This window comes from Kitasatospora sp. NPDC089913 (assembly GCF_044748625.1).
Lineage (GTDB): Bacteria > Actinomycetota > Actinomycetes > Streptomycetales > Streptomycetaceae > Kitasatospora.
In genome coordinates this window covers 1-113751 of sequence record NZ_JBIVGI010000005.1, presented here as the reverse complement: position 1 = coordinate 113751, position 113751 = coordinate 1, and the positions used below count along the sequence as shown (strand labels likewise).

The window sequence follows — 113751 nt, the reverse complement described above, 5'->3', positions numbered from 1 at the left end:
GCGTGCGGCCAGTTCCTCCGCGGCCGCCTCGGCCTGCTCGCGCGCCGTCCTGGCGGCGGCCAGCTGCTCGGTGGTCTCCTCGCGCTCCCGGAGCAGCCCGGCGGACGCCTCCTCGCGCTCGCGGCGGCTCTCCTCGCGCAGCGCCTCGGCGGCGGACTGGGCCTCGGCCCGGCTGCGGGCGGTCTCGCCGTCGGTCTCGGTGCGCAGCCGCTCGGCGGCGGCGACGGCGGCGTCCCGGACGGCGTTCGCCTCGGCCTGGGCGTCGGCCCGCAGGGCCTGCGCGGCGGCGTTCGCCGAGGCCCGCAGCTGCTGGTCGAACTCGGTTGCCTCGCGGCGGAGTTCGGCGGTCTCGCGCTCGGCGGCGGAGCGGTTCTCGGCGGCCGCGGCCTTGGCGGCGGTGAGCGCGTCCTGGCCCTGCTGCTCGGCCGTGGCGGTGATCTTCGCGGCCTCGGCGCGGGCCCGCTCCAGGGTCTGCTCGGCCCGCCCCTGGGTCTCGGCGGCCTGCTCCTTGGCCTGCTCGCGCAGCCGCTCGATCTCGGCGGCGGCACCCGAGCGCAGCTCGTCCGCGTCGGACTTGGCCGTGGTGAGCAGTTCCTCGGCGGTCTTCGCCGACTCCTCGATCTGCACCACGGCCTGCCGGCGGGCCTCGCCGCGCACCCGCTCCGCCTCGGCGGCGGCCTGGGCGCGCAGCTCCTCCGCCTCGGCACGCAGCCGGGCGGCCTCGTCCTGCATCTCCTGGATCCGCTCGCGGATCGCGGCGGCGTCGTCCAGGGCGGCGTTCTGGGCGGCCTCGACCGCGGCCCGGGCCTGCTCGCGCAGCCGCTCGGCCTCGGCGGCGGCCTCGGCCCTGATCCGCTCGGCCTCGGCGGTCGCCCCGGTACGGGTGGCCTCGGAGTCCCGGCCGGCCCGGTCGAGCATCTCCTCGGCGCTCTTGGCCGCCTTGGCGAGGTGGGCGGCGGCCTCCGCGGCACCGGCCGCCCGGCCGGCCTCCTCGGCCTCGCCGCGCAGCCGTTCGGCGGCGCTCTCGGCCTGGGTCCGCAGTTCGGCGACGTCCCGCTCGGCCTGCGCCCGCATCTCGGCGATCGCTGCCTCGGCCTCGGCGCGCAGCTGTCCGGCCACCGACTCGGCGGTGGCGCGCAGCCGCTCGCCCTCCTCGGCGGCGGCGGCCTTGGCGGCGTCCGCCTCGGCCTTCCGGGTGGCGGCCCGGGCACTGATCGCCTCGGCCTCCTTGGTGGCCTGGGCGACCATCCGGGCGACCTCGGCGCGGGCGGTCTGCGAGCGCTGCTCGCTGGCGGCCTCGCCGTCGGCGACCCGCCGCTCGGCGGCGGCCTCGGCCTCGGCCTGGAGCTGCTCGGCGGCGGCCTCGGTCCTGGCGCGCAGCTCGGCGGCCTCCTGCCGGGCCCGCTCGGCCTCGGCGGCGACCTCGGCGCGCAGTCGTGCTATCTCCGCCTGGGCGTGGGACAGCTGCTGCTCGGCGTGGGCCTGCTCGGCGGCCGCGACCTCGGTGAGCCGGCCGATCTCGGCGCGGGCGGCGGCCAGCTCCTGCTCGGCGGCGGCGTGCGCGGCGGCGAGCTGCAGCTGGGCCTCGCCGCGGGCGGCGTCCACGTCGGCGGCGGCCTGGGCACCGGCCTGCTGGGCCTGCTCGGAGGCGGCCCGCAGCAGTCGCTCGGCGTCGTTCTGGGCACGGTGGAGGGCGGCCTCGGCGGCGGCCTGGGCCTCGCCGCGGGCGGCGTCCACGTCGGCGGCGGTCTGCGCGCGGGCCTGGTCGGCGAGGGCGGCGGCCTCGGCGCGGGCCGCGGCCATCATCCGGTCGGCCTCGCCGCGGGCCTCCTGGAGCAGGCGCTGGGCCTCCTGCTCGGTGCCGGCCCGGGCCTGCTCGGCCCAGCTGACGTTCTCGTTGACGTGCTGCTCGGCGCTGCGCCGCAGCTCGGCGAGCTCGTCCTCGAGCTGGCGGCGGCGGGCGGCGAGCTCGGCCTCCAGCCGGGCGGTGCGCTCGGCGGCCTCGGCCATGATCCGCTGGGTCGCGGCCTGGGACTCGCGCAGCTGGCGCTCGGCGTCGGCGCGCAGCTGCTGGGCCTGCATCTCGGCCGTGCGGAGCATCTGCTCGGCCTGGCCGGAGACGGCGTCGAAGGCGCGCGGCTGGGCGAGCATCCGGCGGGATTCGTGCAGCTTGGCCCGGAGCACCTCCACCTGGTAGGCGAGGTCCTCGGCATGCTCGACTGACTTGTCCCGCTCCTTCCGAGTCCGATCCATCTCGGCCTCGAACTGGGAGAGGTGATCGTCAACCTCGTAGCGGTCGTAGCCCCGCACTCCGCGGTCCCATCCATCTCCTGGTCGCGTCCTCGACCCGGCCGGTCCGCTCCCGTGGTCCGGGCGCTGTCCGACTGGTCCTTGCATCGCGGCCGTCCGGACGCCCCCGTCGTACCGGGAACGTCCGCCGCGTCGTCGGAGTCCGGGGCGTGGGAGCGCGGTCGATCCGCATTCCCCCGTCCGGGTGGACTCCTGGGCGAACTCTTGCCTTGTGGAGAATGGTGACAGATCCGTCTTGCGACTGTTCAGCCGTGCCCGCGTAGTGGACTCCCCTGCGACGGGCCTCCCACCGGGGCGGACGGGCCTGTCTTCGGCCGTGCCCGTCGCCTCCGTCCCCCGGAGTCTCCGCGCACCTGGGCATTGTAGTGGGAGCGTGTGGCGGGGGAATGGTCGCGTGGGGGTTTTCCGGCCCGACCGCCGAGGTTACCGGCCGGTCGGGGCCGCGGCGGGGCCCCGGAGGCCCGGGTGCCGCACCGCGACGGCACCCGGGGAGGCGTCAGTGGCCCTCGTGCGAGCCCGGCTCGGCGGCGGTGACCAGCTCGGTCAGCACCCCGCCGCAGTCCTTGGGGTGCAGGAAGGTGATCCGCGAGCCCATCGAGCCGGTCCGCGGCTCGTCGTAGAGCACCCGGACGCCCTTGGCGCGGATCTCCTCGGAGTCGGCGTCGACGTCGCCGGTGCCGAAGGCGATGTGGTGGACGCCCTCGCCGTTCTTGGCCAGCCACTTGCCGACCGGGGAGTCCTCCCGGACCGGCTCCAGCAGCTGGAGGTAGGAGGCGCCGCCGTCGCCGGTGTCGTTGATCTTGAGCATGGCCTCGCGGACCCCCTGCTCCTCGTTGACCTCGGTGTGGAACACCTCGAAGCCGTAGGTGGCACGGTAGAACTCGACCGTCTTGTCGAGGTCTCGGCAGGCGATGCCGATGTGGTCGATGCGGGTGAGCACGGATGGCCTCCGGTGAGGGGCGGGCGCGACAGGACGGCAACAGTGCAGCGCATGACGGTCTGCGGCGCCACCGATCGGCGTGCGAGCCTGCTCACACGGACCCCGGCACGGTTCACCCGGACCGGGTCGGCACGGTGTTGACCGGAGCGTGCCAGTGCGCTCGATCACACCATGGGTCCGGTGACGGGGGGGTAACAGGTCAGTACATTGAGCGGAATCCTCCACCTGGCCACGACGTGCGAAGGGGCTCGTCCCATGACCAACACCACCTCTGTGATCGTTGCCGGGGCACGGACCCCGATGGGCCGGCTGCTCGGCTCCCTGAAGGGCTTCTCCGGCGCGGAGCTCGGCGCCTTCGCGATCAAGGCCGCGCTGGAGCGGGCCGGCGTCACCGGCGACCAGGTCCAGTACGTGATCATGGGGCAGGTGCTCCAGGCCGGCGCGGGCCAGATCCCGGCCCGCCAGGCCGCCGTCAAGGCCGGCATCCCGCTGAACGTCCCGGCGCTCACCATCAACAAGGTGTGCCTCTCCGGCCTGGACGCCATCGCGCTGGCCGACCAGCTGATCCGGGCCGGCGAGTTCGACATCGTGGTGGCCGGCGGCCAGGAGTCCATGACCAACGCCCCGCACCTGCTGCCGAAGTCCCGCGAGGGCTACAAGTACGGCGCGATCGAGCTGCTCGACGCGATGGCCCACGACGGCCTGACCGACGCCTACGAGAACATCCCGATGGGCGAGTCCACCGAGAAGCACAACACCCGGCTCGGCATCCCGCGCGAGGTCCAGGACGAGATCGCCGCCGCCTCGCACCAGCGCGCGGCCAAGGCCCAGGCCGACGGGATCTTCGACGCCGAGATCGTCCCGGTGGAGATCCCGCAGCGCAAGGGCGAGCCGGTCGTGTTCGGCCAGGACGAGGGCATCCGCGCCGACACCACGGTCGAGGGCCTGGCCCGGCTGCGCCCGGCGTTCACCAAGGACGGCACCATCACCGCCGGCACCTCCTCGCAGATCTCGGACGGCGCCGCCGCCGTGGTCGTGATGAGCCGGGCCAAGGCCGAGGAGCTGGGCCTGAGCTGGATCGCCGAGATCGGCGCGCACGGCAACGTCGCGGGCCCGGACAACTCGCTGCAGTCGCAGCCGTCCAACGCGATCAAGCACGCGGTGGCCAAGGAGGGCATCACGGTCGAGGACCTCGACCTGATCGAGATCAACGAGGCCTTCGCCGCCGTCGCGCACCAGTCGACCAAGGACCTCGGCGTCTCCCCGGAGATCGTCAACGTCAACGGCGGCGCGATCGCGCTGGGTCACCCGATCGGGATGTCCGGCGCCCGGGTCGTGCTGCACCTCGCGCTGGAACTGAAGCGCCGCGGCGGCGGCATCGGCGCGGCCGCGCTCTGCGGCGGTGGCGGCCAGGGCGACGCGCTGATCGTGCGGGTCCCCAAGGCCTGACCGACGCCGGCCCACCGACCGAATCACACCGGGGCTGCGCACCGCCACAAGCGGGGCGCAGCCCTTCGGCGCAAGGAGACCCACCCATGATCGATGTGCCGACCCTGGTCGAGCAGGCCCGGCAGGGCCGTCCGCGGGCCGTCGCCCGCCTGATCTCACTGGTCGAGAACGCCGCGCCGGAGCTGCGCGAGGTGATGGCCGCGCTGGCGCCGTACACCGGGCACGCCTACACGGTCGGGCTGACCGGCTCGCCGGGCGTGGGCAAGTCCACCTCCACCTCGGCGCTGGTCTCCGCCTACCGGCGGCTGGGCAAGCGGGTCGGCGTGCTGGCGGTCGACCCGTCCTCGCCGTTCTCCGGCGGCGCGCTGCTCGGCGACCGGGTCCGGATGCAGGACCACGCCACCGACCCCGAGGTGTTCATCCGCTCGATGGCCACCCGGGGCCACCTGGGCGGTCTGTCCTGGGCCGCGCCGCAGGCACTGCGGGTGCTGGACGCGGCCGGCTGCGACGTGATCCTGGTCGAGACCGTCGGCGTCGGCCAGTCCGAGGTGGAGATCGCCGCGCAGGCCGACACCGCGGTGGTGCTGCTCGCCCCCGGCATGGGCGACGGCATCCAGGCCGCCAAGGCCGGGATCCTGGAGATCGGCGACCTGTTCGTGGTCAACAAGGCCGACCGGGACGGCGCCGACGCCACCGCCAGGGAGCTGAACCACATGCTGGGCCTCGGCGAGGCCCGCGAGGCGGGGGCCTGGCGCCCGCCGATCGTGAAGACCGTGGCGGCCCGGGGCGAGGGCGTGGACGAGGTGGTGGAGGCGCTGGAGAAGCACCGCGCCTGGCTGGAGGAGCACGGCGAGCTGGAGGTGCGGCGCCGCCGCCGGGCCGCCCAGGAGATCGAGGCGATCGCGCTGTCCGCGCTGCGGGCCCGGATCGGGGACCTGCACGGCGACCGGCAGCTGGCCGCGCTGGCCGAGCAGGTGGTGGCGGGCGAGCTGGACCCGTACGGCGCGTCCGACCGTTTGGTGGCCGGCCTGACCACCGGCTGAGCCCGTGCTACGGCCGGCGCCCCCCGCCGAGGGGTGCCGGCCGCGGGCCCGGTCGGGACGCTCAGCCGCGTCCGCGCAGGCCGCGCAGGTGCTCGGCGACCGGGGCGAGCGCCTCGTACATCGCGTCGAGCTGCTCGGGCGAGAAGCGGTCGATGAAGTGCGCCCGGACGCTGCGCACGTGGCAGGGCGCGACCCGCTGCATGGTCTCCCAGCCCTGCTCGGTGAGGTTGGCGTAGAGGCCCCGGCGGTCGCCGGGACACTCCTGGCGCAGCACCAGCCCGGCGTTCTCCATCCGGGTGATCTGGTGCGAGAGCCGGCTCTTCGACTGGAGGGTCGCGGTGGCCAGGTCGGTCATCCGCAGCCGCCGCTCGGGCGCCTCGGAGAGCACGACCAGGATCTCGTAGTCGTTGATCGCCAGGTTGTGCGGCTGGAGCTCGCGGCTCAGCTGGTACTCCAGCAGCTTGGCGACCTCCAGGTGGGCGCGCCACAACCGCTGCTCCCGGACGGTCAGCCAGGGGGTCTCCTCCTCGGGCCCTTCGGGCTGCGGGGCCGAGGCGTCTGCCGGGTCGACGATGTGCGTGTCCATGGTTCTACGATACCGCACTTAGTTCAATGTTGTACGACTTTACCGGCGTTCACACGGCGGCGGTCGGACCGGCGGGCGGGGGCGGGTCAGAGCCCGAAGCGCCGCCCGAGGTCGCCCAGGTTGCCGAGACCGGGCACGTTCACGTTCGGCAGCTGGCTGCCGTGGCCGGCGCCGTGCTGGCCGGGCACCCCGCCCATCGGCACCCCGGCCTCGGCGTGCACCTGGCCGACGGCGCGCTCGGCCATCAGCACCTCGCTGGACTGGAGCAGCACCTGGCCGGCGCCGATGAACTCGAACTGGTGCTCCTCGCCGGAGGCCCCGCCCAGCCCGGTGAGCCGGCGCAGGCCGCCGATCACGCCGTGCATGTAGTCGTGGTCGTAGTGGTGGCACGGTGCCGGGCAGTCGGCCCAGCCGACCAGCGCCTGCGGGTCCACCCGGATCGGCGGCTCGACGAAGTGCACCGGCCCGTTCGAGGCGGCGACGAACTTGCCGCTGCCGATCAGGGTCAGGAAGCCCGGGATGATCGACTGCTTGAGCCGCAGGGTGGGCTCGTAGGCCAGCAGGTTCCCCGAGCGGACCGTCAGGTTCCCCTCCTCCAGGTCGTAGGAGTTGAGGTCGAAGGCCCGGTCCGCCAGCAGCAGCTTGCCGCGGCCCTCGGCGACCACCCAGTCCGCGGCGTGCATCGGCGAGTTGAAGTGCTGGCCGAGCATCCGGTCGATCGCCCCGGCGCCGACGCCCTTGAAGGAGATGTCGCCGTAGTAGGCGATCATCTTGCCCTTCTGCAGGAAGTACGAGCCGTTGAGGTCCACCGAGAAGGCGTACGGGTTGACGTTGTCGTTGGACGGCAGGCTGTGCACGTCGTGGACGACCGGCCCGGTGCCGTCCTGCGCCTTGGGCAGCGGGGCCTGGGCGCCGCCGTACTGCTCCTGGGCGTACTGCTGCGGCGGCTGGGCCGGGTAGCCCTGCGGCGGGGGCGGCGGGTAGCCGCCCTGCTGCGGGTAGCCCTGCGGCGGGTAGGGCTGCTGGCCCTGCTGGGGGTAGCCCTGCGGCGGGTAGCCGGGCGGCGGTGCGGCGGGGTAGCCGGGCTGGGTCGGCTGGCCGTACGGGGACTGGCCGTAGGGGTCCTGGGGCTGCCCGTACGGGGGCTGCGGCGGGTAGGACATCAGAGCTTCTCCTCGCTCGCCTGCACGTACACCGTGCCGTGCCCGGACAGCTCCAGCTGGAACGCCTCGCCGGAGCCGCGGCCGATCATGTCGCGCCACCCCAGCGCGGTCGACAGCTTGTTCTGGACCTGGCCGCGGTGCGCGACATAGGCCTGCGGGTCCACGTGCACCGGCTGGTGCGGGGTGATCGGCAGCTCGAAGACGCCGCCGTGCGCCATCACCGCGACCGCGCCGTGGCCGTCCAGCTTGGTGGTGAACAGGCCCTGGCCCGTCACCTGGCCCCGGACCATGCCCATCACACCGCCCTGCGAGCCCATGAACATGGTGGACTGCTGCAGCGAGCCCTCGAAGGCGAGCAGCCGGTCGGCCTCGACGTACAGGGTGTCGCCGGTCAGGTCGATCACCTGCACGTGGTGCCCGCCGTGGCCGAACATCACGCTGCCCTGGCCCTCGACGGTCATCAGCGGGGTGTCCTCGTTGGCCACCCGGCGGCCGATCATCGACATGACGCCGCCCTGGCCGCCGGTGATGTTCGGCGTGAACCGCACCTCGCCGGTGTACGCGAGCATCGCGCCGCGCTGGCTGAACAGCCGCTGGCCCGGTACGACCCGGGCCTCGATCATCTTGCTGTTGATCTTCGTGAACGCCATCAGACGTCGCCCCCGATGGTGAGCTTCTCGGAGGGCTGCACGTAGACCAGCCCCTCGCCGGTGAACTCCACCTGGACGGCCTCGCCGCCGCCCTCGCCGATGAAGGTGCTCCAGCCGGCGCCGGACTTGATGGAGCGGTTGAGGTTGCCGGTGTGCGCCACGTAGGCGCCGGGGTCGACCCGCAGCGGCATGCCCTGGGACACCCGGAGGATGATCGCCGGCCCCTTGGAGGTGACGGCGGCCCAGCCGTGCCCCTCGACCTTGGTGGTGAACAGGCCGTTGCCGGAGGAGACGCCGTTCAGGCCGGTGAAGCTGGTACCGGTCTTGAGGGTGCCCTCGGTGCAGAGCAGATTGTCGGACTCGACGTAGAGCGTCTCGCCGTTCAGCCGCACCAGGTTGATCTCGGTGGCCTGGTCGGCGAAGTAGCAGGTGCCCTGTCCTTTCACCTCCATGACGGTCATCTGCTCGCCGGTGAGCCGACGGGTCACCATGCCGCGGATGCCGTCACCGCCACCGCTGAGCTTCTTGAAGTTCATCTGGCCGGTGTACGCGACCATCGAACCGTTCTTGGCCTTCACGAGGTCGCCGGTCATGTCGACGGCGAGCGTCTTGGACCCCTGGAGTCGAAACTGTGCCACGGCCGCAATGTAGCGGTCGGCGGGCCGGGCGGGGGAGGGGGAGGCCCGGTTCTGGTACGCGTCCGGTACAAAGCGGCCGTCCGGACTCCGCTCCCCGCACCCCGGCGGCGGGGTCGGACATGTGCTCGGTGATAATGGGGCGGATGCTTGTGAGTCGGTTCACAAGCGATCTCCGAGCCCCCGTATCGAGGTACCCATCGTGAACAGCAGCGCCGTCCACCGTCTGCGCCTGGTCTCCGGCCCCGAAGGGGTCTCGTTCCTGCTCCTGCTGCTGTGCTCGGTGCTCAAGCGCACCACCAGCTTCAACGGTGTGCCGGTGATGGGCATGGTCCACGGGATCCTGTTCATCCTCTACGTGGTCTTCTGGATCATGGCCTGGCAGTCGCAGAAGTGGGACGTCAAGCGCGGTGCCGTGCTGTTCGTCCTGTCGGTGCTGCCCGGCGGCGGCTTCGTGGCCGAGCGGATGCTCGCCAAGGAGGAGCGCGCCGGGGCCGCGGCCCCGGTGCCGGCCGCGGCCTGACGGGCCCGCGCGAGCCCTCCCGACGCCCGACGCCGACAGGCTGCCGGGGCCCCCTCTCCCAGTGGGCCCCGGCAGCCTGTCGCATTTCCGGGAGTGGTCCGGTCCCGACTAGTTGACGTTCACCGCGCTCCAGGCCGCGGCCACCGTGTTGTACTCCACGCTGCCGGCGCCGTAGAGGTCCTTGGCGGCGTTCAGCGTGCCGGTGCGGGCGGCCTTGTAGTTGGTGCTCGAGGTGAAGTAGGTCGTCAGCGCGCGGTACCAGATCGCGGCGGCCTTGTCGCGGCCGATGCCGGTGATCGTGGAGCCGTTCGAGGTCGGGCTGTTGTAGCTGACGCCGTTGATCACCTTCGCGCCGCTGCCCTCCGACAGCAGGTAGAAGAAGTGGTTCGCGACACCCGAGGAGTAGTGGACGTCGATGCTGCCGATCCCGGAGTACCAGGAGTCCTTGGACGAGCCGTCCTTGGAGGGCTTGTCCATGTAGCGCAGCGGCTGACCGTTGCCGAAGATGTTGATCTTCTCGCCGATCAGGTAGTCCGGCACGTCCGAGGGCAGGTTGGCGTACCACTCGACCATGGTGCCGAAGATGTCCGAGGTGGCCTCGTTGAGGCCGCCGGACTCGCCGGAGTAGGTGAGGTTGGCGGTCGCCGCCGTGACGCCGTGGCTCATCTCGTGGCCGGCCACGTCGATGGCGGTCAGCGGGTTGACGTTGCCGGTGCCGTCGCCGTAGGTCATGCAGAAGCAGGAGTCCTGCCAGAAGGCGTTGACGTAGGCGTTGCCGTAGTGCACCCGGTTGCTGGCGCCGACACCGTTGTTCTTGATGCCGTTCCGGTTGAACTTGGCCTTGTAGTAGTCCCAGGTCGCCCCGGTGCCGAACTGCGCGTCGACCGCGGCGGACTGGGTGTCCGAGGCGCTGCCGTTGCCCCAGTTGTTGTCCGCGTCGGTGTACAGCGCGTTGCCGCTCTTGGCGTTGCCGGTCCACTGGTTGCCGCGGGAGGCGTCCTTGAGCTGGTAGGTGGACCCGCTCTGGGTGGTGGTCAGGGTCACCGTCCCGACGTGCACGCCCTTGCCGGTGCCGGTGGCGGTCTGCACCTCCTCGTGGGTGGAGAGCAGCTGGCCGGTGGCGGCGTCGGTGACCAGCCGCTGGCTGCTCGGGGTGCCGTCGGCGCGCTCGCCGTGGACCACGGTCTGGTACGCCAGCCGCGGGCTGCCGTCGCCCGCCCAGACCACCAGGGTCGGGCTGCTCGCGCCGTCGACCCGGGTGACCGGCGACGCGTCCTCGTCGGCCGGGGCGATCCCGACGGTGGCCCGGACCGAGTCGACGGCCTGGGTGGAGGCGGTGCCGGCGGAGAGCTTGGGGGTGAGGCTCGGCAGCGAGAGCCGGCCGTCGAAGGCGCGGTCCACGGAGGCGACGGTGCCGTTCGCCTTCTGGTGGACGATGAGGTCGCCGCCCAGGACCGGCAGGCCGGCGTAGGTCCGGTCGTAGCGCAGGTGGCGGGTGCCGTTGGCGTCGACGATCGCGTCCTTGACGATCAGCTGCTCCTGGCCGCCGAGGCCGATGGCCTTCGCCACCGGCGCGGCCTGCTGGCCGGCCAGGGCGATGATCGCCTCGCGCTGCTGGACGGGGGCGGCCTGGGCGGGGGCGGCCGCGACCTGGATGGCGCCGGCCAGAAGTGCGGAGGCGGAGAGTACGGCGCCGGCTGTCAGCTTTCGCTTCACGTGCGGGGTTCCTTCCACGAAACCGCGGGTGCGCGGTCACGCCGCGTACCGGGGCGCCGGGGTTGGCGCCTTGGGGCGGTAGGGCGTTGACGTGCTGCTCCGTGCGGCCTGACGGTCCGTCGGTGGGTGGGGCGACGGACGTCCGGACGGGGCTTGGGCAGAAGCATGACAAGTCAGTTCGGCGAACAACAGGGAGCGACCGGGTATTGGCCAGGTCTCGCCAAGGCCCCAACGGGTGGTGGCGGTGCGACGGTTGTGCCGGTTGTCCGCTTTCGTCCGCTGGCGGGATCCCGCCAGCGGCGGCCCTTGTCGGCCTCCGCCGGTCTTGCTACGCGGGCGGAGGAGGAACGGGCGGGCGCGCGGGAGGGACGGGCGCGCGGGAAAGGACGGCCGGACGCGGGGGAGGGGCGGGCGGACGCGCGGGAGGGGCCGCCGGACGCCGGAAAAGGACGGACGTCCGGGGCCTCCCCTCCCAGTGAGGGCCCCGGACGTCCGTCGGACCGCGCGTCAGTTGACGTTGACGCCGCTCCACGCGGCCGCGACCGCGTTGTACTCGGCGCTGCCGGCGCCGTAGAGGTCCTTCGCGGCGCTCAGGGTGCCGGTCCGGGCCGCCTTGTAGTTGGTGGTCGAGGTGAAGTAGACCGTCAGCGCGCGGTACCAGATCGCCGCGGCCTTGTCGCGGCCGATGCCGGTGAGCGTCGAGCCGTTGGAGGTCGGGCTGTTGTACGCGACGCCGTTGACGGTCTTCGCGCCGCTGCCCTCGGCCAGCAGGTAGAAGAAGTGGTTGGCCACGCCCGAGGAGTAGTGCACGTCCAGGTTGCCGACCGAGGAGGACCAGTAGTCGGCCGAGCCGCCGTCCTTGGAGGGCTTGTCCATGTAGCGCAGCGGCGTGCCGTCGCCGTTGATGTCGATCTCCTCGCCGATGAGGTAGTCCGGCTTGTCGGCGGGGAGGTTCGCGGACCACTCGACCATGGTGCCGAAGATGTCCGAGGTGGCCTCGTTGAGGCCGCCGGACTCGCCCGAGTAGTTCAGGCCGGCGGTGGCCGAGGTGACGCCGTGGGTCATCTCGTGGCCCGCGACGTCCAGCGCGGTCAGCGGGTTGGTGTTGCCGCTGCCGTCGCCGTAGGTCATGCAGAAGCAGGTGTCGTCCCAGAACGCGTTGACGTAGTTGCGCCCGTAGTGGACCCGGCTGGTGGCGCCCACGCCGTTGTTCTTGATGCCGCTGCGGCCGAAGGTGTTCTTGTAGTAGTCCCAGGTGGCCGCCGCGCCGAACTGCGCGTCCACCGCGGCCGACTGGCGGTTGGCGGCGGTGCCGTCGCCCCAGGCGTTGTCGGCGTCGGTGAAGAGGGTGCCGGAGCCCGAGGTCTTGCCCTTGAGGTCGCTGGTGGACTGCCCGCCGCGGGTGGTGTCCTTCAGCTGGTAGGTGGAGCCGCTCTTGGTGGTGGTCAGCGGGACGCTGCCGACGAAGACGCCCTTGCCGGTGCCGGTGGCGGTCTGCACCTGCTCGTGGGTGGACAGCACCTCGCCGGTGGCGGCGTCGGTGACCAGCAGCTGGCTGCTCGGGGTGCCGTCGGCGCGCACGCCCTGGACGGTGGTCCGGTACGCCAGCCGCGGGTTGCCGTCGGCGGCCCAGACGACCAGCTGGGCGGCCCCGGCCTGGTGCACCTCGGCGAGCGGGGACTCGTCCTTGTCGGCGGCGATGCCGACACTGGAGGCGACCGCGCCGGAGGCCTGGGCGGCGGCCTTGTCGGCCGGGATCGCCGGGGTCAGGCTGGGCACCGCGATCGGCGCGGTGACGGCCTTGTCCACGGCCTCGACCGCGCCGCCGGCGGCCTGGTGCACGACCAGGTCGCCGCCCAGCACCGGGAGTCCGGCGTAGGTGCGCTCGAAGCGGAGGTGGCGGGTGCCGTCGGCGTCCACCACGGCGTCCTTGGCGACCAGGGTCTCCTTGCCGCCGAGGCCGAGCGCCTTGGTCAGCGGGCCGGACTCGCCGTTCGCCAGCGCGATCAGGCCGGCGCGGTGCTCGGCGGCCTGGGCCTGGACCGAGGGGGTGGGGGTGGCCTGGGCAGCGGTGCTCACCTGGATGACGCCGGTGAGGAGGGCGGTGGCGGAGAGTACGGCGCCGGCTGCGAGCGATCGCTTCACGTACAGGTCCTTCCGGGAAACCGCGTGTGCGCGGTCGCGCCTCGCTCCGGGGTGCCGGGGTTGGCACCTTAGGGGCGGAACGGGCGCTGGCGTGCTGCTCCGTGCGGTCCACGGCGGTCACCGGTGAGTGGGGCGGTGACCACCGGACGGGGCTGGGCGAAAGCATGACAATCCAACAAGTGAAATGACAGGTCTTGTTCATGGATTGGCCAGGTCTCGCCAATGTGGCGGAACGTGAACAGAGTGAGGAATGGGGCGAATCCGCCGGCCCGGCCACGGGTTCCGGCCCGAACCGCCGCCCGGTAGCGGCGCCGATGCCGTCCGCGGGCGGTCCGGGGGCCTCCCGGCCCGGCCGGCGGAACGGTTGGTACCCGTTCACACCCCCGCAACGTGCTGGTACGGACCTGACGGGCCCGCTGGCGTGATCCCGCCACGTGTCGCGCTTGTCCATCCCTCAGGACGCCTGGTAGCACCGACCCCTCCCGCCGGTACGGTTGGGAGGTGGCCAAGCCCCTCGCACTCGACTTCGACCCGATCGCCCGTGCCGACGAGCTGTGGACCCGCCGCTGGGGAGCCGTCCCCGCGATGGCGGCGATCACCTCGATCATGCGGGCCCACCAGATCCTGCTGTCCCGCGTGGACGCGGTGCTCAAGCCGTACGGGCTGACCTTCGCCCGCTACGAGGCGCTGGTGCTGCTCACCTTCAGCCGGACCGGGGAGCTGTCGCTCTCCAAGATCGGCGAGCGCCTGATGGTCCACCCGACCAGCGTCACCAACACCGTCGACCGCCTGGAGCGGGCCGGGCTGGTCGCCCGCCGCCCCAATCCGCTGGACGGCCGGGGCGTGCTCGCCACGATCACCGACCGGGGGCGCGAGGTCGTCGAGGGGGCCACCGGGGAGCTCATGGAGATGGACTTCGGCCTGGAGGAGTTCGACGGCGGGCAGTGCCGCGAGGTGTTCGACCTGCTGCGCCCGCTGCGGGTGGCGGCCGGCGACTTCGCCGAGCTGCCGGGCGAGGGGCCTGCGCCGGGCGGGGCGTGAGGGCGGCTACCCTCGTGGGAGCGGTGCGCGGATCAGGACGTACCCCCCCCCGATGCTGACTGACGAGGCGATGCAGAGATGAAGGCGACCCCCCTGCTGGGCTGGTACCGCGCCCTGGCCCTTGCGACCGGTGTGGCGCTGCTGGTCTTCTGCGGTTTCATGGTCGCGAAGTACGGCTTCCACGCGGCCGAGGACGTGACCACCTACGTCGCGATGCTGCACGGATACCTCTACATCGGGTACTTCGTGGTGACCTTCCTGCTCGGCCAGAAGCTCAAGTGGCCGCTGGGGCGGATGGTCTTCTTCCTGGCCGCCGGCTGCATCCCGTTCGCCTCCTTCGTCGCCGAGCGCAAGGTGGTCGCCGAGGCGGCCGCCGGGCAGTCCGCCGGTGACGCCGCCCGCCAGCCGGCCGGCGTCTGAGCCCAGCCGCCGTCGGCCCCCGCGCCGAGGCCGCAGAAGCCGCAGAGGGCGCCCTTCCCCGTCCGGGGGAGGGCGCCCTTTCGCATGCTCCCGGTGTGCTTGGCCGGGTGTCCGTCGACAAATAGTAGGACGTCCGAGTAAATTGGTAGGACGTCCTAATAGCTGTGCCGCCCGTTGGTGTGGCGGCCGTACGGAGCGGAGTTCGGGGTCATGGACGCCGAGGAGATCGAGCGCGGACGGCAGCGCTGGCAGCAGCGGTACGACAGCTCCCGCAAGCGGGACGCGGACTTCACCACCCTCTCCGGGGACGAGGTCGAGCCGGTCTACGGCCCGGCCCCCGGGCAGCCCGTCGAGGGCTTCGAGCGGATCGGCTGGCCCGGGGAGTACCCGTACACCCGCGGTCTGCACGCGACCGGCTACCGGGGCCGGACGTGGACCATCCGCCAGTTCGCCGGCTTCGGCAACGCCGAGCAGACCAACGAGCGCTACCGGATGATCCTGGAGGCGGGCGGCGGCGGCCTCTCGGTGGCCTTCGACATGCCGACCCTGATGGGCTACGACTCGGACGACGCGCGCTCGCTCGGCGAGGTCGGCCACTGCGGTGTGGCGATCGACTCGGCCGCCGACATGGAGGTGCTGTTCCGCGGCATCCCGCTGGGCGAGGTCACCACCTCGATGACGATCAGCGGCCCGGCCGTGCCGATCTTCTGCATGTACCTGGTGGCCGCCGAGCGGCAGGGCGTCGACCCGGCCGTGCTCAACGGCACCCTGCAGACCGACATCTTCAAGGAGTACATCGCCCAGAAGGAGTGGCTCTTCGCCCCAGAGCCGCACCTGCGGCTGATCGGCGACCTGATGGCCCACTGCGCCGAGGGCATCCCGGCCTACAAGCCGCTGTCGGTCTCCGGCTACCACATCCGCGAGGCCGGCGCGACGGCCGCGCAGGAGCTCGCGTACACCCTGGCCGACGGCTTCGCCTACGTCGAGCTGGGCCTCTCCCGGGGTCTGGACGTGGACGTCTTCGCGCCCGGTCTGTCGTTCTTCTTCGACGCGCACCTGGACTTCTTCGAGGAGATCGCCAAGTTCCGCGCCGCCCGGCGGATCTGGGCCCGCTGGATGCGCGAGCGGTTCGGCGCCAGGACCGACAAGGCCCAGTGGCTGCGGTTCCACACCCAGACCGCCGGTGTCTCGCTCACCGCGCAGCAGCCGTACAACAACGTGGTCCGCACCGCCGTCGAGGCGCTCTCGGCGGTGCTCGGCGGCACCAACTCGCTGCACACCAACGCCCTGGACGAGACCCTGGCGCTGCCCTCCGAGCAGGCCGCCGAGATCGCCCTGCGCACCCAGCAGGTGCTGATGGAGGAGACCGGCATCACCAATGTGGCCGACCCGCTGGGCGGTTCCTGGTACGTCGAGGCGATGACGGACCGGATCGAGCAGCAGGCCGAGGAGATCTTCCGGAAGATCCTGGACAAGGGCCGGGAGGACCACCCGATCGGCCCGATCACCTCCGGGATCCTGCGCGGGATCGAGGACGGCTGGTTCACCGGCGAGATCGCCGAGGCGGCCTTCCAGTACCAGCAGGCGGTGGAGAAGGGCGAGAAGCGGGTCGTCGGCGTCAACTGCCACCCCCGCAGCGTCACCCCCGAGCTGGAGATCCTCCGGGTCAGCCACGAGGTGGAGCGGGAGCAGGTCCGGGTGCTGGGCGCCCGCCGGGCGGCCCGCGACGAGGCCGCGGTCCGGGCCGGGCTGGACGCGATGCTGGCCGCCGCGCGGTCCGGCGAGTCGATGATCCCGCCGATGCTGGACGCGGTGCGCGCCGAGGCGACCCTCGGCGAGATCTGCAACGCCCTGCGCGAGGAGTGGGGCATCTACCGGGAGACCGCCCGGTTCTAGGGCGTCGAGCGGTCGGGCCGTCCGGTGCCCCGTGGCGCCGGACGGCCCTTCGGCGTGCCTGCGGCCGCCCTCAGCCGTCGAGCAGGCTCGGGAACGGGCCGAGCAGCAGGCCGGTGAAGCGGCGGGTCCACTCCGGGGTGATCGGCTCGCCACTGACCAGCACCCGGTGCTCGACCGTCCCGGCGATGGTGTCGAAGATGATGTCGATCTCCTCGCGGGCGGCGGCCTCGTCGCAGTCCGGGGCCAGCTCGCCCCGGGCCTGGGCGGCGGACCGGCCCTGCCGGACCAGCCGTTTCTGCGGATCGACGATCGCCTCCCGGATCCGCCTCCGCAGCTGACGGTCGCGGGTGCCCTCGGCGAACAGGGCGAGCAGCGCGGCCTGGGTCTCCGGGCGGGCCAGCAGATCGGCGAACTGGGTCACCACCGCCTCGATGTCGGCCCGCAGGCTGCCGAGGTCGGGCATCACCAGCTCGTCGAAGAGGCTCGCGACGGCGTCGACCACCAGCTCGTTCTTGGACGGCCAGCGCCGGTACAGGGTGGTCTTGGCGACCCCGGCCCTGGTCGCCACATGGCCCATGGTCAGTCCGCCCCAGCCGAGTTCGGCGAGGGCCTCGCGGGTGGCGTCCAGGATGGCGCGGTCGGCGGCGGCGCTGCGCGGCCGCCCCTTGGCCCGGGCGGAGCCCCCCTCGGGGGGCTCCGGGGAGCGGGTGGGGGTGGGGAGCCCGGGGCCCCGGGGCGCGTCCTGGGGGGCCTCGGCCGGGCGGACCTCGTGCGGCGGGGTCGCGGGTGGCTGGGGGGCCGGCACCGGGCCTCCTTGCGATTTACCGGTAAGTAACTTGGGTGGGACCGGTAACGGTAGCGACTCCTCCGCACCCAGGTCAGCCGGGGCGCCCGGGAAAGTGGCCCAGCTCACGTCGGGCGACTGCCGATAGGGGTTGCGGCGGGTGGCCCCGATCCAGTTACGCTACGACTCGTAGCGAAAGCGACGACCAGGCGCCGTGTCCCCGTGGGACGGGAGCGGCGCGGGCGCGGATGGGGATCCGCGCCGAACGGTTCAGGCTACTCGGAGGTGGGCGCACCACCTCGGGGATCGGGACCGCGCAGCCCGCGCGGGGCGATTTCCGGGAGGTTGGTGCCCACCGGCGGCGCGAGCGGGGGAGGATGGTGCCATGCAGCCACGGAATTCTCGTCTCAACAGTGCCGCCCTGCGTGGCGCGGTCGACCTCGCCGCAGTGAAGGCAGCCGGCGAGGCTGCCCAGAAGGCCGAGCAGGCCAGGGCCGAGCGGGCCCGCCAGTCGGCCGCCGCCGAGGAGGCCGGGGTCGCCCCGGCCGGGGTCGGCTACGAGCTCGTCATCGACGTCACCGAGGACACCTTCGAGACCGAGGTCGTACAGCGGTCCACCGAGGTGCCGGTGGTCGTCGACTTCTGGGCCGAGTGGTGCGGGCCCTGCAAGCAGCTCAGCCCGATCCTGGAGCGTCTGGCCGAGGAGTACGCCGGCCGGATCGTGCTCGCCAAGATCGATGTGGACGCCAACCAGCTGATCGCCCAGCAGTTCGGCATCCAGGGCATCCCGGCCGTGATGGCCGTGGTCGCCGGCCAGTTGGTGCCGCTGTTCCAGGGGGCCGAGAACGAGGCCAACGTCCGCAAGGTGCTGGACCAGCTGATCCTGGTCGCCGAGCAGCGTTTCGGCATCGTCGGCGGCACCGGCGCTCCGGCCGAGGGCGGCGAGGCCGCCGTCCCGCAGCGACCGGAGGACCCGGCGCTCTCCGCCGCCCACGACGCGCTGGACCGGGGCGACCTGGCCGGTGCCGTCCAGGCCTACCGGAACGTGCTGGTCGAGCAGCCGGGCAACACCGAGGCCAGGCTCGGCCTGGCGCAGGCGCAACTGCTGCACCGGGTCGAGGGGCTGGATCCGCAGACGGTCAGGGCGGCCGCGGCCGCCGACCCCAAGGACGTCGCGGCCCAGCTGGGCGCGGCCGACCTGGACCTGGTCGGCGGGCACGTCGAGGACGCCTTCGGCCGGCTGGTGACGACGGTCGGCAGGACCTTCGGCGAGGACCGGGACGCGGTCCGGGTGCGGCTGCTGGAGCTGTTCGAGGTGATCGGCACCGAGGACCCGCGGGTCACCGCGGCGCGTCAGGCGCTGGCCCGGGTGCTGTTCTGAGTCGGTCGCCGCGAACGGCGTGCCGCGCCCGGCCCGGTGACACGGCGGGTGACCTGCGGTGCCGCCTGGTGATTTGGCGACAATCCGGTCATCGCCGCTGAGGTTTACCAAATCTTGACAACACCCGTGGACGGTCACGACATGTGACCGTCCACGGGTGTTTCGCTGATGTTTCCGAGGGATTTCGCCCTCACTAATCCTCCATTTCGTCACTCTGCGTGTCTTCCTGGCCGATTCCATGATCGTTTCGGCTCGTATGGGATTACCCGTCAGTAATGCGACCTCTTGTGCTCAGCCCGGGATTCGAGCAGCATCGGCACGCCCGGTCCCCACGATTCGACCTCCGCCGGCAGCCGGTCGGCGGGCCCGACGTAGGGGATCCCCACCGGGCTGCCGACGGCCCCGCCGCCGGCGAGAAGGCAGGGGGGTATCCGCTCCCACGGCGGTTCCTGTCCTTCGCAAGGCCGCGCTGCCCGCGCGGTCACTGGTTGTCGCTCGGGGGGATCGCCCGTGTTGCCACGGCGCTCTCCGCTACCGAGGACGTAGCTCTCTCCCATCCCAGGCCCCCATTGACGCGGGATGCGCCACCGGGGAGCCGGAGATGTACGTCCAGAAGGAGGACACGCATGTCCCAGACCCACGGCAAGACCCGCTGGAAGCGCTTCGCCCTGGTGATGGTCCCGAGCATCGCGGCCACCGCGATGGTCGGTGTCTCCATCGCCAACAGCGCGCTCGCCGCGTCGTTCAGCGTCTCCGGCCAGCAGTTCAAGGTGAAGACCTCGTACCTGAAGGGCGACAACTTCGCCCAGTTCGGCGCGGTCGACGTCGAGGCCAACGGAACGCTGCACCCGGTCGCCGTCTCGGCCTTCGACGACGCCGAGATCCACAACCTCTGCCAGTCGGTCGTCACCGACCTGTCGCGTCTCGGCCTCGGCAAGATCACCCTCCAGCTGAACGCCGGCAACGACGACAAGAAGCCGGTCACCGCGCACAACCTGCTCATCGACCTGGAGCAGCTGGACGCCGACGCGACCTTCACCGACATCAACATCGGCCAGGACGCCTCCACCCTCACCGGTTCGGCCACCCAGGGCTGGCACGGCCACCCGGCGCTGAAGGAGGCCGGTGCGAAGCTCCCGACCGGCGCGGTGGGCTTCTCCCAGGCCGCCAAGCAGGCCGTGCTGACCGACGTCAAGCAGACCGCGCGCGCCACCTCGGCCGGCACCTTCGTGCTCAACGGCCTGAGCCTCAAGCTCAAGAGCGGCGACGGCGCGGGCAACGAGTGCTTCTGAGCCCCGGCTGAGGGCGTGCCCACCGGCACGTCCGGGTGAGGGTTCCACGCGGGCCGGGGGCGGCGAACACCGCCCCCGGCCCGACATCACAGTTCTTCCCTCGTAGAGACATCGAGGAGCTGCACCATGTCCAGCGCAACGGCCGAGGCTCGGCCCGAACATCGGAACCTGGTCGGGGCGTTCTGGCGGGGCTTCCGTGACTTCCGCCGCTCCAGGCCCTTCTGGGGCGGCCTGCTGGCCATGATCGCCGGCGTCCCGATCCTGTACTTCCCCTACGCGCACCTGTCCTTGGGCGGCGTGACCATCGCCATGTCGACCACGGCGGGCGCCGGTTCGCTGATCATCGGCGTGCTCCTGATCATCCTCGGGCTCACCGCCTGGTTCCAGCCCGCCGTCCGGATCTTCGCGGGCGTCGCCACCACGCTGCTGACGCTGGTGTCGATCCCGGTCTCCAACCTCGCCGGCTTCGGCATGGCGCTGCTGCCGGGGCTGATCGGCGGCGGACTGATGATGGCGTGGGCCAAGCTGCCCGAGCCGGCGGTCGCCACCGTGGCCGAGGCGGCCGAGGGGACGACGGCCGAGTCAGTCGCCACCGAGCAGCCTTCCGCCGCGCCCGTCGCGGAGCAGCCGGTTGCCGAGCAGCCGGTTGCCGAGCAGCCGGTCCCCGAGGAGCCCGCCGCCGAGGTCGCCGCCGAGCCGCCCGCCGCCGGGGGGACCGTTCCGGCGCAGCAGGCCGTAGAGCCCAAGGAGGTCCGGTGAGCGACCCGCGCGAGGAGCTTCCCGAGCCGGCGGAGCGCCGTTCGCCCCGGCACGCGGCGCCCCGCACACCCGTACGGCTCCGGCTGCGCGGCCGGGCGCTGGCGATGGCGGCGGTGCCGACCGCGCTGCTGATGGCCGCCACGTACACGCCGAACCCGGCGATCGCGGAGACCGCGGCCAGCAAGCCGTGCGCCACCGCCCCGGACGCGCCGCCGAAGGTCGTCGAGACACCGGTGCCCAAGAGCGAGCTGCCGCCGCCGATCCCGGGCCCGTCCGTCCCGATCCCCGAGGCGCCGGCCACCACCGCGCCCGAGCCGACGGCCGCGCCCGCGGCCGGGCCGACGACGGTGCCCGCGGCACCGCCCGTGACGGCGCCCGCCGAGACCGTACCCGCCGCGCCCACGACCGCCCCGGCGGCCGGCACGACCGCGCCGGAGCCGGCCGCCACCAAGGCCCGTACGGCGGGCGGCGGCGGGGTCGTCCAGGCCGGACTCATCGGCGACATCGTCGGCGGGGTCACCGATCTGCTCCTCCCGGGCGGCACGCCGAGCCCGACGGCCACCGCGAGCCCGGCGGCCGGGACCCGTGCCGTCGCCCCGGCCGCCCCCGCGCCCGCCGCGTCGGGCTCCGCGTCGCCGGCCCGGACCGGCGGGCCGTCCACCGCCCCGTCCACCGGGCCGACGGGCACCCCGGCCGGCACCGCCGCGCCGACCGCCCCGGGCACCACGGCGCCGGGCACCACCGCGCCGACGAGCCCGAAGCCCACCGCGGCGCCCACGACCGGCGCCCCGGCCACCGGCGGCACGGCGCCCTCCGCGTCGGCCTCCGCGAAGGCGTCCGGCAAGGCGTCCGCGAAGCCCGCCGCCGGGTCCGCCACGGCGACGCCGTCCGCCTCGGGCACCCCGTCGAAGGACCCGAACTGCCTGGTCGACACCAAGGCGCTGAGCCCGGCCGGCAAGCCGCCGGACAACCCGATCCTGGTGCCGGACCAGAACTGGACCCTCCAGACCAGCCGGCTCACCCTGAACCACGCGGTGCTGCTGGGCGTGGTCAACGTCCAGACGCCGACCGGTACCAAGCGGGTGCTGAAGTTCGAGGTGGAGACGGTCGACATCGAGAACCTGCACATGACGACGCTGCAGGGGAACGGCAAGACCTTCCACGTGAAGGGCGCGCCGGGCTCGGTCTCGACGATGCGCCAGGGCCCGGTCACCATGTACGTCGAGCGGCTCTCCGGCCACCTGGCCAAGGTGCTCGGCCTGCCGATCCCGATCGACCTGGGCGAGCTGACCCTCACTCCGGACGGGCCGCTGCCGCAGTGGCTCTACGACCTGATCGGCCAGCTCCAGCTGCCGCTGTGGATCGAGCTGACCGGGGTGACCGCGATCCAGTCCGGCCAGTTCGGCGGGACCCTGAAGATCCCCGGCATGAAGCTCTACAACGACGACCAGCCGTACCCCGGGGCGGCCTGATCCGCCCCGGCTCCGGAAACGCCCGTGGGGCGGCCCCTCCGACGAGGAGGGGCCGCCCCACGGGCGTGTTCCGCGCCGCTTACGCGCTGCGCGTGCCCAGGTGGTGGACCTGGACCATGTTGGTGTTGCCGGGGATCCCGGGCGGGGAGCCGGCCGTGACGATGACGGTGTCGCCCTCGTTCAGCTCGCCGATGCGCAGCAGCTCGCCGTCGACCTGGGCCACCATCGCGTCGGTCGAGCCGACCTGCTCGGTGACGTGGGCCTCGACGCCCCAGCTCAGCGAGAGCTGGTTGCGGGTGGCGTTGTCCGGGGTGAACGCGATCACCGGGATCGGCGAACGGTAGCGGGAGAGCCGGCGCGCGGTGTCACCGGACTTGGTGAACGCGACCAGCGCCTTGCCGTTGAGGAAGTCGCCCAGCTCGCACGCGGCGCGGGCGATCGAGCCGCCCTGGGTGCGCGGCTTGCGGCCCGGGTTGAGCGGCTGGAGGCCCTGGGAGAGCAGCTCCTCCTCGGCCTTCTCGCAGATCCGGCTCATGGTGCGGACGGTCTCGACCGGGTACTTGCCGACGCTGGACTCGGCGGACAGCATGACCGCGTCGGTGCCGTCCAGGATGGCGTTGGCGACGTCGGAGACCTCGGCGCGGGTGGGGCGCGAGGCGTGGATCATCGACTCCATCATCTGGGTGGCGACGATGACCGGCTTGGCGTTCCGGCGGGCCAGGGTGATCAGCTGCTTCTGGACCAGCGGCACCCGCTCCAGCGGGTACTCGACGGCCAGGTCGCCGCGCGCCACCATGATCGCGTCGAAGGCGAGGACGATCTCCTCCATGGCCTCGACGGCCTGCGGCTTCTCGATCTTGGCGATGACCGGCACCCGGATGCCGACCTCGTCCATGACCGCGTGCACGTCCTTGACGTCCGCGGCGTTGCGGACGAAGGACAGCGCGACCATGTCGACGCCCAGACGGAGGGCGAACCGCAGGTCCTCCTTGTCCTTCTCGGACAGGGCGGGCACGTTGACGGCCGCGCCGGGGAGGTTGATGCCCTTGTTGTTCGAGAGCACGCCGCCCTCGACGACCACGGTCCTCACCCGCGGGCCGTCGACGCTGACGACCTCCAGGGCGATGACGCCGTCGTTGATCAGGACCGGGTCGCCGGGCTTGACGTCGCCGGGCAGGCCCTTGTAGGTGGTCCCGCAGATGTACTGGTCACCGGGGACGTCCTCGGTGGTGATGGTGAACTCGTCGCCGTTGTCGACGGTCACCGGGCCGTTGGCGAAGGTCGCCAGACGGATCTTGGGACCCTGGAGGTCGGCCAGGACGCCGATGGCCTTGCCGGTGTCCTCCGAGACCTGGCGGACCTTGCGGTACCGCTCCTCGTGGTCCGCGTGGGTGCCGTGGCTCATGTTCAGTCGGGCGACGTTCATGCCCGCCTCGACGATGGCCTTCAGCTGTTCGTAGGAGTCCGTCGCGGGACCCAGGGTGCAGACAATTTTCGCTCGGCGCATATCGATCAGTCTATCCGTTCGTGTTATGGGTGCATTCGGCCCGAATGGAAAGGAATCGCCGACGAAGGATTCCGCGGAGCGAGACGACGATGGGTCAGTTTTCGGCCGATCGGTGCACCAGGGCGAAGGTCTGCCGGGCGATCTCCAGCTCCTCGTCGGTCGGGACGACGGCGACCGCCACCCGGGCGCGGCTCCCGGACGGCAGCAGCGCGGGAGAGATGATCCTCGGCTCGCGCGAGCGTACCGAGTTGAGCTCCGGGTCGACGGCGATGCCGAGTTCCTCCAGGCCGGCGGCGACCGCCGCGCGCACCGGCGCGGCGTTCTCCCCGACCCCGGCGGTGAAGGCGATCGCGTCCACCCGGCCGAGGACCGCGTAGTAGCCGCCGACGTACTTGCGCACCCGGTGCACGTACGTGTCGAAGGCCAGTCGCGCGTCCTGGTCGCCCGCGTCGGCGCGGCGCATGATCTCGCGCATGTCGTTGTCGCCGCACAGGCCCAGCAGCCCGCTGCGGCGGTTGAGCAGGTCGTCGATCGCGTCGACCGACAGGCCGCCGACCCGGTGCAGGTGGAAGACCACGCCGGCGTCGATATCACCCGAACGAGTGCCCATCACCAGGCCCTCCAGCGGGGTCAGGCCCATCGAGGTGTCGACGCAGCGCCCCCCGCTCACGGCCGAGGCGGAGGCGCCGTTGCCCAGGTGCAGCACGATCACGTTGACCTCGGCCGGGTCCTTGCCGAGCAGCCGCGCGGTGGCCCGCGAGACGTACTGGTGCGAGGTGCCGTGGAAGCCGTAGCGGCGCACCCGGTGCTCGTCGGCCACCGCCCGGTCGATCGCGTACCGGGCGGCGTACTCCGGCATCGAGGCGTGGAAGGCGGTGTCGAAGACGGCCACCTGCGGCAGGTCGGGCCGCAGCGCGCGGGCCACCTCGATGCCGGTGATGTTGGCCGGATTGTGCAGCGGCGCCACCGGGATCAGCCGGCGGATCTCCCGCAGCACCTCGTCGGTGATCACGGTCGGCTCGGTGAACCGCAGTCCGCCGTGCACCACCCGGTGCCCGATCGCGGCCAGCTCGGGGGAGTCCAGGCCGAGGCCGTCGGCGGCCAGCTCCTCGGCGACCGCCTTGAGGGCCGCGCCGTGGTCGGGGAAGGCCTGGGCGGCCTCCCGCTCGGTGCCGCCGCGCGGGGTGTGCACCAGCCGCCCGCCGGTCTCGCCGATCCGCTCGACCAGGCCGGAGGCGAGCCGGGCGCCGTCCAGCATGTCGATCAGCTGGTACTTCACCGACGAGGACCCGGCGTTCAGCACCAGGACGCGGGTACCTTCACTCATGCCTTCACCTCGGTGCGCTCCTGGGACTGGATGGCGGTGATCGCCACCGTGTTGACGATGTCCTGCACCAGCGCGCCGCGCGACAGGTCGTTGACCGGCTTGCGGAGCCCCTGGAGCACCGGCCCGACGGCGACCGCGCCCGCCGAGCGCTGCACCGCCTTGTAGGTGTTGTTGCCGGTGTTGAGGTCCGGGAAGATCAGCACGGTCGCCCGGCCCGCCACCGCCGAGCCCGGCAGCTTGGTCGCCGCGACGTACTCGTCCACCGCCGCGTCGTACTGGATCGGCCCCTCGACCAGGATGTCCGGGCGCAGCTCGCGGACCAGCTCGGTGGCCTTGCGGACCTTGTCGACGTCCGCCCCGGAGCCGGAGGTGCCGGTCGAGTAGGACAGCATCGCGACCCTCGGCTCGACCCCGAACTGGGCGGCGGTGGCGGCGGACTGGATGGCGATGTCGGCCAGCTGCTGGGCGTCCGGGTCCGGGTTGACCGCGCAGTCGCCGTAGACCAGCACCTTGTCCGCCAGGCACATGAAGAAGACGCTGGACACGATGGACGCGCCCGGCGAGGTCTTGATCACCTCGAACGCGGGCCGGATGGTGGCGGCGGTGGAGTGCACCGCGCCGGAGACCATCCCGTCGGCGATGCCCTCCTGGACCATCAGGGTGCCGAAGTAGGAGACGTCGGTGACCACGTCCAGGGCCAGTTCCACGGTCATGCCCTTGTGCGCCCGCAGCTTGGCGTACAGCTCGGCGAACTGGCGGCGCAGCGGGCTGGTGGCCGGGTCGACGATCCGCACCTGGGCCCGGTCGGCCCCGGCGTCCGGCTCGGGCAGCGCGATGCCCAGGGCGGCGGCCCTGCGGCGGACGGCGTCGACCTCGCCGAGCAGGGTGAGGTCGCAGATGTTGCGGCGCAGCAGGATCTCGGCGGCGCGCAGCACCCGCTCCTCGGTGCCCTCCGGCAGCACCACGTGCCGGCGGGCCGCCCTGGCCCGTTCCAGCAGCGCGTGCTCGAACATCATCGGGGTCACCCGCTCGGACCGGCCGACCTCGATCAGATTGGTCAACTCGGCGGTGTCCACGTGCAGTTCGAACAGCCCGAGGGCGATCTCGGCCTTCCGCGGGCTGGCCGAGGAGAGCTTGCCCTCCAGATGGGTCAGGGCGGCGGCGGTGAGCCAGCTGCCCTCCGGGACGACCGCCACCGGGGTGCCGGGGGCCAGCCGGGCGGCGAGCGCCATCACGTTCGGGCCGGGGTGCTGGCCGAGGGTGAGCAGCACCCCGGCGATCGGCGGGGCGCCGGCGGCGTGCGCGGCCAGCGAGCCGATCACCAGATCGGCGCGGTCGCCGGGGGTGACGACCAGCGCCCCCTCGGTCAGCGCGTCCAGGAAGGTCGGCAGCATGGCGCCGCCGAAGACGAAGCCGCGCACGTCCCGGGCGAGGCCGGAGGCGTCGCCGATCAGCACCTCGGCGCCGGTGGCCTCGACCAGCTGGGCGACGGTCGGCGCGGCCAGCGCCGGCTCCTCGGGGATGACGTAGGCGGGGATCGGCAGCTTCTCGGTCAGCTTGCGCTGGACCGGCTGCTTGGCCGCCGGGGCGACCCGGTTGGCGACCATCGCCAGGGTCTCGCAACCGAGGTCGGTGTACGCGCGGTGGGCGTTGCGGACCTCGGCGATCACCGCGTCCGCGTCCTCGCCGTGGCCGCCGACCACCGGCAGCACGGCGGCGCCGAACTCGTTCGCCAGCCGGGCGTTGAAGGCCAGCTCGTCGGGGATGTTGGTGTCCGCGAAGTCGGTGCCCAGCACCAGCACCGCCTCGCAGCGGCGCTCCAGCGCCCGGAACCGGTCCACCAGGACCGAGACCAGCTCGTCCTGGCCCTGGGCGGCCTGCAGCGCGGCGGCCGCCTCGTAGTCGAGGCCGTAGAGGTCGGCCGGCGGCAGGTCCAGCCGGTAGCGGGCCCGCAGCAGCTCGACCACGTGGTCGGAGCCGGCGGCGCCCTGCGCGGAGGCGTGCACCAGCGGACGGAACACCCCGACCCGGTCCACCTGGCGGGTGAGCAGCTCCATGACCCCGAGCTCCACCGCCTGCCGGCCGTCGCCCCGGTCGATCCCGGTCACGTACACGCTGCGCGCCACGCGGTTCTCTCCGTCCCGTCGTCCCAGGAAGTGGTCATATCGACCATACATTCGCACCGTGAACGCGTGTCGGCGAGCGGAACGGTCGGGCGGGGGCAAGGGGCCGAAGGTCACCAGGGCGAGCGGTCCGGACCGGCGAGTTCGACGGCGACCCCGGCCGGCCGCTCGGTGACGGTCAGCAGGGTGATCCGCTTGTCCAGCAGCCACCCGTGCCGACGGGCCAGGACGAGGTCCGGCCGGGTGCGCCAGCCGTCCGCCGTCAGCCGCTCCCGCAGCCGGCGGGCGACCTCGGCGGCGGGCAGGCCCTCGGTGCTCACCACCGTCAGTTCGCGCAGGCAGGTGTGCAGGCCGCAGTCGCGGTCCGGGCCGCTGTCGTGCTCGACGGCGAGGCCGGGCGGCAGCGCCAGCTCGTACCGCTCGGGCGAGAAGGGCTCGTGCACGGCGAGCTGGTAGAGCAGGCCGACCACGAGGCCGAGCAGCGCGTGCGCCGCGGTCAGGGCGATCGCGGCGGTGGTCCGGCCGGACCCGCCGGCCGGCCGGTGGCCGCGCCGCAGGTGCTCGGCCAGGGCGCCGAGCAGCACGACCAGTCCGGCGGCGAGCGGATAGCCGGCCTGCGACTCCGCGACGGCCCGGCTGTGGAACCAGCCGTACTCCAGGCCCACCGGGACGACCGCCAACGCGGCCAGCCCCCCGGCGACCGCCGCCCCGACCGCCCTGGTCCGCGCCAGCACCGCCCAGCAGACCAGCGGCAGCAGCACGTACCCCCACCCCAGCACCGTCCCCACGAAGCTCCCCCGGTCCCCACCGACGTCCCCGGCGGGGAGCCTAGCCGCGGGGCGGAGGGAATTCGGCGGGTGCCTGTAACGTGCCCGGCCGTCCGCAGGTCATTCAGGTGTAGGGGAAAACGAGGCAGGGGAGCCCGGCGGATGGCACGAGAGAGTCAGCTACGGACGAAGGCGGGCCGGGACGAGGACTTCCGGGCCTTCGCGACGGCGAGGACCCCGCACCTGTACCGCACCGCCTGCCTGCTCGCGGGCGGTGACACCCACCTGGCGGAGGACCTGGTCCAGGAGACGCTCGGGCGGATCTACGCCCAGTGGCACCGGACCTCCTGGTTCGCCCCGCGCGAGCGGATCGACAACCCGGCCGGCTACGCGCACACCGTGCTGGTCCGGGCCTTCCTGTCGCACCGCAGCCGGCGCAGCAGCGGCGAGCAGCCGGTCGACGCGGTTCCGGACACCGCCGCCAGGGAGGGCGACCCAGCGCTGCGGCTGGCGCTGGTCGACGCGCTCGCCCGGCTCTCGCCGCGCGACCGGGCGGTGCTGGTCCTGCGCTACTGGGAGGACCGCAGCGTCGAGCAGACCGCCGAGATCCTCCGCCGCAGCCCGGGCGCCGTGCGGACGCAGTCCGTCCGGGCGCTGGCCCGGATCCGGGCCGTGCTCGGCGACGACCTGCGCGCCCTCGCCGACCACTGAGCTCCCGCTCCACCTCCATCGACCGACCTTCATCGACCGACCGACCCGAAACGGTGGTTCAGCATGCCCGCAGACCGGGACCTTCCCGAGACCGACACCCAGTACGAGCAGGACCTCTCCGCGGCGATGGCCCGGGCGGGGGAGACGTTCCACACCGAGCCCCTGCCGCTGGTCGACACCGGCTGGTCGTACGGGCGCCGACTGCGCCGCCGCCGGCGGGCGTCGGTGCTGGCCGGCGCCGCCGCGCTGGCCCTGGTCGGCGTCGGCGGGGTGGCGCTGGCCGGCCTGCCGGGCGGTGGCACCGGCCGGGTCGCGGCGGCGGGCGCGCCGTCCGCCGGGGCGACCGCGGCGCCGGTGTCCGGCCAGGAGTTCCTCGACCTGCTGACGCCGCTGCTGCCGGCCGGGAGCGTGGTCCAGGTCGGCGAGGCGCGGGGGACGGAGAGCGGCACCCCGCAGGTCCGGCTGACCCACGACGACGGCAACGGCCGGGTGCAGTACCTGTTCTCGATCACGCGCGGCCGGAGCGTGCCCGCCGGCGGCGACGGCTGCGCCTACGCAACCGCGCCCGACAGCTGCACCCAGACCGTCACGGCGGACGGCTCCCTGCTGGTCCTGTACCGGGCCGGTACCCGGGACGGTGAACCGGCCGGGTCGAAGATGTGGTCCGCCAAGCTCGACACGACGAGCGGTTACGAGCTGCTGCTGCAGGAGTGGAACCGCGAACCGCTGGAGCAGGGGTCGGGCATCACCCGGGTCGACCCGCCGATGACGCCGGACCGGATGGCCGAGGTGGTGACGGACCAGCGGTGGACGGGGGTCCTGGCCGCGATTCCGGAGCACCCCGTCGTCACGCTGTCCACCGCCGGGGCGGGTACCGGCGGGAGCATCAGCGGGACGCTGTTCCCCTTCGACCCCGCTACCTTCCCGAGGCCCTGGACGGGTCAGGACAACGGCGGCGCCTCGCCCTCGCCCTCGCCCGTCCCGCCCTCGCCCACCGGGCCTTCGGCCCCCGAGCTCCCGTCCACGGAGGGGGCCCTCTCCGGCCCCCTGACCCTGCCCGCGTTCCCCCCGCCCGGCCCCTGACGCCGTCGGGCCGCCGCTCCGCACCACGGGGGCGGAGCGGCGGCCCTGCGGTCCGGAGCGGCCCGTCAGGCCGGGCGGAGCCAGACGGTCGACAGCGGCGGCAGCACCAGCTCGGCACTGCGCGGCTGGCCGTCCCACTCGACGGCCTCCGACTTCACCGGGTGGGAGTTGCCGATCCCGCTGCCGCCGTAGGCCGCGGCGTCGGTGTTGAGGGCCTCCTCCCACAGCTGGTCGCGGCCGTTCAGCTCGGGCAGGCCGACCCGGCGGCCGTGCCGCACCACGGGGGAGAAGTTGCAGACCGCGACCAGCGGCGTGCCGTCGGCGGCGTAGCGGACGAAGGAGAGCAGGTTGTCCTCGGCGGCGCCGCCGTCGAGCCAGCTGAAGCCGGCCGGGACGCTGTCCTGCTCCCACAGCGCCGGGGTCTCCAGGTAGCGCCCGTTGAGATCGGCCACGAGGCGGCGCACGCCGAGGTGGTCCCGGTGGGCCGGCCACTGCTCGTCGAGCACCCACCACTGCGGGCCCTGCTCGTGGTCCCACTCGGAACCCTGGGCGAACTCCTGCCCCATGAAGAGGAGTTGCTTGCCGGGGTGGGCCCACATGAAGCCGAGGTAGGCGCGGTGGTTGGCGCGCTGCTGCCACCAGTCGCCGGGCATCTTGGAGACCAGTGCCTGCTTGCCGTGCACCACCTCGTCGTGGGAGATCGGCAGGACGTAGTTCTCCGACCAGGCGTACACCATCGAGAAGGTGATCTCGTTGTGGTGGAACCGCCGGTGCACCGGGTCCTTGCCCATGTAGACCAGCGAGTCGTGCATCCAGCCCATGTTCCACTTCAGGCCGAAGCCGAGACCGCCCCGGTCGGTGGGCCGGGTGACGCCGTCCCAGGCGGTGGACTCCTCGGCGACGGTGATCACGCCCGGGCAGCGCCGGTAGACGGTGGCGTTCATCTCCTGGAGGAAGGCGGCCGCGTCGAGGTTCTCCCGCCCGCCGTACTGGTTGGGGGTCCAGGCGCCGCCCTCGCGCGAGTAGTCGAGGTAGAGCATCGAGGCGACGGCGTCCACCCGCAGGCCGTCGACGTGGAACTCCTCGCACCAGTAGACCGCGTTGGCCACCAGGAAGTTGCGCACCTCGACCCGGCCGTAGTCGAACTCCAGGGTGCCCCAGTCCGGGTGCTCGGCGCGCAGCGGGTCGGCCGGCTCGTAGAGCGGCTCGCCGTCGAAGCGGGCCAGCGCGAAGTCGTCCTTGGGGAAGTGCGCGGGCACCCAGTCGACGATGACGCCGATGCCGTGCCGGTGCAGGGTGTCGACCAGGAAGCGGAAGTCGTCGGGGCCGCCGAGCCGGGAGGTGGGCGCGTAGTAGCCCGACACCTGGTAGCCCCAGGAGCCGCCGAAGGGGTGCTCCATCACCGGCATGAACTCCACGTGGGTGAAGTTCAACTCCTTCAGGTAGGCCGGGAGTTCGGCGGCGATCGCGCGGTAGTCGGTGAGGTCGGGCCGCCAGGACGCCAGGTGCAGCTCGTACACCGACATCGGGGCGCGGTGGTGCGCGGTGCGGGCCCGGCGGGCCATCCACTCGCCGTCCTGCCAGCGGTAGGAGGAGCTGGTGACGACCGAGGCGGTGCCGGGCGGCAGCTGCGCGGCCCGGGCCAGCGGGTCGGCCTTGTCGAGCACCCGGCCGTGCCGGGTGTGGATCTCGTACTTGTACTGGGCGCCCTCGCCGATGTCGGGGACGAAGAGCTCCCAGACGCCGGAGGAGCCGAGCGAGCGCATCGGGTGCCCGGTGCCGTTCCAGTGGTTGAAGTCGCCGATCAGCCGCACCCCGGCGGCGTTCGGCGCCCAGACCGCGAACGCGGTGCCGGTGACCCCGCCGACGGTGCGCACGTGCGAGCCGAGCGCCTGCCAGAGCTGCTCGTGCCGGCCCTCGGAGATGAGGTGCAGGTCGAGCTCGCCGAGGGTGGGCGGGGTGCGGTAGCCGTCGTGCTGGCGCAGCGGTTCGGAGCCCGGGTAGTCGACCAGCAGCCGGTAGTCGGGGGCCTCCGCAGCGGCCAGCAGACCGGTGAACAGGCCGCCCTGCTGGTGGGTGAGCTCGACGGAGCCCTGGTCGGTCTCCACCAGGACCCGGTCGGCGAACGGGCGGAGCACCCGGATCGCGGTGCCGCCGTTGACGGGGTGGGCACCGAGCAGGGCGTGCGGGTCGTGGTGCTGGCCGCCGACCAGCCGGTCCACCTCACCGGGCGGCAGCGGGGCCTCGGGCAGCCGCAGCGCCCCGGAGGTCACCGGGGCGGCGTCGCCGCCGGCCGGGGGCACGGGCGCGGCCGCGGGCGGCGGCACGGTCGCCGGAGCCGGAGCCGGAGCCGGAGCCGGAGCCGGGCCCGGAGCCGGGGCAGCAGGGACGGTCGCAGTCGGGGCGGTCGTGGCGGGGGCGGTCCCGGTGGGTTCCGACTCGGCCCGCCGGGCGGCCGCGGGTTCGCGCTTCGGGGCGTCCGGGCCGGCCAGGAAGGTGGCCGGCACGGTGCGGATGGTGCGGCCTGGCGGATCGAGCGGCGTCACGGCGAGGACCTCCTGGAGCGGGGCGCGGATTCGGGGGCGGGGCGGCGGAAGCGGGGCGGCGGCGGGCCCGTCGGCGCCGGGGCGGGGAGGGAGGGGCTCCGGCGGCGGAACGGGGGAGGAGGAGGGGGTGGCCCCCGGTGGGGCGGGGACCGGACCGGCCGAGCGAGGGGGGAGCGGAGGGTCAGACCGTGAGGGCGAGCCGGTTGATGGCGGCCAGCGGGATCGGCAGCCAGCTGGGCCGGTGCCTGGCCTCGTAGACCACCTCGTACACCGCCTTGTCGATCTCCAGCGCGCGCATCAGCTCCGGCGACGCCGCCGGGTCGGTGCCGCCGCCCGCGGTGTAGCCGGCGCAGAAGGCGGTGCGGTTGCGCTGCGCCCAGGCGGCGGCGAGGTGCGCGAGTTCCGGGTCGGACGGCCCGCCGGCCAGCAGGTGGGCGGCGGCGTAGTCGAAGGAGCGGAGCATCGCGGCGACGTCCCGCAGCGCGGTCTGCGGTTCGCGCCGCTCGGCCACCGACTTGGCCGGCTCGCCCTCGAAGTCGAGCAGGACCCAGCCGTGCGGGGTGCGCATGGCCTGGCCGAGGTGCAGGTCGCCGTGGATCCGCTGGACCGCCAGACCGTCCGGGTGGGCGTCGGCCATCTGGCCGAAGGCCGAGCGCAGCGCACCCCGGTAGCGCATCAGCCCCGGGACGGCGGCGACCGCGCTGTCCAGCCGGTCGGCCATCGCGGTGGCCAGCTGCCTGGTCTGCGCCCGGTCCAGCCGGGCGACCGGCATCGACCGGGAGAGCACCCGGTGCACCTCGGCGGTGGCGCGGCCGAGCCGGTGCGCCTCGATCGCGAAGTTGCCGGGGGAGGGGTCGCCCTTCAGCCGGCCGACCTGGTCGAGGGCGAGTTCCCAGCCGTCCTCGGCCTCCGGGAGGTAACGCTGGAGCAGGCCGAGGGTGGCCGGCTCGGTGCGCTCCAGCCGGCTCTCGAACCAGGCGGCGACCCGGGGGATGCGGGTCGAACCGGCCCGGGAGAGCGCGAGCGAGAGTTCCAGGTCGGGGTTGGTGCCGGGGTGGACGCGGCGGAACAGCTTCAGGATGTACGAGGTGCCGTAGATGACGGAGCTGTTGGACTGCTCGGCGGTGGAGGCCCGCCCGGGCAGGTTGGTGGGCAGTCCGGAGCCGGGGGTGCGCCGGAACGACAGCGCGCCGAACCGGTCGCCGGTGGCCAGGTGCTCCAGCAGCCGCCCGGTGAGCTCCGGGTCGTGCACCGCGTCGAAGAGCGTGGCCCCGTCGTACGGGCCCTGGGTGAGGCGGCCGAGGACGGCGGCCGGCTCGATGCCGGCCGGGCCCTTCGAGCGGATGCCGAGCAGCAGTTGGTACAGGTCGCCGTGCGGCACGCCGGCGGTGGCGGCGTGTTCGACCCGGAGCAGCAGGTGCAGCAGGGCGGGGTCGCCGACCTGGAGGGGGGTGCCGACCACGGGGACGAGGCCGGTGATCGGCCGCCCCTTCCCGGCGTACCAGCGCTGGGTGGGTAGCCACTCGGCGATCAGCGGCAGCGCCGCCTGGACGAGTTCGCTCACCCCCAGGGCGGTCCTCCGGACCCCGGTACCCCGCGGGACGGCCGGCGCGGCGGAGCCGGCGGGGGCGTCCTGGTGCAGGGGGACTTGCGAACGGGAGGTTTCGGACATGACTCCCTTTCCCCGGAGGAGCTGGGCGGATCGCCCGACGGGTCTGGCCGGGTCCGTCAGTCTTCCGGATTGCGGCGGCGCGGCGGCGCGGCACGCGAGCGAGGGGCCCGGGTGTCACGCCTTCGTGTGGGTGGCCGTTGGGCTGTTCTCCGTACGCGGTGGTGCAGAGACGACCGGGGGCGCGGGGTACGAACTCGCGCCCCCGGAGGGTTCGGTGGGACCCGCGGCGGCTGCCGGATCGTTACTTCGGCCGCACGGTTCCGGTCGGCCGGGCGGGCCGGCGGAGCTGGAACCAGTAGAAGCCGTGCCCGGCCAGGGTGAGCAGGTACGGCCACTCGCCGATCGAGGGGAAGCGCACCCCGCCGATCAGCTCGACCGGATTCCGTCCGCCGTACCGCCGCAGGTCCAGTTCGGTCGGTTGCGCGAACCGCGAGAAGTTGTTCACGCACATGACCAGGTCCCCCTCGTACTCACGGACGAAGGCCAGCACCGCGGGGTTGCTGGAGGGCAGTTCGGTGTAGCTGCCGAGGCCGAACGCCGGGTTGAGCTTGCGGATCTCGATCATGCGACGCGTCCAGTGCAGCAGTGAGCTCGAACTGCTCTGCTGCGCTTCGACGTTGGTCACCTGATAGCCGTACACCGGATCCATGATGGGCGGCAGACTGAGCCTGCCCGGGTCGGCGGAGGAGAAACCCGCGTTGCGGTCCGGGGTCCACTGCATCGGGGTCCGGACGCCGTCCCGGTCGCCCAGCCAGATGTTGTCCCCCATGCCGATCTCGTCGCCGTAGTAGAGCACCGGCGAACCGGGCAGGGAGAGCAGCAGGGCGGTGAAGAGCTCGATCTGGTTGCGGTCGTTCTCCAGCAGCGGGGCGAGCCGCCGGCGGATGCCCACGTTGGCGCGCATCCGCGGGTCCTTGGCGTACTCCGCGTACATGTAGTCGCGCTCCTCGTCGGTGACCATCTCCAGGGTCAGCTCGTCGTGGTTGCGCAGGAAGATCCCCCACTGGCAGCCGTGCGGGATGTTGGGCGTCTTGGCGAGGATCTCCGAGACGGGGTAGCGGGACTCCCGGCGGACCGCCATGAAGATCCGCGGCATCACCGGGAAGTGGAACGCCATGTGGCACTCGTCGCCGCCGGAGGCGAAGTCGCCGAAGTAGTCGACGACGTCCTCCGGCCACTGGTTGGCCTCGGCGAGCAGCACGGTGTCCGGGTAGTCGGCGTCGATCTCCTTGCGGACCCGCTGCAGGAACTCGTGGGTCTCCGGGAGGTTCTCGCAGTTGGTGCCCTCCCGGGCGAACAGGTACGGCACCGCGTCCAGCCGGAACCCGTCGATGCCGAGGTCCAGCCAGAACCGCAGCCCGGCGATCATCTCGTCCTGGACCCGGGGGTTGTCGTAGTTGAGGTCGGGCTGGTGGGAGAAGAACCGGTGCCAGAAGTACTGCTTGCGCACCGGGTCGTAGGTCCAGTTGGAGGTCTCGGTGTCGACGAAGATGATCCGGGCGTCCGGGTACTGCTTGTCGTCGTCGGCCCACATGTAGAAGTCGCCGTACGGGCCGTCCGGGTCCTCCCGGGAGGCCTGGAACCAGGGGTGCTGGTCGCTGGTGTGGTTCATGACGAAGTCGATGACCACGCGCATGCCGCGGGCGTGCGCCGCGTCGACGAACTCCATGAAGTCGGCGAGGTCGCCGAACTCGGGCAGCACCGACTTGTAGTCGGACACGTCGTACCCGCCGTCGCGCAGCGGCGAGGCGAAGAACGGCGGCAGCCAGAGGCAGTCGACCCCGAGCCACTGCAGGTAGTCGAGTTTGGCGGTGAGCCCCTTGAGGTCTCCGACCCCGTCGCCGTTGCTGTCCTGGAAGGACCGCACCAGCACCTCGTAGAAGACCGCACGCTTGAACCACTCCGGGTCCAGGTTCTTCTTCGAGGTCTCGGGGAACGTGTCGGGGACGGGCTCGTTGACTGTCACGCTGGGTTCCTCCGAACCGTGAGGAGGTGGGCCGGCTCGGCTGAGGGGTCGAGCCGGACGTAGTTGTGCCGGCCCCAGGTGTAGGCGGCGCCGGTGAGCTCGTCGTGGACCGCGTACGGCCCGTCCCCGTCCAGGGTGACGGTGGCCTCCTGGGCGTGGTGCGGATCCAGGTTGACCACGGTGATGAGGTGGTCGGTGAGGCCGTCGGGCGTCGGGGCGGTCTTGGAGTAGGCGAGCACCTGGTCGTTGTCGGTGGGGTGGAAGCGCAGTGAACGCAGCTGCTGGAGTGCCGGGTGACGGCGGCGCAGCCGGTTCAGGACGGTGAGCAGCGGGGCGAGGGTGTCGGTGCGGCTCCAGTCCCGGGGGCGCAGTTCGTACTTCTCCGAGTGCAGGTACTCCTCGGAACCGGGGTGGGCCGGCTCGTTCTCGTAGAGCTCGTAGCCGGCGTACACGCCGTAGCTGGGGGAGAGGGTGGCCGCCAGGACCGCGCGGATCGCGAAGGCGGCCCGGCCGCCGTCCTGGAGGTAGGCGTGCAGGATGTCCGGGGTGCTGGCGAAGAAGTTGGGGCGCATGTAGGCGGCCGCGTCGCCGGTGAGCTCGGTGAGGTACTCGGTGAGTTCGGCCTTGGTGTTGCGCCAGGTGAAGTACGTGTACGACTGGTGGAAACCGATCTTCCCCAGGGTGTGCATCATCGCCGGACGGGTGAAGGCCTCGGCGAGGAAGACCACGTCCGGGTCGGTGCGGGCGATGTCCGCGAGCACCCGCTCCCAGAAGACCACGGGTTTGGTGTGCGGGTTGTCGACCCGGAAGATCCGTACCCCGTGCGCCATCCAGAACCGGAGGACCCGGATCGTCTCCTTGACGATTCCGTCCATGTCCTGGTCGAAGTTGATCGGATAAATATCCTGATATTTCTTCGGAGGATTCTCGGCGTAGGCGATGGTGCCGTCCGCCCGGTGACTGAACCATTCCGGATGCTTGTTCACCCACGGGTGGTCCGGCGAACACTGGAGCGCGAAGTCCAGTGCGACCTCCAGGTGCAGCGCGGTGGCCTCGGCGACGAAGTGGTCGAAGTCCTCGATCGTGCCGAGGTCCGGGTGGACGGCGTCGTGGCCGCCCTCCGGCGAGCCGATCGCCCACGGCGAGCCGACGTCGTGCGGGCCGGCCGTCAGGCTGTTGTCCGGGCCCTTGCGGAAGGCACGGCCGATCGGGTGGACCGGCGGCAGGTAGACCACGTCGAAGCCCATCGCGGCCACCGCGGGCAGCCGCTCGGCGGCGGTCCGCAGGGTGCCCGAGCGCGGCGGCTCCACCCCGGACGGGTCGACCACCGCGCCCTCGGAGCGGGGGAAGAACTCGTACCAGGAGCCGAACAGCGCCCGCTCCCGGTCCACCTGGAGCGGCACCGGCCGGGAGGCGCTCACCAGTTCGCGCAGCGGGAAGCGGCCCAGCAGCTCCTGCACCTCGGGGGCGAGCGCGGCGGCCAGCCGGGACAGCGGCGGCAGGGCCGGGTCGCGCAGCGCCTCGGCGGCCGCCAGCACCACCGCCCGGCCCTCCTTCTTCGGGACCCCGGCGGCCGCGCGTTCCAGCAGTTGCGCGCCCTCCTCCAGGACCAGCGCGGTGTCGATCCCGGCCGGCAGCTTGATCGCCGCGGCCTTGCGCCAGGTGGCCACCGGGTCCGACCACGCCTCGACCACGTACGACCAGCGGCCGGGGGCGGTCGGGGTGACGTGCGCGCCCCAGCGGTCGGAGCCCTCGGCCAGCTCGCGCATCGGCGTCCAGGGGCCGCCGCGGCCGCGCGGGTCGCGCAGCACCACATTGGCGGCGACCGCGTCGTGGCCCTCGCGGAACACGGTCGCGGAGACCGGGAAGGACTCGCCCACCACCGCCTTGGCCGGGCGGCGGCCGGCGTCCACGAGGGGGCTGACGTCCAGGACGGGGATGCGGCCGATCACGGTGTCGCTCTCTGTCGTCTTGCGGGCGGTCTTGCGGGTGGTGGCGGGCTTCGCGCGGGCCCGGCCGGCGGCGGGGCGCGCGGTGGACGCACCGGCGGGTGCGGCGCCCCCGGCCCGGCCGGTGGCGGGTTCGGAGGCGCTCGCGCCGCGGGCGGTGGTGCGCCCGCGCGGGGTCGCGGCCCCGGTCGGGCCGGAAGCGGTCCGGCTGTCCTCGGCCCCGGGTTGTCGGGCCGGCTCGTCCGGTCGCTCCGTACGGTCTGCCCCGGCACCCCGGGGTCCCGGCATCGCCGCGTCCGTCCGAGCGTCAGAATCCATCCGTCCGGCGGATTCCGCGACCGCTGCGTCGAGGGTGTCGGCCACCGGTGTGGACTGGTCCCGCGTGTCGCCGTGCATGCCAAACTCCTGCCCGAGATCGGCGGCAGCTCCCGCGGGCCGGCAGGGCCAGGGGAGTACCGGGAGGACTACTGGGTGGGGAGGACCTGCGACCGGAAGCCTGCCCGCGCCGCCGTTCCGGGCAACCTGCCCCGCTCCCGCCGAGCCCGTGGCGGAGGGCCCGAGAGCCCGCGCGCGTCCCGGCGCACGCCTCTCGGAGCGCGCCCCCGGAGGACCCGACCCACCCGTGAACGAGCGGGGTGATCGCGAGGACACGCGGCGGTCCGCGATGGGCGCCGAATGGACCAATCAGGATGACGAACGATCAACACGAAAAGGATTCGGACGTGCTGCTTCGCGGGGGAACGCCACCCGTCTCCGCACTCCCCGCAGCATCGACGACCGCGGTTCATCCTCGCACCGGTCGAGCGGATTCCGCACCGGTCCGGCCGGAGTTTCGGAGGTGATCGGGCGCGGGCCCGCCGGCGGAAATGGATCTGTTCCGCCGCGTTCACGTATTGGTGGCGCGGTGCCCCGGAAAGTGCGCCTCGTGCGCCCCCCGTGCAGTCCAATGCGCCGAATGCGATCTCATCAATAGGCCGAACGGATGTCGAATAGCCCAACTGACGCACCATCATGCCATCGGGCGAGGCTACGCTTCACGCCGTGAAGGCAATCCGCAGATTCACCGTCCGCACCGTCCTGCCCGAACAACTCCAGCCGTTGCACGAGCTGGCCCTCAACCTGCGCTGGTCCTGGCACCCCGAGACCCGGGACCTCTTCCGGTCCGTGGATCCGGACGTGTGGGCCGCGACGGGCGAGGACCCGGTGCGGCTGCTCGGGGAGGTCCCGGCCGCCCGGCTCGCCGCGCTCGCCGCCGACCGCAGGTTCCTGCGCCGGCTCGGCGACCTCGCCGACGACCTGCGGGAGTACCTGGCGGGCCCGCGCTGGTACCAGACGGCGGGGCAGCAGGCCGCCGCGCCGCCCCCCGCCGCCATCGCCTACTTCTCGCCCGAGTACGGCATCGCCGCCGCGCTGCCCCAGTACTCCGGCGGCCTCGGCATCCTCGCCGGCGACCACCTCAAGGCCGCCAGCGACCTCGGGGTCCCGATCATCGGTGTCGGGCTCTTCTACCGGCACGGCTACTTCCGGCAGTCCCTCGACCGGGACGGCTGGCAGCAGGAGCGCTACCCGCTGCTCGACCCGGACGAGCTGGCCGTCACCCTGCTGCGCGAGCCCGACGGCACGCCCAGCCGGGTCGACCTCGCCCTTCCCGGCGGCCGCACCCTGGCCGCGCACATCTGGAAGGCCCAGGTCGGCCGGGTCCCGCTGCTGCTGCTGGACTCCGGCATCGAGGCCAACTCGCCCGCCGAGCGCGACGTCACCGACCGCCTCTACGGCGGCGGCAGCGAGCACCGGCTGCTGCAGGAGATGCTGCTCGGCGTCGGCGGCGTCCGGGCCGTGCGCGCCTACCAGCGGCTCACCGGCCACCCCGCGCCCGAGGTCTTCCACACCAACGAGGGCCACGCCGGCTTCCTCGGCGTCGAGCGGATCCGCGAACTGGTCGCGGACGCCGGGCTCGACTTCGCGGCCGCCTTGGAGTCGGTCCGGGCCGGCACCCTCTTCACCACTCACACGCCCGTCCCGGCCGGCATCGACCGGTTCGACCGCGAGCTGGTGGCCCGGCACTTCGGCGGCGAGACCGCGCTCCCCGGCGTCCCGGTCGAGCAGGTGCTCGCGCTCGGCGCCGAGACCTGGCGCGGCGGCGACCCGAAGCTGTTCAACATGGCCGCCATGGGCCTGCGGCTGGCCCAGCGCGCCAACGGCGTCTCCACCCTGCACGGCGAGGTCAGCCGCTCGATGTTCAACGGCCTCTGGCCGGGCTTCGACGCCGCGGACGTGCCGATCACCTCGGTCACCAACGGCGTCCACGCGGCCACCTGGATCGACCCGGCGGTGGTCCGGCTCGGCGCCGCCGAGATCGGCGCCGACCGCGCCGAGGAGGCGATGACCACCGGCGAGACCAAGCGCTGGACCGGCCTCGAGCGGATCGGCAACACCGAGGTCTGGGACCTCCGCCGCACCCTGCGGGCCCAGCTGGTCGACGAGGTCCGCCGGCGGCTGCGCGCCTCCTGGCACCAGCGCGGGGCCGGCGAGGCCGAGCTCGGCTGGGTCGCCTCGGTGCTCGACCCGGACGTGCTCACCATCGGCTTCGCCCGCCGGGTGCCCTCCTACAAGCGGCTCACCCTGATGCTCCGCGACCCGGAGCGGCTGCGCGCGCTGCTGCTGCACCCGACCAGGCCGGTGCAGATCGTGGTGGCCGGCAAGGCCCACCCGGCCGACGACGGCGGCAAGCGGCTGATCCAGCAGTTGGTGGCCTTCGCCGACGACCCCGCCGTCCGGCACCGGATCGTCTTCCTGCCGGACTACGACATGGCGATGGCCCGGCACCTCTACCCGGGCTGCGACGTCTGGCTGAACAACCCGCTCCGCCCGCTGGAGGCCTGCGGCACCTCCGGGATGAAGGCCGCGCTCAACGGCTGCCTCAACCTGTCGGTGCTGGACGGCTGGTGGGACGAGTGGTTCGACGGCCAGAACGGCTGGGCGATCCCCACCGCCGACACCGGCGACGGCGTGCTCGACCCGGACAGCCGGGAGGCCGAGCGGCGCGACGACATCGAGGCCGCCGCGCTCTACGACCTGATCGAGGACCAGGTCGCCACGCGCTTCTACGACCGGGGCTCGGACGGCCTGCCCCACCGGTGGATCGCGATGGTCCGGCACACCCTGGTCACCCTCGGGCCCAAGGTGCTGGCGGGCCGGATGGTCCGCGAGTACGTCGAACGGCTCTACGCCCCGGCCGCGCAGGCCCAGCGGGAGCTGGCCGGCGGCGGGGAGCACCGCGCCGCCCGCGAGCTGGCCGGGTGGAAGGCCCGGGTGCGGGAGGCCTGGCCGGCCGTCCGGGTGGAGCACGTCGAGGCGGACTGCCCGGACGAGGCGCAGGAGCTGGGCAGCGCCCTGGCGCTGCGGGTGCAGGTGACCCTGGGCCCGCTGGAGCCGGCCGACGTCGAGGTCCAGGTGGTCTCCGGCCGGGTGGACGAGTCGGACCGGATCTCGGACGCCTGCCTGCTCGCCCTCAAGCCGGTCGGCGGGCCCGACCTCGACGGGCGGACCAGGTACGAGGGCTCGCTGGAGCTCGGCCGCACCGGGCCGTTCGGCTACACGGTGCGGGTGCTGCCCTCGCACCCCCGGCTGGCCTCGCCCGCCGAGCTCGGACTGGTGGCGCTGCCGCCGGAGGTGCCGGGCATGGACGCGGTCCTGCTGCGCTGAGCCCGCCGGGCGGGGTGCCGGCCCGGCCGGTGCCCCGCCCGACGGACGATCCGCCCGGCGGATCGTCCGTCGGGGCGCTTCAGCGGACGGCCGCCACCATGGCGTCGGTGACCGAGCGCCAGGCCACCCCGGCCTCGGCGAAGCCGGACGCCACCAGCCGCTCGGTGTGCCAGCCGGCCGGGTGGGACTCGCCGTCGGCGTGCGAGCCGTACAGCGCGTTGCGGGCGGCGACCTGGTCGGCGAGCAGCGGGTCGGCAGCGGCGGCGAGCCACCAGGACTCCCAGTCCAGGACGCCCTCGGCCTTCTCGCGCTCCTGCCGCCCGTGCCGCTGGGCCCGTTCGGCGGCGTTGAGCAGCGGGACCTCCGGGTCCGGCATGTGGTCGGCGTTGAGGAACACCCCGCCGGGGCGGACCAGGCCGGCCAGGTCGGTGTAGAGCCTGGCGAGGTCGGTGGCGGGAAGCCAGTGCAGGGCGGTGGCGGTCACCACCGCGTCGAACGGCCCCGGCGGGAGCGCGTCGGCCCACCGGGGGTCCTTGAGGTCGGCGGTCACCAGGCTGAACCGCTCGTCCTCGCCGAGCACGCCCCGGGCGATGGTCATCAGCGCCGGGTCCTGGTCGACGCCGACACTGGTGGCGCCGGGCAGCCGGGCGAACAGCCGCTCGGTGATGCTGCCGGTGCCGCAGGCGAGGTCGAGCACGCGCGGGGCCGGGCCGGTCACGGCCCCGACGAGGTCGATCATCACCCGGAACCGCTCCTCGCGGTCGGGCAGGTACCACTCCTGCTGCCGGTCCCAGCTGCGCTGCCACTGCTCCCAGTGCTGACGGTCGACCATGTTCGTTCCCCTTCGCGGACCCGGGGGCGGTAAGCCCTGGGGACGACCATAGACCCTTTCGGTAATGGACGAAAGGGTCTATGGACTATTACCCGCCGGGGGTGCGGCCGGGCCGCGGGCGGGGGTCAGACCAGGCTGTCCCGCCAGGCCCGGTGCAACCGCGCGAAGCGCCCGGCGCCGTCGATCAGCTCCCGCGGGCTGCCGTCCTCCACGATCCGGCCCTGCTCCATCACCAGCACCCGGTCCGCGATCTCCACGGTGGAGAGGCGGTGGGCGATGATCACGGCCGTCCGTCCGGCCAGCACGGTGCGCATCGCCCGCTGCACCGCCTGCTCGCCGGGCACGTCCAGCGAACTGGTGGCCTCGTCCAGGATCAGCACCGCCGGGTCGGCGAGCAGCGCGCGGGCGAAGGCCACCAGCTGCCGCTGGCCCGCCGAGATCCGCCCGCCGCGCTTGCGCACATCGGTGTCGTAGCCGTCCGGCAGCTCGGCGACGAAGGCGTGCGCCCCGATCGCCCGGGCCGCCTCCTCGACCTCGGCCCGGGTGGCGCCGGGCCGGCCGATCGCGATGTTCTCGGCGACGGTGCCGGAGAACAGGAAGGACTCCTGGGTCACCATCACCACCCCGCGCCGCAGCTCGGGACCGGCGAGGTCGCGCAGGTCCACCCCGTCCAGGGTGATCCGGCCCTCGGTCGGGTCGTAGAACCGGGCCAGCAGCTTGGCCACCGTCGACTTGCCGGCCCCGGTGGCGCCGACCACGGCGACGGTCTGCCCGGCGGGCAGCACCAGGTCGAACGGCGGCAGCACCTCCTTGCCGGTGCGGTACGCGAACCGCGTCTTCTCGAAGCGCACCTCCCGGCCCGTCACCGGGGTGGCCGGCAGCTGCTTCGGCTCCGTCGGCTCGGCGACGGTCGGCTCGTGGGCCAGCAGGCCGGCGATCTTCTCCAGCGCGGCGGCGGCCGACTGGTAGCTGTTCAGGAACATCGCCAGCTGGTCGATCGGGTCGAACAGCCGGCGCAGGTAGAGCACGAAGGCGGTCAGTACGCCCAGCTCGACGGCGCCGTCGGTGACCAGCCAGGCGCCCAGCAGCAGCACCCCGGTGGTCCACGCGTTGGCCGTCCCCCGGGAGAGGCCGACGTACCGGGCGATCTCCAGCAGGCCGTCCGCGGTGGCGGTGGCCGACTGCCGGTTCACCACGCCGAACGCCGCGTTGTTGGCCCGCTCGCGGCGGAAGGCCTTGACCGGGCGGATGCCGTTCATGGTCTCGGTGAAGCGGACGATCAGCGAGGCCGCGGCGGTGCGCGAGCGCCGGTAGACCCGGCGCGAGCGGCGGCGGAACGAGCGTGCGATCAGCCACAGCGGCAGGAAGGAGGCCAGTGAGGCCAGGCCGAGCCGCCAGTCCAGCACCAGCAGGACGACCGAGATGGAACAGACCGAGAGGAAGACCGTCAGCAGCTCCTGGAGGCCCTCCGACAGCAGCTCGCGCAGCGCGTCCACGTCGCTGGTGGCGCGGGAGATGATCCGGCCGGAGGTGTAGCGCTCGTGGAAGTCCAGGCTGAGCCGCTGGGCGTGCCGGAAGATCCGCCCGCGCAGGTCCAGCAGGATGTCCTGGTTGACCCGGGCACTGATCTTGATGAAGGCCCACTGGAGCAGGGTGCCGAGCAGCGCGCAGCCCAGGTAGGCGACCACCACCGCGACCAGCGGCCCGGAGTCGTGCTCCCGCAGTGCGGGGATGCCCCGGTCCATCGCGAAGGCCACCAGCAGCGGTCCGGCCTGCAGCGCGGCCTGCTGGAGCAGGATCACCGCCATGGCGGTGGCGATCCGGCCCCGGTGCGGGCCGAGCAGCGAGCGCAGCAGCGCGCGCGGCGCGCCCGGTGGGACGGGGATGTCCTCCTCGTCGGCGGGCGGGGCGGGCAGCTCCTCCTGGTCCGGTGCGGCCGGGTCGGTGCGCGTGGCGGCGGGTTCGACGGTGGTGGTCATCGGGCGGTGCTCCCCTCGGGGACGAGGGCGGCCTCGCCCGACATCAGTTCGCGGTAGCGCGCCGAGTCGCGGAGCAGCTCCTGGTGGGTGCCGACGGCCTCGATCCGGCCCTCGGCGAGGACGGCGACCCGGTCGGCGAGCAGGACGGTGCTCGGCCGGTGCGCGACCACCAGGGCGGTGGTGGCGGCGAGGACCTGGCGCAGGGCGCGCTCGACCAGGGCCTCGGTGTGCACGTCCAGCGCCGACAGCGGGTCGTCGAGCACCAGGAAGGCCGGGTCGCCGACCACGGCCCGGGCCAGCGCGAGCCGCTGGCGCTGGCCGCCGGACAGGCTGAGGCCCTGCTCGCCGACCTCGGTGGCGACGCCCTCCGGCAGCTTCTCGACGAAGCCGGCCTGGGCGGTGGCGAGCGCGGTGCGCAGCCGCTCGTCGTCCGCGCCGGGGGCGCCCATCAGCACGTTCTCCCGGACGGTGGCGGAGAACAGGGTGGGCTCCTCGAAGGCGACCGCGACCAGCTCGCGCAGCCGGGTGCGGTCGAACTCGCGGATGTCCCGGCCGTCGAGGGTGATGCTGCCGCCGGTGGCCTCGTAGAGGCGCGGGAGCAGCGCGGTGAGCGTGGTCTTGCCGCTGCCGGTGGCACCGACCAGGGCCATCGTCTCGCCGCTGCGGATGTGCAGGTCGACGCCGCGGAGCAGGTCGGGGGTGCCGGCCGGGGCGTCGGGGTAGCGGAAGCGGACGCCGGTCAGCCGGATGCCGTCCTGGGTGTCGGCGGAACCTGCGGGGAGGCCGGCGGGGGACCCGTCGGCCTCCGCCTCGGGCTCGTCCAGCACCTCGAAGAAGCGGTCGGTGGCGGTGGCGGCCTCGTTGGCGTAGGCGAGCAGCCAGCCCAGCGACTCGACCGGCCAGCGCAGCGAGAGCGCGGTGGACAGGAAGGCGACCAGGGTGCCGGCGGACAACTGGTCCTGGGCGACCAGGTGGACGCCGACCGCGAGGGCGCAGCCGAGGGCCAGCTCGGGCAGGCCGACGATGACCGACCACAGGTTGGCGAGCAGCCCGGCCTTCCGCAGCTCGGTGCGGCGCAGCTGCCGGGAGTGCTCGCGGAAACGTTCCGCCATCGAGCGGTGGCGGCCGAAGGCCTTGAGGATCCGGATGCCGAGCACGGACTCCTCGACCACGGTGGCGAGGTCGCCGTTCTGGTCCTGGGCGCGGCGGGCGGCGCCGGAGTAGCCGGCCTCGAAGCGGCGGGTGAGGATCAGCAGCGGGACGGCCGGGCCCAGCACGATCAGTGCCAGTCGCCAGTCCTGGGTGAACATCAGCGCGGTGCCGACCAGGAAGGTCACCGTGTTGACGATCAGGAAGACCAGCGGGAAGGCCAGGAACAGCCGCATGGTGTACATGTCGGAGGTGGCGCGGGAGAGCAGCTGGCCGGAGCCCCAGCGGTCGTGGAAGGACACCGGCAGCCGCTGGAGTTTGGCGAAGAGGTCGCCGCGCATCGCCGTCTCGACGCCGGACAGCGGCCGGGCCAGCACCACCCGGCGGGTGTAGAACAGGGCGGCCTCGGCGAGGCCGAGCACGAGCAGCAGTGCCGCCGGGGCCCAGAGGCCGTCGAGGTCGCGCTCGGCGATCGGGCCGTCCACGATCCGGCCGAGCACGGTCGGGACCATCAGGGCGCTGAGCGAGGCCAGCATCGCGGCGCTGACCGAGACGGTCAGCCGGGCGCGGATCGGGCGGACGTAGGGCCACAGGCGCAGCAGCGAGCGCACCGTCGACCGGCGGGGGGCGGGCGGCCCGCTGCCGGGCTCGGGGTCGGAGCCGGTCGCGGAGTCGGGGGCGGCGTCGGGGGCTTGGTTCTCGGCCATCGCGGTGAGGGTAGGCCGGGTACGCGTCATTTCTCATCCGGTTTTTCGGACCTGTCGTCGAGAACCGGCCAGCTTGGGCCGCCCGTCGGTGCCGGAGCGGATGCCGGCCCGGTCGGGGAACGGCCCGGTCAGGGAACGGCCCGGAGCAGGTGCAGGGCGCGGGCGCCGAGCGGGACCGGGTCGCCGGGGAGGTGCCGCCCGGCGGGCCCGCCGTCCGCCGCCGTGTCGACCACGGTCTCGTAGCCGCTGCCGTCACCCGCCCGGGGAGTGCCGGGCAGGACGAAGGGGACCGGGTCGGGGCCGGCGTTGAGCAGCAGCAGGAAGCTGTCGTCGAGCAGCGGGCGGCCGCGGGTGTCCCGTTCCGACATCGCGGTGCCGGCCAGCAGCATGCCCACGGCGGCGGTCGGCGCGAACCAGTCGGCCTCTGTCATCTCCTTGCCGAGCGGGGTGAACCAGGCCAGGTCGGGCCGCCCGCCGGGGGCGGTGGCGCGGCCGGAGAAGAACGCCCGCTGCCGCAGCACCGGGTGGTCGCGCCGGAGCCGGACCAGCCGGGCGGTGAAGTCGTGCAGGCTCCGCCAGGCCGGGTCGTCCAGCAGCGACCAGTCCAGCCAGCTCACCTCGTTGTCCTGGCAGTAGGCGTTGTTGTTGCCGCCCTGGGTGCGGCCGAACTCGTCCCCCGCGGTGATCATCGGGACCCCGGCGGAGAGCAGCAGGGTGGCGGTGAGGTTGCGCAGCTGGCGCCGGCGCAGGGCGGTGACGGCGGGGTCGGCGCTCTCCCCCTCGGCGCCGTGGTTCCAGGACCGGTTGTCGTCGGTGCCGTCCCGGTTGGCCTCGCCGTTGGCCTCGTTGTGCTTGCGGTCGTAGGAGACGAGGTCGCGCAGGGTGAACCCGTCGTGCGCGGTCACGTAGTTGACGGAGGCGTACGGGCGGCGGCCGTCCCGCTGGTAGAGGTCGGAGGAGCCGGAGAGCCGGTAACCGAGCTCCCGGACGTCCGGGCGGGCGCCGCGCCAGAAGTCCCGCACGGTGTCGCGGTAGCGGTCGTTCCACTCGGCCCAGGGCGGCGGGAACCCGCCCACCTGGTAGCCGCCCGGGCCGACGTCCCAGGGTTCGGCGATCAGCTTCACCCGGCTGAGCAGCGGGTCCTGGGCCACCGCGGAGAGCAGCGGGTGCTCCATCGTGACGCCGCCGTCGGCGCCGCGGGCGAGGGTGGCGGCGAGGTCGAACCGGAAGCCGTCCACGCCCATCTCGTGCACCCAGTAGCGCAGCGAGTCGGTGATCAGCCGGACGACCTGGGGGCGACGGGTGTCCAGGCTGTTGCCGCAGCCGGTGTAGTCGGCGTAGCCGCGGGGGCGGTTGGGCGGCAGCCGGTAGTAGCCGGCGTTGTCGATGCCCCGCAGCAGCAGCGCGGGGCCGAGTTCGGCCCCGTCGGCGGTGTGGTTGTAGACGACGTCGAGGATCACCTCGATGCCGGCGGCGTGCAGGGCCCGGACCATCCGCTTGAACTCGCCGACCTGGCCGCCGCGCGAGCCGGCGGCGGAGTAGCCGGCGTGCGGGGCGAAGTAGCCGACCGTGTTGTAGCCCCAGTAGTTGACCAGGCCGCGGGCCTGGAGGTGGTCCTCGCTGACGTGGTGGTGGACCGGGAGCAGCTCGACCGCGGTGACGCCCAGACCGGTGAGGTGGGCGATCGCCGCCGGGTGGGCGAGTCCGGCGTAGGTACCGCGCAGCTCGGGCGGGACGTCGGGGTGGCGGCGGGTGAAGCCCCGCACGTGCAGCTCGTAGAGGACGGTCTCGGCCCAGGGGGTCTTCGGCCGGTGGTCGTCGGACCAGTCGTCGTCGTCCCGGACCACCACGGCTCTGGGCACGTACGGGGCGGAGTCGCGGTTGTCCCGGACGGTGTCGGCGACCTCGGCCTCGGGCCAGTTGCGGACGGCGGAGCAGACCGCGTCGTGCGCGGTGTAGCCGCCGTCGATCGCCCGGGCGTAGGGGTCGAGCAGCAGTTTGGCCGGGTTCCACCGGGCGCCGGTCCACGGGTCCCAGCGGCCGTGCACCCGGTAGCCGTACCGGGTGCCGGGCAGGACCCCGGGCACGAAGCCGTGCCAGGTGTGGGCGTCCTGCTCGGTGAGGCGCAGCCGGCTCTCCCGGCCGTCCTCGTCGAAGAGGCAGAGGTCGACGGCCTCGGCGCCGCCGGCCCAGAGCGCGAAGTTGGTGCCGGGGCGGCCGTCCGGGCCCGGGTGGAAGCGGGCGCCGAGCGGCAGCCGGCTGCCGGGCCAGGGCGGTGCGCCGTCCGGCCGCTCGCCGGGGTGTCCGTGCGCGCGGTGCCCGTTGACGGTCGCGGGGGCGTGCGCGCGCACGGCGGCCGCCGACTCCTGCCCTGACGCCATGGCGGTGCCCTCCCTGGCGGGGTGTCCCGGACCCCGTGCGGTGTCTCATTCCCTGATCGCACCGGACGGAAGCGGCTTAACGCCGTGTTACCGGCGGATGGCGTCCGGGCGCGGTCGTGCCGCTGGGCCGTCGGAGTGGGTGCTTCCGGCGTGTCGGCGTGTCCTGCCGGGGCCGCCGTCGTTGTGCGGGGTATCGGACGGCTACGGCGGGAGGCCCCGGGATGCGGCCCCGAGGACGGATGTGGGCACGGCGGCTGGCGGCGGCGGTCTGCTGCCTGGCCGTGCTGGCCGGGTGCTCCGGCGGTGGCGGTGCGCCGGGGAGCACGAGCGCGGACGCCGTCCGGGCGGAGCCGTCCGGCCCGCCGCCGGTCTCCCGGGCGTCGATCACCGCGCTGCCGGCCGACGACACCCAGAACCTGCCGCCCGAGGGCCCGGTCCGGGTGAGCGTCGCCCAGGGCCGGCTGGTGTCCGTGCGGCTGGCGGACAGCCGGGGCGGCGAGGTGCCGGGATCGCTCTCCGCGGACGGCACCGGCTGGGCGCCGGACGGTCCGCTGCCGCTGGGCACGAAGTTCACCCTGGACGCGGTGGCCGAGGACGACCAGGGGCAGCGGGCGGTCCAGCACGCAGACTTCTCGACCATGGCCCGGGCGCACACCTTCGTCGCCTTCTTCACCCCCGAGGACGGCTCCACGGTCGGGGTGGGGATGCCGGTCTCGCTGCGGTTCAGCCGCCCGGTCACCGACCGGGCGGCGGTCGAGCGGGCGATCGCGGTGACCGCGGACCCGCCGGTGGAGGTGGCCGCGCACTGGTTCGGCGGCCAGCGGCTGGACTTCCGCCCCCGGGCGTACTGGGCACCCGGCACCAAGGTGGCGGTCGCGCTGCGGCTCAAGGACGTCCAGGGCGCCCCGGGCGAGTTCGGCACCCAGAACAAGGACGTCCGGTTCACCGTCGGCCGGCCGCAGGTCTCCACCGTCGACCTGGACGCCCACACCCTCACCGTCCGGGCCGGCCAGGGCGGCCGGGTGGTGCGCACCCTCAAGGTGTCCGGCGGGGACGCCAAGCACACGACCTACCGGGGCGTGCTGGTGGTGTCCGAGAAGTACCGGGTGACCAGGATGAACTCGCAGACCGTCGGGATGGGCGACGAGTACGACATCAAGGACGTGCCGCACGCGATGCGGCTGACCAACTCGGGCACCTTCGTGCACGGCAACTACTGGGCCGACCCGTCGGTGTTCGGCACCGCCAACACCAGCCACGGCTGCATCGGGCTGGCCGACGCCAAGGGCGGGACGAGCGGCGAGACGCCGGCGGGCTGGCTGTTCGAGCACACGATCCCGGGCGACGTGCTGGAGGTCAGGGCCTCGACGGGGGACACGGTGCCGCCGAGCAACGGACTGAACGGCTGGAACCTGCCCTGGGCGCAGTGGGTGGCCGGGAGCGCCCTGCAGCCGGGCGCGAGCCCCTCCGGTGCTCCGGCCGCCGGGCCGGGCGCCGCTGCGTCCCCGGTGGCGTCCCCGCCGGCATCGCCGAGCGCGTCGCAGGGGCCGTCGCCGACCGGGGCGCCGGGTCCGGTGCCGAGCCCTTCCCCGGGCCTCCCCCCGGGCGCTTCCCCGGCCGTCCCTCCGACTCCGTCCCCCGGTTCCAGGCGCTGACGACCGGGTGACGGCGGTGCGGACGATCTTCACGTCCGTTCACCGGCAGCCCTCCCAGGATTCACCCGATCGGCCCAGCTATCCTGCTTGCCGCGCCGAAGCCCGGCGCGGAAGACCGCCGGTCCGGTGCAACCCGTCCGGGCAGCAGCGCGTCCACAGTGATGGACACCGGGAGGGGAAAGACCGTGAAGCAGGTTAGGGCGGCCGACGCCGCGATACGTACCACTGTCACCAGCCGCCGTCTGCGCCGGAGCGCGGTGGCGTTGGCGATGGGCGGGGTGCTGCTGCTCACCGCGGCCTGCAACAGCGGGGGCGACGACAAGGCCGCCGGCGGGGGTGACGCGACCGCCACCGCGGGCGCCGCCGACGCCGGCGCCGCGGGCGGGGGGACGCCGGCGCCCGGCCAGACCTCCGCCGCGCCGAAGACCTCGGCCGCCGTGCTGAACGTCGAGCCCAAGGACGGCTCCCAGGACGTCGCCCCGGACGGCGCGCTCAAGGTCGGGGTGACCGGCGGCAAGCTCACCGCGGTCGAGGTGACCGACAAGGAGGGCAAGCCGGTCGCGGGTGCCATCGCCGCGGACGGCAGCGGCTGGAAGCCCAGCGCCCCGCTGGCCGTCGGCATGGCGTACAAGGTGAACGCCCAGGCCACCGACGCCGAGGGCCTGGTGGCCGCGTCGACCACCTCGTTCACCACGCTGACCCCGGCGAAGAAGATCTCCACCAACGACAACATCGCCGACAACGGGACCTACGGCGTCGGCATGATCGTCTCGGTGGTCTTCAACAAGGACGTCAAGAACAAGGACGCGGTCCTCCAGGGCATCACCTTCGAGGCCAGCGACGGCACCACCGTGAAGGGCCACTGGTTCGGCACCAAGCGGCTGGACTTCCGCCCCGAGAAGTACTGGAACCCGGGCACCAAGGTCGTCATCAAGTACCGCCTGAAGAACGTCGAGGTCTCGCCGGGCGTCTACGGCGACATCGACAAGGACGAGCCGTTCACCGTCGGCCGCTCCCAGGTCTCGGTGGCCGACTCGGCCACCCACCAGATGACGGTGACCCGGGGCGCCGAGAGCCACACCGTGCCGGTGACCCTGGGCGACGAGAAGAACCCCTCCTGGAACGGCACCATGGTGGTGATGTCCAAGGAGAAGGTCACCCGGATGAACTCGCAGACCGTCGGCCTCGGCGGCGAGTACGACATCCCGGACGTGCCGCACGCGATGCGGCTGACCAACTCGGGCACCTTCGTGCACGGCAACTACTGGGCCAACCCCTTCGGCAAGACCAACGCCAGCCACGGCTGCATCTCGATGCAGGACGAGAAGGGCGGCAGCGACGCCTCGGTGGCCGGCAAGTTCTTCAACGACTCGATGATCGGTGACGTGATCACCATCAAGAACTCCAAGGAGAAGGTCGTCTCCCCCGACAACGGCCTGGGCGGCTGGAACATCGCCTGGGCGAACTGGTAGTCGTACCCGCCGGTAGCCCCTGCCAGTCACGGAACGTCCACGACCGGCCCGACCCTCACTCGTTGGGGTCGGGCCGGTCGTGTTCTCGGTGCCGATGCCCCCCGAACGGCGCAACCTTTCCGGTGCACGGTGCGTGTAAATGTCGAACACCGTGACACGAACGAGGGGGACGACGGTGAAGTCGATACGCAAGGTGGTGGCCGCGGGGCTGGTCGGCGGGGCGCTGGTGCTGACCAGTGCCTGCGGGGGGAGCGGGGGCGGGACGGCCGCCAGGGCCGAGCTGGGGGCCGCCGGGACCGCGGGGGTCCCGGCGTCCGCCGCCCCGACCGGCGGGCAGGCGGCCGGGGCTCCGGCCACCGGTGCCGCCGCCGGTACCGCCACCGCCGCTCCCAAGGTCTCGCAGGCCGTGGTGGAGATCCAGCCGAAGAGCGGCGCCGTGGACGTCGCCCCGGACGGTTCGCTCAAGGTCGCGGTGTCCGGCGGGAAGCTCACCACGGTCAAGGTGAGCGACCGGACCGGCAAGGAGGTGGCCGGCACCCTCGCCGCCGACGGGGCCAGCTGGAGCCCGTCCGGCCCGCTGGCGGTCGGTACCGCGTACCAGGTGAGCGCGCTGGCGGCGGACGCCGGCGGTGCGGTCGCCTCGGCCGACAGCAGCTTCACCACGCTGACGCCCGAGCGGGAGGCGAAGGCCGGCGACAACATCCAGGACAACGCCACCTACGGCGTCGGCATGATCGTCTCGGTCACCTTCGACAAGGACGTCAAGAACAAGGACGCGGTGGCCCGCGGCATCTCCTTCGAGACCAGCGACGGCACCGTGCTGAAGGGCCACTGGTTCGGCAGCCGCCGGCTGGACTTCCGTCCGGAGAAGTACTGGAACCCGGGCACCAAGGTGGTCGTGAAGTACCGGCTGAAGAGCGTGGAGATCGCGCCGGGCGTCTACGGGGGCGTCGACCGGGACGAGCCCTTCACTATCGGGCGATCCCAGGTTTCGACCGTTGACGCCAAGACGCACCGGATGACGGTGGTCCGGGACGGGCAGAGCTCGGTCGTGGAGATCACCTCCGGCTCGACCGAGCACCCGACCTGGAACGGCACCATGGTGGTGATGTCCAAGGAGGGCGTGGTGCGGATGCAGTCCAGCACCCTGCCCGGGATGACCGGCGCCCCCTACGACCTGCAGGTCCCGCACTCCATGCGGCTCACCGACACCGGCACCTACGTGCACGGCAACTACTGGAGCAACGCCTTCGGCGAGGACAACGTCAGCCACGGCTGCGTGGGTCTGAAGGACGTCAAGGGCGGCGGAGCGGCCACCTCGGCGGGGCAGTTCTACGACGGCTCGATCATCGGGGACGTGGTCACGGTGCAGAACTCCGCCCGCGGACAGGTCGCGCCGGACAACGGCCTCAGCGGCTGGAACATGGACTGGAGCGCCTGGTAGGCCTTCGGCGGGCCGGCGACCCGGGCCTTGCGAACGCGGGTTCGGGTTGCACCCGGCATATGCCGAAAGAGTAGTGATCGTTTGTTCATTGTCCGTACGCGGCCGCTTGCGTTCCGCAATGATGGGGCGCATGGCGGGTTGGGGCGAAACAGATCAGTCATCGATTCCGGGTTCCAGCTTGGTCGCCGAAGCGTCGTGGGGGTCGTTCCAGGACTCCCTGGCGGCGCTGGAACGGCTCAGCTGCGACGAGCTGGAGCGGCTGTACGCCGGCAGGCTGTGCGACCGGACGACGCCGGGCGAGGTGCGGCTCCCGTCCCGGCCGGAGACCGGGCCGGTGGCGCGCCGGCTGGTGCTCGCGGTCCTGGACGCCTGGGAGCTGCACCAGCACCTGGAGGTGTGCGAGTTACTCACCAGCGAGCTGGTCGCCAACGCCGTGCGGCACGCCGCGGGGCGGACGATCGGGCTCCAGGTGGTGCGCAAACCGGGCTGGCTCCGGGTCGAGGTGCGGGACTCCTCGCGGGCACTGCCCTGCATGATCCTGGCGGAGCCGCTGCCGGTCACCGAGCGCGGGCGCGGGCTCCAGGTGGTCGACGACCTGGCTGACCGGTGGGGTGCCGACCTGCTGCCGCGCGGCAAGGGCGTCTGGTTCGAGCTGAAGGTCCGCGAGCGGGTCTGAACCGCACCGCGCGGACGGTCGGGCCGAAAACACGCAGGGCCCCCGATATCGCCGTGGTCCGGCGGCTGGGGGCCCTTGCAAGTCATCGCGCGGCCAAGGGGGTGCGTGCCGTGCGATGGGTGTCGGCCGTGCCAGGTCGGGCGGGCCGAAGATCGGTTGTCCCCGACGGGCTCTGTCAACTGGTGACGCGCGCCGTCGGACAACACGACTATCGCATGGATCTCAGCATGTGGGCAAACCCGGTGGCTTCGAATGGAAGGTTTGTAACTTAGTTCACCTTCGGAATTTGCATAGGTTCACGTCGGCGCCTGAGATTATTCACGATTGCTCCCTGGGAGGAGCCGCGCTGTCGGCGATCCGCCCCAGGCCGCGGCCTCGCCGCTGCGGGCCCGAAGGGCGTTGGCGGGTCGGTGGGACCGGGTACTGTCGCGTGCATGCGCGCGGGGGACGGGGGAGTGGTGGGGGGTGGCGGACCTCGCCGCCCGGCGCCGACCCGCGCGTGCCGGGCGGGCCGACTTCCCACTGCCGATCATGCTTGACCTGAAGCCGACTTCAATTCCTACCGTGGTCCCGAGGCCGCCCGGCGCACCGCCGGGCGGCGACATCGAGGGGGATCCGTGACGACCACCACCGCCGACAACGTCGTGCCCGAGCGCTACCGCTACGCCGTCGTGCCGCACATCATGGTCGAGGACGCCGCCGCGGCGATCGACTTCTACCGGCGGGCCTTCGGTGCCCGCCAGGACGTCCGGATCGACGCGCCGGGCGGCGGCGTGCTGCACGCGGAGATCAGCATCGGGGCGTCGGTCCTCATGCTCGGCGACGCCGGCGGGGGCGGCGCGCCCTTCACCGCCCCGGCGGCCCTCGGCGGCACCAGCGTCGCCCTGCACGTCTACGTCCCGGACGTCGACGCCCTGACCGCGCGGGCCGAGGCCGCCGGCGCGGAGATCCTCCAGCCGCCGACGGACCAGTTCCACGGCGACCGCACCGCCGTGCTCAGGGACCCCTCGGGTCACTTGTGGATCTTCCTGACCCACCTGGAGGACCTCGCCCCCGAGGAACTCCACCGCCGGGTGCCCGCCGGCTGACCGGGCTGCGTGGGACCGCCCCCGCCCCGACACCGGGAGTGGCTACGGTGGAGGCCGGTCGGCGGGGAGTTCCGCTGCTGTCGCCGGCCGCCACCGCAGCAGGAGGACCGATGACCGCACGACCGGTCGAGCCGCACCGCCCGCACCCCCGCACCCAGGACGAGATCGGCGCCGCGCTGCCGCCGTCCCAGCGGATGGCGTTCTACCGCGACATGGGCTCGGCGGACGAGCACGAGATCGCCGGTGTGCTGCGCCGATGGCGCCTGCGGCTGGAGCTCTACAGCGACCCCGCCACCGCTCGCGTCCACGCCGAGGTCCAGCAGGGCACGGCGCCGGGCCGGGCCCTCTCCGCAGTCCTGCGGGAGCACGGCCGCCCATGAGTGACTGGGACGATCCGTACGACGGCGACGAGGAGCACGACCCCATCGTGCTGTCCCCCCAGGTCGAGGCGGTGTTCGACTTCGCGGTGACGCCGCCGGACGTCGTCCCGGCACTCGCCGCGTTCCTGGTGGGCCTGCGCGAGGTGCTCGACGGCGGCCCGCACCCCGACCGTGCGGAGGCCGTTCCCGGACTTCCGGGCGCCTACTCGGCCCCGCTGGCCCGTGACCTCGGACTCGTTCAGTACCACGCGACCGACACCCCGTACGGGCCCGGTTTCTACGTCGCCCGGGTCGTGTGGACGGACGGCGCCTCCGGGGAGTTCTGAGGGCGAAACACCCGCGCCCCCGCCGGTGGGCGGGGGCGCGGGCGTCGGCGGGCCGGTGTCAGCACTCGATGACGTTGACGGCGAGGCCGCCGCGGGACGTCTCCTTGTACTTGATCTTCATGTCGGCGCCGGTCTCCTTCATGGTCTTGATCGCCTTGTCGAGGGAGACGTGGTGGCGGCCGTCGCCGCGCAGGGCCATCCGGGCGGCGGTGACGGCCTTGACCGAGGCCATGCCGTTGCGCTCGATGCAGGGGATCTGGACCAGGCCGCCGACCGGGTCGCAGGTGAGGCCGAGGTTGTGCTCGATGCCGATCTCGGCGGCGTTCTCGACCTGCTCGGGCGAACCGCCGAGGACCTCCGCGAGACCGCCGGCCGCCATCGAGCAGGCCGAGCCGACCTCGCCCTGGCAGCCGACCTCGGCGCCGGAGATGGAGGCGTTCTCCTTGAAGAGCATGCCGATCGCGCCCGCGGCGAGCAGGAAGCGGACGATGCCGTCGTCGTCCGCGCCGGGGATGAAGTTCAGGTAGTAGTGCAGGACGGCGGGGATGATGCCGGCCGCGCCGTTGGTCGGGGCGGTGACCACCCGGCGGCCGGAGGCGTTCTCCTCGTTGACCGCCATCGCGTAGAGGGTCACCCACTCCATCGCGTTGGCCGGGCCGATGCCCTCGGCACGCAGCGCACGGGCGCCGGAGGCGGCGCGGCGGCGCACCTTGAGGCCGCCGGGGAGTATCCCCTCGCGGGACATGCCGGCCCGGACGCACTCCTGCATGACCTGCCAGATCTCCAGCAGCCCGGTCCGGATCTCCTCCTCGCTGCGCCAGGCCTTCTCGTTCTCCAGCATCAGGCCGGAGATCGACAGGCCGGTCTCCCGGCTGAGCCGGAGCAGCTCGTCACCGGTGCGGAAGGGGTACTTCAGCACGGTGTCGTCGGGCTTGACCCGGTCCGCGCCGATCGCGTCCTCGTCCACGACGAAGCCGCCGCCGACCGAGTAGTAGGTCTTCTCCAGCACGGTGGAGCCGTCGGCCCGGTAGGCCCAGAGGGTCATGCCGTTGGCGTGGTACGGCAGCGAGCGCCGCCGGTGCAGCACCAGCTGGGTGTCCCGGTCGAAGTCGATGGCGTGCGTGCCGAGCAGGTTGAGCCGCTTCTCGGCGGTGATCCGCTCGACGTCGAGGTCGGCCCGGTCGACGTCCACGGTGCGCGGGGAGTAGCCCTCCAGGCCGAGCAGGACGGCCTTGGGGGTGCCGTGGCCGTGGCCGGTGGCGCCCAGCGAGCCGAACAGTTCGGCCCGGACGGCCGTCACCTCGTCCAGCAGGGCCTCGGACTTCAGGCGGCGGGCGAACATCCGGGCGGCGCGCATGGGGCCGACGGTGTGGGAACTGGACGGGCCGATGCCGATGGAGAAGAGGTCGAAGACGCTGATGGCCACGGAGTGACGTCCTTGTCTGGTCTCGTGGGTGGTGCCGGCAGGGAGGGAGGGACGGCAGTGGCGGAGGTGGTGGGTCGGGCGACCGACACGGGTCGGGGCACCGCGCGCACCTTCCAGTGTGCGCGGTGCCCCGGAATCCCCGGTGTCCGGGCGGCGTGAGCCCGGTCACCCGCGGCCGAACAGGAGGGACCTACAGGTTCGGGTACAGCGGGTACTTCTCGGCGAGGGCGGTGACCCGGGCCTTCAGGGCGTCGGCGACGGTCTCGTCGTAGGCCGGCTTCAGGGCCTCGGCGATGATGTCGGCGACCTCGCGGAAGTCCTCGGCGCCGAAGCCGCGGGTGGCGAGCGCCGGGGTGCCGATCCGCAGGCCGGAGGTGACCATCGGCGGGCGCGGGTCGTTCGGGATCGCGTTGCGGTTGACGGTGATGCCGACCTCGTGCAGCCGGTCCTCGGCCTGCTGGCCGTCGAGCTGGCTGTTGCGCAGGTCGACCAGGACCAGGTGGACGTCGGTGCCGCCGGACAGCACCGAGACGCCGGCCTCGGTGACGTCGGCCTGGAGCAGGCGCTCGGCCAGGATCCGGGCGCCGTCCAGGGTGCGCTGCTGGCGCTCCTTGAAGTCCTCGGAGGCGGCGACCTTGAAGGCGACGGCCTTGCCGGCGATGACGTGCTCGAGCGGGCCGCCCTGCTGGCCGGGGAAGACCGCGGAGTTGATCTTCTTGGCCCACTCGGCCTTGGAGAGGATGACGCCGCCGCGCGGGCCGCCCAGGGTCTTGTGGGTGGTGGTGGTGACCACGTCCGCGTACGGCACCGGGTTGGGGTGCAGGCCCGCGGCGACCAGGCCGGCGAAGTGGGCCATGTCGACCATCAGCAGCGCGTCGACCTCGTCGGCGATCCGGCGGAACGCGGCGAAGTCGAGCTGGCGCGGGTAGGCGGACCAGCCGGCGATGATCAGCTTCGGCCGGTGCTCCTTGGCCAGGCGCTCGACCTCGGCCATGTCGACCTGACCGGTCTTGTCGTCCACGTGGTACGCGGCCACGTTGTAGAGCTTGCCGGAGAAGTTGATCTTCATGCCGTGGGTCAGGTGACCGCCGTGGGCCAGGGACAGGCCCAGGATGGTGTCGCCCGGCTGGATCAGCGCGAACATCGCGGCGGCGTTGGCCTGCGCGCCCGAGTGCGGCTGGACGTTGGCGTGCTCGGCGCCGAACAGGGCCTTGATCCGGTCGATCGCGATCTGCTCGACCACGTCGACGTGCTCGCAGCCGCCGTAGTAGCGGCGGCCGGGGTAGCCCTCGGCGTACTTGTTGGTCAGGACCGAGCCCTGGGCCTCCATGACCGCCACCGGGGCGAAGTTCTCGGAGGCGATCATCTCCAGGGTGGTCTGCTGGCGGTGCAGCTCGGCGTCGACCGCGGCGGCGATCTCCGGGTCGAGGGCGTGCAGGGACTGGTTCAGAACCGTCATGGTGGGGTCTTCCCGGGAGTGAGAGGGAGGAGGGCCGGCGGGCGGGGCGGCCGCCGCGGGCGGGCCGCCCCGGCGGTGGCTCAGGCCGAGGGGTTGGTGAGCTTGGTGTACTCGTCGGCGCTCAGCAGGGCGCCGGTCGACTCCACGCGGACCTTGAACAGCCAGCCGCCCTCGAACGGGTCGCTGTTGACCAGGCTGTTGTCGTCGGCGACGGCCTCGTTGACCTCGGTGATCTCGCCGGTGACGGGCGAGTACAGGTCGCTGACCGACTTGGTCGACTCCAGCTCGCCACAGGTCTCACCGGCGGTGACGGTGTCGCCGACCGCGGGCAGCTGCACGTAGACGATGTCGCCGAGGGCGTCCGCGGCGTGCTTGGTGATGCCGACCGTGGCGACCTCACCGGCCTCGGCGGTGGTCAGCCACTCGTGCTCCTCGGTGTACTGCAGGTGCTGGGGGTTGCTCATGGCGTCATTCTCCAGGATGGGAAGCGGGTACGACGAAGCGGCCCGAGGGGCGGACGAGCCTCGCGAGGGAAAGGTGGGGGAGCGGCGTCAGCGGGCGCGCTTGTAGAACGGCAGCGCCACGACCTGCACCGGCTCGTGCTTGCCGCGCACGTCCACCGCGACGGTGGTGCCCGGGGCGGCGTGGGCCGCGTCCACGTAGGCCATCGCGATCGGCTTCTCGAGGGTGGGGGAGGGCGCGCCGGAGGTGATCAGGCCGATCGGGGCGCCGTCGGTGGAGACCACGGTGTACTCGGCGCGCGGCACCCGCTTGCCCTCGGAGACCAGGCCGACCAGGACCCGCGGCGGGTTGGCCTCGGCCTCGGCGGCGGCCCGCTCCAGGGCCTTGCGGCCGACGAAGGCGCCCTCGTTGGTGGTCTTGTCGAAGCGCACCACCCGGCCGAGGCCGGCGTCGAACGGGGTCAGGTCGGTGGACAGCTCGTGGCCGTACAGCGGCATGCCGGCCTCCAGGCGCAGCGTGTCGCGGCAGGACAGGCCGCAGGGGATCAGGCCCCGGTCGGTGCCGGCGGCGGTCAGCGCCTGCCAGATCTGCTCGGCGTCGCCCGGGTTGCAGAAGATCTCGAAGCCGTCCTCGCCGGTGTAGCCGGTGCGGGCGAGCAGCACGTCGCGGCCGGCCACCTGGGCCGGGAGGATCGCGTAGTACTTCAGGCCGGGCAGGTCGGCCTCGGTGGTGTCGGCCAGGATCGCGGTGGACTCCGGGCCCTGGACGGCGATCAGCGCGTAGGCGTCGCGGTCGTCGGAGACGACGGCGTTGAAGCCCTTGGCGCGGGCGATCAGCTCGTCCAGCACCAGCTGGGCGTTGGAGGCGTTGGCGACGACCAGGAAGGCGTCCTCGCGCAGGCGGTAGACGATCAGGTCGTCCAGGATGCCGCCGTCCTCGGCGCAGATCATGGTGTAGCGGGCGCGCAGCACGCCGAGCGCGGAGACGAAGCCGACCAGGGCGTGGTCCAGCATCTCGCCGGCCTGCGGGCCGGTGACGGTGATCTCGCCCATGTGGGACAGGTCGAACAGGCCGGCCCTGGTGCGGACGGCGAGGTGCTCCTCGCGCTCGCTGCCGTAGCGCAGCGGCATGTCCCAGCCGGCGAAGTCGGTCATGGTGGCGCCGAGGGCGCGGTGCAGCGCGTCGAGCGCGGTGAGGCGGAGGGACGACATGGCCAGGAACTCCTCGGTCGGGGCACTCAGGGGTGCGCGCGCCGGGACCGGCCCTGCAGGGGGCGGCGGACCCTGCGCGCGGGCATGCGGCGGCTGGGTCTCCCCATCTGTCGTCGTACCTGAGAGCTTCACCGGCCACTGCCCTGTCAGAGGACAGCATGGCGGCTTGCACCGTGGGTGGGCGGACGGCAGGGCCGTGCACCGCTTTCCAGATCTGCCTAACCCGTGCGGTAGGGGGGCCTGAGAGATTCCGGGGAGGACTTGCTCCTTCGGCGCCGGCTGTGCCGCCAGGACGGGGCACTCCGGACTCTCCCGCGCGGGTTCGAGCGGCCGGTATGGAGTTGGAGGGCCTGGGTGGATGCCACCGCAGACGGGCACATCATGGCACGTCCGCACCGATGGCGGGAGAGGGGGCTGCCTCACACGTCCCTCCCCGTTCTCTGTCGCGTTCCGCGTCCCGCCGTGCCGCGCCCGGACGCTAGGCTGCGGGAATCGGCGAGCGGAGGGCGGTACAGGGGCGGATGGGCAACCCGGAGGAGCAGCAGGGCTGGGGCGGGGCGCGGTCGGCGCCGGCCGGCGGTGCGTGGCCGGCCAACGAGCTGGAGCAGGTGCTCACCGCTGCGCTCGGCGACCCGGGCGCGACCCCGCGGGTGATCGAGGTGCTGGCGCGCAGCCAGGTGTGGATCCCGCTGCCGTCCGGCGGCGACCCGCAGGGACGGGCGCTGGACCTGCCGACCCTGGAACTGGCCGGCGGCCCCTATGTCCCGGTGTTCTCCTCGCAGGAGGTGCTGCTCCAGCAGGCGCCGGGGATGGCGTTCGCGGTCGCCCCGGTCTGGGAGTTCGCCCGCGGCCTGCCGCTGGGCGTCGGCATCGCCGTCAACCCCGAGGCCCCGGTGGGCATCCCGGTCCCGCCGGAGGGCGTGGCCGAGCTGCGCCGCGGGCCGCGCGAGGACCGCTGGGAGGCCGCCCAGGACGCGCCGTCCGGGGGCCGGGTGGCGCTGCGCGAGCCGGTGCCGGGCGAGGACCCGGAGCTGTTCCTGGCCGCCTGCCGGGCCGAACTGGCACTGCTGCCCGGGGTGCTGACCGCCCGGCGGGCGCTGGCCAGCGTCGAGGGCGAGCCGACCGTGATGTTCGTGGGCGTCCAGCTGGACCCGGCGGCCCCGGCCGACCCGGGGGCGGTGAACGAGGCGCTGGGGCGCGCGCTGGGAACCGCGCCGCTGCCCGGTGGCGTCCATCTCGTACTGCTCGACCTCGCGGACGATCCGGTGGTCGAGTGGATGGTGAACCGGGTCGCGCCCTTCCACGTGCGGGGCTGAGCCGGTCCCCGGCCGTTCGTCCGGCGCCTGTCGGGCCGGGCACGGGCGGGGGAGCGGCGGGGGCCCTGGCACGTCGGCGTGGCGGTGGCCGACGGTGCCCCATAAGGTGCGTGCTGACGGCCGCCGGGCCGCCGGTGACGGACGAGGAACGAAGAGGCGCAACGAGGTGGGCGCATGAGTGCGGGATCGGTAGCTGGCGGTGCACCGGGGCCCTGGGGCCAGGCGCCCACCGGACGCCCGGATCCGGGCGCGCTGGAACGCGCCCTGCGCGAGGTGGCGCCGGAGCGCTACGAGGCCTACGAGACGATGCTGAACGCGCTCGCCGAGGGCCGGGTCTGGATGCTGCTGTGGCACGGGACGCCGGGCAGCGCCGACGCCCAGTACGGGAACATGGAGATCAGCGGCCACGGTTACGCGCCGGCCGTCACCTCGCCCGAGCAGCTGGCGGCGTCCGGCTGGGCGCGGGCGCACGAGGTGATCTCCGGCCGGGAGATCGCGGCGTCGCTGTACCGGACCCGCTGGGGGCTGTGGCTGAACCCGCACGCCCCGGGCGGCGGGGTCGGGGTGCCGTGGGCGGACCTGCGCCGGGTGGCGGCGGGCCTGGACCGGCTGCCGGCCGGTCCGCTGAAGCTGAGCGAGCCGCAGGTGCCGGCCCAGCAGTTCTTCGCGCTGCTGGAGCGGCAGGCGGCCGAGGTGCGGGCGGTGCGGGCGCTGCGCCGGGCCTGGGTGCGGCCGTCGGTGGGCGAGCCGTACCTCGCCATCGGTCTCGAGCTGTACGAGAGCTCGCCGCCCACGGTGGAGGCGGTGCGGGCGCTGATGCAGCGGGCGATCGCGGTCGCGCCGGAGGGTCTGGCGGTCTCGACGGTCGCGATGGCGGACGAGTTCGACCCGGTGGCGCTGTGGATGCGGGCGCACGCGCGCCCGTTCTACGACCGGGAGGCGGCCGGTCACGGCCGTCCGCAGACCGGCCCGTACCCGCCGGTGCCCCCGCCGCCGTACGCCTCGCAGCAGGGCCCCGCCCAGGGGCAGGGCTTCGGTTACGGCACCCGGCCGTCGGCTCCGGCCTGGCCGGGGCAGCAGCCTCCGCCACAGCAGCCGTGGCCCGGCTACCCCGGTCGCTGATCGGGGAGGAGTCACCGAATCCGGCCCCACGAAACCGGCTTGACACTCTGTCAGGCCGGTTTCGGCGTTTTTTCGGACGTTCTCCCCGAACCGGATGGAACACATCTTGACATGGCTGTTACAGCTGTGTGAAGAGGGATATGCCGATGGTCGTGGAGGTGCATGCACACAGATCACAGTTGGGCATCTGTCGGTGGTCAGGGCTGGCGTAAGCCAGTTCGGATGGCAGAGAGTTCTGCAACAGCCCGCCGCGCGTGGTTGGCGTCCCACAAGGGCGAACGCGCTGGCGGACCGCATGATCCACGTGACGCCCATCCCGCGTGGCAGCAGTACTGAGCCAGTCGTACCGCTGGAAAGACTCCGCTCCTGCACTTCCGCACGTCCGCACCCAAGCACGTCCGCACCAGCCGCGCCGCCGATCCCGGTGCCCGGCACCCGTGGGCCGGCCACCGTCGGCGAGGGGACCGAACTGACCATGACCGCACCCATCAAGACCGCCGGCAGCACACCGGAGGCAGACGCCGCCGCGAGCCCGGCCAAGAAGATCGAGGGCCGCTCGCTCGGCCGGATCGCCTGGACCCGCTTCAAGCGGGACAAGGCCGCCGTCGCCGGCGGCGTCGTGGTGATCCTGCTGATCCTGCTCGCCGTGCTGGCCAAGCCGATCGAATCGGCCTTCGGCCTCGACCCCGACGCCCTCAACCAGGACCTCCTGGACGCCGACCTCGGCGGTCTGCCGTTCGGCGACTGGGGCGGCATGAGCTGGGACCACCCGCTCGGCGTCGACCCGCTGCAGGGCCGTGACCTGCTGACCCGCGTCATCGAGGGTTCCTGGGTCTCCCTGCTGGTCGCCTTCGGCGCGACCGTGCTGTCCAACACCATCGGCACCGTGCTCGGCATCATGGCCGGCTACTACGGCGGCTGGGTGGACACCCTGATCAGCCGGGTGATGGACGTCTTCCTCGCCTTCCCGCTGCTGCTGTTCGCGATCGCGATCTCGACCTCGCTGCAGGGCGGCGCGTTCGGCCTGCACGGCCTCCCGCTGCACATCATGGTGCTGATCTTCGTGATCGGCTTCTTCAACTGGCCCTACATGGGCCGGATCGTGCGCGGACAGACCCTCTCGCTGCGCGAGCGCGAGTTCGTCTACGCGGCCCGGAGCCTGGGCGCCCGCGGGCCGTTCATCCTCTTCAAGGAGCTGCTGCCCAACCTGGTCGGTCCGATCCTGGTCTACTCGACCCTGCTGATCCCGACCAACATCCTCTTCGAGGCCGGGCTGAGCTTCCTCGGCGTGGGCATCCAGCCCCCGCAGGCCTCCTGGGGCGGCATGCTCCAGGACGCGATCCGGTACTACCAGGTGGACCCCCAGTACATGGTGGTCCCCGGTGTGGCGATCTTCGTCACCGTACTCGCCTTCAACCTGCTCGGCGACGGGCTGCGTGACGCCCTCGATCCCAAGAGCAACTGACGCCGCGTCAGGATCCCTCGTTCGGCCAACACTTCCTCAAGGGGTTGATCTCACCCATGCGTAGGTCCCGTACCGTCGCGCTGACCGCCGCGGCCGCTGCCGCGGTCCTGGTCGTCACCGGCTGCTCGTCCGGCACGAAGAGCAGCGATGCCAAGTCCACCGCCTCCGGCTCCGCCACCGACGCCGCCGGCGGCTCCGGTGCCAACGCGGCCACCAAGGGCATCGTCAACGCCTCCGACAAGAAGGGCGGGACGGTGACCTTCGAGATGAAGGGCACCCCCGACTCGCTCGACCCCGGCAACACGTACTACGCGTACATCTACAACTTCTCGCGCCTGTACGGCCGTCCGCTCACCACCTTCCAGCCGGGCGCCGGCGAGGCGGGCAACAAGCTCGTCCCGGACCTCGCCGAGTCGCTCGGCCAGGTCAGCGCCGACGGCCTGAGCTGGACGTACAAGCTGCGCAAGGGCCTGAAGTACGACGACGGCACCCCGATCACCTCGAAGGACGTCAAGTACGCCGTCGAGCGCTCCAACTTCGCGCCGGACGTGAACTCCAACGGCCCGACGTACTTCAAGGAGCTGCTGGTCGACAACCCCACGCCGTACGAGGGTCCGTACAAGGACAAGACCGGCGACCTGAAGTCGATCGAGACCCCGGACGACACCACCATCGTCTTCCACCTGACGCACGCCTTCGCCGACTTCGACTACCTGGTCAGCGCCCCGCAGACGGTCCCGGTCCCGCAGGCCAAGGACACCGGCGCCGAGTACGTCAAGAAGATCGTCTCCTCCGGCTCCTTCAAGTTCGAGTCCTACGAGGACGGCAAGCAGGCCGTCCTGGTCCCGAACACCAACTGGGACCCGAGCACGGACCCGATCCGCAAGCAGCTGCCGGACAAGATCGTGCTCCGGATGAACATCGACCAGGCCACCATCGACAAGGACCTGCTGGCCGGCAACGCCCAGGTCGACCTGGTGGGTGGCGGTGTCGACCCGCAGACCCAGGCGCAGATCCTGCAGAACCCGAAGCTGAAGGCCAACACCGACAACGCCTACGGCGGCCGTCTGGTCTACATGGCCATCAACACCGATGTCGCGCCGTTCGACAACATCGAGTGCCGCAAGGCCGTCCAGTACGCGGTCGACAAGGTCTCGGTGCAGACCGCGCTCGGCGGCCCCGTCCGCGGCCAGGTCGCCAACACCGTGCTCCCGCCCGACATCCCGGGCCACCAGGACTTCAACGTCTGGGAGACCAAGGACAACAAGGGCGACGAGGCCAAGGCCAAGGCCGCTCTGAAGGCCTGCGGCAAGGACAGCATCACCACCGTGCTCTCGGCCCGCACCGAGCGCGCCACCGAGGTCGCCGCGGCCACCTCGATCCAGGCCGCGCTGAAGAAGGTCGGCATCAACGCCGAGATCCAGCAGTTCCCGCAGGGCAAGTACCTGGCCGACAGCGCCGGCGCTCCGAAGTTCGCCAAGGAGCACAACATCGGTCTGATGATGATGCAGTGGGGCGCCGACTGGCCGACCGGCTACGGCTTCCTGCAGCAGATCGTCGACGGCCGCGCGATCAAGGCCTCCGGCAACAGCAACCTGGCCTCGCTGAACGACCCCGCGGTCAACAAGCTGCTCGACGACGCCGCCACCAACCCGGACCGGGCGGCCCGCGAGAAGATCTACGGCGACATCGACAAGAAGGTCATGGAGGCCGCGGTCTACGTCCCGCTGACCGACTTCAAGGTCTTCCTGTACCGCCCGGACAACGCCACCAACCTCGCGTCCACGCCGGCCTTCTCGGGTGAGTACGACTACCTGAACATCGGCACCAAGTAAGAGCCTGGCTCTGCATCCCTGAAGGCAGGTGAAGGCAGCGGCAGAGCCCGCCGCCGTCCGGAGGATCCCGGACGGCGGCGGGCGGCCGGAGCCGACCAACTGTGTTTGCCTACATCATCCGCAGGATCCTCGCCGCCGCGGTGCTGCTGCTGGTCGTCAGCGCGGTCACCTTCGCGATCTTCTTCCTGCTCCCGCGCCTCGCCGGCGAGACGGTCGACCAGCTGGCCACCCAGTACATCGGGAAGAACCCCTCTCCCGACGCGATCGCGGCGGTCAAGAAGAACCTCGGCCTCGACCAGCCGCTGTACACCCAGTACTGGAACTTCCTCAAGGGGCTGGTCAGCGGCGCCGAATACAAGTTCGGCCCGGAACCGGCCACCTGCCACGTGCCCTGCTTCGGCTACTCCTTCAAGAACCACCTGGAGGTCTGGCCCGAACTGTCCAAGCGGATCCCGGTCACGCTGTCGCTCGCCATCGGCGCGGCCACGCTCTGGCTGGTCTCCGGCGTCGCCACCGGCGTCGTCTCCGCCCTCCGGCCGCGCTCGATCTTCGACCGGATCTCGATGGGCATCGCCCTCGCCGGCGTCTCGCTGCCGGTCTTCTTCACCGGCGCGCTGCTGCTCACGGTGTTCAGCTACGAGTGGCCGATCCTGGACAACCTGCAGTACGTCAACTTCACCGACGACCCGCTGATGTGGGCCCGCAACCTGATCCTGCCCTGGATCTCGCTGGCCTTCCTCTACTCCGCGCTCTACGCCCGGCTCACCCGCGCCGGAATGCTGGAGACGATGAGCGAGGACTACATCCGCACCGCCCGGGCCAAGGGCCTGGCCGAGCGCAAGGTCGTCACCCGGCACGGACTGCGCGCCGCGCTCACCCCGATCGTCACCATCTTCGGCATGGACCTCGGTCTGCTGCTCGGCGGTGCGCTGATCACCGAGCAGGTCTTCTCGCTCCAGGGCGTCGGCCAGTTCGCCGTCCAGGCGATCTCCGACAACGACCTGCCGAAGATCCTCGGCACCACGCTGCTCGCCGCGTTCTTCATCGTCCTCTGCAACCTCGTGGTTGACCTCCTGTACGCCGCTGTCGACCCCCGGGTGAGGCTGTCGTGACCGAGCTCCAGAAGACCCCGGCCGCCCGCGCGGCCGCCCCGGCCGGAGGGGACCCGTACCTCTCCGTCCGGGACCTGCGGATCCACTTCGACACCGACGACGGCCTGGTCCGCTCCGTCGACGGGGTCAGCTTCGACCTCGCCAAGGGCCGCACCCTCGGCATCGTCGGCGAGTCCGGCTCCGGCAAGTCCGTCACCTCGCTCGGCATCATGGGCCTGCACCGCTCCAAGCGGGCCCGGATCACCGGCGAGATCCGGCTCGACGGCGAGGACCTCGTCGCGGCCGGCCCGGACCGGGTCCGGGAGCTGCGCGGCCGGCAGATGGCGATGATCTTCCAGGACCCGCTGACCGCGATGCACCCCTACTACACGGTGGGGCAGCAGATCGTCGAGGCCTACCGGGTGCACCACCCGCAGGCGACCAAGAAGCAGGCCCGCGCCCGCGCCGTCGAGATGCTCGACCGGGTCGGCATCCCGCAGCCCGACCGCCGGGTCGACGACTACCCGCACCAGTTCTCCGGCGGCATGCGCCAGCGCGCCATGATCGCCATGGCCCTGGTCAACGACCCCTCGCTGCTGATCGCCGACGAGCCCACCACCGCCCTGGACGTCACCGTGCAGGCGCAGATCCTGGACCTCATCCGGGACCTCCAGGAGGAGTTCGGCTCGGCCGTCATCATCATCACCCACGACCTCGGGGTGGTCGCCGAGCTCGCCGACGACATCCTCGTCATGTACGGCGGCAAGTGCGTCGAGCGCGGTCCGGCCGAGACCCTCTTCGACTCGCCCGAACACCCCTACACCTGGGGCCTGCTGGGCTCGATGCCGCGCCTCGACCGGGAGCTCCAGGACCGGCTCGTCCCGGTCAGGGGCACCCCGCCCAGCCTGATCAACGTGCCGTCCGGCTGCGCCTTCCACCCGCGCTGCCCCTACGCGGAACTGACCGGCGGGCGCTCCACCGAGGAGACCCCGGGGCTCACCGAGGTCGCGCCCGGCCACCACGCGGCCTGCCACCTCGCGCTCTCCGAGCGGCACCGCATCTTCACCGAAGAGATCGCGCCCCGGCTGTGAGCCCGGACTCGTACCACCTTTCTGGAGAGAACCGATGACGGACACCCAGGCGGCGACCATCCCCGCGCCGGCGCCCGCCCCGGACCGGCAGCCGCTGCTCCGGGTGACCGGCCTGACCCGGCACTTCCCCATCCACAGCGGCCTGCTGCGGCGCCAGACCGGCGCCGTCCGGGCGGTCGACGGCATCGACTTCACGGTCAACGCCGGTGAGACCCTGGGCGTCGTCGGCGAGTCCGGCTGCGGCAAGTCGACGATGGGCCGGCTGGTCACCCGGCTCGACGAGCCGACCGGCGGGACGATCGAGTTCGAGGGCACCGACATCACCCACCTGGGCGTCGGGGCGATGCGGCCGCTGCGCCGCGACATCCAGATGATCTTCCAGGACCCGTACTCCTCGCTGAACCCGCGGCACACCGTCGGCACCATCGTCGGCGCGCCGTTCCGGCTGCAGAAGGCCGAGCCCGAGGGCGGGACCAAGAAGGCCGTGCAGGAGCTGCTGGAGCTGTGCGGGCTCAGCCCCGAGCACTACAACCGCTACCCGCACGAGTTCTCCGGCGGCCAGCGCCAGCGCATCGGCATCGCCCGGGCGCTCGCCCTGCGGCCCCGGATGATCGTCGCCGACGAGCCGGTCTCGGCCCTGGACGTCTCCATCCAGGCCCAGGTGGTCAACCTGCTCGACGACCTCCAGCGCGAGCTCGGCCTGACCTACCTGATCATCGCGCACGACCTCTCGGTGGTCCGGCACGTCTCCGACCGGGTCGCCGTGATGTACCTCGGCAAGATCGTCGAGATCGCCGACCGGGACTCGCTCTACAGCCGGCCGATGCACCCGTACACCACCGCACTGATGTCGGCCGTCCCGGTGCCCGACCCGCGCCGGCGCCACAGCGCCGGGCGCGAGCGGATCCTGCTCAAGGGCGACGTGCCCTCGCCGATCAACCCGCCCAGCGGCTGCCGCTTCCGCACCCGCTGCTGGAAGGCCCAGGAGATCTGCGCGAGCCAGGAGCCGCCGCTCGTCGCGGCGACGGCCGGCCACCAGGTGGCCTGCCACTTCCCGGAGAACGCCGTCACCGCGGACGCTGCGGCGGCCTCCGCCTGACCGCGCGGTCGGAGGGGAGGCCTGGCCGGGTCACACTGGTGCGGTGACCTCGCAGATCTTCCCCTCCGACGTGCAGCAGTCGCTGGACCTCGTCGGTATCTTCGTCTTCGCCCTCTCCGGAGGGCTGCTCGCCGTTCGCAAGAACATGGACATCTTCGGCATCGCCGTCCTCGCCGAGGTCACCGCGCTCGGCGGCGGAGTGATGCGCGACCTCGTCATCGGCGCCACCCCGGTCGCCGCGTTCAGCAACCTCGGCTACTTCGTCACCCCGCTGCTCGCCGGACTGGTGGTCTTCTTCCTGCACCCCGAGGTCGAGCGGATCAACCGCGCCGTGCAGACCCTCGACGCGCTCGGCCTCGGCCTGTTCTGCGTCACCGGCACCGCCAAGGCGCACGACTACGGGCTCGGCGCGGTCTCCGCGGTCGCCCTCGGCATGGTGACCGCCGCCGGCGGCGGGGTGATGCGCGACGTCCTGGCCGGCGAACTCCCCTCGCTGCTGCGCTGGGACCGGGAGATCTACGCCGTGCCGGCCCTCGTCGGCGCCGCGCTGGTCGCCGTGCTGATCGCCCTCGACAGCCTCACCGCCGCGACCGGCACCGCCGCCGCGCTGACCGCGTTCGGCCTGCGGATGCTCGCGCTCAAGTACGGCTGGCGCGCGCCGCGGGCCTGGCACCGCAACGGTTCTCGCACCAGCGAGGAGTAGGCGAGCCGCCGTACGCCAGCGAGACCGCCTCCGCGGTGCAGAGCAGCTCCGGGACCAGCCGCAGCAGCTCGGCCGGCGTCATCCGGCCGACCGGCGCCGAGATCGCGCAGGCCGCGACCGCCCGCCCGTCGCTGCCCGCCACCGGCGCCGCCACACAGGTGACCGCCTCCCGGTCCTCGGCCGACTCGGCCGCCCAGCCCCGGCGGCGCACCGCCGCCAGGTCCTCGGCCAGGCCGTCCGCCGCCGGGCCGTCCGGCGGGAGTCCGGCCAGCAGTACCCGGCCCACCGCCGTCCCGGCGGCCGGCACCCGGCGCCCGATCCGGGTCGGCCGGCCAGGGTCGGTGCTCCAGCGGCCGGCCAGCTCGTCCAGGTACAGCACCTCGTCGTCCTCCAGCACCGCCAGCCGCACGGTACAGCCGCAGCGCTCGTTCAGCGCGGCCAGGTAGGGGGCGGCGACCTGCCGGACGTCGATCTCCTGGAGCGCCCGCTGGGCCAGCGACAGCACCCGGCCGCCCACCCGGTAACGGCGGTCGGACAGCCGGTGCACGAAGCCGTGCTCCTCCAGGGTGCGCAGCAGCCGCAGCGCGGTGGACTTGTGCACCCCGATCGAGGCGGCGGCCTGGTCCAGGGTCACCGGTCCGTCGCCGAGCGAGCCGAGCAGGGTCAGCGCCCGATCGACCGACTGCGACATGGTGCTCCCCGTTCCTGGTTCCGGCCGGGCCGCGGGGCAGGGGCCTTCGCGCCGGGTGGTGGTGGCGGTCGGGCCGCCTGCTGGTGGCCGTGGGGCCGCTCGCCGGTGGCCGTCGGGCCGCCTGCCGGTGGCGGTCGGACCGCCTGCCGGTGGCCGTCGGGCCGCGCGGCGATGGCCGTCAGGCTAACCGTTCGGGGGCCGCGTCCCGTACCTGGGCTGCCCGGAGGGGCACCGGCCCGGTGACCGCCGTCCGGTGGCCGGATCGGTGCGGTGCGCCCGGCCGTGCCGGGTACGCCGGTCCGGTGCAGGCCGGAGGGCCACTACAATCGCATGGTTATGCCATACCTGGACCATGCGGCGACCACGCCGATGCTGCCCGAGGCGATCGCCGCGATGACGGCGCACCTGGGGGTCGTCGGCAACGCCTCCTCCCTGCACGCGGCCGGCCGCCGGGCCCGCCGGGTGGTCGAGGAGGCCCGCGAGTCGCTCGCCGAGTCGCTCGGCGCCCGGCCCAGCGAGATCGTGCTCACCGGCGGCGGCACCGAGTCCGACAACCTGGCGGTCAAGGGCCTGTACTGGGCCCGCCGCGGCGCCGACCCGGCCCGCACCCGGGTGCTGTGCAGCCCCGTCGAGCACCACGCGGTGCTGGACGCGGTGCACTGGCTCGCCGAGCACGAGGGCGCCACGGTCGACTACCTGCCGGTGGACGCGCTCGGTCGGGTGCACCCGGCGGCGCTGCGCGAGGCGATCGAACGCGACCCCGCCTCGGTGGCCCTGGTCACCGTCATGTGGGCCAACAACGAGGTCGGCACCGTCCAGCCGGTCGCCGAACTCGCCGCCGTCGCCTCGGAGTACGGCATCCCGATGCACGCCGACGCGGTGCAGGCGCTCGGCCAGGTGCCGGTCTCCTTCGCCGGTTCCGGGCTCACCGCGCTCACCGTCACCGGCCACAAGATCGGCGGCCCGTTCGGCATCGGCGCGCTGCTGCTGTCGCGCGGTGCCACGCCCGTCCCGCTGCTGCACGGCGGCGGCCAGGAGCGCGACGTCCGCTCCGGCACCCTCGACGCACCCGCCGCCGCCGGGTTCGCGGCCGCCGCGGCCATCGCCGTCGAACGCCGCGAGGAGCACGCCCTGGCCCTCGGCGCGCTGCGGGACGAACTGGTCGCGACCGTGCTCGCCGCCGTCCCCGACGCGGTGCTCAACGGCGACCCGGCGGGGGAGGGACGGCTGCCCGCCAACGCGCACTTCTCCTTCCCCGGCTGCGAGGGCGACGCGCTGCTGATGCTGCTCGACGCCCGCGGCATCGAGTGCTCCACCGGCTCGGCCTGCTCGGCCGGCGTCCCGCAGCCCAGCCACGTGCTGCTGGCGATGGGCGTCGACCCGCTGCTCGCCCGGGCCTCGCTGCGGTTCTCGCTCGGCCACACGTCCACCCGCGAGGACGTCACCGCCCTCGCGGAGGCCATCGCCCCGGCCGTCCAGCGCGCCCGCAACGCCGGTCTCGCGGCCGTCCGGCGCTGAGCCCGCCCCGGGGGAGAAGTCCCGGCGGAATGCCGGGCGGCACCACGTACGCTTGTTGTCATCATGACTGACTTCCCGGGTGCCCCCACCGCTCCGTCCACCACCGGCCGCCTGCGTGTGCTCGCCGCGATGTCCGGCGGGGTGGACTCCGCCGTCGCCGCCGCCCGCGCCGTCGAGGCCGGCCACGAGGTGACCGGCGTGCACCTGGCGCTGTCCAGCAACCCGCAGTCCTTCCGCACCGGCGCGCGCGGCTGCTGCACCCTCGAGGACTCCCGGGACGCCCGCCGCGCGGCCGACGTGATCGGCATCCCGTTCTACGTCTGGGACCTCGCCGAGCGCTTCCGCGAGGACGTCATCGACGACTTCGTGGCCGAGTACGCGGCCGGGCGCACCCCCAATCCGTGCCTGCGCTGCAACGAGAAGATCAAGTTCGCGGCGCTGCTGGACAAGGCGATCGCCCTCGGCTTCGACGCCGTCTGCACCGGCCACTACGCCCGGATCGTCGACCTGGCGGACGGCTCCCGCGAACTGCACCGGGCCGTCGACGCGGCCAAGGACCAGTCCTACGTGCTCGGCGTGCTCGACGCCGACCAGCTCGCCCACTCCCTCTTCCCGCTCGGCGACACCACCAAGGACGTCATCCGCGAGGAGGCCGAGCGGCGCGGCCTGGCCGTCGCCAAGAAGCCCGACTCGCACGACATCTGCTTCATCGCCGACGGCGACACCCAGGGCTTCCTGGCCCAGCACCTCGGCACCGCCACCGGCGACATCCTGGACGTCGACGGCACCAAGCTCGGCGAGCACGACGGCGCCTACGGCTTCACCATCGGCCAGCGCAAGGGCCTGCGGATCGGCCGCCCGGCCGCCGACGGCAAGCCGCGCTACGTGCTGGACATCTCCCCGGTGAACAACACCGTCACCGTCGGCCCGGTCGAGGGCCTCGACGTCACCGGCCTCACGGCCATCCGCCCGCGCTGGTGCGGCACCGAGCCGCTCGCCGACGGCCGCTACACCGCCCAGCTGCGCGCCCACGGCGAGGAGGTCCCGGTCAGCGCCTCGGTCACCGGCGACACCCTCCGCGTCGAGCTCGACACCCCCGCCCGCGGCATCGCCCCCGGCCAGGCCGTCGTCCTCTACGACGGCACCCGCGTCGTCGGCTCCGCCACCATCGCGACGACGCACCGCCCGGCCGTCAACGCCTGAGCCCGGGAGCCGCCGTTGCCCGTACGCGGCCCATGGCGGCCGGTATCTGCTTGGCTAGTGGTTGGCGGACACGACCGAGGTACCGAGGAGGGACGGCATGGGCTTCTACGAGCAGCACCGCTCCTTCGTCGAGGAACTGGAGCGGACCGCGCCGGACGGCGTCCGGATCGAGTGGTCCGGCGACGCGCTCGTCGTCCAGGCGGCGCCGTCGAACCTGCACCAGCTCAACCTCGCCCAGGTGCGGCGGCAGTTCGAGCAGCACGAACCCGAGGGGTACGTGCCGACCGAACGCGCGGTGATCGTCGCTCCCGACGGTTCGGCGGGGCGCGGTCCGGACCTCACCTACCTGCCGGTGGAGGTGCTGTCGGCGCCGGGTAACCGCGCCCCCGCTGCCGAGGCGTTGATCGCGGTCGAGGTTGTTTCGCCATCCAGTCCGGGCAACGACTGGATGGACAAGCTGCACGACTACGCCGTGATGCGGATCCCGCTCTACCTGATCGTGGACCCGCGCGAGCGGACGGTGACGCTGTTCTCCGAGCCCGACCACGACCGCTACCACACCCGCAGCGACCGGAAGTTCGGCGAGGGGATCTGCATCCCGGAGCCGTTCGGCTTCACCCTGGGGCTCGCGGCGCTGGTGCCGTACGAGGACCGCTCCGGGGAGTAATGGCGGTGAGCGGGGGCGGGGCGGCGTGATAGACCGGGAGCACTATGAACATCACCGTTTTCTGCTCCGCGTACTCGCTCGACGACCGCTACTCCCTTCCCGCCGCCGAATTCGCCCGTCTGCTCGGGGAGGGCGGGCACACACTGGTGTGGGGCGGCTCCAACGCCGGGCTGATGGGCCTGCTCGCCGACGGGGTGAAGGACGCCGGGGGCCGGCTGGTCGGGATCTCGGTCGAGTTCCTGAAGCACAAGGCGTACGACGGGGCCGACGAGCTGATCACCACCGCCGACCTCGCCGAGCGCAAGGCGAAGCTGCTGGCGCGCGCGGACGCGGTCGTCGTCCTGGTCGGCGGCTTGGGCACCCTGGACGAGGTCACCGAGGTGCTGGAGCTGAAGAAGCACGCGCTGCACGACAAGCCGGTGGTGGTGCTGGACACCGAGGGTTTCTACGCGGGGCTGCGCACGCAACTGGAGCGGATGGACACCGAGGGCTTCCTGCCCCGTCCGCTGCCCGAGCTGATCACCTTCGCCGACACCCCGGCCCAGGTCTTCGAACAGCTCAAGGGCTGAGAGGATCACGGTCATGGCCTCTCATCTGATCACCGGTGCCGGCTCCGGCATCGGCGCCGTCCTCGCCGCCCGTCTCGCCGAGCGCGGGGACGAGCTCTGGCTGCTGGCCCGCGACGCCCGCCGGGCCGCCGAGCTGCGCGAGCGCTTCCCCGGCGCCCGCACCCTGGTCGGCGACCTCGCGGACCCGGCGAAGCTCTCCTGGGCCCTCGGGCACCAGACGCCGCCGGTCGAGCTGGACTCGCTGCTGCACGTGGCGGGCACGGTCGAGCTGGCCCCGGTCGGCGAGCTGCCGGTCAAGGCCTGGCAGGACACCCTGAACGTCAACCTGGTCGCCCCCGCCGAGCTGACCCGGCTGCTGCTGCCCTCGGTGCGGCTGGCCAAGGGCCACGTGGTGTTCGTCAACTCCGGTGCCGGGCTGCGGGCGAGCGCCGACTGGTCGGCGTACGCGGCCAGCAAGCACGGGCTGAAGGCCCTCGCCGACTCGCTGCGGCTGGAGGAGCACGGCAACGGCGTACGGGTCACCTCGGTCTACCCGGGCCGCACCGCCACCGCGATGCAGGTCAAGGTGCACCAGCAGGAGGGCAAGGAGTACGACGCCGGCCAGTGGATCGAACCGGAGTCGGTGGCGAAGGCGGTGCTGGCGGCGCTGGACGCCTCCCGGGACGCCGAGATCACCGACATCACGGTCCGTCCGGGCCGGTAGGGGGCCCGCGATCGGGGCGCCGGAAGGTCCGGCGTCCCGATCTTCCGAGCGGTGCAACCACGACGGGGCGAGGGCCGTCCCTGGAGGTGTCCGTTCGTTCTCGGCCCTTCCGGGCACGGAGAATTGATGCATAGTCAGGCCATCGGCCTGTCGGGGGGATTTGAAATGTACAAGCTTCGTACCGCGCTGGCCGTCGGCGCGACACTGCTGGGCACGGTCGGCCTGCCGGTCGTCGGCACGGTCGGCGCGCACGCCGCGTCCGGCCCGCTCCAGGCCGACAGCACGGTGCAGGACCGGTCGGCGGCAGCCGCCACCGGCAGCGGCTACACGCCGGTCGGCCCGGTGCGGCTGCTGGACACCCGGGAGGGGACCGGGGTCCCGTCGGCGCTGGCCGTGGCACCGTGGGGGACGGTCGACCTGCCGGTCACGGGGGTGGCCGGGGTGCCGCTGGAGGGTGTGACGGCGGTGACGATGACCGTCACCGCGACCGATCCGACGCAGGACGGCAACCTCCTGGTGCGCCCGTTCGGCTACGTGTGGACGAACCCCTCCTCGCTGCTCGGCGAGGCGGAGACCACCTCCACCCTGAACTGGGCGGCGGGCCGGACGGTGCCGAACCAGGTGACGGTGGCGGTGAAGGACGGCAAGGTGTCGTTCGACAACCACTCCGGCGGGACGGTGCACGTGATCGCCGACCTGGTCGGCTACTACAGCGCCACGGGCGCCCTCTTCCACGCGCAGGAGCCGGTCCGGGTGCTGGACACCCGGGGGCCGGTCGGGGTGCCGCAGGCCCGGGCGGTGCCGGCCTTCGGCACGCTGGAGCTGCCGGTCGCGGGCGTGGCCGGGGTGCCGGCCACCGGGGTCACGGCGGTGACGATGAACGTGACGGTCACCGAGCCCGAGCAGGACGGCCATCTGACGGTCCACCCGCACGGCGACCCGGTGCCGGGCACCTCGAACCTGAACTGGACGGCGGGCCGGACCGTCGCCGGCCTGGTGACGGTGCCGGTGAAGGACGGCAAGGTGTCGTTCTACAACCACTCCGGCGGGACGGTGCAGGTGATCGCGGACCTGGCGGGCCACTACAGCGCCGACGGCGGCGCGGCCTTCTACCCGTACGGGCCGGCCCGGATCATGGACACCCGGAAGTCCTGGGGCCGCCCGCAGTACCGCAACGAGGGTGTCGTTCCGGCCTGGGGCACCCTGACCGTCGACGCGTCCTGGGGCAGCTCCGAGTCCGCGACGACCCTGAACGTCACGGTGACCGGGCCGGGCGCCGAAGGGCACCTCAAGGTGTACCCGCAGACCAGCCCGCGCCCCGACACGTCCGCCCTCAACTTCGGCCCCGGCGACACGGTCGCCAACCAGGTCGTGGTCCCGACGAAGCAGGGCAGCAGCGTGACGACGTTCTTCAACGCCAGTGGCGCCCCGGTGCACATCGTGGTCGACCGCTACGGCACGTACCGACCCTGACCGGTCCCACCTCGCCCCACCCCGCGGCCCCGGCGCCGAGCATCCGTGCTCGGTGCCGGGGCCGCCGCGTGACGGGGTGTCCGGGCGGAGCACGGGCCCGCGTGGTTCGGGGGCGCCCGACTGTGGCATTATCCGTGCGTCCTCCGGGGCCGACCGGGGTCGGAGGGCAGGACACGGCACCGGACCACAGGTCCGTCAGGGGGAACTCCATGCCCAGACTTCGCACCAGAACCAGCACCGGAACCAGCACCGGAACCAGAGCCCGCACCGCGCTGGCCGTCGGCGCGACGCTGCTCGGGACGCTCGGCCTCCCGGCCGTCGCCGCGGGCGGCGCGCAGGCCGCCGTCACCACGCTCTACGTCGACAACACCGCGGCCGGCTGCGCCGACGGCGGTCCCGGCACCAGGAGCGTCCCCTACTGCCACATCGCCGCCGCGGCGGCGGTGGCCGGGCCGGGGCAGACGGTCGAGATCGCCAGGGGCCAGTACGAGGAGACCGATCTGACGGTCACCCGCTCCGGTACGGCCGGGGCGCCGATCACCTTCCGCGGCCCGTCGCCGTACGAGCCGGGGTACGGCGGCAGCGCCGTGATCGGGTCCTCCGCCCACCCCGGGGGCGGCCTCACCGTCCGGGGCGCCCGCTACGTCGTGTTCGAGTACCTGGAGGTCGACGCGGCCGCCGGACGGCCGGTCGTGCTGGCCGACGGGGCGCGGGACGTCTCCTTCACCGGGGTCAGCGGCACCGGCGGCACCGGCGTGCGGATCACCGGCGGCTCCGAGCGGGTGCGTTACGCCCGGGCCGGCCTCTGGGGTGCGCAGGGCGCGGCCGTCACGGTCGACGGCGGTTCGACCGGGACCGTCGTCAGTACCAACTACGTCGTCTCCAGCGCCGGCGAGGACCACCCGGCCGTCCTGGTCGACGGGGCACCGAACACCGTGGTGGTCGCCAACAGCACCCTCGGCTCCTGCTCCCCGGGCATCGTGCTGACGGGAGCCTCGGGCGGTGCCACGGTCGAGAACAACGCCGTGAACGCGGGGCGCGACATCGATTCGCCGTGCGACACCTGGAGCTACATGGCGACCGGCATCACGGTCGCCGCGAGCGCCGTCGCCGGGACGAAGGCGGACTACAACGTCGTCGACTCGCGCAGCGGCGGCACGCCCTACCGGTGGGCCGGCGCCGACTACGCCGACCAGCCGTCGTTCACGGCGGCCAGCGGCCAGGGCGCGCACGACTTCGTCTCGCCCACGACCTTCTGGCGCGGGCCGGACCGGCCGGTCAACCACCTGATCGACTCGGCCGACGAGAACGCCCCCGGCATGCTCCCCACCGACCGCCAGGGCAAGGCCCAGGTGGACGACCCGACGCTGCCCAACACCGGTACCGGCGGCGGCACCCGGGACCGGGGCGCGCAGGAGTACCTGACCGTGGGCAGCGCGTACACGCCGGCGGGCCCGGTGCGGCTGCTGGACACCCGGGAGGCGATCGGGGTCCCGTCCACGCAGGCGGTTCCGGCCGGGGGCACGCTCGACCTGCCGGTCACGGGGGTGGCCGGGGTCCCGGCGACCGGTGTCACCGCGGTGACGCTGACCGTGACGGCCACCGACCCCACCCAGGACGGCGACCTGACGGTGTACCCGCACGGCCAGGACCGGCCGGGCGTCTCCACCCTCAACTGGACGGGCGGCCGGACGGTGCCGAACCAGGTGACGGTGCCGGTGAAGGACGGCAAGGTGTCGTTCTGGAACCACTCGGGCGGCACGGTGCACCTGATCGCGGACCTGGCGGGCTACTACAGCCCGAAGGGTGACCTCTTCCACCAGCAGGGCCCGACCCGGCTGCTGGACACCCGGGCGCCGATCGGGGTCCCGTCGGCGCAGGCGGTGCCGGCCTTCGGCACGCTGGAGCTGCCGGTCGCCGGTGTGGCCGGGGTGCCGGCCACCGGGGCCACGGCGGTGACGATGAACGTGACGGTCACCGAGCCGGAGCAGGACGGCCATCTGACGGTCTACCCGCACGGCGGCGCCGCGCCGGAGACCTCGAACCTCAACTGGACGGCCGGCCGGACCGTCGCCAACCTGGTGACGGTGCCGGTGAAGGACGGCAAGGTGTCGTTCTACAACCGTTCCGGCGGCACCGTGCACCTGATCGCCGACCTGGCGGGCTACCACAGCGCCGAGGGCCGGGTCGCGTTCTACCCGGGCGGGCCGTCGCGGATCATGGACACCCGGCAGAGCTGGGGCCGTCCCTACTACCGCCCGGCGGGCACCGTCCCGGCCTGGGGTTCCCTGACCGTCTTCGTGAACGGCGGGAGCTACCCGGCCTCGGCGACCCTGAACATCACGGTGACCGAGCCGGGCGCCGCGGGCCACCTCACGGCGTACTCCGGCGTCGGACCGGTCCCGGACACCTCCACGCTCAACTTCGAGGCCGGGCAGACCGTCGCCAACCAGGCCGTGGTGCCGGTCAATCCGAGCGGCAACTCGGTCGTGCTGTACAACGCGAGCGACGCGCCGGCGCACTTCGTGGTCGACTCCAGCGGGACCGAGAGCTACTGACCGTCACCCGGTCCGCACCCTCCGGCGGCCCCGTACCGAGCTACCGCTCGGTACGGGGCCGCTGCCGCAAGATGCCTGATGACGCGTCGGCCACCCTGTGGAATGATCCGTACGCCCTCCACCTCCGCTCGGTGAGCAGGGCCGGAACCGCGGCCTCCGGCCGCGACTCACAGGGGGAATTCTCATGTCGAAAGACATCGCCAGATCCCGCACGCCCAGATCCCGCACGCCCGGATCCCGCACGCCCGGATCCCGCACGCCCGGATCCCGCACGCCCGGAACCCGCGCCGCGCTGGCCGTCGGCCTGACGCTGCTCGCGACGGTCGGGCTTCCCGCCGTCACGACGGGCGGCGCGTCCGCCGCCGCCGCAACGCTCTACGTCGACCGTGCGCCCGGCTGCAGCGACACCACCGGCGGCACCCAGGCCAGGCCGCTCTGCACCGTGGCGGCCGCCGCGGCCGTCGCGTCCGCCGGCCAGACGGTCGAGATCGCCTGGGGGACCTATCCCGAAGAGCTGGTGATCACGCGCTCCGGCCGCCAGGGTGCGCCCATCGTGTTCCGCGGTCGGCCCCATGACGTCAACTCGCAGAACTCGGTGCTGATCGGCTCGGTGGAGGGCCCGTCGAACGGCCTCACCGTCCGCGGCGCCGAGTTCGTCGAGTTCGAGAACCTGGGCGTGCTCACCAACTCGCCGGCACCGAGCGTCACGGTCGACGGCGGGAACCGGGTGAAGTTCACCGCCGTCGGCGCGTACAACACCCTGCGGATCACCAACGGCTCCCGCCAGGTCACCTTCGCCCGCGGCGCCGCGAACGGCACCTCCGACAAGCCGGGCATCACCGTCGACGGCGGCTCCACCGGGACGGTACTGACCACCAACAGGGTCTCGACCGACGCCGCCCCGGCCTCGGTCCTGGTCGACGGCGCACCGGGCACGGTCGTCGTCAGCAACACGGTCCTCGCCGAGTGCACCACGGGCATCGCACTGGCCGGGGCCTCGGCCGGCGCGGTGGTCAAGAACAACGTGGTCGACACCGCGCGGGCCCAGGCCGATCGCTGCGCCGACACCGCCGCGGCCACCGGCATCGCCGTCGCCCCGACCGCGACCGCCGGCACCGCCGTCGACTACAACGTGGTCGACCCGCGCGGCGGCGGCTCGCCGTACCGCTGGGCCGACGCGGACTTCCCGACCCGGCCCGAGTTCACCGCCGCCAGCGGCCAGGGCGCGCACGACTTCGTGGCGAAGATCTACGAGCCGCACAGCCCGGACGGCCCGCAGTCGGCGTCGATCGATTCGGCCGACGAGACGGCCCCCGGGATGCTCCCGGTGGACCAGACCGGTCAGGCCCCCGCGGACGACCCGACGGTGCGCAACACCGGCACCGGCAAGGGCTACCGCGACCGCGGCGCCGTCGAGAGCCACGACTTCGGCAGCGTCTTCACCCCTGCCGGCCCGACCCGGCTGCTGGACACCCGGGAGGCGGTCGGCGTCCCCGGCACCGAGGCCGTGCCGGCCTTCGGCCAGGTGGACCTCCAGGTCGCGGGTGTGGCCGGCATCCCGGCGAGCGGGGTGACGGCCGTGACGATGAACGTCACGGTGACCGGGCCGACCGAGAACGGCCACCTCCGGGTCTACCCGCACGGCGCGGAGCGCCCGGACACCTCCAACCTCAACTGGACGGCCGGACGGACCCTCGCCAACCAGGTGACCGTCCCGGTGAAGGACGGCAAGGTGTCGTTCTACAACCACTCCGGCGGTACCGTGCACGTGATCGCCGACCTGGCCGGCCACTACGGCGCCAAGGGCGACCTCTTCCACCCGCTCAGCCCGTCCCGGCTGCTGGACACCCGGGTGGGGGTCGGCGTCCCCGACTGGCAGGCCGTCCCGGCCTTCGGCCAGGTGGACCTCCAGGTCGCCGGCGAGGGCGGGGCGCCCCCGGAGGGCGTGACGGCCGTGACGATGAACGTCACGGTGACCGACCCGACCGAGGACGGCCACCTCCGGGTCTACCCGCACGGCACCGGGCTTCCGCAGAGCTCCAGCCTCAACTGGACCGCGGGCCGGACCGTCCCGAACCTGGTCACGGTGCCGGTGAAGGACGGCAAGGTGTCGTTCTACAACTCCTCCGGCGGCACCGTGCACGTGATCGCCGACCTGGCCGGCTACTACAGCGCCGAGGGCCGGCTGACCTTCACCCCGACCGGCCCGGGGCGGGTCATGGACACCCGCCAGGACTTCGGCACCGGTTGCTGCCCGCGCCCGGCCGGCACCGTCGGGGCCTTCGACGCGCTGGACGTCGAGATCGTCGCGCCGAACATCGCCGCGGCGACCCTCAACGTCACCGTCACCGAGCCCGGCACCGACGGCCACCTGACCGTCTACCCGGGCAACGAGCTCATGCCGGCCGTCTCCAACCTCAACTTCCAGGCCGGGGAGACCGTCGCCAACCAGGTGGTGGTGAAGGTGAACGAGGGCCACATCACCGTCCGCAACGCGAGCGCCGCACCCGTCCACATCATCGTGGACCTGTTCGGGATCCAGACCTACTGACCCGGGCGTCCCGGCGGCACCCGCCGCCGGGACCCGGTGCCACGGCCCCGCCACCGAGCCCCGCGCCCGGTGCCGGGGCCGTCGGCGTTCCCGACCCCATAGGCTTCCGCCGTGAGCAACGGACTTCCCTTCCCCGACCTGGTCGGCGCCGCCACCGGCGTCGGATCGCTGCCCGGCACCGACGCCCGGGAGGCCGCCAGGACCTCCACCGGCGCGCTGGAGCACCTGCCGTTCCTCCCCGAACTCCCCGCCCGGGGGCCGGGCGCCGACATGATCGGCCGTTCCGCCGGGCTGCTGGTAGAGCTGTTCGCGCAGATCGAGCCGAGCGGCTGGCGCTTCGCCGACCGTCCGGGCCGGGACACCCGGCGGGCGCACTCCTGGCTCGGCGAGGACCTCGACGCGCTGGAGGAGTTCACCCAGGGGTACACCGGCGCGCTGAAGGTGCAGGCGGTGGGGCCGTGGACGCTGGCCGCCTCGATCGAGCTCAAGTACGGCGAGAAGGCGCTCGCCGATCCCGGCGCCTGCCGGGACATCGCCGGTTCGCTCACCGAGGGCCTGCGCCGCCACCTCGCCGAGGTCCGCCGCCGGGTGCCGGGCGCGGAGGTGGTGCTCCAGCTGGACGAGCCCTCGCTGCCCGCCGTGCTGGCCGGCGAGGTGCGGACGGCGAGTGGCTTCCAGCGGCTGCGCTCCGTCGACCGGCAGCTCGCCGAGGAGGCCCTGCGGGACGTGATCGGCGCCCTGGACGCGCCCGTGGTGGTGCACTGCTGCGCGCCCCGGGTGCCGCTGCCGCTGCTGCGCCGGGCCGGGGTCGCCGGTGTCTCGCTGGACTTCTCGCTGCTGACCGAGCGTGAGGACGAGGAGCTCGGGGAGACGGTCGAGGCCGGCACCATGATCCTCGCGGGTGTCGTCCCGTCCACCGAGCGGGCGCTCGCTCAATCAACGGCACTGTCGGACCCGGCCGGTAGTGTCCAGGGTGTCAGGGCGTTGTGGCGCAGGCTCGGGTTCGCCCCCGAGCTGCTCGGCCGCCGTGTACTGGTGACGCCCACCTGCGGGCTGGCCGGGGCCTCCCCGGACCACGCGCGCCGGGCGCTGTCACTCAGTGTGAACGCGGCCAGGAGCCTGGTGGACAACCCGGAATGAGAGATTGACGGAGGGCTTGCGGTGGTGGCTGTCGAGGGCTGGGAGGACGTTCCGGCGGAGGTGCGCAAGCGGCACGCCGAGCTGGCCGCCGAGATCACGGACCACCGGGCCCGTTACTACGAGCAGGACGCGCCGGTCGTCAGCGACGCCGAGTTCGACGCGCTGATGCGCGAGCTGGAGGGGCTGGAGGCGGAGCACCCCGCCCTGGTCACCCCGGAGTCGCCCTCGCAGCGGGTCGGCGGCGCGCCGACCCTGCTGTTCGCCCCGGTCGAGCACCGCGAACGGTTGCTCAGCCTGGACAACGCGATGGACGACGAGGAGCTCGCCGCCTGGGCCGAGCGGGTCGCCGCCGAGCTGGCCGGGATCGAGTACCACTACCTGTGCGAGCTGAAGGTGGACGGCCTGGCCGTCAACCTCACCTACGAGAACGGCCGGTTGACGCAGGCGGCGACCCGGGGCGACGGCCGGGTCGGCGAGGACATCACCGCCAACGTCCGCACCATCCAGGAGATCCCGCACCGGCTGACCGGCGAGGACGTGCCCGAGCTGGTCGAGATCCGGGGCGAGGTCTACTTCCCGACCGAGGCGTTCGAGGCGCTCAACGCCTCCTTCGCGGAGGAGAACGAGCGCCGCCGGCTGGAGAACGAGGAGCGCGCCAAGGAGGGCAAGCGGCCCCGGGCGATGATCCGGCTGTTCATGAACCCGAGGAACGCCGCGGCCGGCTCGCTGCGCCAGAAGGACCCGCTGATCACCGCCTCCCGCCCGCTGCGGATGGTGGTGCACGGCATCGGTGCCAGGGTCGGCTTCGACATCGACAACCAGTCGCACGCCTACGACCTGCTGCGCGGCTGGGGCCTGCCGACCGCGCGGCACAACCGGGTGGTCGGCACGCTGGCGGAGGTGCGGGAGTTCGTCGCGCACTTCGGCGAGCAGCGGCACTCGGTCGAGCACGAGATCGACGGTGTGGTGGTCAAGGTGGACGAGATCGCCCTGCAGGGCCGGCTCGGCTCCACCTCGAAGTCCCCGCGCTGGGCGATCGCCTGGAAGTACCCGCCGGAGGAGGTCACCGGGAAGCTCGCCGCGATCAAGGTCGGGATCGGCCGCACCGGCCGGGCCACCCCGTACGCGGTGCTGGCCGAGCCGGTGAAGGTGGCCGGTTCGATGGTGCAGTACGCGACCCTGCACAACCAGGACGTGGTCAAGGCCAAGGACGTCCTGCTCGGCGACACCGTGGTGCTGCGCAAGGCCGGTGACGTGATCCCGGAGATCCTCGGACCGGTGTACGACCTGCGGGACGGCACCGAAGAGGCGTTCGTGATGCCCTCGCACTGCCCCGAGTGCGGCACCGGCCTGCGGCCGATGGCGGAGGGGGACATCGACCTGCGCTGCCCCAACGCCCAGTACTGCCCGGCTCAGATCCGGGAGCGGATCGCCTTCCTCGGCGGGCGCTCGGCGCTGGACATCGAGGGCCTCGGTTATGTCGCCGCCACCGCGCTGACCCAGCCGCTGGAGCCGGTCGAGGCGCCGGTGGGGAACGAGGGCGACATCTTCGGTCTGACGGTGGAGCGGCTGCTGCCGATCAAGGTGCTGGTGCGCGACCAGAAGACCGGTATGCCGAAGCTGGACGACGAGACCGGCGAGGAGAAGGAGGTGTTCTTCTTCGCCACCACCGCCGGTGCGCCGAAGAAGAACACCGGGCTGATGCTGGAGAACATCGAGAAGGCCAAGGACCGCCCGCTCTGGCGCTTCCTCAACGGCCTCTCGATCCGGCACGTCGGCCCGGTCGCCGCCCAGGACCTGGCCCGCGAGTTCCGCGACCTGGACGCGATCTTCGCGGCGAGCGAGGAGCGGCTGGCCGCCACCGAGGGGGTCGGCGCGGGCACCGCGCGTTCGATCGTCGAGTGGTACCAGGTGGATTGGCACCGGGAGATCGTCGAGAAGTGGCGTGCCGCCGGGGTCCGCTTCACCGAGGAGGCCGCCGAGGAGGAGGGCGAGCGCCCGCTGGAGGGGCTGACCGTCGTCGTCACCGGCACCCTGGCCGGGCACACCCGGGACGGTGCCAAGGAGGCGCTGACCTCGCGGGGCGCGAAGGTGACCGGTTCGGTGTCGAAGAAGACCCACTTCGTGGTCGCGGGCGACAATCCCGGGTCCAAGTACGACAAGGCCGTTCAGCTGGGGCTGCCGGTCCTCGACGACGCGGGCTTCACGATCCTGCTGGAGCAGGGGTCGGCCGCCGCCCGGGTCCACCTGGGGCTGCCGGCGGAGCCGCCGGAGGAGCCGGCGAAGAAGGCGCCGGCCCGGAAGAAGGCCGCCGCCAGGAGCACTGCCGAGGACGCCGGGGACACCGCCGGGGACACCGCCGGGGGTGAGGCGGCGGACGCCGGGGAGGCCGTCGCGGCGAAGGATCCCGAGGTGGGGGCACCGGCCGCCGCCGGGGCCGGCGCCGAGGCCGCCGCGGCGCCCGTCGAGGAGGGCGCCGAGGGCTGACCCCGCGCGCGGAAGCCCCGAATCCGGCTTGTTATCGTCCTGATGCAACGTCATCGGGTGCCGCACAGTGATAGCGGGCATCGTGACACTGTGCGGCACCCAGCGCGGTGGCGTATGTCCGGTTGTCCGAAAGTCTGCCCGTCGGGTGAAGCCGCGCATACCCTGGAGCGCAACAGAGTGTCAGCAGGGGTGGGGGTACCGGCCGAGCCGGACTCCGCGGGGCCGATCCATGCCTGGCAGGCTGCCGGCACCGGTGCGGTGCCTCACCGCTAGGCGGCCTGACGGGGCGGGCCCGACGGAGGACTGGGCTTATGGATCGTACGACCGGCGGTGCGCCCACACGCCCGCCGCAGGGGGTGGCGGGAGCGGTCCTGCTGCTCGGCGTGCTGCTGGCCGGCGCCGCGCCGCTCATCCCGCTGGCCGTGCTGGTCTACCGCTACGAGGCGGAGCTGCTGCCACTCTTCGCGGTGCCGCTGGCCGTCCTGGTCGCGGCCTGGCGGATCGCCCGCGACCGGGCGCGCGACCAGCTCACCGACCCGCTGACCGATCTGCCCAACCGCCAGGCGTTACTCCTCGCCGCCCAGGAGTCGATCGCCGAGCACACCGAGGGTTACAGCGTCGGACTGATCCTGCTCGACCTCGATCGCTTCCGGTCGCTCAACGACACCCTCGGTCATACCGCCGGCGACCGGCTGCTCGTCCACATCGCCCGCCGGCTGCACCGGGCGCTGCGCTCCGGCGGGGCCGCCGGCAGCGCCACCCGCGAGTCCATCGACGACGTCTTCGCCGGGCTCCCCCGGCACTACCGCGGCCGCCCGATGGTGGCCCGGATGGGCGGCGACGAGTTCGCCGTCCTGCTGCCCGGCATCGGCTGCCCGGACTCGCTGGAGAAGGTGGCCAAGGCGCTGATCGCCGAACTCGCCGCCCCGATCCGCCTGGACGGACTGCTGCTGGTGCTGGAGGCCAGCGCGGGCGTCTGCGTCTTCCCCCAGCACGCCCAGGACGCCGAGTCGCTGCTGCGCCGCGCCGATGTGGCGATGGGGCACGCGCAGCGCGGCCGCACCTCGGTCGAGCAGTACGACGAGGCCCAGGACGCCGACACCCCGTACCGGATCGGACTGCTGGGCGACCTGCGGCGGGCCCTGGAGACCGGCGAGGTCCAGCTGCACTATCAGCCCAAGGTGGCCTTCGACGGCCGGGTGGTCGGCCTGGAGGCGCTGCTGCGCTGGGAGCGCCCCGGCCAGGGCCGGGTCTCCCCGGACGAGTTCGTGGGCCTCGCCGAGTCCAGCGGGCTGATGCCCCGGCTGACCGACTACGTGCTGGAGGCCGCCGTCGGTCAGCTCGCCCAGTGGCGCGAGCAGGGCCTCCAGGTCCAGGTCGCGGTGAACGTCTCGCCGCGCGACGTGCTCAACCCCGGCTTCGCCCAGCGGGTCGCCGGCCACCTCGTCCGCCACCAGGTGCCCGCCCACGCGCTCCAGCTGGAGATCACCGAGCGGCTGCTGCTGGACGACTCCCGCCGGGCCGCCGACACCCTGGCGGAGCTGCGCGGCTACGGGGTCGGGATGTCCCTGGACGACTTCGGGACCGGCCACTCCTCGCTGGTGCGGCTGCGCAGCCTGCCGGTCGGCGAGCTGAAGATCGACCGCTCCTTCGTCTCCCGGATGGCCACCGACGACCACGACGCGGCGGTGGTCCGCTGCTCGGTCGAGCTGGCCCACTCGCTCGGCCTGACCGTGGTCGCCGAGGGGGTCGAGGACGACGAGACCTGGGAGCGGCTGAACTGCATGGGCGTGGACGCGGTGCAGGGCTGGCTGGTGTCGGCGGCGCTGCCGGCCGAGCAGGCCACCGCCTGGCTGCGGGTGCACCGCACCGGCGCCCCGCCGGTGGAACGGCTCGGCTCCGGCGCCGACCGGCTGCCGCCCGCGATCCAGCCCGTCCTGCCGCCGGTGATCCAGGCGGCGCAGGCGGCGAAGCTGGAGATCCAGGCGCCCAAGCAGCAGAGTTGGGCGCCGACCCGCCCGCAGTGAGGGTGCCGCGCGGCGAGGGTGACCGGCCCCCGCCGCCGGTCGTTGGCCGGTGGTGGCACCGTGCCCCATAGGATGGGGACCACAGACCACGAGGACGGGAGCGCCGGACCGGCCGCTTCCGGCCCGGGCCCGGCGCCGCCGGAAGGCGGATCCGGGCCTCACCAGAACTCACCCTGAGGATCGCTGCATGCCTGGCATCACGCGCGAGGAGGTCGCCCACCTCGCTCGGCTGTCGCGTCTTGAGTTGCAGGCCGAAGAGTTGGACCACTTCGCCGAGCAGCTGGACGTGATCATCGGCGCGGTCGCCCGCGTTTCCGAGGTCGCCGGACAGGACGTCCCGCCCACCTCCCACCCGCTGCCGCTGACCAACGTCATGCGCGCGGACGAGGTCCGGCCGTCGCTCACCCCGGACCAGGCACTGGCCGGGGCCCCGGCCGCCGAGGAGCAGCGTTTCCGTGTGCCCCAGATCCTCGGGGAGGACTGACCGATGACCGAGCTCATCCGTTACACCGCGGCCGAGACCGCCGCCGCCGTCGCCAAGGGCGAGGTGTCCGCCGTCGAGGTGGCCCAGGCGCACCTGGACCGCATCGGGGCCGTCGACAAGAAGGTCAACGCCTTCCTGCACGTCGACACCGAGGGCGCGCTGAGTGCCGCCCGGGCCGTCGACGAGAAGCGCGCCAAGGGCGAGGAGCTGGGCCCGCTGGCCGGCGTCCCGCTGGCGCTGAAGGACGTCTTCACCACCAAGGGCGTGCCGACCACCTGCGGTTCGAAGATCCTCGAGGGCTGGATCCCGCCGTACGACGCCACCCTGACCACGCGTCTCAAGGACGCCGGTGTGGTGATCCTCGGCAAGACCAACATGGACGAGTTCGCGATGGGCTCCTCCACCGAGAACTCCGCCTACGGCCCGACCGGCAACCCGTGGGACCTCTCCCGGATCCCCGGCGGCTCCGGCGGCGGTTCGGCCGCCGCGCTGGCCGCCTTCGAGGCGCCGCTCGCGATCGGCACCGACACCGGCGGCTCGATCCGCCAGCCCGGCGCCGTCACCGGCACCGTCGGCGTGAAGCCGACCTACGGCTCGGTGTCGCGCTACGGCCTGGTGGCCTTCTCCAGCAGCCTGGACCAGGGCGGCCCGTGCGCCCGCACCGTGCTGGACGCGGCGCTGCTGCACGAGGCGATCGCCGGTCACGACCCGCTGGACTCCACCTCGATCGACGCCCCGGTCCCGGCCGTGGTCGAGGCCGCGAAGCTGCGCGACGTGCGCGGCATGCGGATCGGCGTGGTGAAGGAGTTCTCCGGCGAGGGCTACCAGGACGGCGTGATGCAGCGCTTCCAGGAGTCCGTGGAGCTGCTGCGCGAGCTGGGCGCCGAGGTCGTCGAGGTCTCCTGCCCGTCCTTCACCCTGGCGCTGCCGGCGTACTACCTGATCGCCCCGAGCGAGGCCTCGTCCAACCTGGCCCGCTTCGACGCGATGCGCTACGGCCTGCGGGTCGGCGACGACGGTTCCCGCTCGGCCGAGGAGGTCACCGCGCTGACCCGCGAGGCCGGTTTCGGCCCCGAGGTGAAGCGCCGCATCATCCTGGGCACCTACGCGCTGTCCTCGGGCTACTACGACGCCTACTACGGCTCGGCCCAGAAGGTGCGGACGCTGATCTCCCGCGACTTCGACGCCGCCTTCGCGGGCGTGGAGGTGCTGGTCTCGCCGACCACGCCGACCACCGCCTTCCCGATCGGCGAGCGTGCCGACGACCCGATGGCGATGTATCTGGCCGACCTCTGCACGATTCCGTCCAACCTTGCGGGCAACGCGGCCATGTCGCTGCCGGTCGGCCTGGCCCCGGAGGACAATCTCCCGGTCGGCCTGCAGATCATCGCACCCGCGATGGCGGACGACCGCCTGTACCGCGTGGGCGGCGCCGTCGAGGCCGCACTCAACGACAAGTGGGGGCACACCCTGCTGGAGGAGGCACCGGCACTGTGAGCAAGATCGAGAACGCCAAGGCGCAGTCGGCATCGCTGAAGGGGTGGAAGCACTCCAAGCCCGGGCTCTGGCTGTCCATCGGCACCAGCGCCTTCGGCGCGGTCTCCATCGTCAAGGACGTCCGCAAGGCCCGCGGCGAGAGCGACACCCTCAAGCTGGTCAACGCCCTGGTCGGCGCCGCCGCCCTGGTCACCGGCACCGCCCTGCTGGTCCGTGAGCTGCGTCGCCTCGGCGACGACGACGTCCTGCTGGGCTGACCCAGCCCGTGAGGCCCCGGCCTGCACCCGAGGTGCAGGCCGGGCCCGCACCACCGAAGACTTTTTAGTGAAGGGGACGCTGTGAGCGTCAAGAACCTGGTCTCCTACGAGGACGCGCTCGCGTCGTTCGACCCGGTGATGGGCCTGGAGGTCCACGTCGAGCTGGGCACCAAGACCAAGATGTTCTGCGGTTGCTCGACCGAGCTGGGTGCCGAGCCGAACAGCCAGGTCTGCCCGACCTGTCTGGGCCTGCCGGGCTCGCTGCCGGTCGTCAACGCGGTCGGCGTGGAGTCGGCGGTCAAGATCGGCCTGGCGCTGAACTGCGAGATCGCCGAGTGGTGCCGGTTCGCGCGGAAGAACTACTTCTACCCGGACATGCCGAAGAACTTCCAGACCTCGCAGTACGACGAGCCGATCGCCTTCAACGGCTACCTCGACGTGCAGCTGGAGGACGGCTCGACCTTCCGGGTGGAGATCGAGCGCGCCCACATGGAGGAGGACACCGGCAAGTCCAGCCACGTCGGCGGCGCGACCGGCCGGATCCACGGCGCGACCCACTCGCTGCTGGACTACAACCGGGCCGGCATCCCGCTGATCGAGATCGTCACCAAGCCGATCGAGGGCGCCGGCGAGCGCGCCCCCGAGGTCGCCCGCGCGTACGTCGCCGAGCTGCGCGAGGTCATCCGTTCGCTGGGCGTCTCCGAGGCCCGGATGGACAAGGGCCAGATGCGCTGCGACGTCAACCTGTCGCTGCGTCCGAACGGCACCGAGACCTTCGGCACCCGCTCGGAGACCAAGAACGTCAACTCGCTGCGCAGCGTGGAGCGGGCCGCCCGGTTCGAGATCCAGCGGCACGCCACGGTGCTGACCGACGGCGGCACGATCGTCCAGGAGACCCGGCACTTCCACGAGGAGGACGGCAGCACCACCGCCGGCCGGATCAAGGACAACGCCGAGGACTACCGGTACTTCCCGGAGCCGGACCTGGTGCCGATCGCGCCGGCCCGCGCCTGGGTGGAAGAGCTGCGGGCCGCGCTGCCCGAGCTGCCCCGGGTGCGCCGGGCCCGGCTGCAGGCCGAGTGGGGCCTGACCGACAAGGACATGCAGTCGGTGCTGAACGCCGGCGCCGTCGAGCCGATCCAGGAGACCATCGCCGCCGGCGCCCCGGCCGACCAGGCCCGCAAGTGGTGGATGGGCGAGCTGGCCCGTCGGGCCAACGAGACCGGCACCGAGCTGGCCGAGCAGCCGATCACCCCGGCGCAGGTCGCCCGGGTCGCCGCGCTGGTCGCCGAGGGCAAGCTGAACGACAAGCTGGCCCGCCAGGTCATCGAGGCCGTGCTGGCCGGCGAGGGCGAGCCGGACGCGGTCGTCGAGCAGCGCGGCCTGGCCGTGGTCTCGGACGACTCCGCGCTCGGTGCCGCCGTGGACCAGGCCATCGCCGAGAACGAGGCGATCGCCGCCAAGATCCGCGACGGCAAGGTCGCCGCGGTCGGCGCACTGGTCGGCGCGGTCATGAAGACCACCCGCGGTCAGGCCGACGCGGCCCGGGTCAAGGATCTGATCCTGGAGAAGCTGGGCGTTTCTGCCTGAGTTTCCAAGGCGTCTTAGGCGTCTAAGGCGCTCTAAGGGCTGCTTAGAGCCCTGAGGCCCGGTCTTACCCTCCACGGGGGGGTGGGGCCGGGCCTCTGCCGTACCCGGGACCCCCGGCCTAAGGCGGCCGGGGCCCGGAACATCCGGCAGGCTGCCGATGCGGCCCACCCCCCTGGGAGAGGAATCTTTACCTCAGAACGAGAGAGACACCGGAACCCACGAGGGGAAACACCGTGATCGAGTACGAGCTCATCAAGCAGCAGGAACTGGAACTCCGGGCCCTGGCCCAGCACGAGCGTCTGGTCCGCGAGGCGAAGGGCGGCAAGCGCACCGGCCGGCGCCCGAACGTCGGCTTCCGCTTCCAGCGGCGCGCCGTCCGTCCGCGCGAATGCTGACGGACCGGCACCGAGGTGCCGAGCAGGGACCGGAAGGGGAGGCGACACGGGGGTGCGCCTCCCCTTCCGGGCGTCCGGGGGGCGGGATAACCCCTCGGAGCGCGGCCGACCTCTGTGGCATGCTCGCCTCCATGCAGCAGATATCGGTGAGTCCCGTCTTCGTCGGCCGCGATCCGGAACTCACCGTCCTGCTGGATGCCGTGCGCCGGGCCGGGGACGGCCGGCCGCAGACCGTGCTGATCGGCGGCGAGGCCGGCGTCGGCAAGACCCGGCTGCTGGAGGAGTTCCTCCGCCAGGCCTGCCTGGACGGCGTCGTCACCACCGTCGGCGGCTGCCTGGAGATCGGCGCCGAGGGGCTGCCCTACGCGCCGCTGGCCACCGCGCTGCGCCGGCTGCACCGGAGCCTGGGCGCCGAACTGGAGGCGGCCGCGGCCGGGATGGAGGGCCACCTCGCCCGGCTGCTGCCGGACTTCGGCGAGGCCGACGGCGAACCCAACGACGAGTACGGACGAGCCCGGCTGTTCGAGCACACCGCAAGGTTGTTCGAACGGCTCGGCACGGACCGTACCCTCGTGCTCGCCGTCGAGGACCTCCACTGGTCCGACCGCTCCACCCGGGAGCTGCTGGCCTACCTGGTCCGCACCCTGCACCGGTCCCGGGTGCTGCTGGTCGCCACCTACCGCAGCGACGACCTGCACCGCCGCCACCCGCTGCGGCCGTTCCTGGCCGAGCTGGAGCGGCTGCGCACCGTGCAGCGGGCCGAACTGGAGCGGTTCGGGCCCGGCGAGGTGGCCGCGCAGCTGGCCGGCATCCTCGGCACCGCCGCCCCGGACCGGGAGCTGGTCGACCGGATCCACCGCCGCTCCGAGGGCAACCCCTTCTTCGTCGAGGAACTCGCCACCGCCTTCCGCGAGGGCTGCTCGGCCGGGCTCACCGACTCGCTCCGGGACATGCTGCTGGTCCGGGTCGAGGCGCTGGACGAGCAGACCCAGCGGGTGCTGCGGATCGCCGCCGAGGGCGGCTCCTACGTCGAGCACGCCCTGCTCGCCGCCGTCCTGGAGGACGAGGAGGAGCTGATCGACTCGCTCCGGGTCGCGGTCGGCGCCAACATCCTGCGCCCGGACACCGACGGCGACGGCTACCGGTTCCGGCACGCGCTGGTCCGCGAGGCGGTCTCGGACGACCTGCTGCCGGGCGAGCGGCACCGGATCAACCGGCGCTTCGCCGCCGCGCTGGAGGCCGATCCGCACCTGGTCGGCTCCGACGTGCGCCCCGCCCGGCTGGCCAACTACTGGTACCACGCGCACCACCCGGCCCGGGCCCTGCCGACCGCCCTGGAGGCCGCCAGGGCCGCCCGCCGCCGCAACGCCTTCGCCGAGCAGCTCCGGATGCTGGAACGGGCCCTGGAGCTCTGGGACGAGGTCCCGGAGGACGTGCTGGCGGACACCCTGCGCCCGCACGACTGGGCCGAGACCTACCCGCCCTGCTCCTGCGACGTGGAGCGGCACGACGAGCACTGCGACCGGCTCTGCCTGATCGACGTGCTGGCCGAGGCGGTGGTCGCGGCCCGTCGCAGCGGGGACCGCGAGCGAGGGCTGAGCCTGGCCAAGCGGGCGCTCAAGCTGGTCGACGAGACCGAGCACCCGGCCCGCGCCGCCTGGTTCCGGATCAACCGGGCCCGGATGCTCGGCCACCTGCGCCGCTCCGGCGACGAGGAGGAGATCGCGTACGCGCACCGGCTGGTCGAGCACCTGCCGCCGTCCGCCGTCCAGGCCGAGGTGTTCGCCCTCGGCGCCGGCAGCGGGATGCTCTCCAACCCCCGGCCCGAGCTGGTCGAACTCGCCGAGCGGGCGGTCCGGATCGCCCGCGAGGTGGGCGCCGACGCGGTCGAGCAGCACGCCCTGATGACGCTCGGCGGGCTGCGCAACGACCTCGACTCCGACCCGGAGACCGCGGTCGCCCAGCTCACCGCCGCGGTCGAGGCCACCCGGCGGATCGGCGCCCCCGACGTCCTGCTGCGCGGCATCAACAACCTGTCCTCGATGCAGCGCGGGCTCGGCCGGGCCGAGGAGGCGGCGGCGCTCGCCCGGGAGGGCCTGGAGTCGGCCCGGGGCAACGGCCTCCAGCGCAACATCGGCACCATCCTGACCGGGAACCTCGCCGAGGCGCTGATGGACCTCGGGCGGATCGACGAGGCCGAGCAGGTGCTCGCCGAGTGCCACCTGATCGGTGTGACCGGCACCCACGCCGAGTTCCTGGACCGGATGCGCGGCGAACTCGCCCTGCTCCGCGGCGACCTGCCCACCGCCGCCGCGATGCTGGCGCAGGCCAGGGCGGCCAACCGGATCGGCCAGCTCCAGCACTCCGTCCCGATCGCGCGGCTGGCGCTGCGGGTCGCGGTCGGGGCCGGCCGCCCGTTGGACGCCCGCGCGGAGCTGATCGCCGCCCTGGACGAGGACCTCCGCTGCGGTTACCTCGCCGACCTCTATCCGCTGCTGGTGGACGGTGCCGCCGCCGAGGCGGACAGCCGGGGCCTGCCCGAGGCCGACCGGGGCCGGGCCGCGGTGCTGGCCAGGATCGCCTCGACGGCGGCCGGGCTGACCCCGACCGTGCCGCTGCACCACGGCTGGGCCCGGCTGCTGGAGGCCGAACTGGCCCGCGCCGAGGGGGCGGACACCCCGGAGCAGTGGGCCGTCGCGGTCGCGGCGCTGCGCCCGACCGGGCTGCCGTACCCGCTGGCGGCCGCGCTGCTGCGGGCCGGCGAGGCCGAGGTGCTGGCCGGACGCCGCGAGTCCGGCGCCGAACTCCTGCGCGAGGCCCGGGAACTGGCGTCCGCCCGGTCCGACGCCGGACTGCGGGCCGAGATCGACGCGCTGGCCGCACGGGCCGGGCTCCCGCTCGTCGCGGACCGCCCGGCGCCCGCTCCGGCGCTGCCGGCCGGTGGATCCCTCGGCCTCACCCCCCGTGAGCGGGACGTGCTCCGATTGCTCGCCCGGGGGCGCACCAACCGGCAGATCGCCGAGGAACTGTACATCTCGCCGAAGACCGCGAGCGTGCACGTGTCCAACATCCTCGGCAAGCTCGCGGTGGCCGGCCGGGGCGAGGCGGCCGCGCTGGCCCACCGGCTGCGGCTGTTCCCGGAGGACCTCGCCCCGGCCGCCGGCTGACGGCCCGTCCGCCGCTCGCCCCCGGACGTTCCCGTCCGCCGCCCGCCCCGGGCGCGGCCGTGACGGCCGGTGCCCGGCGGGCGCTGCCGCGTGCTCCTGTGCGCGCTGCCGCGTGCTCCTGTGCGCGCTGCGTGAGCCCCCTTGTGCGCGCCCCTGTCAACCGGACCGATTCGGCGGAACCGGACGCAATTCCCCACCCCCGGGCCATTACTCTAAGTTGAGTGTGCGTGTCATTGCGTGACCGGAGTGGTGTAGGGTCCCGAACGGGAACATCGGTGTGGCGGGACGGCCGGCAGGCCCCCCGCCCCCTGGGTCACCGCCCTGCCGGGGCGCCAGGCCACCGCGCACGGCCACCTGGCGCGCGGCCGGTGGTCCGTGACCGGGGCGCGAGGCCCCGGGCCGGAGGGGGAGAGGCCGAGTGAGCTCCACCGACGCGGTGCTGCCCGGAGCCGGACGGCCCCAGGCGCCGGACGCCGTCCTGCCCGCAGACGGTCCGCCGCGACCGGGTCCGCCGCGACCGGGTCCGCCGAGGCGGGGTCGCCCCCCGCGCGGCGCCCGCGCGGGCGGGCCGCCCCCGTACCGCCCGGCCGGCGGCGGCACGAGACCGGGGCCGCTCCGGCGGGCGCTCTGCAGCCGCAAGCTGCCGGGCGCCGTCCTCGGCGTGCTCTGCCTCGCGTACGCCCTCGGTGCCGCGCTCGGCTGGGGCTCGCGCCAGGTCGCCGTCTTCATGGGCGACTTCGGCCTGGCGGCGGCCGCGCTCGCCGCCGCGCTCTCCTGTCTCGCCTACGGCTGTACGGTGGGCGGCCACGCCCGCCCGGCCTGGCTGCTGTTCGGCCTGTCCTCGCTCATGGTCGCCTTCGGCAACGGCACCTGGGGCTGGTACGAGCTGGTCGAGCGGACCCAGCTGCCGCCCAACTCGCTGGCCGAGTACGCCTTCCTGCTGTTCGCCCCGCTGGCCATCACCGGCGTCCTGGTGCTGGCCCAGCGCCCCCGCACCGCCGCCGGCTGGCTCTGCCTGCTGCTGGACGGCTGGCTGGTGGCCGGCTCGCTGTTCACCCTCAGCTGGAGCCTCGCCCTCGGCCGGACCGCCGCCGGCGAGGACGGCTCCCCCATGCGGCTGGCCCTCAACCTGGCCTACCCGGTGCTGGACATCCTGCTCGTCTCACTGGTCGTCGGCCTGCGCTTCGGCGGCCGGGACGGCAACCGCGCCGCCGTCCACACCGCCATGGTCGGCCTCGCCGTCACCGTGCTCTGCGACGCCCTGTTCACCTCGCCCGAGCTGCGCAGCAGTTACCACTCCGGCGAACTGCTGGACGCCGGCTGGTTCGCCGGCAGTCTGCTGCTGGCCTGGGCCCCGTGGTCCCCGCGCTGGCGCCGCCCGCTGCGCGAGCACCCGGCGCTCGGCGGACTGCCCCGCCGCCGGGTCGCCACCACCTTCAGTGCGCTCACCCCCTACGCCGCGGCCGCCGTCTGCACCGCCGGGATCCTCTACAACGCCCTCGGCGGGCGCTCGCTGGACCGGGTGGTGGCCTCGGCGGCCTGTACCGTCGGCCTAGCGCTGATCCTGCGCCAGGGCATCATGCTGCTCGACAACCTCTCGCTGGCCCAGGAGCTCGCCCACAAGGAGGCGCACTTCCGCTCCCTGGTGCAGGGCTCCAGCGACGTCATCATGATCGCCGGCGCCAACGGCGTGCTCTCCTACGTCTCCCCGGCCGCGCTCGGCGTCTACGGGCGCGACCCGGAGGAACTCGTCGGCGGCAACCTGCTCGACCTCATCCACCCCGAGGACGTCGACCGGGTCCTGCTGGAGGTCCGCCGTTTCCTGGCCCGGGGGCGGCTGGTCGCCCACCGCGACCCGGGCGCCGAGCCGCTGCCCGCGGCCCGGGTGGAGTGCCGGATCGGCTCCGGCGGCGGCGAGTGGCTGCACGTCGAGTCGACCGTCGACCGGTACCGCGACGGCCTGATCCTGAACAGCCGGGACGTCACCGAACGGGTGATGCTGCAGGCCCAGTTGCAGCACAACGCGTTCCACGACCCGCTCACCGACCTGCCCAACCGGGCGCTGTTCACCCAGCGGCTGCGGGCCGCCCTGGCCGCCCGCGGTCCGCAGGACGAGGCGGGCTCCGGGGTCGCCGTGCTCTTCCTCGACCTGGACGGCTTCAAGGCGGTCAACGACACCGCCGGCCACCAGGTCGGCGACGAACTGCTGGTCCAGGCCGCCCGCCGGCTCCAGGGCGCCGTCCGCTGCGGGGACACCGTGGCCCGCTTCGGCGGCGACGAGTTCGCCACCCTGGTCTGCGGCCCGCTCGGCCGGCTCCAGGTCCAGGAGCTCGCCGAACGGCTGCGCGCCGCGCTCTCCGAGCCCTACTGGATCGGCGGCAGCGAACTCAGCGTCGCCGCCAGCATCGGGATCGCCTTCGGCACCCCGGAACGCGGTCCGGCCGCCGACCCGCGCGCCGCCGCCGACGAGCTGATGCGCAACGCCGACCTCGCGATGTACCGCGCCAAGTCCGAGGGCAAGGGCCGGGTGATGCTCTACACCCCGGCCATGCGCGCCGACCTGGAGCGCCGCACCGAACTGGACGAACGGCTCCGCGCGGCCGTCCGCGAGGGCGGCTTCACCCTGCTCCACCAGCCCGTGGTGGACCTCGGCACCGGGGCGGTCACCGCCGTCGAGGCGCAGGCCCGCTGGCGCTCCGCGCAGGGTCTGCTGCTCACCCCCGCCGAGTTCCTGCGCTCCACCGAGCCGGGCGACGCCGCCGCGCGGTTCTCCCGCTGGCTGGTCCGCGAGGCGGTGACCGCCGCCGCGCTCCGCCGCGGTGTGCCCGCCCGGGGCCGCGCCGTCCCGCCGCCGGTCCCGGTGTCGGTCCGGCTGTCGGCCGAGCGGCTCTGCGCGCCCGGCCTCTACGAGGCGGTGGTCGCGGCCCTGCGGGACAGCGGACTGCCCGGCGGCCAGCTGATCGTCGAGGTGGCCCGGACCGGCCCGGACGACCTGGCGGACGAGCTCGGGCGCCGGCTCGACGCGCTGCGCCGGCTCGGCGTCGGCACCGCGCTGGCCGGCTTCGGAGCCGGCCGGGGCTCGCTCGGCACACTGGTCCGGCTCCCCTTCGACGCTCTCAAGCTGGACCGCTCGCTGGTCCAGGACCTGGGCGAGTCCGCGCTCGCCCGGACGCTCGCCGGGCACGCCCTGCGGCTCGGCCGGGACCTCGGGCTGGTCACCGCCGCCGAGGGCGTCGACCTGCCGCGCCAGGTGGCCGTGCTGCAGGAGCTGGGCTGCCGCCAGGTGCAGGGTTCGGCGTTCTCCGCGCCGCTGGACGAGGTCCGGCTCCGGCGCGAGCTGGCCCGCCGTGCGTACCCGGTGCCGAGGCCGCTCGGACCGCTGCCCGCGCGGCGCGCCTTCCTGGCCGCGGACACCCGGACGAGTGGCCGCGGCGAGGCCGCCGCGGGGCGTGCCGTGCCCCACCACAACGGCTCCGACCTGCCTGAACGCCCGGCCGTGGCGGGCCCGGGAGTCGGTCCGCATGGCGAGACGGCCGTCCCACCTGCTTGACAGCCGACCCTTGACGGGAGGAAGGTCGTTGCCATGCGCACCCGAATTCTCGTACTTGGCGGGCGCGTCGGCTGAGCGGGCCCTGCCCCGTTCGTGACAGACCGACGCGCCACCCCTCGCATGCCCTTGGGCACGAGGGGTTTTTTGTTGCACCGACGCTGTTCCACCACCGCAAGACCCCTGGCCCCGTGGCCCCGCGAAAGGGACGATTGGGGCAGAGCCGGCGATCGGCCCGCAAGCGGGACCCCACCCTCGACCCCCCCGGGGCCCGCAAACCACCGGGCCGGCCAGAACCGAGAAGAGACAGGCAGATGACCGAGCACGCCGCATCCCCCCGCCGCGGGGACACCCCGGCCGCCCACGCTCCCGCTCCTCAGCACGTCGTCGAGACCATGACCGGCGCCCAGTCGCTCATCCGCTCGCTGGAGGCCGTCGGTGCGGACACCGTCTTCGGTATCCCGGGCGGGGCCATCCTTCCCGCGTACGACCCGCTGATGGACTCCACCAAGGTGCGCCACATCCTGGTCCGTCACGAGCAGGGCGCCGGCCACGCCGCCACCGGCTACGCGCAGGCCACCGGCCGGGTCGGCGTCTGCATGGCGACCTCCGGTCCGGGTGCGACCAACCTGGTCACCCCGATCGCCGACGCCTACATGGACTCGGTGCCGATCGTCGCCATCACCGGCCAGGTCACCTCCAAGGCGATCGGCACGGACGCCTTCCAGGAGGCCGACATCTGCGGCATCACGATGCCGATCACCAAGCACAACTACCTGGTCACCGACCCGGCCGAGATCCCCCGGGTGATCGCCGAGGCGTTCCACATCGCCGCCACCGGCCGCCCCGGACCGGTCCTGGTCGACATCGCCAAGGACGCCCTGCAGGCCACCACCACCTTCCGCTGGCCGGTCGAGACCTCGCTGCCCGGCTACCGCCCGGTGACCAAGCCGCACGCCAAGCAGATCCGCGAAGCGGCCAAGATGCTGGTCACCGCCAAGCGCCCGGTCCTGTACGTCGGCGGCGGCGTCGTCAAGGCCGGCGCCACGGCCGAGCTGCGCATCCTGGCCGAGCTGACCGGCGCCCCGGTCGTCACCACCCTGATGGCGCTCGGCGCCTTCCCGGACAGCCACCCGCAGCACCTGGGCATGCCCGGCATGCACGGCTCCGTCCCGGCCGTCACCGCGCTCCAGAAGGCCGACCTGCTCTTCACCCTCGGCGCCCGCTTCGACGACCGGGTCACCGGCAAGCTGGACAGCTTCGCGCCGTACGCCAAGGTCGTCCACGCGGACATCGACCCGGCCGAGATCGGCAAGAACCGCCCGGCGGACGTGCCGATCGTCGGTGACGCCCGCGAGGTGCTGGCCGACCTGATCGTCGCCGTCCAGGCCGAGTTCGACGCCGGCCACAAGGGCGACTACGGCGACTGGTGGGAGCGGCTCGACGAGTGGAAGACCACCTACCCGGTCGGCTACGAGCCCGCCCCCGGCGGCGAGCTCTCCCCGCAGCAGGTGATCGAGCGGATCGGCCGGCTGGTCGGCCCGGACGCCGTCTACGCGGCGGGCGTCGGCCAGCACCAGATGTGGAGCTCGCAGTTCATCCGGTTCGAGAAGCCGGGCACCTGGCTCAACTCCGGCGGCGCCGGGACCATGGGCTACGCGGTGCCGGCCGCGATGGGCGCCAAGGCCGGCCGGCCGGAGGCCGCGGTCTGGGCGATCGACGGCGACGGCTGCTTCCAGATGACCAACCAGGAGCTGGTCACCTGCGCCCTGAACGACATCCCGATCAAGGTCGCGGTCATCAACAACGGCTCGCTGGGCATGGTCCGGCAGTGGCAGACGCTGTTCTACAACCAGCGCTACTCCAACACCGTGCTGCACGCCGGCCCGGGCCACGACGGCATCGAGCCGCCGGCCCAGGGCACCCGGATCCCCGACTTCGTCCTGCTCGCCGAGGCGATGGGCTGCGTCGGTCTGCGCTGCGAGCGCCCCGAGGACCTCGACGCGGTGATCAAGCAGGCGATGGAGATCGACGACCGCCCGGTGGTCATCGACTTCATCGTCCACCAGGACGCCATGGTCTGGCCGATGGTCGCGGCCGGCACCAGCAACGACGAGATCCAGTTCGCCCGCGGCGTCCGTCCCGACTTCGGCGACGACCTCGACTGAGCCCCTTCCGGAACGACCAAGGGAACCCACGACCCATGTCCAAGCACACCCTCTCCGTCCTGGTCGAGAACAAGCCCGGCGTGCTCGCCCGGATCGCCGCGCTGTTCTCCCGTCGGGGCTTCAACATCGACTCCCTCGCCGTCGGCCCGACCGAGCACCCGGACATCTCCCGGATGACCATCGTGGTCAACGTCGAGGACCTCCCGTTGGAACAGGTCACCAAGCAGCTCAACAAGCTCGTCAACGTGATAAAGATCGTCGAACTCGACCAGTCCGCTGCGATCCAGCGGGAACTGGTCCTGGTGAAGGTCCGCGCCGACAACGACACCCGGTCGCAGATCGTCGAGATCGTCCAGCTGTTCCGCGCCAAGACGGTCGACGTGTCCCCGGACGCGGTGACCATCGAGGCCACCGGCAGCTCGGACAAGCTGGAGGCCATGCTCCGGATGCTGGAGCCCTACGGCATCAAGGAGTTGGTCCAGTCCGGCCTGGTCGCCATCGGGCGCGGCGCCCGTTCGATCACGGACCGCTCGCTGCGCGCCCTCGACCGCAGCGCCTAGGACCCGACCGGTCCTCGCCCTTCCGGGACGCGCCGCCGTCTCAAACCCTGAAGCACCGCCCCACCCCGACGCCGGATCCGCATACGGTAGGAACCACCGCAGACCCGGCAAACCACTCGCAAGGAGATGTGCCCCCGTGGCCGAGCTGTTCTACGAAGACGACGCCGACCTGTCCATCATCCAGGGCCGCAAGGTCGCGGTCATCGGCTACGGCAGCCAGGGCCACGCCCACGCGCTGTCCCTGCGCGACTCGGGCGCGGACGTCCGGGTCGGCCTGAAGCCGGAGTCCAAGTCCCGTGCCAAGGCCGAGGAGGCCGGCCTGCGCGTGGTCACCCCCGCCGAGGCCGCGGCCGAGGCCGACGTCATCATGATCCTGGTGCCGGACCCGATCCAGGCGGACGTCTACGAGGCCGACATCGCCCCGCACCTGAAGGCCGGCGACGCCCTGTTCTTCGGCCACGGCCTGAACATCCGCTTCGGCTTCATCAAGCCCCCGGCCGACGTCGACGTCTGCATGGTCGCCCCGAAGGGCCCGGGCCACCTGGTCCGCCGCCAGTACGAGGAGGGCCGCGGCGTCCCCGCGATCGTCGCGGTCGAGCAGGACGCCTCCGGCAAGGCCTTCGACCTGGCGCTGTCCTACGCCAAGGGCCTGGGCGCCACCAAGGCCGGCGTCATCAAGACCACCTTCACCGAGGAGACCGAGACCGACCTGTTCGGTGAGCAGGCCGTCCTCTGCGGTGGCACCGCCGCCCTGGTGAAGGCCGGTTTCGAGACCCTGGTCGAGGCCGGTTACCAGCCGGAGATCGCCTACTTCGAGTGCCTGCACGAGCTGAAGCTCATCGTCGACCTGATGTACGAGGGCGGCCTGGAGAAGATGCGCTGGTCGGTCTCCGAGACCGCCGAGTGGGGCGACTACGTCACCGGCCCGCGGATCATCACCGCCGACACCAAGGCCGAGATGAAGAAGGTCCTCACCGAGATCCAGGACGGCACCTTCGCCAACACCTGGATCGCCGAGTACAAGGCCGGTCTGCCCAAGTACAACGAGTACAAGAAGGCCGACGAGGACCACCTGCTGGAGACCACCGGCAAGAAGCTCCGCAAGCTGATGAGCTGGGTCAAGGAAGAGGCGTAAGGCCTCGGGGGAGCCCTCGCGGGTTTGTATCCCCCTTGTACAACAAGGCGGCTCCCGTCCGGGTGATTTTGCCGGACGGGAGCAGCCTGGTACCCAGCCCGTCGATACACTTCCGAGTGCGCGTCAGGCCCACAGCGTCGTGCGTCTAGCTACGCGGCATGCCACCTTCCCCCCGCCCGGCAAGGCCACCCTCGTGCCCGGATCCGGGGAGAACCGGACAGTTAAGGACACACTGTCGTGAGCGCTGCTACACCTGTGAAATCTGGCGTCGTACTGATCGCCGAAGAGCTGTCGCCCGCCACCGTCGACGCCCTCGGCCCGGACTTCGAGATCCGGCACTGCAACGGTGCGGACCGCACCGAGCTGCTGACCGCCATCGCGGACGTGGACGCCGTCCTGGTCCGCTCCGCCACCAAGGTCGACGCCGAGGCGCTGGCCGCGGCCCGCAGGCTCAAGGTGGTCGCCCGCGCCGGCGTCGGCCTCGACAACGTGGACGTCTCCGCCGCCACCAAGGCCGGCGTCATGGTCGTGAACGCGCCGACCTCCAACATCGTCACCGCCGCCGAACTCGCCTGCGGCCTGCTGATCTCCGTCGCCCGCAACATCGCGCCGGCCAACGCCGCGCTCAAGGGCGGCGAGTGGAAGCGCAACAAGTACACCGGCGTCGAGCTCAGCGAGAAGGTCCTCGGCGTGGTCGGCCTCGGCCGGATCGGCGTCCTGGTCGCCCAGCGGATGTCCGCGTTCGGCATGAAGATCGTCGCGTACGACCCCTACATCCAGGCCGCCCGCGCCGCGCAGATGGGCGTCAAGCTGGTCTCGCTGGAGGAGCTGCTGGAGGTCTCGGACTTCATCACCGTCCACCTCCCGAAGACCCCGGAGACCATCGGCCTGATCGGCGACGAGGCGCTGCACAAGGTCAAGCCGACGGTGCGGATCGTCAACGCCGCCCGCGGCGGCATCGTCGACGAGGCGGCGCTGCTCAGCGCCCTGCGCGACGGCCGGGTGGCCGGCGCCGGTCTGGACGTGTACGCCAAGGAGCCGTGCACCGACTCGCCGCTGTTCGCCCTCGACAACGTGGTGGCCACCCCGCACCTGGGCGCCTCCACCGACGAGGCCCAGGAGAAGGCCGGCATCGCCGTCGCGAAGTCGGTCCGCCTGGCGCTGGCCGGCGAGCTGGTGCCGGACGCGGTCAACGTCCAGGGCGGCGTGATCGCCGAGGACGTCCGGCCGGGCCTGCCGCTGGCCGAGAAGCTCGGCCGGATCTTCACCGCGCTGGCGGGCGAGGTCGCCGTCCGGCTCGACGTCGAGGTGCGCGGCGAGATCACCCAGCACGACGTCAAGGTGCTCGAACTGTCCGCCCTCAAGGGTGTGTTCGAGGACGTCGTGGCGGAGACGGTGTCCTACGTCAACGCCCCGCTGTTCGCCCAGGAGCGCGGTGTCGAGGTGCGGCTGACCACCTCCAGCGAGAGCCCCGAGCACCGCAACGTCATCACCGTGCGTGGCACCCTCGCGGACGGCGAGGAGATCGCCATCTCCGGCACGCTGGCCGGCCCCAAGCAGGTCCAGAAGATCGTCGGTGTGGACGCCTTCGACGTGGACGTGGCGCTCACCGACCACATGGCCTTCTTCAAGTACGAGGACCGGCCCGGCGTGGTCGGCGTCCTCGGCCGCCACCTCGGCGACGCCGGCATCAACATCGCCGGCATGCAGGTCGCCCGCGACGGCAGCGGCGCGCTCGCCTCCCTCACCGTGGACAGCGAGATCCCGCAGGAGGTGCTGGCGGCGATCGCGGCCGAGATCGGTGCCCGCTTCGCGCGTTCGGTCGACCTCGGCGCCTGATCCCGCACCACCCCGCACCACCCCGCACCGCTTCTGACCAGGGCCCGGACCGCCGTTCGCACGGTGGTCCGGGCCCTGGCGCGTTCCTCCGGGTGACGCCCGTCTCAGATAGTAGGAAATCCAAGTATTCGTGCAGACACCGCCGTGCGCGGGTCGTACCGTGGAGTCAGCCGCACGGTGTGCCGCCCCTGCAGCCAGGGCGTCCGGCCCGTGCGCGCGTCCGCACCCGATGGGCGGGAGACCCCTGCCCGGTGTACCCCCCTCCTCCCCACCGCCGCGTCCGTCCCCACGGCGCGTATCGAACCAAGGAGCCCCGGTATGCCCCCGACCGCCGACCGCCACGCCGCTTCCGCCCCCGCCGCCCCGCAGACCCGCGCCCCCCGCCGCCGCCGGGCCGTCGAGCCGAACCCCTTCGCCGCCGCCGCGCTCCAGCGGGCGCTGGACCGCCGCGACAACGGCGGCGCGACCGGTCACTGACCGGCCGCCACTGACCGGCGGCCCCCTGGCGGCCGGCTCCGACGGGCCGCCTCCGGCCCGTTCGGCGTTCATCCGCCGAATGGGCCGGACGGACTGACGGAGGGTCACCCCCAGGAGTGCAAGTTGCCGCCGTTCGGTGGAAGTTGCTCGCCCCGACCGGCGCGATATTCCTAATTTGGGGCCCCCGGAAGGGTGATCGACGGCCGCGCGGGCGGGCGTCAGCGGCACCGGATGCGGATCAGTTCCCCCGGCCGGGGGAGAGGACCATGCGCCATCCCGTCGTCCGCCGACCGCTTGCCCGGCTCGGCCTGACGCTCACCCTGCTCGCCGGACCGGCCCTGCTCACCGGGGCCGCCCCGGCCACCGGCAGCCCGCCGACGTCCCCGGCATCACCGTCGGCCCCGCCGGGCCGCTCCGCCGCCGGACCCGTCGCCGTCCTGCTGGAACTCGCCACCGAACCGGTCGCCCCCGCCTGGCGCCGGGCCGGGGACGAGGCCCGCCGCGGCCGGCGCTCCCCGGAGGCCGTCCGCGGCGAGGCGGCCCGGGCCGGCGCCGCCCAGCGGACCCGCGCCTCCACGGCGCTGGACCGACTGGCCGCCGCCGTCCACGAAGCCGTCCCCGCCGCCCGGGAGCTCTACCGCACCCGCACCCTGGTCACCGGGCTCGCCGTCAACGCCCCCGCCGACCGGCTGCCCGCGCTGCGCACCCTGCCCGGGGTCGCGGCCGTGCACCCGATCGTCCGCAAGCGGCGGGACAACGCCCACTCGGTGCCGGTCACCGGCGCGCCCGAGGTCTGGACCGGCGGCTCCTCCGACGGCGGCCCGGACGGCGGTGACACCGGCCGGGGCGTGCGGATCGGCATCGCGGACAGCGGCATCGACTACACCCACGCCGACTTCGGCGGTCCCGGCACCGAGGAGGCGTTCCGCTCGGTCGACGGGGCGAAGCCCGCGCCGGCCGGACTCTTCCCGAGCGCCAAGGTGTCCGGCGGCCGCGACCTGGTCGGCGACGACTACCAGCCCGATCCGTCCTCCCCGCACTACCAGCCCGAGCCGCACCCGGACGGGAACCCGATCGACTGCGTCCGCAACGGCCACGGCACCCATGTGGCCGGCACCGCCGCCGGCCTCGGCGTCACCACCGACGGACAGCCCTACCGGGGCCCCTACCGGCCCGGCCTGGACCCGGCCGGCTTCCGGGTCGGCCCCGGTGCCGCGCCCGGCGCCCAGCTGTACGCGATCCGGGTGTTCGGCTGCGACGGCTCCACCGACCAGCTCGGCGAGGCCCTCGACCTGGCCGCCGACCCGGACGGCGACGGCGACCCGAGCGACCGGCTCGACGTCCTCAACCTCTCGCTCGGCAGCCGCTTCGGCGCCACCGACGACGCCGACGCCCTCGCCGTCGACCGGCTCGCCGCGCTCGGCACCGTGGTGGTCGCCGCCGCCGGCAACGAGGGCGACGTGTACGCCATCGGCGGCAGCCCCGGCACCGCCGCCAGGGCGCTCGCGGTCGCCGCCTCGGTCGACCCGCACAGTGACGCCGACGGCCTCACCGTGCTCGACCCGCAGCCGCTTGCCGGGGTCGTGCCGGCCCACTGGAGCGCCCGCTACCAGGACTGGTCCACCGCCGACGTGGCCGGGGAGCTCGCCCTGCCCGCCGACCAGCGGGACGGCTGCACGGCCTTCTCCGAGGCCGACCGGAAGCGGATCGCCGGGCGGATCGCCGTGCTCGCCTGGAGCACCCGGGAGTCCGAGCGCGCCTGCGGCTCGGGCCCGCGCGCCGACCACGTCGCCGAGGCCGGGGCCCTCGGCGCCCTGCTCGCCGCCGACGACGACCACCTCGCCGAGATCGCCGGCAACGACCGGGTCCCGCTGGCCCTGCTCGCCCGCGCCGACGGCGAACGGCTCCGCGCGGGCGCCGCCGCCGGCCCGGTCCGGGTCCGCCTCGCCGCGCCCGGCAACCCGCTGCACGGCGTGGTCGCCCAGGACCAGCCGCAGCGGCTCGACACCCTCACCGACTTCACCTCCCGCGGCATCGGGGTGCCCGGGGTGGTCAAGCCGGACCTCGCCGCCCCCGGCGAGACCATCTGGTCGGCCCGGGTCGGCAGCGGCACCGGCGGCCAGCGCGAGGACGGCACCTCGATGGCCACCCCGCACGCCGCCGGCCTGGCCGCGCTGGTCCGCGCGGCCCACCCCGGCTGGACCGTCGAGCAGGTCAAGGCCGCGCTGATGAACACCGCCGGGGACACCTGGCTCGGCGACGGCGGCACCGGCCCGGTCTACGGGCCCGAGCGCACCGGCGCCGGCCGGGCCGCCGTCGACCGGGCCGTCCGCACCCCGGCCGTCGCCTACGCGGCGGGGGAGGGCGCGGTGGAGGGCGCCGTCGGCGTCTCCTTCGGCCCGGTCGCCGTCACCGGGCCGTTGGCCCAGGTGCGCGAGGTCGAGGTCCGCAACCTGTCCGCCGCCCCGGTCGCCTACCGGACCGGCTACGCGGCCGCCACCGAACTGCCCGGCGCCCGTTTCGAGCTCGCGCCCGACCGGGTCGAGCTGCCGCCCGGCGGCACCGCCCGGGTCCGGGTCACCCTGAGCGTGCCCGGCGCGCTCGGCCGCGCCCCGGACCCGACGATCGCCACCGTCCAGGGCGGCCGGGCCCGCAGCTACCGGGGCGAGCTCTCCGGCCGGCTGCTGCTGACCCCGGACGACCCGGCCGTCCCCGGTCTGCGGGTGCCGCTGTTCGCGGCCCCCCGCCCGGCCACCGACCTGGCCGCCACCGCCCCGGTCCGCACCACCCGCTCCGGGGCCGTGGTCGCGCTCACCGGCACCGACGCGCCCGGTGACGCGCCCGGCCTGCTCAGCGCCTTCGCGCTCGGCGGGGAGGGCGCCCGCTGGGCGGACTGCCCGCCGGACAGCGGGGCGGCCGTCGGGCCCGGCGCGGGCTTCGTGCCGGAGGGCAGCACCGAGGAGGCCGAGCACCTGAGGGACGTCTGCGTGGAGCGCCCCGGCGACCGCGCGGCCGACCTGAGGGCCGTCGGCGCCGCCACCGACGCGCCCACCGTCGCCGGGGACCCGCTCGCCGAGGGCCGGCTCTACCTCGGCGCCCAGGTGTGGGCCCCGGCCGCCACCCCGGTCGGGCTGTTCGGCGTCCGGGCCTCGCTGGACACCGACGGCGACGGCGTCACCGACGTGGTGGTCCGGGCCGACCGGATGCGCGGCAGCGACGTCCTGGTGGCCCGGACGGTGGACGCCCGCACCGGCGCCGAACTCGACGTTCAGCCGCTGAACGCCCGCTGGGGGGACACCGACACCGCGCTGCTGGACTCCGACACGGTGGTGCTGCCGGTCCGGCTCTCCGCCCTCCCGGGCGTCCGGGCCGGGCACAGCACGGTCCACTACGCGGTGTGGACCGGCCTGGCCGGCGCCGGGCGGGACCCGGCCGACGCCTTCTCCGCGATCGGCCTGCGCGGCACCCGTCCCACCCTCGCCGTGGACGTCCTGCACCCCGCCGTCGACATCCGCACCGGCCCCGGCGGCCCCACCGCCCTGGCCGCCCCCGTCCACGCCGCCACCCTGCTGGACATCCGCCGCACCGACGGCGACCGCTCCCGGGTGCTGCTGCTCCACCACCTCAACCCGGAGGGCCGCCGCAGCCAGATCCTGACCCTGCCGTGACCCCGGGGGAGCGTGCGGCACCGGCCGCACGCTCCCCCGTTCGGGAGAAAGGCCGAACCAGACCGCGCCCGTTCGCGAAGCTGGAGCGATGGAGGATCTCTCGGAGCAGTACCCGGTTTGGCTCCGCCCACCGATCGAGGGGCACACCGCCGACAGCCTCGACCGGCTGCCCGACCTTCCACCGCACACCGAATTGTTGTTCGGCGGCCTGGTCTTCAGCGCGCCCCAGACCCGCTTCCACGCGCGGACGGTCGGAGACCTGGACCGGCACTTGGACGAACAGGTGCCGGAGGGTTGGGAGGTCTGGTGCCGTATGGGGCTGAAGCTGGACCACCGCAACCGCCCGGAGCCCGACGTGATGGTCGTCGACCTCGCCGCGGACACCGGGCCCGATCAGACCTTCTGCCATGCGAAGGACGTCCTGCTCGTCGTCGAGGTCGTCTCCCAGGAGTCCGGGGAGCGCGACCGCGAAGTCAAGCCGCGCAAGTACGCCGCCGCCGGCATCCCCCACTTCTGGCGGGTCGAGTGCGACGAGGGGCGGCCCGTGGTCCACACCTACGAGATCGACCCGGCCACCGGGCTCTACGGGCTGACCGGGATCCACCACAAGCAGCTGAAGGTGGACCGGCCGTTTCCGGTCGACATCGATCTCACCTGATCCGTTCCGATCAGGGTCGCTGTCCGGATGGTGGACGCCGGATGTCAGGCTCTGGGACATCGGCGTAGCCTCCGAACATGTCTCGCACGATTCGTCTCGCAGTAGTCCCCGGTGACGGTATCGGCCAGGAAGTGGTGGCCGAGGGCCTCAAGGTCCTGGAGGCTGCGCTTCCCGCCGATGTGAAGCTGGAGAGCACCGAGTTCGACCTCGGCGCCCGGCGCTACCACCGCACCGGTGAGACCCTCCCGGACAGCGTCCTGGCGGAGCTCAAGGCCCACGACGCGATCCTGCTCGGCGCCATCGGCGACCCGAGCGTGCCGTCCGGTGTGCTGGAGCGGGGGCTGCTGCTGAAGCTGCGGTTCGCCTTCGACCACCACATCAACCTCCGGCCGGGCCGGCTCTTCCCGGGCGTGAAGTCGCCGCTGGCCGGCGAGCCGGAGATCGACTTCGTGGTCGTCCGCGAGGGCACCGAGGGCCCGTACGTCGGCAACGGCGGCTCGCTGCGCACCGGTACCGAGCAGGAGGTGGCCACCGAGGTCAGCCTCAACACCGCCTTCGGCATCGAGCGCGTGGTGCGCGACGCCTACCGCCGGGCGCAGGCGCGCCCGCGCAAGAAGCTCACCCTGGTGCACAAGAACAACGTGCTGGTGCACGCCGGCCACCTGTGGACCCGGATCTTCGAGCAGGTCGGCACCGAGTTCCCCGAGGTCACCACCGACTACCTGCACGTCGACGCGGCGACCATCTTCTTCGTCACCCAGCCCGAGCGGTTCGACGTCATCGTGACCGACAACCTGTTCGGCGACATCCTGACCGACCTGGCCGCCGCCGTCACCGGCGGGATCGGCCTGGCCGCCAGCGGCAACATCAACCCGAGCGGCGCCTTCCCGTCGATGTTCGAGCCCGTGCACGGCTCGGCCCCGGACATCGCGGGCCAGGGCAAGGCCGACCCGACCGCCACCGTGCTGTCGGTCGCCATGCTGCTCGACCACCTCGGGTACGCCGCCGAGGCCGCCCGGATCGAGGCCGCGGTCGCCGCGGACCTCACCGAGCGCACCGGCACCCGTACCACCTCCCAGGTCGGCGACTCGCTCGCCGCCCGAGTATCCGCCTAGGAGGCCGGGACCCCGACAAACGGTGTTCCGGCCCGGTGGGCCGGACCCCATAACGGCAGCTTGCGGTTCTCCAAGGAGTCCGCGACTGTTCGGCACGGCCCTCTGGATGCGAGTATCGACAGTGGGCCGTGCCGTCGTGCGTCCGTACCGGAGCGTGAGTCCGGGACGAGCACCGGCGGAGGCGGCCCTGACCAACCCCACGGTGAAGGACACACAGCCATGAGCACGCCCACCCAGGCGCCCATCACGTTCGACCTCAAGCCCTCCGCGCACCCGCTGCCCCAGGCGGAGCGCGAGGCCCGGCTGGCCAACCCGGGCTTCGGGCGCGTGTTCACCGACCACATGGTCACCATCCGCTGGACCGAGGGCGTGGGCTGGCACGACGCCCAGCTGGCGCCCTACGCGCCGATCGAGATGGACCCGGCCAACATGACCCTGCACTACGGCCAGGCGATCTTCGAGGGCCTCAAGGCCTACCGCCAGGCGGACGGCTCGATCGCGACCTTCCGCCCGGAGGCCAACGCGCAGCGCTTCCAGGCCTCGGCCCGCCGGCTGGCGATGCCGGAGCTGCCGGTCGAGGCCTTCGTCGAGGCCGTCGAGCTGCTGGTCCAGCAGGAGCAGGCCTGGGTCCCGAACGAGCCGGAGCAGAGCCTCTACCTGCGGCCGTTCATGTTCGCCACCGAGGTCGGCCTGGGTGTCCGGCCCGCCAACTCCTACCTCTTCATGATCATTGCCTCCCCGGCCGGCGCCTACTTCCCGGGCGGCGTCAAGCCGGTCTCGGTCTGGCTCTCCGAGGACTACGTGCGCGCCGCCCCGGGCGGCACCGGTGCCGCCAAGTGCGCCGGCAACTACGCCGCCTCGCTGGTCGCCCAGGCCGAGGCCGCCGCGAAGGGCTGCGACCAGGTCGTCTGGCTCGATGCCGCCGAGCACCGGTGGATCGAGGAGATGGGCGGCATGAACCTCTACTTCGTGTTCGGCGAGGGCGAGGACGCCCGGATCGTCACCCCCGAGCTGTCCGGCGCCCTGCTGCCCGGCATCACCCGTGACTCGCTGCTGCAGCTCGCCGGCGACCTCGGTTACGCGGTCGAGGAGCGGAAGATCTCCACCGAGGAGTGGAAGCGGGGCAACGCCGACGGCACCCTGACCGAGGTCTTCGCCTGCGGCACCGCCGCCGTGATCACCCCGGTCGGCTCGGTGAAGTCCCGCGGCGGCGACTGGACCGTCGGTGCCGGCGAGCCCGGCCCGGTCACCATGGAGCTGCGCCGCTCCCTGCTCGCGATCCAGGGCGGCCAGGCCCCCGACACCCACGGCTGGCTGCACCGGATCGTCTGATCCCCCCGCTCCGGGCGGGCCGCTCCTGCGGCCCGCCCGGCCGCTCCGGCCCGGCCCGGTCACCCGGGGCCCGGCCGCCGTGACCCGCTCGTCGTGACCCGCCCGCCCCGGCACGCTCGTTCCGGATGCCGAGACGGGCGGGCCGCGGCGCGGACGATGTGCCAGACTGCCGACGTGTCCTCGCTTTCGCTGATTATTAGCAGCAGGCGCGCCGGTCCGCAGTGACCGCTTCCGCACCACCCGATGCGGAGCGACCACCAGCGTCCAGACCCGCGCGCAGACCTCTCGCACCCGCGAGGGGTCTTTTTGTTTCCCCCGGACCGGCCGGAGCCCCCACAAGGGGCCGAGGGACACCGGGTGCGCGCGGGATGCTGGACAGTGGAGCCGGAATCAGAACCGGCAGAGCAGTAGACGGACCTCCCGGAACGGAGACCCAGGGTCATGACCCAGGCGAGCAACCTCCCCGACGACGCCTTCCACGTTTTCGACACCACCCTGCGCGACGGCGCCCAGCGCGAGGGCATCAACCTCACGGTGGCCGACAAGCTCGCCATCGCGCGGCACCTGGACGAGTTCGGCGTCGGCTTCATCGAGGGCGGCTGGCCCGGAGCCAACCCCCGGGACACCGAGTTCTTCGCCCGCGCCGCCGAGGAGCTCGACCTCCGGCACGCCCGGCTGGTCGCCTTCGGCGCCACCCGGCGGGCCGGCGGCAGCGCCGCGGACGACCCGCAGCTGGCCGCCCTGGTCAACTCCGGCGCACCGGTGATCACCCTGGTCGCCAAGTCCCACGACCGGCACGTCGAACTGGCGCTGCGCACCACCCTGGACGAGAACCTGGAGATGGTCCGGGACAGCGTCGCCCACCTCCGGGCGCAGGGACGCCGGGTCTTCATCGACTGCGAGCACTTCTTCGACGGCTACCGGGCGAACCGGGACTACGCGCTGGCCGTGGTCCGCACCGCCCACGAGGCCGGCGCCGAGGTGGTGGTGCTCTGCGACACCAACGGCGGGATGCTGCCCTCCGGCGTGCGCGACACCGTCGCCGACGTGCTCGCCGCGACCGGCGCCCGGCTCGGCATCCACGCCCAGGACGACACCGGCTGTGCCGTCGCCAACACCCTGGCGGCGGTCGAGGCCGGCGCCACCCACGTCCAGTGCACCGCCAACGGCTACGGCGAGCGGGTCGGCAACGCCAACCTCTTCCCGGTGGTCGGCGCGCTGGAGCTGAAGTGCGACCGCCGGGTGCTGCCGCCCGGCAGCCTCGCCGAGATGACCCGGATCTCGCACGCGATCGCCGAGGTGGTCAACCTCGCCCCCTCCACCCACCAGCCCTACGTCGGCTTCTCGGCCTTCGCGCACAAGGCCGGACTGCACGCCTCGGCGATCAAGGTCGACCCGGACCTCTACCAGCACATCGACCCGGAGACGGTCGGCAACACCATGCGGATGCTGGTCTCCGACATGGCCGGCCGCGCCTCCGTTGAGCTCAAGGGCAAGGAGCTCGGCTACGACCTCTCCACCGACCGGGACCTGGCCGGCCGGGTGGTGGCCAGGGTCAAGGAGCAGGAGAACCTCGGCTACACCTACGAGTCCGCCGACGCCTCCTTCGAGCTGCTGCTGCGCGACGAGGTGCGCGGCAGCCGCGAGCGCTACTTCGCCCTGGAGTCCTGGCGCACCATCAGCGAGCAGGGCCCGGGCGGCAGCGCGGGCAACGAGGCGACGGTCAAGCTGTGGGCCAAGGGTGAGCGGATGCTCGCCACCGGCGAGGGCAACGGCCCGGTCGACGCGCTGGACAAGGCGCTGCGCACCGCGCTGGAGCGGATCTACCCGCAGCTGGCCAAGCTGGAGCTGGTGGACTACAAGGTCCGCATCCTGGAGGGCCAGCACGGCACCGGCTCCAAGACCCGGGTGCTCATCGAGACCACCGACGGCACCGCTACCTGGTCCACGGTCGGAGTGGCCGACAACGTGGTCGCCGCCTCCTGGCTGGGGCTGGAGGACGCCTACACCTACGGACTGCTGCGGGCCGGACTGGAGCCGGACGCGGCCCAGGGCCGGGGACCGGTCAGCGGCCCGCCGCGCTGACACGACGGTGCGGCCCGGGGACCGGAGGGTCCGCGGGCCGCACCGTGCGGCCGTGCGCCGTGGAACGGTGCCCCGGGGTCACCGCAGCCGGGCGAGGAGGGCGTGTTCGACGAGGGTGATGAGGGCGCTCTTGGCGCTGTCGCGGCGTCGGGCGTCCAGCGTGATGACGGGTGTTTCGGTGCTGAGCTGGAGGGCTTCGCGGACTTCGTCGGGGGTGTGGGGCTGGTGTCCGTCGAAGCCGTTGAGGGCGACGACGAAGG

The 113751-nt window shown here is 73.1% G+C and carries 80 protein-coding genes, 3 pseudogenes and 1 riboswitch; of the genes and pseudogenes, 56 read left to right on the top strand and 27 right to left on the bottom strand.

Annotation, left to right across the window (positions count from 1 at the left end; genetic code table 11):
* Both ACIPYS_RS10270 and mce read right to left on the bottom strand, forming a co-directional pair.
* A pseudogene (locus ACIPYS_RS10270) lies at positions 1–2253 on the bottom strand (hypothetical protein); the annotation flags it as partial.
* A 553-nt stretch (positions 2254–2806) separates the two neighbouring features.
* Entirely contained in the window at positions 2807–3250 is a 444-nt protein-coding gene (mce, locus tag ACIPYS_RS10265) for a methylmalonyl-CoA epimerase (RefSeq protein WP_093860490.1), read from the bottom strand.
* Between the two features lie 255 nt (positions 3251–3505).
* On the opposite strand from mce, the gene ACIPYS_RS10260 reads away from it, so the two are divergent.
* Positions 3506–4699 (top strand): acetyl-CoA C-acetyltransferase, encoded by a 1194-nt coding sequence (locus tag ACIPYS_RS10260; RefSeq protein ID WP_093860489.1) that lies wholly within the window; start codon positions 3506–3508, stop codon positions 4697–4699.
* 86 nt (positions 4700–4785) lie between these two features.
* Positions 4786–5742 carry a methylmalonyl Co-A mutase-associated GTPase MeaB gene (gene meaB / locus ACIPYS_RS10255; RefSeq protein WP_093860488.1) on the top strand — a complete coding sequence of 319 codons (957 nt, stop codon included), beginning with the start codon at positions 4786–4788 and terminating at the stop codon, positions 5740–5742.
* Positions 5743–5803: 61 nt separating this feature from the next.
* Here meaB and ACIPYS_RS10250 read toward each other — a convergent pair whose 3' ends face one another.
* The 4 genes from ACIPYS_RS10250 to ACIPYS_RS10235 form a co-directional block, all read right to left on the bottom strand.
* Positions 5804–6328, bottom strand: coding sequence for a MarR family winged helix-turn-helix transcriptional regulator (locus tag ACIPYS_RS10250; protein WP_375975626.1), 525 nt, complete (start codon positions 6326–6328; stop codon positions 5804–5806).
* An 86-nt stretch (positions 6329–6414) separates the two neighbouring features.
* On the bottom strand, positions 6415–7227 hold the full coding sequence (locus tag ACIPYS_RS10245; protein WP_231978766.1) for an AIM24 family protein: 813 nt from the start codon (positions 7225–7227) through the stop codon (positions 6415–6417).
* A gap of 263 nt (positions 7228–7490) precedes the next feature.
* On the bottom strand, positions 7491–8141 hold the full coding sequence (locus ACIPYS_RS10240; protein WP_093860485.1) for an AIM24 family protein: 651 nt from the start codon (positions 8139–8141) through the stop codon (positions 7491–7493).
* Positions 8141–8779, bottom strand: a complete 639-nt coding sequence (locus tag ACIPYS_RS10235; protein WP_093860484.1) for an AIM24 family protein — start codon at positions 8777–8779, stop codon at positions 8141–8143. Before ACIPYS_RS10235 ends, ACIPYS_RS10240 begins: the two co-directional genes overlap by 1 nt.
* Positions 8780–8975: 196 nt before the next feature.
* Here ACIPYS_RS10235 and ACIPYS_RS10230 point away from each other — a divergent pair, with 196 nt between their 5' ends.
* Entirely contained in the window at positions 8976–9299 is a 324-nt protein-coding gene (locus tag ACIPYS_RS10230) for a DUF3817 domain-containing protein (RefSeq protein ID WP_400745465.1), read from the top strand.
* A 108-nt stretch (positions 9300–9407) separates the two neighbouring features.
* On the opposite strand, the gene ACIPYS_RS10225 is transcribed toward ACIPYS_RS10230, so the two are convergent.
* Complete coding sequence (locus ACIPYS_RS10225; RefSeq protein WP_093860483.1) at positions 9408–11015, bottom strand: M4 family metallopeptidase; 1608 nt, start codon at positions 11013–11015, stop codon at positions 9408–9410.
* A 507-nt stretch (positions 11016–11522) separates the two neighbouring features.
* Complete coding sequence (locus tag ACIPYS_RS10220) at positions 11523–13160, bottom strand: M4 family metallopeptidase (RefSeq protein ID WP_093860482.1); 1638 nt, start codon at positions 13158–13160, stop codon at positions 11523–11525.
* 501 nt (positions 13161–13661) lie between these two features.
* Here ACIPYS_RS10220 and ACIPYS_RS10215 point away from each other — a divergent pair.
* The 3 genes from ACIPYS_RS10215 (at position 13662) to ACIPYS_RS10205 (ending at position 16517) form a co-directional block, all read left to right on the top strand.
* Entirely contained in the window at positions 13662–14201 is a 540-nt protein-coding gene (locus ACIPYS_RS10215) for a MarR family winged helix-turn-helix transcriptional regulator (RefSeq protein WP_093860481.1), read from the top strand.
* A gap of 78 nt (positions 14202–14279) precedes the next feature.
* A complete protein-coding gene (locus ACIPYS_RS10210; RefSeq protein WP_093860480.1) occupies positions 14280–14621 on the top strand; it encodes a DUF3817 domain-containing protein in 342 nt (113 codons plus the stop codon).
* 210 nt (positions 14622–14831) lie between these two features.
* The gene (locus ACIPYS_RS10205; protein ID WP_400745270.1) at positions 14832–16517 is read left to right on the top strand and encodes a methylmalonyl-CoA mutase; all 1686 of its coding nucleotides are present in this window, start codon (positions 14832–14834) and stop codon (positions 16515–16517) included.
* Between the two features lie 70 nt (positions 16518–16587).
* Here the strand turns inward: ACIPYS_RS10205 and ACIPYS_RS10200 are convergent, their stop codons facing one another.
* Entirely contained in the window at positions 16588–17148 is a 561-nt protein-coding gene (locus ACIPYS_RS10200; RefSeq protein ID WP_231978765.1) for a TetR/AcrR family transcriptional regulator, read from the bottom strand.
* Between the two features lie 538 nt (positions 17149–17686).
* Between ACIPYS_RS10200 and trxA the strand changes: the two genes are divergently transcribed.
* From trxA to ACIPYS_RS10180, 4 genes are all read left to right on the top strand, one after another.
* Positions 17687–18682: a thioredoxin gene (gene trxA, locus ACIPYS_RS10195; protein ID WP_400745268.1), complete on the top strand. Its 996-nt coding sequence runs from the start codon at positions 17687–17689 to the stop codon at positions 18680–18682.
* Between the two features lie 626 nt (positions 18683–19308).
* Positions 19309–19974: a DUF6230 family protein gene (locus tag ACIPYS_RS10190; protein ID WP_093860476.1), complete on the top strand. Its 666-nt coding sequence runs from the start codon at positions 19309–19311 to the stop codon at positions 19972–19974.
* 126 nt (positions 19975–20100) lie between these two features.
* Entirely contained in the window at positions 20101–20733 is a 633-nt protein-coding gene (locus ACIPYS_RS10185) for a DUF6114 domain-containing protein (RefSeq protein ID WP_400745266.1), read from the top strand.
* Entirely contained in the window at positions 20730–22205 is a 1476-nt protein-coding gene (locus ACIPYS_RS10180) for a hypothetical protein (RefSeq protein WP_093860474.1), read from the top strand. Before ACIPYS_RS10185 ends, ACIPYS_RS10180 begins: the two co-directional genes overlap by 4 nt.
* Before the next feature lie 79 nt (positions 22206–22284).
* On the opposite strand, the gene pyk is transcribed toward ACIPYS_RS10180, so the two are convergent.
* The 4 genes from pyk to ACIPYS_RS10160 all read right to left on the bottom strand — a co-directional run bounded on the left by pyk (position 22285) and on the right by ACIPYS_RS10160 (position 27950).
* Complete coding sequence (pyk, locus tag ACIPYS_RS10175) at positions 22285–23712, bottom strand: pyruvate kinase (protein ID WP_093860473.1); 1428 nt, start codon at positions 23710–23712, stop codon at positions 22285–22287.
* Positions 23713–23806: 94 nt separating this feature from the next.
* Complete coding sequence (locus ACIPYS_RS10170; RefSeq protein ID WP_093860472.1) at positions 23807–25039, bottom strand: acetate kinase; 1233 nt, start codon at positions 25037–25039, stop codon at positions 23807–23809.
* Positions 25036–27165: a phosphate acetyltransferase gene (pta, locus tag ACIPYS_RS10165; protein ID WP_093860471.1), complete on the bottom strand. Its 2130-nt coding sequence runs from the start codon at positions 27163–27165 to the stop codon at positions 25036–25038. The genes ACIPYS_RS10170 and pta overlap by 4 nt, the downstream gene beginning before the upstream one ends.
* Positions 27166–27275: 110 nt before the next feature.
* On the bottom strand, positions 27276–27950 hold the full coding sequence (locus tag ACIPYS_RS10160; protein WP_093860470.1) for a hypothetical protein: 675 nt from the start codon (positions 27948–27950) through the stop codon (positions 27276–27278).
* A 141-nt stretch (positions 27951–28091) separates the two neighbouring features.
* Here ACIPYS_RS10160 and ACIPYS_RS10155 point away from each other — a divergent pair, with 141 nt between their 5' ends.
* Together ACIPYS_RS10155 and ACIPYS_RS10150 are read left to right on the top strand one after the other, a co-directional pair.
* Entirely contained in the window at positions 28092–28640 is a 549-nt protein-coding gene (locus ACIPYS_RS10155) for a SigE family RNA polymerase sigma factor (RefSeq protein WP_093860469.1), read from the top strand.
* A 63-nt stretch (positions 28641–28703) separates the two neighbouring features.
* On the top strand, positions 28704–29723 hold the full coding sequence (locus ACIPYS_RS10150) for a hypothetical protein (protein ID WP_400745262.1): 1020 nt from the start codon (positions 28704–28706) through the stop codon (positions 29721–29723).
* Between the two features lie 65 nt (positions 29724–29788).
* Here the strand turns inward: ACIPYS_RS10150 and glgB are convergent, their stop codons facing one another.
* The 4 genes from glgB to ACIPYS_RS10130 all read right to left on the bottom strand — a co-directional run bounded on the left by glgB (position 29789) and on the right by ACIPYS_RS10130 (position 37859).
* Entirely contained in the window at positions 29789–32269 is a 2481-nt protein-coding gene (glgB, locus tag ACIPYS_RS10145; protein WP_400745260.1) for a 1,4-alpha-glucan branching protein GlgB, read from the bottom strand.
* Between the two features lie 181 nt (positions 32270–32450).
* Positions 32451–33941, bottom strand: coding sequence for a maltokinase N-terminal cap-like domain-containing protein (locus ACIPYS_RS10140; RefSeq protein WP_107452560.1), 1491 nt, complete (start codon positions 33939–33941; stop codon positions 32451–32453).
* Positions 33942–34182: 241 nt separating this feature from the next.
* Positions 34183–35907: a maltose alpha-D-glucosyltransferase gene (gene treS, locus ACIPYS_RS10135; RefSeq protein WP_093860467.1), complete on the bottom strand. Its 1725-nt coding sequence runs from the start codon at positions 35905–35907 to the stop codon at positions 34183–34185.
* Complete coding sequence (locus ACIPYS_RS10130) at positions 35904–37859, bottom strand: alpha-1,4-glucan--maltose-1-phosphate maltosyltransferase (protein WP_093864890.1); 1956 nt, start codon at positions 37857–37859, stop codon at positions 35904–35906. Before ACIPYS_RS10130 ends, treS begins: the two co-directional genes overlap by 4 nt.
* 1038 nt (positions 37860–38897) lie before the next feature.
* Between ACIPYS_RS10130 and glgP the strand changes: the two genes are divergently transcribed.
* Positions 38898–41561, top strand: a complete 2664-nt coding sequence (gene glgP, locus ACIPYS_RS10125; protein WP_400745257.1) for an alpha-glucan family phosphorylase — start codon at positions 38898–38900, stop codon at positions 41559–41561.
* A gap of 79 nt (positions 41562–41640) precedes the next feature.
* Here glgP and ACIPYS_RS10120 read toward each other — a convergent pair whose 3' ends face one another.
* From ACIPYS_RS10120 to glgX, 4 genes are all read right to left on the bottom strand, one after another.
* Positions 41641–42393, bottom strand: a complete 753-nt coding sequence (locus ACIPYS_RS10120) for a trans-aconitate 2-methyltransferase (RefSeq protein WP_093860465.1) — start codon at positions 42391–42393, stop codon at positions 41641–41643.
* 125 nt (positions 42394–42518) lie between these two features.
* Complete coding sequence (locus tag ACIPYS_RS10115; protein ID WP_400745254.1) at positions 42519–44372, bottom strand: ABC transporter ATP-binding protein; 1854 nt, start codon at positions 44370–44372, stop codon at positions 42519–42521.
* Positions 44369–46228, bottom strand: a complete 1860-nt coding sequence (locus tag ACIPYS_RS10110) for an ABC transporter ATP-binding protein (protein ID WP_400745253.1) — start codon at positions 46226–46228, stop codon at positions 44369–44371. Before ACIPYS_RS10110 ends, ACIPYS_RS10115 begins: the two co-directional genes overlap by 4 nt.
* Before the next feature lie 128 nt (positions 46229–46356).
* On the bottom strand, positions 46357–48609 hold the full coding sequence (gene glgX / locus ACIPYS_RS10105) for a glycogen debranching protein GlgX (RefSeq protein WP_400745251.1): 2253 nt from the start codon (positions 48607–48609) through the stop codon (positions 46357–46359).
* 221 nt (positions 48610–48830) lie between these two features.
* Between glgX and ACIPYS_RS10100 the strand changes: the two genes are divergently transcribed.
* From ACIPYS_RS10100 to ACIPYS_RS10070, 7 genes are all read left to right on the top strand, one after another.
* Complete coding sequence (locus ACIPYS_RS10100) at positions 48831–50264, top strand: Ig-like domain-containing protein (protein WP_197698762.1); 1434 nt, start codon at positions 48831–48833, stop codon at positions 50262–50264.
* 185 nt (positions 50265–50449) lie between these two features.
* Complete coding sequence (locus tag ACIPYS_RS10095) at positions 50450–51736, top strand: Ig-like domain-containing protein (RefSeq protein ID WP_231978578.1); 1287 nt, start codon at positions 50450–50452, stop codon at positions 51734–51736.
* Between the two features lie 175 nt (positions 51737–51911).
* Positions 51912–53180: an Ig-like domain-containing protein gene (locus ACIPYS_RS10090; protein ID WP_400745248.1), complete on the top strand. Its 1269-nt coding sequence runs from the start codon at positions 51912–51914 to the stop codon at positions 53178–53180.
* 178 nt (positions 53181–53358) lie between these two features.
* Positions 53359–53856, top strand: a complete 498-nt coding sequence (locus ACIPYS_RS10085; protein WP_231978576.1) for an ATP-binding protein — start codon at positions 53359–53361, stop codon at positions 53854–53856.
* A 683-nt stretch (positions 53857–54539) separates the two neighbouring features.
* Positions 54540–54944, top strand: coding sequence for a VOC family protein (locus ACIPYS_RS10080; protein ID WP_400745462.1), 405 nt, complete (start codon positions 54540–54542; stop codon positions 54942–54944).
* Positions 54945–55054: 110 nt separating this feature from the next.
* Positions 55055–55324, top strand: a complete 270-nt coding sequence (locus ACIPYS_RS10075) for a hypothetical protein (protein ID WP_400745246.1) — start codon at positions 55055–55057, stop codon at positions 55322–55324.
* Positions 55321–55650, top strand: a complete 330-nt coding sequence (locus ACIPYS_RS10070; protein WP_093860454.1) for a hypothetical protein — start codon at positions 55321–55323, stop codon at positions 55648–55650. The genes ACIPYS_RS10075 and ACIPYS_RS10070 overlap by 4 nt, the downstream gene beginning before the upstream one ends.
* A 58-nt stretch (positions 55651–55708) precedes the next feature.
* Here ACIPYS_RS10070 and ACIPYS_RS10065 read toward each other — a convergent pair whose 3' ends face one another.
* From ACIPYS_RS10065 to gcvT, 4 genes are all read right to left on the bottom strand, one after another.
* Positions 55709–57076, bottom strand: a complete 1368-nt coding sequence (locus ACIPYS_RS10065) for an L-serine ammonia-lyase (RefSeq protein ID WP_093860453.1) — start codon at positions 57074–57076, stop codon at positions 55709–55711.
* 190 nt (positions 57077–57266) lie between these two features.
* The gene (gene glyA / locus ACIPYS_RS10060) at positions 57267–58535 is read right to left on the bottom strand and encodes a serine hydroxymethyltransferase (protein ID WP_093860452.1); all 1269 of its coding nucleotides are present in this window, start codon (positions 58533–58535) and stop codon (positions 57267–57269) included.
* Between the two features lie 80 nt (positions 58536–58615).
* Positions 58616–58999 carry a glycine cleavage system protein GcvH gene (gene gcvH / locus ACIPYS_RS10055; protein WP_093860451.1) on the bottom strand — a complete coding sequence of 128 codons (384 nt, stop codon included), beginning with the start codon at positions 58997–58999 and terminating at the stop codon, positions 58616–58618.
* A gap of 87 nt (positions 59000–59086) precedes the next feature.
* On the bottom strand, positions 59087–60208 hold the full coding sequence (gcvT, locus tag ACIPYS_RS10050) for a glycine cleavage system aminomethyltransferase GcvT (RefSeq protein WP_093860450.1): 1122 nt from the start codon (positions 60206–60208) through the stop codon (positions 59087–59089).
* A 218-nt stretch (positions 60209–60426) separates the two neighbouring features.
* Positions 60427–60533: riboswitch (glycine riboswitch) on the bottom strand.
* A gap of 196 nt (positions 60534–60729) precedes the next feature.
* Between gcvT and ACIPYS_RS10045 the strand changes: the two genes are divergently transcribed.
* From ACIPYS_RS10045 to ACIPYS_RS10010, 8 genes are all read left to right on the top strand, one after another.
* On the top strand, positions 60730–61524 hold the full coding sequence (locus tag ACIPYS_RS10045; protein WP_093860449.1) for an enhanced serine sensitivity protein SseB C-terminal domain-containing protein: 795 nt from the start codon (positions 60730–60732) through the stop codon (positions 61522–61524).
* A 174-nt stretch (positions 61525–61698) separates the two neighbouring features.
* Positions 61699–62646 (top strand): enhanced serine sensitivity protein SseB, encoded by a 948-nt coding sequence (locus ACIPYS_RS10040; RefSeq protein WP_093860448.1) that lies wholly within the window; start codon positions 61699–61701, stop codon positions 62644–62646.
* A gap of 475 nt (positions 62647–63121) precedes the next feature.
* Positions 63122–64111 carry an ABC transporter permease gene (locus tag ACIPYS_RS10035; RefSeq protein ID WP_093864889.1) on the top strand — a complete coding sequence of 330 codons (990 nt, stop codon included), beginning with the start codon at positions 63122–63124 and terminating at the stop codon, positions 64109–64111.
* Between the two features lie 56 nt (positions 64112–64167).
* Positions 64168–65946: an ABC transporter substrate-binding protein gene (locus tag ACIPYS_RS10030; protein WP_093860447.1), complete on the top strand. Its 1779-nt coding sequence runs from the start codon at positions 64168–64170 to the stop codon at positions 65944–65946.
* 101 nt (positions 65947–66047) lie between these two features.
* Positions 66048–67058, top strand: a complete 1011-nt coding sequence (locus ACIPYS_RS10025; RefSeq protein WP_030392717.1) for an ABC transporter permease — start codon at positions 66048–66050, stop codon at positions 67056–67058.
* The gene (locus tag ACIPYS_RS10020) at positions 67055–68128 is read left to right on the top strand and encodes an ABC transporter ATP-binding protein (protein WP_093860446.1); all 1074 of its coding nucleotides are present in this window, start codon (positions 67055–67057) and stop codon (positions 68126–68128) included. Before ACIPYS_RS10025 ends, ACIPYS_RS10020 begins: the two co-directional genes overlap by 4 nt.
* A gap of 34 nt (positions 68129–68162) precedes the next feature.
* On the top strand, positions 68163–69227 hold the full coding sequence (locus ACIPYS_RS10015; RefSeq protein ID WP_093860445.1) for an ABC transporter ATP-binding protein: 1065 nt from the start codon (positions 68163–68165) through the stop codon (positions 69225–69227).
* A gap of 43 nt (positions 69228–69270) precedes the next feature.
* Positions 69271–69930 carry a trimeric intracellular cation channel family protein gene (locus ACIPYS_RS10010; RefSeq protein WP_093860444.1) on the top strand — a complete coding sequence of 220 codons (660 nt, stop codon included), beginning with the start codon at positions 69271–69273 and terminating at the stop codon, positions 69928–69930.
* On the opposite strand, the gene ACIPYS_RS10005 is transcribed toward ACIPYS_RS10010, so the two are convergent.
* Positions 69866–70621, bottom strand: coding sequence for an IclR family transcriptional regulator (locus tag ACIPYS_RS10005; RefSeq protein WP_400745242.1), 756 nt, complete (start codon positions 70619–70621; stop codon positions 69866–69868). The two genes, ACIPYS_RS10010 and ACIPYS_RS10005, sit on opposite strands and share 65 nt — an antisense overlap.
* 336 nt (positions 70622–70957) lie before the next feature.
* On the opposite strand from ACIPYS_RS10005, the gene ACIPYS_RS10000 reads away from it, so the two are divergent.
* The 28 genes and pseudogenes from ACIPYS_RS10000 (at position 70958) to cimA (ending at position 113491) form a co-directional block, all read left to right on the top strand.
* The gene (locus ACIPYS_RS10000) at positions 70958–72139 is read left to right on the top strand and encodes a cysteine desulfurase family protein (protein WP_093860442.1); all 1182 of its coding nucleotides are present in this window, start codon (positions 70958–70960) and stop codon (positions 72137–72139) included.
* Positions 72140–72202: 63 nt separating this feature from the next.
* Positions 72203–73342: a tRNA 2-thiouridine(34) synthase MnmA gene (gene mnmA / locus ACIPYS_RS09995; RefSeq protein WP_173862055.1), complete on the top strand. Its 1140-nt coding sequence runs from the start codon at positions 72203–72205 to the stop codon at positions 73340–73342.
* A 97-nt stretch (positions 73343–73439) separates the two neighbouring features.
* Entirely contained in the window at positions 73440–74009 is a 570-nt protein-coding gene (locus ACIPYS_RS09990) for a Uma2 family endonuclease (protein WP_400745240.1), read from the top strand.
* 44 nt (positions 74010–74053) lie between these two features.
* The gene (locus ACIPYS_RS09985) at positions 74054–74578 is read left to right on the top strand and encodes a TIGR00730 family Rossman fold protein (protein WP_093860437.1); all 525 of its coding nucleotides are present in this window, start codon (positions 74054–74056) and stop codon (positions 74576–74578) included.
* A gap of 13 nt (positions 74579–74591) precedes the next feature.
* Positions 74592–75281: an SDR family oxidoreductase gene (locus tag ACIPYS_RS09980; RefSeq protein ID WP_400745238.1), complete on the top strand. Its 690-nt coding sequence runs from the start codon at positions 74592–74594 to the stop codon at positions 75279–75281.
* Positions 75282–75446: 165 nt separating this feature from the next.
* Positions 75447–76754, top strand: coding sequence for a hypothetical protein (locus ACIPYS_RS09975; protein WP_093860435.1), 1308 nt, complete (start codon positions 75447–75449; stop codon positions 76752–76754).
* 209 nt (positions 76755–76963) lie between these two features.
* Complete coding sequence (locus ACIPYS_RS09970) at positions 76964–79312, top strand: hypothetical protein (protein WP_400745237.1); 2349 nt, start codon at positions 76964–76966, stop codon at positions 79310–79312.
* 184 nt (positions 79313–79496) lie between these two features.
* Positions 79497–81863, top strand: a complete 2367-nt coding sequence (locus tag ACIPYS_RS09965) for a right-handed parallel beta-helix repeat-containing protein (RefSeq protein WP_400745235.1) — start codon at positions 79497–79499, stop codon at positions 81861–81863.
* A 111-nt stretch (positions 81864–81974) separates the two neighbouring features.
* Entirely contained in the window at positions 81975–83003 is a 1029-nt protein-coding gene (locus tag ACIPYS_RS09960; protein ID WP_400745233.1) for a methionine synthase, read from the top strand.
* A gap of 24 nt (positions 83004–83027) precedes the next feature.
* On the top strand, positions 83028–85490 hold the full coding sequence (ligA, locus tag ACIPYS_RS09955; protein ID WP_400745460.1) for an NAD-dependent DNA ligase LigA: 2463 nt from the start codon (positions 83028–83030) through the stop codon (positions 85488–85490).
* A 374-nt stretch (positions 85491–85864) separates the two neighbouring features.
* Positions 85865–87517: pseudogene (locus ACIPYS_RS09950) on the top strand (putative bifunctional diguanylate cyclase/phosphodiesterase); the annotation flags it as partial.
* A 187-nt stretch (positions 87518–87704) separates the two neighbouring features.
* Positions 87705–88001: an Asp-tRNA(Asn)/Glu-tRNA(Gln) amidotransferase subunit GatC gene (gene gatC, locus ACIPYS_RS09945; protein WP_030302932.1), complete on the top strand. Its 297-nt coding sequence runs from the start codon at positions 87705–87707 to the stop codon at positions 87999–88001.
* Between the two features lie 3 nt (positions 88002–88004).
* Positions 88005–89498, top strand: a complete 1494-nt coding sequence (gatA, locus tag ACIPYS_RS09940) for an Asp-tRNA(Asn)/Glu-tRNA(Gln) amidotransferase subunit GatA (protein WP_400745231.1) — start codon at positions 88005–88007, stop codon at positions 89496–89498.
* Positions 89495–89755, top strand: a complete 261-nt coding sequence (locus tag ACIPYS_RS09935; RefSeq protein ID WP_369826134.1) for a hypothetical protein — start codon at positions 89495–89497, stop codon at positions 89753–89755. The genes gatA and ACIPYS_RS09935 overlap by 4 nt, the downstream gene beginning before the upstream one ends.
* Positions 89756–89836: 81 nt before the next feature.
* Positions 89837–91345: an Asp-tRNA(Asn)/Glu-tRNA(Gln) amidotransferase subunit GatB gene (gene gatB / locus ACIPYS_RS09930; protein ID WP_093860430.1), complete on the top strand. Its 1509-nt coding sequence runs from the start codon at positions 89837–89839 to the stop codon at positions 91343–91345.
* Between the two features lie 233 nt (positions 91346–91578).
* Complete coding sequence (locus ACIPYS_RS09925) at positions 91579–91740, top strand: hypothetical protein (RefSeq protein ID WP_400745228.1); 162 nt, start codon at positions 91579–91581, stop codon at positions 91738–91740.
* A gap of 131 nt (positions 91741–91871) precedes the next feature.
* Positions 91872–94907, top strand: coding sequence for a helix-turn-helix transcriptional regulator (locus tag ACIPYS_RS09920; protein ID WP_231978574.1), 3036 nt, complete (start codon positions 91872–91874; stop codon positions 94905–94907).
* A 661-nt stretch (positions 94908–95568) separates the two neighbouring features.
* The gene (locus ACIPYS_RS09915) at positions 95569–98457 is read left to right on the top strand and encodes a putative bifunctional diguanylate cyclase/phosphodiesterase (RefSeq protein ID WP_400745225.1); all 2889 of its coding nucleotides are present in this window, start codon (positions 95569–95571) and stop codon (positions 98455–98457) included.
* Between the two features lie 311 nt (positions 98458–98768).
* On the top strand, positions 98769–100622 hold the full coding sequence (locus tag ACIPYS_RS09910; protein WP_093860428.1) for an acetolactate synthase large subunit: 1854 nt from the start codon (positions 98769–98771) through the stop codon (positions 100620–100622).
* 35 nt (positions 100623–100657) lie between these two features.
* Complete coding sequence (ilvN, locus tag ACIPYS_RS09905) at positions 100658–101182, top strand: acetolactate synthase small subunit (protein WP_030392698.1); 525 nt, start codon at positions 100658–100660, stop codon at positions 101180–101182.
* Positions 101183–101318: 136 nt separating this feature from the next.
* Positions 101319–102317, top strand: coding sequence for a ketol-acid reductoisomerase (gene ilvC / locus ACIPYS_RS09900; protein WP_093860427.1), 999 nt, complete (start codon positions 101319–101321; stop codon positions 102315–102317).
* A gap of 255 nt (positions 102318–102572) precedes the next feature.
* Positions 102573–104156 (top strand): phosphoglycerate dehydrogenase, encoded by a 1584-nt coding sequence (gene serA, locus ACIPYS_RS09895; protein WP_093860426.1) that lies wholly within the window; start codon positions 102573–102575, stop codon positions 104154–104156.
* A gap of 318 nt (positions 104157–104474) precedes the next feature.
* Positions 104475–104633 (top strand): hypothetical protein, encoded by a 159-nt coding sequence (locus ACIPYS_RS09890; RefSeq protein WP_173862054.1) that lies wholly within the window; start codon positions 104475–104477, stop codon positions 104631–104633.
* Positions 104634–104899: 266 nt separating this feature from the next.
* Entirely contained in the window at positions 104900–108301 is a 3402-nt protein-coding gene (locus tag ACIPYS_RS09885) for a S8 family serine peptidase (RefSeq protein ID WP_400745222.1), read from the top strand.
* 88 nt (positions 108302–108389) lie between these two features.
* Positions 108390–108959, top strand: a complete 570-nt coding sequence (locus tag ACIPYS_RS09880) for a Uma2 family endonuclease (protein ID WP_400745221.1) — start codon at positions 108390–108392, stop codon at positions 108957–108959.
* Positions 108960–109036: 77 nt separating this feature from the next.
* Entirely contained in the window at positions 109037–110074 is a 1038-nt protein-coding gene (locus tag ACIPYS_RS09875; protein WP_400745219.1) for a 3-isopropylmalate dehydrogenase, read from the top strand.
* 219 nt (positions 110075–110293) lie between these two features.
* A complete protein-coding gene (locus ACIPYS_RS09870) occupies positions 110294–111406 on the top strand; it encodes a branched-chain amino acid aminotransferase (protein ID WP_093860422.1) in 1113 nt (370 codons plus the stop codon).
* 441 nt (positions 111407–111847) lie between these two features.
* Complete coding sequence (cimA, locus tag ACIPYS_RS09865) at positions 111848–113491, top strand: citramalate synthase (RefSeq protein ID WP_093860421.1); 1644 nt, start codon at positions 111848–111850, stop codon at positions 113489–113491.
* Between the two features lie 78 nt (positions 113492–113569).
* On the opposite strand, the pseudogene ACIPYS_RS09860 reads toward cimA, so the two are convergent.
* A pseudogene (locus ACIPYS_RS09860) lies at positions 113570–113751 on the bottom strand (ATP-binding protein); the annotation flags it as partial.

What these genes read in the sequence shown, in the direction of transcription:
- ACIPYS_RS10190 (WP_093860476.1), top strand. Translation starts at nt 19,309, where the DNA reads ATGTCCCAGACCCACGGCAAGACCCGCTGGAAGCGCTTCGCCCTGGTG.
- pyk (WP_093860473.1), bottom strand. Translation starts at nt 23,712, where the DNA reads ATGCGCCGAGCGAAAATTGTCTGCACCCTGGGTCCCGCGACGGACTCC.
- gatA (WP_400745231.1), top strand. Translation starts at nt 88,005, where the DNA reads ATGACCGAGCTCATCCGTTACACCGCGGCCGAGACCGCCGCCGCCGTC.
- ACIPYS_RS10100 (WP_197698762.1), top strand. Translation starts at nt 48,831, where the DNA reads ATGCGGCCCCGAGGACGGATGTGGGCACGGCGGCTGGCGGCGGCGGTC.
- ACIPYS_RS10000 (WP_093860442.1), top strand. Translation starts at nt 70,958, where the DNA reads ATGCCATACCTGGACCATGCGGCGACCACGCCGATGCTGCCCGAGGCG.
- ACIPYS_RS09985 (WP_093860437.1), top strand. Translation starts at nt 74,054, where the DNA reads ATGAACATCACCGTTTTCTGCTCCGCGTACTCGCTCGACGACCGCTAC.
- ACIPYS_RS09890 (WP_173862054.1), top strand. Translation starts at nt 104,475, where the DNA reads ATGCCCCCGACCGCCGACCGCCACGCCGCTTCCGCCCCCGCCGCCCCG.
- ACIPYS_RS10150 (WP_400745262.1), top strand. Translation starts at nt 28,704, where the DNA reads ATGCCCGCAGACCGGGACCTTCCCGAGACCGACACCCAGTACGAGCAG.
- ACIPYS_RS09870 (WP_093860422.1), top strand. Translation starts at nt 110,294, where the DNA reads ATGAGCACGCCCACCCAGGCGCCCATCACGTTCGACCTCAAGCCCTCC.
- ACIPYS_RS10170 (WP_093860472.1), bottom strand. Translation starts at nt 25,039, where the DNA reads ATGAGTGAAGGTACCCGCGTCCTGGTGCTGAACGCCGGGTCCTCGTCG.
- ACIPYS_RS10015 (WP_093860445.1), top strand. Translation starts at nt 68,163, where the DNA reads ATGACGGACACCCAGGCGGCGACCATCCCCGCGCCGGCGCCCGCCCCG.
- ACIPYS_RS10075 (WP_400745246.1), top strand. Translation starts at nt 55,055, where the DNA reads ATGACCGCACGACCGGTCGAGCCGCACCGCCCGCACCCCCGCACCCAG.
- ilvN (WP_030392698.1), top strand. Translation starts at nt 100,658, where the DNA reads ATGTCCAAGCACACCCTCTCCGTCCTGGTCGAGAACAAGCCCGGCGTG.
- cimA (WP_093860421.1), top strand. Translation starts at nt 111,848, where the DNA reads ATGACCCAGGCGAGCAACCTCCCCGACGACGCCTTCCACGTTTTCGAC.
- ACIPYS_RS10140 (WP_107452560.1), bottom strand. Translation starts at nt 33,941, where the DNA reads ATGTCCGAAACCTCCCGTTCGCAAGTCCCCCTGCACCAGGACGCCCCC.
- ACIPYS_RS10035 (WP_093864889.1), top strand. Translation starts at nt 63,122, where the DNA reads ATGACCGCACCCATCAAGACCGCCGGCAGCACACCGGAGGCAGACGCC.
- ACIPYS_RS10115 (WP_400745254.1), bottom strand. Translation starts at nt 44,372, where the DNA reads ATGACCACCACCGTCGAACCCGCCGCCACGCGCACCGACCCGGCCGCA.
- ACIPYS_RS09910 (WP_093860428.1), top strand. Translation starts at nt 98,769, where the DNA reads ATGACCGAGCACGCCGCATCCCCCCGCCGCGGGGACACCCCGGCCGCC.
- glgX (WP_400745251.1), bottom strand. Translation starts at nt 48,609, where the DNA reads ATGGCGTCAGGGCAGGAGTCGGCGGCCGCCGTGCGCGCGCACGCCCCC.
- ACIPYS_RS10005 (WP_400745242.1), bottom strand. Translation starts at nt 70,621, where the DNA reads ATGTCGCAGTCGGTCGATCGGGCGCTGACCCTGCTCGGCTCGCTCGGC.
- ACIPYS_RS09980 (WP_400745238.1), top strand. Translation starts at nt 74,592, where the DNA reads ATGGCCTCTCATCTGATCACCGGTGCCGGCTCCGGCATCGGCGCCGTC.
- ACIPYS_RS10205 (WP_400745270.1), top strand. Translation starts at nt 14,832, where the DNA reads ATGGACGCCGAGGAGATCGAGCGCGGACGGCAGCGCTGGCAGCAGCGG.
- ACIPYS_RS10030 (WP_093860447.1), top strand. Translation starts at nt 64,168, where the DNA reads ATGCGTAGGTCCCGTACCGTCGCGCTGACCGCCGCGGCCGCTGCCGCG.
- ACIPYS_RS10080 (WP_400745462.1), top strand. Translation starts at nt 54,540, where the DNA reads ATGGTCGAGGACGCCGCCGCGGCGATCGACTTCTACCGGCGGGCCTTC.
- ACIPYS_RS09965 (WP_400745235.1), top strand. Translation starts at nt 79,497, where the DNA reads ATGTCGAAAGACATCGCCAGATCCCGCACGCCCAGATCCCGCACGCCC.
- ACIPYS_RS10040 (WP_093860448.1), top strand. Translation starts at nt 61,699, where the DNA reads ATGAGTGCGGGATCGGTAGCTGGCGGTGCACCGGGGCCCTGGGGCCAG.
- meaB (WP_093860488.1), top strand. Translation starts at nt 4,786, where the DNA reads ATGATCGATGTGCCGACCCTGGTCGAGCAGGCCCGGCAGGGCCGTCCG.
- ACIPYS_RS10120 (WP_093860465.1), bottom strand. Translation starts at nt 42,393, where the DNA reads ATGGTCGACCGTCAGCACTGGGAGCAGTGGCAGCGCAGCTGGGACCGG.
- gcvH (WP_093860451.1), bottom strand. Translation starts at nt 58,999, where the DNA reads ATGAGCAACCCCCAGCACCTGCAGTACACCGAGGAGCACGAGTGGCTG.
- ACIPYS_RS10155 (WP_093860469.1), top strand. Translation starts at nt 28,092, where the DNA reads ATGGCACGAGAGAGTCAGCTACGGACGAAGGCGGGCCGGGACGAGGAC.
- ACIPYS_RS10045 (WP_093860449.1), top strand. Translation starts at nt 60,730, where the DNA reads ATGGGCAACCCGGAGGAGCAGCAGGGCTGGGGCGGGGCGCGGTCGGCG.
- ACIPYS_RS10110 (WP_400745253.1), bottom strand. Translation starts at nt 46,228, where the DNA reads ATGGCCGAGAACCAAGCCCCCGACGCCGCCCCCGACTCCGCGACCGGC.
- mnmA (WP_173862055.1), top strand. Translation starts at nt 72,203, where the DNA reads ATGACTGACTTCCCGGGTGCCCCCACCGCTCCGTCCACCACCGGCCGC.
- ACIPYS_RS10185 (WP_400745266.1), top strand. Translation starts at nt 20,101, where the DNA reads ATGTCCAGCGCAACGGCCGAGGCTCGGCCCGAACATCGGAACCTGGTC.
- trxA (WP_400745268.1), top strand. Translation starts at nt 17,687, where the DNA reads ATGCAGCCACGGAATTCTCGTCTCAACAGTGCCGCCCTGCGTGGCGCG.
- ACIPYS_RS10260 (WP_093860489.1), top strand. Translation starts at nt 3,506, where the DNA reads ATGACCAACACCACCTCTGTGATCGTTGCCGGGGCACGGACCCCGATG.
- gcvT (WP_093860450.1), bottom strand. Translation starts at nt 60,208, where the DNA reads ATGTCGTCCCTCCGCCTCACCGCGCTCGACGCGCTGCACCGCGCCCTC.
- ACIPYS_RS10070 (WP_093860454.1), top strand. Translation starts at nt 55,321, where the DNA reads ATGAGTGACTGGGACGATCCGTACGACGGCGACGAGGAGCACGACCCC.
- ACIPYS_RS10210 (WP_093860480.1), top strand. Translation starts at nt 14,280, where the DNA reads ATGAAGGCGACCCCCCTGCTGGGCTGGTACCGCGCCCTGGCCCTTGCG.
- ACIPYS_RS10240 (WP_093860485.1), bottom strand. Translation starts at nt 8,141, where the DNA reads ATGGCGTTCACGAAGATCAACAGCAAGATGATCGAGGCCCGGGTCGTA.
- ACIPYS_RS09875 (WP_400745219.1), top strand. Translation starts at nt 109,037, where the DNA reads ATGTCTCGCACGATTCGTCTCGCAGTAGTCCCCGGTGACGGTATCGGC.
- ACIPYS_RS09920 (WP_231978574.1), top strand. Translation starts at nt 91,872, where the DNA reads ATGCAGCAGATATCGGTGAGTCCCGTCTTCGTCGGCCGCGATCCGGAA.
- ACIPYS_RS09975 (WP_093860435.1), top strand. Translation starts at nt 75,447, where the DNA reads ATGTACAAGCTTCGTACCGCGCTGGCCGTCGGCGCGACACTGCTGGGC.
- ACIPYS_RS10250 (WP_375975626.1), bottom strand. Translation starts at nt 6,328, where the DNA reads ATGGACACGCACATCGTCGACCCGGCAGACGCCTCGGCCCCGCAGCCC.
- ACIPYS_RS09885 (WP_400745222.1), top strand. Translation starts at nt 104,900, where the DNA reads ATGCGCCATCCCGTCGTCCGCCGACCGCTTGCCCGGCTCGGCCTGACG.
- ACIPYS_RS09970 (WP_400745237.1), top strand. Translation starts at nt 76,964, where the DNA reads ATGCCCAGACTTCGCACCAGAACCAGCACCGGAACCAGCACCGGAACC.
- gatC (WP_030302932.1), top strand. Translation starts at nt 87,705, where the DNA reads ATGCCTGGCATCACGCGCGAGGAGGTCGCCCACCTCGCTCGGCTGTCG.
- ACIPYS_RS09990 (WP_400745240.1), top strand. Translation starts at nt 73,440, where the DNA reads ATGGGCTTCTACGAGCAGCACCGCTCCTTCGTCGAGGAACTGGAGCGG.
- glyA (WP_093860452.1), bottom strand. Translation starts at nt 58,535, where the DNA reads ATGACGGTTCTGAACCAGTCCCTGCACGCCCTCGACCCGGAGATCGCC.
- ACIPYS_RS09880 (WP_400745221.1), top strand. Translation starts at nt 108,390, where the DNA reads ATGGAGGATCTCTCGGAGCAGTACCCGGTTTGGCTCCGCCCACCGATC.